This window comes from Acinetobacter sp. ANC 5054 (genome assembly GCF_002135295.1).
In the GTDB taxonomy this organism is placed as follows: domain Bacteria; phylum Pseudomonadota; class Gammaproteobacteria; order Pseudomonadales; family Moraxellaceae; genus Acinetobacter.
In genome coordinates, this window is sequence record NZ_NEGG01000004.1 from 1 (window position 1) to 115,343 (window position 115,343).

Consider the following 115,343-nt stretch of genomic DNA (forward strand, 5'->3'; position numbering starts at 1 on the left):
CCGCCACTAATGGCGGTTTTTTTGATGATGCGTATTTTTATATATTAGTTTTAATCATATAAAATTCGATGCTTTAACCCGCTTTTTGCATCGTTTGCGCTTTCGCAATTTCCTGCTGCTTTAAAAGATTACGTTGAATCTTGCCACTCGATGTTTTTGGTAAGCCCTCTACAAATTCAATTTCTTTAGGATAAGCATGTTTAGATAAGCGGGAACGTACATAGGCTTGCAGTTGATCCATCAATGCAGGACTGGCTTGATATTGCGGCTTAAGCACCACAAATGCTTTCACAATTTCTGTGCGCTCAGGATCAGGTTTACCAACGACAGCTGATTCTAGAACTTCCTCACATTCCAACAATGTGCTTTCCACATCGAAAGGGCCTACACGATAACCTGACGTTGTAATGACATCGTCAGCACGCCCAATAAAATCTATGCCACCTTCTTCATTTAAACGCACAGTATCGCCAGTTAAATAGTAATTTCCTGCAAATGCTTTACGGTTATTTCCACCATAGCCTGTAAACCACATGAGCGGCGATTTTGACCAATCCATAGCCAAAGTACCAATAGCACCTCGTTCAACTTCTTCATTGTCTTTATTGAGTACAGCAAAGCGGTGACCCGGAATGGCAAAACCAGCAGAGCCTACTTTTTTGTAATGTGCTAAAGCATGATGATTAGCAATCACCATACCGAGTTCAGTTTGCCCATATTGGTCAAAAATATTCACGTTGAGATCATGGTTAAACCATTGAATCACTTCTGGGGTCAGTGGTTCACCTGCACTACTCACGACACGTAAATGGTTTTTAATCGAATCATCAAACTTTTCTTTAAAGCCAAAGAACATCCGAAATGCCGTTGGTGAACCAGTCAAATTACTCACTTGGTATTTTTTGATAATTTGCACTGCATTGTCCACGCTAAATGCACGTTCATCCATGATGATGCTATGACCCAAGCTCAGTGGACCTGTAATGCCATAGTACAATCCATATGCCCAGCCCGGGTCGGCCAAATTCCAAAAAGAATCTTCATCCCGTAAATCTACGGCATGCGTCATATAACCTTTAAATGCCAATATCGCTTTATTCGGTACAGGCACCGATTTTGCCAGACCCGTAGTACCTGAGGTAAACATCATTAAAAAGTCATCTTCAAAAGTACGCGCGACGGATTCAAATGTTTTAGGCTGCTTTTCTAATACGCTCCAAAAATCCGCATCCCGTTGTTCACTACCTTCTGCATGAACCGTCAAAATATGCGGAAGATCAATCTGATTTAATTTCGGACGTTGCTCTGAATTGGTCACAATCAGTTTTGTCGTTGCTGTTTGTACTCGATGCTCAATGGCTTTCGATTCAAATGCTGTAAATAAAGGCTGATAAATTGCACCAATACGCCATGTTGCTAAAACCGTAATTAATAGTGCTGGCGTTCTTGGTAATAAGCCCGCAATACAATCCCCTGCATTTAAACCAATACTTTGTAGATAATTGGCCAGTTGCGCAGAAGCTTCAGCCAATTGCTCAAAACTCCATTGCTCAGATTCACCGTTTTTACCTTCCCAAATCAAAGCTGTACGGTTCTGTCCTACATAGCGACCGCAGCATTCATCATAAGCATTGATTACTTGAGCTGTGCCGACCAATTGTTCTTGAACCATTTTTTCAAAATTAAAATCGAGATAAGCCTGATCTAGTGATTTCATTACGACAAACTCCTGTCCTATTTTATTGCTTCAAAGCTGCCTGCTTTGAAAATCCATTTATCTTGTTGTTCTAAACCTGCGGCAAAAAACCTATTCCATTCAAGCCTTGCCGCATTATTTTGACCCTATGCTATGCGCATATTTCGTTTCTATTCTTAGATAATCATGTTTGGATGTGCCCTGCAATTTCCAAAACCATCAATCCAATTGCAGGGTTTGAACACCGACCAAAGTCTATTTTTTAAGCATTTATTGCTTGGTCACTTCACGCGCAATCACCAAACGTTGGATATCAGATGCGCCTTCATAAATTTGGCTGACACGGACATCACGGTAAATGCGCTCTACTGGAAAATCAGAGACATAGCCATAACCGCCATGAATTTGAATGGCATCTGAGCACACACGCTCTGCCATGGTAGATGCAAATAATTTCGCCATAGAGGCTTCTTTAAGGCATGGTAATCCAGCATCTTTTAATATTGCGGCATGGAAGATCAGTTGGCGAGCAGCTTCAATTTGTGTTGCCATATCTGCGAGACGAAATGCCACAGCTTGATGTTGCACAATTTCAACACCAAACGCTTTGCGCTCATTGGCATATTCCACGGCAGCATCTAAAGCTGCACGAGCCATCCCCACAGACTGTGCTGCGATGCCGATTCGACCTGATTCTAAATTTGACAGCGCAATTTTATAACCTTCACCTTCTTGGCCTAATAAACTATCAGCAGGAATACGACAATTATCCAAAACGATAGTTGCGGTATCAGAACAATGTTGCCCCATTTTTTCTTCTAAGCGCGAAACGATATAACCCTTGGTATCAGTTGGAAACAAGAAGCATGAAATTCCTTTTTTCCCTGCAGATTTATCTGTTACAGCAAAAACTAAAGCGACCTGCGCATGTTTTCCGGTGGTAATAAATTGCTTTGTTCCATTTAATACCCACTCATCACCATCCCGTTCCGCTCTACATTCCAAAGCACTGGCATCTGAACCCACTTGCGGTTCAGTTAAGCAAAAACAACCGAGCCATTCACCTGTTGCCAATTTTTTCAGATATTTTTCTTTCTGCGCTTCTGTGCCATAGCGCTGTGTAATGCCACACGGCAATGAGTTTTGTACACTAACAATGGTCGAAATCGCGCCATCACCCGCGGCAATCTCCTCTAATGCCACCACCAATGACACATAATCCAAGCCTGCACCATTCCATTGTTCTGACACCGTCATACCCAATGCACCAAGCGCACCTAACTCTTTAAGCTCTTGAGCAGGAAATGCTGCAGTTTTATCTCGTTCAGCAGCAGTTGGCTTGAGCTTTTCCTGAGAATAGCTACGCATCATGTCCTGAACCATTTTTTGTTCTTCATTTAAAATCATGAGACTTCCTTTTCTTAAAACTTTTATAGCGTGTATAGCTTTAAATTTTTGATAATTGCAGAATTTGGATTGGTGGGAGGCGACATGGATGTCGCCTGTGAAACTGAGATACAGGGATGTATCTTCAGTTTCACAAAGGATTTTTGTTTCTTTTGATCCCTCAAAAGAAAATGAATGCTTACGCGCTAAGATTTAAACTTTAGAGAAAATTTGTAGCCGTGCAGACCTCATTTTCAAATCGAAGTCATTATTTAGGCTGCATCCGAATTGCACCATCCAAACGAATCACTTCACCATTCAAATAACTATTTTCAAAAATATGCCCCACCAAATGTGCAAATTCCTGCGGCTTCGCCAAACGCGGCGGAAACGGCACCATTTGCCCTAATGCATCCTGAACATTTTGTGGCAAACCCTTTAACATCGGTGTTTCCATAATCCCCGGTGCAATTGTCATTACACGAATCGCTTCACGCGCAAGCTCACGCGCCAAAGGCAAAGTCATGGCAACCACTGCACCTTTAGATGCTGCATACGCCGATTGACCAATCTGACCATCATATGCTGCAACCGATGCTGTGTTCACAATCACACCACGCTCTTCCTCGCCCAATTGCAATTCATATTTGGCAATTAGCTGTGCTGCATAACGCAGCATGTTAAACGTGCCACTCACATTAATATCGAGAACTTTTTGGAACATGGCTAAATCATGTAAGCCATCACGACCTAAGACTTTTGCTGAAGGTGCAATACCCGCACAGTTGACTAAGCCATTGAGTTGACCATAGTCCGTTTCTACTTGAGCAAAAAATGCCGCTACTGCTGGCTCATTGGTCACATCCAATTGTACAAATTTAGCGTGGTCACCAAGTTGACGTTGCATCGCTTCACCATGCTCTTGGTTCATATCAACCAAAATCACCTTCGCGCCTTGTGCAATCAAATGTGTTGCTGTTGCAGCACCTAGACCCGATGCGCCACCAGTTACAACAAATACTTTTCCTTGAATCTTCATGCGATTTCCTGATCTTAAATTGTTTTAATAAAATTCGACTTAAGATGCAGAGTAAACACAGAATTTATTGAGTACAATTTCCAAATGTTGCATCTTGACTGATGTATTTGGACAATTGTATTTGCACAATCATAAACATGGACCGATCAGCGCATATGCCTACACAAGGACTTGAATATAGTAAAGGGACAATTTCAATTGAACTTGTACATGAAGCGCTAGTCGGTGCAAAAACTTTAAAACACAATATTCCCTCAATTTTGCATGCATCAGGCATCCCTGCTGAATTATTAAATTCCAGCAAAACTCGGGTTTCTGTGACCCAATACGCAGCGCTTTGGACTACGCTTTCCGATGTCATGAATGATGAATTCTTTGGTATGGATCAGCATGCTATGCGCCGTGGTAGCTTTAAGCTTTTATCCAAAATGGTCATGTACAACGACAATCTAGGCAATGCACTAAAGCAAATCCTGCAGTTCTTAAATTTAGTGTTAGATGACCTACAAAGTTCACTGATTATTGAAGAACACTATGCCTATATCGTGATTTACGACCAAAAAGCCACAAAGCGCATGTTTAGCTATGCCACCTATTTAATGTTGATTCATACCTTAATTTGCTGGTTGAGTGGACAACGGATTATTTTGAACCAAATTCAGTTGAAATGTGATGAACCTTATGATGATCACGATTACAAAGTGCGTTTTTGTGAAAAGATTCAATATCAAGCCACTCAAAACTATATTCAGTTTGATGCCAGTTATTTAAACCTGCCCATTAAGCAAGACGATCGCTCTTGGTATCAGTTCTTACAACAGACTCCCGATAACTTATTAGTGAGATTTAAAAATCCATATGCTTTAAGCAGTCAAATTCGTAAGCAACTGGTTGAAGTATCTCCCGCAGAATGGCTTGAGTTAAATGAATTAGCCTTGAAAATGAATATGTCCGAAGCAACGATGCAGCGCCGCCTTAAAAGTGAAGGTGTCAGTTATCAACAATTAAAAAATGACATCCGTCGAGATACCGCCATCGAGTTCCTCACTCGTACAGATAAAAGCTTACAAGACATTAGCGATGAATTAAATTTTCACGAGCCGAGTGCTTTTCATCGTGCATTTAAGAAATGGACTGGAGTCAGTCCGGGGGCGTATCGTCAGAATAATATCGAATAATTCAAGTCCTAAATATTTATAGTCGGTATACTCAATTTTTATATTTAAAATATTATTCACATAATCAATTATTTAAAAATATTGAACAAAGCGACTGACCGTTCATCTATATCTGTTGCTCATCATGCTTAAATAGGTTATTTTTCACTCAATTTAAAGCACTTTGCTTATCTTGGTTAAAGCCAATTCTCCTGCATCACCTTAAAAGGTTCTCCTATGCTTAAGATGATTGATGTTCTTGAACAACAACTTGTTCAAAACTTTTCCGATTCCCTATTTACCCAAACTGATGCAATTGATGATTTATTTCATGAACAATTGAAAACAGTTGCAGACATCGATTTGCAAAACTTAATTTCTCAATTTTTTAGCACTGAAAATGCGCTTGAAGTTGCACAAGATTTGGATATTCAAGCGGACCAAATTGAAGCGATTCAATCTGGCGCAGACTTAAAAGATGAGTCTTTAGTTACTGCAACTGCAAAAATCGTGGCGTATTGCCTAGTAATTGAAACAAATATTTTGCATCAAGTTGAAGTATTCGAAAGCTTGCAAGATTACCCAATGTAATTTGCACACATTAAAAAAGCGGCTAAGGCCGCTTTTTTTGTTGCTTAAAATCGTGTTTGAAGTAATTCAAATATAAAAATTTGAAAGCTACAACGTTCAGATATAAATAAAGCGCAATCAATGCGCTGTATTTTTTAACCAGTTCAGACTTAATGCTGCCATTGCCCTAAAGTGACACGGTCATTACCACCATAATCTTTTACCGTACGCACTTCACGGTAACCTGCTTGCAAGAATAGATGACGTACAGCATCACCTTGATCATAACCATGTTCAAGCACCACCCAACCATTTATGGTTAAGTGCTTTTTGGCTTGCAGAATAATCTGTTCCAAATCCGCAAGCCCTTGATTGTCTGCAACCAATGCGCGTTCAGGTTCAGTTGCCAAATCCTGCATGTGTACATCATCGGCATCGATATATGGCGGGTTTGATACAATCACATCAAAAAATGCACGACCGAACGGCTTTAACCACGGGCCCAATACAAATTGCACATGTTCAAGATCATGCTTCTTGGCATTAAACTCAGCAACTTCTAAAGTCGGCTCATAAATATCCGAAGCTGCAACGATCCAATCTGGACGTTCACTGGCCAAAGACAGCGCAATTGCACCCGTACCCGTGCCCAAATCGACAACACGTGCATCTTCAGGCAAGTCCAAACGCAGTACAGTTTCTACCAAAACTTCAGTATCTGGACGCGGCACCAAAGTATCTTTGGTCACTTTTAAATCCAGCGTCCAAAATGGCTGTGAACCCGTTACATAAGCCAGTGGCTCACCTGCTGCAATACGTGCAAGTGACGCGATATATTGTTGCTCTTGCTCAGCTGTTAATTCTTGATCCTTTTTCATGATCAAATCAAAAGAATCAATTTTAGTGATGTGTTCTAACAACCACGCATTTTCCTGACGTTCATAGCTTTCAGGTTCACCACGATAGGCCAAAGCCTGTGCAATATTCATTTAGCCACCATTTTGCTGTGCAAGCATGGCCAACTGATCCGCTTGATATTCACGATGTAAGCTATCAAGCAATTCTGTTAAATCACCTTCCATCACGGCATCTAACTTATAGAGTGTTAAGTTAATGCGGTGATCAGTCATACGCCCTTGCGGATAGTTATAAGTACGAATACGTTCAGAACGGTCACCAGAACCCACCAAATCACGACGCATTTCAGAGGTTGCAGCATCGGCAGCCGCACGTTTAGCATTTTCCAAACGTGAAACTAACAGCGCCATCGCTTTGGCTTTGTTTTTATGTTGTGAACGTTCGTCCTGACATTCCACCACTGTCCCTGTCGGTAAGTGAGTAATACGTACAGCAGAATCTGTTTTGTTAATGTGCTGACCACCTGCACCTGACGCACGATAGGTATCAATACGTAATTCAGACGGGTTAATTTCCACCGATGTATCGACATCAATTTCAGGTAAAATCGCAACCGTACAGGCAGAAGTATGCACACGACCTTGAGACTCAGTCGCTGGCACACGTTGTACACGATGCGCGCCACTTTCAAATTTCAAACGACCGTAAACGCCTTCACCATTAATAAGGCAAATCACTTCTTTATAGCCACCGTGTTCGCCATCATTTTCAGACAACACTTCAATACGCCAGCCTTGCGACTCAGCATATTTGCTATACATACGATATAAGTCACCAGAGAAAATTGCAGCTTCGTCACCACCTGTTCCAGCACGAATTTCCAAATATGCAGAGTTTGCATCATTTGGATCTTTTGGAATCATTAGGATGTTTAAATCAGCTTCAAGCTGCGAAATCAAAGCTTTATTTTCTTTAATTTCTTCAACAGCCATCTCTTTAAAGTCAGGATCTGTCAGCATCACTTCAGCAGTTTCAATATCTTCTTCTGCTTGGCGATATTTGCTCCAAACCTCAGTAATTTCTGATAAATCACTATGTTCGCGTGACAATTGACGGAAACGTTTATTGTCAGAAATGACTTCAACATCTGCCAATAATGCATTTAATTCTTCGTGACGGTCAGAGAGCTGATCTAATCGTAAACGCAACGATTCTTTCATTTTTTAAAAAATCTCAATACACAGGCTCATCCGCCCAAATTGCACGGTTATGCCAAATTCAAAATAATGCCGCTAGTTTAACGACTATATGTATGAAATGACATATTTATTGCTGCTCGTACTGACCTTACGATGTCCATTTTCCAAAATGCCAACTTCATCACTCCTACTTTTCTCCACAAAGTTGTGTACATTTTCGTCATTTGGCTCCATTTTTCACATTATTAATAAAACTAATACAAAGGAGTTACTTAAATCACTCTTTTTTGATAAAGCTCTCCATATTTGATGCGAATAGATTTGTTACATTTACTCCCATCGAAATTATCAAGAACAACAGTCCTGAAAAATTTGGGACATGGAGTGAACAATGAAACTGAATACTCTTTTAATGACTGCCACTTTAGCTACCGCTTCTATGTTCACTGTGTCTGCAAATGCTGACAGTACAACTCGTGTTGCAGCTGCAAGTGCATTAGGTAGTGTTGCTGGTACAGCCATTGGTAAAAACATGGGCGGTAATACTAGCGCAACAATTGGTGCTGCATTAGGTGGTGCTGGTGGTGCTGCTGTAGCAAGTAACAAGCGTAACCGTACTGAATCTGCTATCGGTGGTGCACTTGGTGGTGGTACTGGTTATACCGTTGGTAAAAGCATGGGCGGTACAAACGGTGGTTACATCGGTTCAGCTCTAGGTGCTGCTGGTGGTGCTGCTTTAGGTAACAAAATTTCTAAAGACAAAGCATACGACAAGCAACAACAACGTAAATATTACAAAAAACACCGTCGTAACCGTCACTAAGTTCGACAACCATATGTCGTTCCGCTAACTTTAGCCAGAACAGATTTATGACAAAAGCACCTTCGGGTGCTTTTTTTGTAGCCCCCACATATACAAGACATTTCATGTTTTTTTTATTTTGTTTTTAGTGATGCTATTTTCATTCATATCTTCTCCAGATACCTAATATCAATCATGGAGAAAATCGACAGAAAAATTACATTGCAGCAACTTAACACTATTTAATCACGCACACTTTGCACCAAATATTTTCTACCTCTTTTTCTATAGTGAACTCAACACACAAACATCGCACTTCGTAAGGAGTTCAAAATGAAAATCAATAAAATCCTATTTAGTGCAGCTATTGCAGCTTCAGCATTCACAATGACTGCGACTCATGCAGGTAACAGCACAAATACCGCATTAACTTCTGCCTTAGGTGGTGTTGTTGGTGCAGCCATTGGTAACAAAATGGGCGGCCAAACTGGCGCTATGATTGGTTCAGCAATTGGTGGTGGTGCAGGTGCTGCAGCTTCTGCGAATAAACGTGACCGTAATGGTGCAATTATTGGTGGTGCTTTAGGTGGCGCTGGTGGTTATACCGTAGGTAAAAACATGGGTGGCACAAACGGTGGTTACATCGGCGCTGCACTTGGTTCTGCTGGTGGTTCTGCACTCGGTAAAAAAGTTTCTGAAGACCGTCGTTATGATGACCGCTATGGTCGTTATGAAGACCGTTATGACCGCAGTTATAACAGCCGTGGTTATCGTAATAATAATTATAGCTATAACGACCGTGGATATCGTGGTGACAATGGTCGTCACAACGGTTGGCACAAAAACGGTAAACGTTAATTGTTATAGTACACAATATATAAAAGCACCTTCGGGTGCTTTTTTGATGCAGTCAAATTGAAAAAGGAATGCCTTAGTTTAAGACATTGAATGGCTTATTTACATTTTGGTTTTTCCAAATACCATTAGGTCATTTATTCACAATTTCCCAAACAATTTGCTCATACATTTCATACAGAACATGTTTTCAACATGATTCACATACTTATTACAACGTTTAAAACTAAATTATGTTGCTCATTTGTGGATGTTTTAAAACTCATACCGTTGTTACTCAGTTAAATAGCTTCCCCCAAAAAAAGTATCCAAAACCTCAAATTAACGTCTTAGCACGTTAGGCTGTTGATTCAGCTTTATTTAACTTTATAAGAATTATTCGTTCTTCCACAATTTTATCCAGTTCAAATTTCCCTAATTCAATATATCGTATTTAATCGATATACATTCAACACAATATATCGTACTATTTCGATATAAACATTGAAAGAGAACTGCTATGCGTTCATTGCATGAGACCAAATTTTCGATCTTAGAACTAGCACCTGTGCGTGAAAGTAAAAGCATCCAAGATGCACTGCACCATGCTTTGACGCTTACACAGCATGCAGAAAAATTAGGCTATGAGCGAATTTGGCTCGCAGAACATCACAACATGTCTGGTATTGCCAGTTCAGCAACATCCGTTTTACTTGGATATTTGCTGGCAAATACATCTCGCATTAAAGTGGGTTCTGGCGGTGTCATGCTACCGAACCATGCACCTCTGGTGATTGCAGAACAATTTGGTACTTTAGAAACGCTTTATTCTGGACGAGTTGAATTGGGTCTTGGTCGTGCACCTGGTACAGATCAAGCCACTATGCGGGCATTGCGCCGCGGACACCAAGAAACCGAAGATCAGTTCCCACGTGACGTTGCTGAAATTCTACAATATTTTAAAGATCCAGCACCTAATCAACAAATCATTGCGACTCCAGGTCAAAGTACTCATGTCCCAGTTTGGTTGCTGGGTTCGAGTTTATTCAGTGCGCAATTGGCCGCACAACTTGGACTTCCCTATTCCTTTGCCTCACATTTTGCCCCACGCATGTTAGGCCAAGCCATTCAGCTGTATCGAGACAATTTCACCCCTTCAGAATATTTAGCAAAACCTTATATTTCCATGGGTGTTCCTACAATTGTTGCAGAAACCAATGAAGAAGCCGAGTATTTAGCCTCAACCCCGTATCAGCGTATTTTAAGCATGATTCGCGGTACACGTAGCAAGCTTAAACCACCTGTAGAGAATATTTCTGAGCTGTGCTCAGCTGCAGAAAAGCAATATATCGACAACTTTTATGCTGTGGCACAAATTGGCTCTCCAGAAAAAGTCAAAGCTGGCTTAAATGCTTTATTGGAAAAATATGATGTCGATGAATTTATCTTTACCTGTGATATTTACGACACCGATAAGCGTATTGAAAATTTTGAGCGTTTAATGCAAATCAAAAACGCTGCCATTTAGCATCAAAATAATTTTAATTGATTTGATGTTTACATAATTAATGAATGAGTGACCCTATGCTACACGTTGTAGTTTGGGTCACTCCTTTTTATATTTTATGACACGCCTACCTTCACCCTATTCAAGCAGAAAAAATGATGCATTGATTATAATCTTGAAATCGGTATAACTATTGATCATAAGCAATAACAATGAGAACAGAATATTTTATGAGTCAATATATTAACAAACCGACCCCTGCTTTTATTGCAGCAAGTTGGGTAGCGCTCATTCTAGGCGCTGTAGTCTTTTGCATTGGACTATTTAATGCAAACATGATGCTCAATGAAAAAGGCTTTTATCTCATCCTATTGCTCTATGGATTATTTTCCTCAGTTTCATTACAGAAAATTATTCGCGACCGTTTAGAAGGCATGCATGTCACTGCCATCTATTTCGGACTTTGCTGGGCTTCAGTGGTTATTTGTCTGGTGCTGTTAGCCATTGGACTATGGAATGCCGAATTAGCTCTAAGTGAAAAAGGCTTTTATATGATGGCATTCTTAATGAGCTTATTTGGTGCCGTTGCCGTGCAAAAGAACATTCGCGACATGGATTATTTACGCACCCATGTTAATCAACCTGAATTGAATCACAAAACGAATCCAAGTATTGAACTGAACACAACGCTGGACGACAAGGATTTACATTCTTAAACTGTGTATATCTTCAATTCACAAATCAAGGCATCGATCTAAGATGCCTTTGATCCCTAATTCTGCACAAACCCATCAATATATAAATGCATTCTTATAAAACAGCGAATGACAAGTACCAAGAAGATCAATTCCATAAAATTTGCATGACTAATCAGACTGAAAAACAACTTTACCCCTCAAAGTTGTTAGTTGAATATATTCCTAATCGCATAGCATCAAAAATAAAGTATAGATAAGGAATAAATATGGCCAATCAGCAGGATGCAAATCACCATATTTTCAATAATAGTCTTGAAGATTTTGCACAGTTTCGTGGTGTATTACTTAATTCAGAACAATTGAAGGACTTTGATTTTAAAAATAAAAAAATCGCAATTATTGGTATTGATCAACATATAGTTTCCGAACTACACCAACTTTGCCAAGTTGCCGACAACATTATGGTCTATCAAATTAAACCGCAATTTGTCTTACCGCGTACAGAACGCTTACTCAATAAATTAATACAACACCCTTTATTTGCAAAAAACCGCCGACTATTTAGCAATCGCATAAAAAGTATTTTGGCTTTACGTTTTTTGGAAGATCAAGTTCCAAATCATTGGTTAAGACACCTACTGAGTCCCAATACAGCAATACAGAATAAAACCTTCTTAAAATCGGATCATTATTATGCAGCACTGCAACAACCCAATTGCATCTTAAATACGTGGCCAATTATCAAAATCCATAATCACACGATTACAGCTTTGGACGATCATAGTTTTGATTGTGATGTGATCGTTCGAAGTGAACTCACCGAGAAAAGTAGAAAATGACCTCATCATTACTGAATTTCAATCAAATCCTTCTATCCAAAATGTACAGATGAAAGCCGAATCCTTCGGCTTTTAGCTAATTTATAGTTGATGTATTTCTATAATCTTTAGTAATGATCTAATCATCTTCTTCATCTCAGTTGATTAAATCTACAAAGGTATAAAGTAAGCATAATTACTAATTCAATGAAATAGTATTGAAACTCAGTGTCATCACTAACGTTCAAAAATCAAAAGAATATTCAGTCATGCAACTATTTTTTCATACCGAACTTAAATCATGAACATTAATATTATTTCTTTTTCTAGGTTCTATTTCTTCAAGAAATACCTTAATTTTTTTGTGCTTTAGCAGATGATAAACAGCAAAAAAGCCACGCTAAAACAAATAAATTGATTAAAATAAAACCACATCATTTAAATAAATGGCACCATTTTCCAAGATTCATGCTTAAACTCGCACTGTTTGTCTATTTTATATACATATTTTTGATCAAATCATCATCACTTGAATCCCAAAATCACACCAATTTTGAATATTTATTACCCAATACGTGAATTCCAAAAACCAATATCCCCGCTTTTCAACACGATCAACATTCAAATCGGTACTGGTAAATTTCAGTAAAATGACTCGTTAATGCGTGCTCAATTAGAATAAATATTGTTCGTCATTTGGGTCAATGAAACTTATAAAAAGCATCTAATAGTTTAAGTATTTTTTATAGAAAATTTACAATTTTTTAATGAACTAAAACCTAAAATTAGGACTTTCAAAAAAAAGTATCGTTTTTTATATTTTTATACTAATTACATATAATAAAAACAGTATTTTTCTATCATAAAAAAGCCACCGAAGTGGCTTTTTCCTTTTTATCCGATACGGCGTTTCAAACCGGTCATTTGTAATACCCGAGTTGAGATTTCTTCAATTGACATTTCTGACACGTTTAAATACTTAATCCCTTCAGAAATATAAATGCCTTCAATCGCGCGAAGTTCCATTTGGCACTGACTAAAACTTGCATAACGACTGTTGGCTTTACGCTCTGTACGAATCGCTACAAGTCGCTCTGCATCAATCATCAGACCAAATAACTTATGTTTATGTTCACGTAAAACTGCTGGTAAACGGTTATCATCCAAGTCTTCTTCAGTCAGTGGATAGTTTGCAACACGAATTCCAAATTGTAATGACAAATAGATCGACGTTGGCGTTTTGCCCGAACGTGACACGCCAATTAAAATTAAATCGGCTTTGTCATAGTGCCGAGTACGTGCACCATCATCATTATCTAAAGCGAAATGAACTGCATCAATACGAGCTTTATAAGACGCAGAATCTGTTACTGCATGCGTTTGCCCGACTAAAGTTGTAGGCGCAGTGCCCAACTCATCAGATAACTTACTAATAAGCCCTTCAAATACATCAAGATTTATTGCATCCGCAGTATTAATAATATCTCGAACATACGGGTCTACAAGGGTATCAAATACCAAAGGTTTTTGACCATCAAATTGAGAGCGCTGATTGATCTCTGCAACCACATTTGTCGCTGCTTCTTCGGTGGTAATGTAAGGAATAATATGAATGTCAAAATCTACATGAGGAAACTGTGCTAACAGTGAATGACCAAGGGTTTCTGCAGTGATTGCAGTACCATCTGAAACGAAGAAAACACTGCGCTTAATTTGGTTACCTTCTGACATTAAAATTCTCCTCCAATATTTGTCTTAGTACTATATAATCTTTATAGTAAACCATCTTACATGACTGTCACTTAGTAAATTCAAAATGCTAAGTAATTTGTTATAATTTCATGCCAAGATAGTGATTAATACTGCAAAAGTGGAGTAACAACTTTGGAAGCGCGCGTAATTGGTCTAGAAAAATTAGGGAAACACGACGTAGAACTCGTGGGTGGTAAAAACTCTTCATTAGGTGAAATGATCAGCCATCTTGCTAATGCAGGTGTATCAGTTCCTGGTGGTTTTGCTACTACAGCTCAAGCGTATCGTGAATTTCTCGAGCAAAGTGGCCTAAACGCTAAAATTAACGCTGAGCTTGCTGCTCTTAATGTAGACGACGTTAATGCACTTGCTGAAACTGGTGCAAAAATCCGTCAATGGATTGTAGACACTCCGCTTACTGCAGAACTTGAAAAAGAAATTCGTGAAGCTTTCACTGCACTTTCAAATGGCAACCCTGAAATCGCGGTTGCTGTTCGTTCATCTGCGACTGCAGAAGACTTACCAGACGCATCATTTGCTGGCCAACAAGAAACTTTCTTGAACATCCGTGGTATCGACAACATTCTTGTTGCGATTAAAGAAGTATTTGCTTCTCTTTATAATGACCGCGCAATTTCTTACCGCGTACACCAAAACTTTGCACATGACGTTGTTGCATTGTCTGCTGGTGTTCAACGCATGGTTCGTTCTGAAACTGGTGCTGCTGGTGTAATGTTTACACTAGATACAGAATCTGGTTTCCGCGATGCAGTATTCATCACAGCTTCTTATGGCTTGGGTGAAATGGTTGTACAAGGTGCAGTAAACCCAGACGAATTCTACGTCTCTAAACCACTTCTTAATGCAGGTAGACACGCTGTATTACGTCGTAACCTTGGTTCTAAACACCAAAAAATGATTTATGGTGAAGAAGGCGCTGCGGGTAAATCAGTTGTAGTTGTTGATGTTGAAAAAGCAGATCGTCAACAATTCGCACTAAATGACCACGAGCTTCAAGAACTTGCTAAACAAGCATTGATCATTGAAAACCATTACGGTTCAGCAATGGACATCGAATGGGCGAAAGATGGCGACGACGGTCAAATCTACATCGTTCAAGCACGTCCAGAAACTGTGAAAAGCCGTGAAAATGTCGGCACAATGGAACGCTACCTACTTAAACAAAAAGGTACTGTGATTTGTGAAGGTCGTTCAATTGGTCAACGTATTGGTTCTGGTCGCGTTCGTATCGTAACGTCAATCAAAGAAATGGATAAAGTGCAAGACGGTGACGTACTTGTATCTGACATGACTGACCCAGACTGGGAACCAGTAATGAAACGTGCAGCTGCGATTGTCACTAATCGTGGTGGTCGTACTTGTCACGCAGCAATTATTGCACGTGAACTTGGTGTTCCAGCGATCGTTGGTTGTGGTAATGCAACAGAAGTATTGACTGATGGTCAAGAAGTAACTGTTTCATGTGCTGAAGGTGATACTGGCTTCATTTATGAAGGTGCTTTGGACTTCGAAATCCAACGTAACTCAATCGAATCTATGCCTACGCTTCCGTTCAAAATCATGATGAACGTAGGTAACCCTGACCGCGCATTTGACTTTGCTCAAATCCCTAACGAAGGTGTAGGTCTTGCTCGTCTTGAGTTCATCATCAACCGTATGATCGGTGTTCACCCGAAAGCACTACTTAACATTGACAGCCTTCCACGTGAAACTCGTGCAGCTGTATTGTCACGTACTGCGGGTTATGCATCTCCTATCGAATTCTATGTTGAAAAACTAGTTGAAGGTATTTCTACTCTTGCTGCAGCATTTGCTGACAAGCCAGTGATCGTTCGTATGTCTGACTTTAAGTCAAACGAATATGCGAACTTAATCGGTGGTAAGTTATACGAGCCTGAGGAAGAAAACCCAATGTTGGGCTTCCGTGGTGCGAGCCGTTATGTATCAGACAACTTCCGTGACTGCTTCGAACTTGAATGCCGTGCATTGAAAAAAGCGCGTGATGAAATGGGTTTAACCAACATTCAAATCATGATTCCTTTCGTACGTACAGTAGCTGAAGCGAAACGTGTAATTGAATTGTTAGCGCTTAACGGTCTTAAACGTGGCGAAAATGGTCTTAAAGTGATCATGATGTGTGAACTTCCAACTAACGCATTGTTGGCTGAACAGTTCCTTGAACACTTTGACGGTTTCTCTATCGGCTCAAACGACTTGACTCAGTTAACACTTGGTCTAGACCGTGACTCTGGTATTGTTTCTCACCTATTTGACGAACGTGATCCAGCAGTTAAAGCACTTCTTTCAATGGCAATCCATGCTTGTCGTAAAGCTGGCAAATACGTAGGTATTTGTGGTCAAGGTCCTTCTGACCACCCTGACCTTGCTAAATGGCTAATGGAACAAGGTATCGAGTCTGTTTCACTTAACCCTGACTCAGTATTAGACACATGGTTCTTCCTTTCTGAAGAAAAAGCTCAACAAGCTTAATAAACTGTGTTAAAAAAAGACCCACATGTGGGTCTTTTTTTTTATTTATAATTTACTGACGTTTTTTGAGAATTTAGCTTTATGCAGATTTACTTGGCACGAAACAATCAACAAGCTGGTCCATACACATTGGAACAACTCAACCAAATGCTTGCAAGTCAACAAGTTCAGTTGACTGACTTAGTCTGGCATCAAGGCATGAGTGAATGGAAAGCTTTGGGTGAACTTACTCAAGGTCAGCATGTTTATATGCCTGAAGGTTATACTCCACCTGTCCCATCTACTCCATTTGAGCCAAAACAAAATACAGCAACACAGAATTATGCCTCCGCACGCACGCAGCAAAATGAACAATACACATTGGCGAGTATTCCAAAACGTGTACTGGCGAAAATTGTAGATTTGTTGCTTTGGATTCCTGCGACATTCATTTTGACTGCCTTTTTCAATACTGTGGAAAAAAGCAAATTTGCTAGTTTAAATGAACAGTTTATGCAAGCTGTGATGACACCTAATGCAGATCCAAATGTGTTACAAACACTGCAAACGCAGATGGTGGATATGTTCCCTAATCAAGCATGGATCGCAATGTTCGCCTACCTATTCATCATGCTCTTTATTCAAGCTTTTTTAATTGCTAAATCTGGGCAAAGTATTGGCAAAAAAATCACTAAGATTAAAATTGTCGATGTTGAAACAGGTGAACAAGTCAATTTAATGCGCGGCTTCACCTTACGTAGTGTTTTATTTATTTTCCTAAACTTCCTATCGATGCCATTAAGCGTGATCATTGACTCAGTATTTATTTTTAGCAAGAAGCGCCAAACACTGCATGACAAATTGGCTAAAACCAAGGTCATAAACCAATAACTTTCTACTTTTCAAAAGGGATGATTTTTTCATCCCTTTTTTTTTGCATTACCTTGAAATTAAAATAAAATTCCTATAAAAAAAATGCAATTCCGACTGATAAAATAGGGTTTTAATACAGTCATTTAAAGCAAGTTTATGTATAGCTTAGTTTGTCATTATGAGGCATAATGCCCTACAACGTAGCGGTGTCGCATCATTGTGACGGTTTTTTCATGTCTGAAAAAAATCACAATCATGCGACACTTTATTCGCTATCCCAAATTTTAAATTTAGGGAATGGGACTCTTCACCGAGGTTGTAAAATGAGACAAACAATTTTAGCTGTATTGTCTTTATCTGCGATCGCTGCACTCTTGACTGGGTGTGGTGGTGATATGGTACTTCTAAACTCAAAAGGTCCAGTTGCTGAAGGTCAATCGAACCTCATGCTTACTGCGATCTACCTAATGTTGTTGGTAGTTATTCCATCAGCACTTATGGCGTTATGGTTTGGTTGGAAATATCGCGCGTCAAATAAAGATGCAGACTATAAACCTACTTGGGCACACTCTACTGCAATTGAAGTTGTAGTTTGGGGTATTCCTGTCATTATTATTGGTATTTTAGCGGCATTAACATGGTGGGGCTCACACGAGTACGATCCATACAAACCATTAAAATCAGAAAAAGCGCCTTTAACTGTTCAAGTTATTGCTGAACAATTTAAATGGATCTTTATCTACCCGGAACAAGGCATCGCTACTGTAAACGAAATGCGTTTCCCAGAGAAAACTCCGGTATCGCTTCGTATTACATCTAACTTTACGATGAACTCATTCTTCATCCCTGCGTTAGGTGGTCAGATTTATGCAATGGCGGGTATGCAAACTCACCTGAACCTATTGGCTGACGAACTTAGTCCTGCTGAAGGCTTCCGTGGTTTCTCATCTAACTACTCAGGTTATGGTTTCTCACAAATGCGCTTCCGCGCTCACTCTGTGACAGATACTCAGTTTGCCGAATGGGTTAATGCAGTTAAAGCTGGTAATGGTACTTCAGTAAATCCAGAAGCAGTACAAAAAACTGTTTTAGACCAAGCTGAATTCCAAACTCTTAAAGACGGCGACCGCTCTAAACATCAGATCGAAGCTTTAGTTGCTAAAGCAACTACTCCTGAAGAGAAGGCTAAAGCTGAAGCAATGAAGCCTTACCCTACTAAGCCACATCCAGTGACTTACTATTCTTCAGTAGAACCTAAATTGTTCGAATCAGTGATTAACAAATACATGAGCAACTACCACGGTGCTGACCATTCAGCGACTGCTGGTCATGAAGCTGCTGCTTCTGAAGCTCATGCAGGCGTTGAACATGCGGCTGCAGGGGAATAAGACATGAGCTTATTAGGTAAGTTAGGACCAGATGCAATTCCACACGATCCAATCGTGTTGGTAACTGTTGCAATGATGATTCTAGGCGGTATCGTAGTTGTTGCTGGTATCACCTACTTCAAAAAATGGAACTACTTGTGGACTGAATGGTTCACATCTGTAGACCATAAAAAAATCGGTATCATGTATATCCTCGTGTCAATTGTCATGCTTGTGCGTGGTTTTGCCGATGCGATTATGATGCGTCTTCAACTGTTCCTTGCAAAAGGTGGCGGTGAAGGTTACTTACACCCTGAACACTATGACCAGATCTTTACTGCCCACGGCGTAATCATGATCTTCTTCGTAGCGATGGGTCTTGTAGTTGGTTTAATGAACGTTGCTGTACCACTTCAAATTGGTGCACGTGACGTAGCATTCCCATTATTAAACTCTCTAAGCTTCTGGTTATTCGCCGGCGCTGCGGGCTTAATGATGGCTTCTCTTGCAATTGGTGAATTCGCTGCAACAGGTTGGATGGCATACCCTCCACTTTCTGGCATCGAATACTCTCCAGGTGTAGGTGTAGACTACTATATCTGGGCACTTCAGGTTTCTGGTCTAGGTACGCTTCTTACTGGTGTTAACTTCTTCGTTACCATCATCAAAATGCGTGCACCTGGCATGAAACTTATGGACATGCCTATTTTCACTTGGACTGCATTAGTTACTGTAGTGCTTATCGTTGCAACTTTCCCAGTGTTAACTGCGACTATTGCAATGCTTTCACTTGACCGTTACTTCGGCTTCCACTTCTTTACAAATGACATGGGTGGTAGCCCAATGTTGTATGTAAACTTGATTTGGACTTGGGGTCACCCAGAAGTATACATCTTGGTATTACCAGCTTTTGGTATTTACTCAGAAGTTACAGCTGTGTTCTCACGCAAAGCGTTGTTCGGCTACAAATCTATGGTGTACGCAACTGTAGCAATTGGTGTTCTTTCACTAGTTGTATGGGTTCACCACTTCTTTACAATGGGTGCTGGTGCCAACGTTAACGCGTTCTTCGGTATCATGACCATGATCATTGCGATCCCTACTGGTGTGAAAATCTTCTCTTGGTTATTCACTATGTACAAGGGCCGCATCACCTATACAACACCAATGCTTTGGACACTTGGCTTCCTTGTGACTTTCGGTATCGGTGGTTTAACAGGTGTATTAATGGCAGTTCCACCAGCGGACTTCCTAGTACACAACTCTTTATTCCTTATCGCTCACTTCCATAACGTAATTATTGGTGGTGTTGTATTCGCGATGTTCGCGGGTATCATTTTCTACTGGCCAAAAATGTTTGGTTGGCAGTTAAATGAAACTTGGGGTAAAGCAGCGTTCTGGTTCTGGTTCTTCGGTTTCTACTTTGCATTCATGCCACTTTATATCCTTGGTTTCATGGGTATGACTCGTCGTTTGAATACATATGACAACCCTGAATGGGATCCGTACTTAGCTATTGCGTTCTTCGGTTCTGTGCTTATTGCTATTGGTATCTTCTGTTTCGTTATGCAAATCGTTGTTGGTTTCTTACAACGCGAAAAAGGTGCGGACGTAACTGGCGATATTTGGGATGGTCGTACTCTTGAGTGGGCTACTTCATCTCCTTCACCATTCTATAACTTTGCTTATATTCCTAAGATCAATGGTATTGATACTTTCTGGACTGACAAAGAAAATGGTGTTGCTTACGCTAAGCCAACAACTTACGAAGACATCCACATGCCAACTAACCGTGCGGCAGGTTTTGTAATTGCAATGTTTATTACAGTTATGGGCTTCGCATTAATTTGGCATATTTGGTGGCTAGTTGTTATCACTTTCGTATGTGCAATCATCAGCTTCATCGTATCTTCTTTCACTAAGAAAGTGGATTACTATGTACCTGCTGCTGAAGTAGAGCGCATCGAAAATGAACGCTACGCGCAACTTGAAAAATTCTTGAAGAAGGACTAAGACAATGGCTGAAGTACTTCATCACGACAACCACGGACATGACGAGCATCATCATCACGATGATACTGACATCACTGTCTTTGGTTTCTGGACTTACTTGATGAGTGACTTGGTTCTTTTCGGGACACTCTTCATCGCGTTCGCTGTATTAAGTAGCCACGTTCCTGTGGGTACTCCAAGTGCACAAGAGCTGTTTGGTGAATCTTTAGGTTTCGTATTAACTGAAACTTTCGCCCTTCTTATCTCTTCTGTTACTTTTGGTTTTGCTGTTCTAGCGGCTTACAAGAAAAATGTTGGTCAAGTTCTAACTTGGTTAGCAATTACTTGGGTGTTTGGTGCTGCCTTCATTGGTATGGAACTTTATGAATTTAATCATTTAGTTCACGCCGGTCATGGTCCAAGCACAAGTGCGTTCTTATCTGCGTTCTTTACTCTAGTTGGTACGCACGGTATTCACGTAACTTCTGGTTTGGTATGGATGCTTGTGTTGATGTTCCAAATCAAGAAAAATGGTTTGACACTTCCAAACACTCGTCGTCTTGCTTGCCTAAGCTTGTTCTGGCACTTCCTTGACATCGTTTGGATCTGTGTATTCAGCGTTGTTTACTTAATGGGAGTTATCTAATGAGTCACGATCATAACTCTGCTGGTGCAGCTCACGGTAACACTAAGCAATATACGATTGGTTTTATCCTTTCTGTTCTACTTACCGTAATTCCTTTCGGTATGGTAATGGCAGGTGGTTTTAGCCGTGGTCTATTGGTTGCCGTAATCGCGATTACTGCGATTGCTCAGGTTCTTATTCAGTTAGTTTACTTCCTGCATATGAACTCTTCTTCAGAGCAACGCTGGAACGTGATTGCATTTGTTTATACTATCCTTACAATCGCTATTCTTTTAGTTGGTTCTGTTTGGATTATGAACTACCTTCACTTCAACATGATGATCTAAACTGATCGTCATGCTGAAAAAGTATTTATTCCTGACTAAACCAGGAATTCTCTTTGGTAACTTTGTTACCGCTTTGGGTGGCTACTTTGTAGCTGCCCAAGGTTCTGTAGATTTCCTTCTCTTGCTTCTTACCCTCTTAGGCACCCTCTTTGTGGTTGCTTCTGGATGTGTAGTCAATAACATTATTGACCAAGACATCGACGCTAAAATGCAGCGCACACAAAATCGTGCGATGGTTAAAAAATCAATTTCAATTCCTGTAGCTTTAACGTTTGCTTTAGTTTTAGGTGTAATTGGTTTTGGCATTTTATGGTTCTGGGTAAATGCTTACGCTTTTCTTTTTGCTGTTATTGGTTTTGTCGTATACGTTGGTTTTTACAGCTTATGGACAAAACGAACAACAATTCATCAAACTATTATCGGCAGTCTTTCTGGCGCAGCACCACCCGTAATTGGGTATACGGCTGTTACAAACCAGTTTGATTTAGGTGCCCTACTTATTTTTATAGGTTATGCATTTTGGCAAATGCCTCATTCTTGGGGAATTGCTGTTTACCGATTTGATGACTACAAAAATGCAGGTATTCCAATTTTACCTGTTGCTCGTTCAATTCACCGTACCAAAGTTGAATCTTTGGTTTATGTTGTTTTGTTCTGCATTACCATGAATGGTTTATTCTTTTTTGGTTATGCAAATTGGATTTATATGATTGTCTTGAATGTCTTAAGTCTGTATTGGATTTATCTGACCATTCAAGGTTTCAAAGCTGAAAATGATCAGGTTTGGGCAAAACAATATTTTATGTTTTCCGTGAAGCTGATTACAGTAATCAGTTTAATTTTTAGTTTTACGTCTACTGCGCCTCTGAAGCCAATCATATTTTTTTAAGAAGATAGAGTTTTACTCTATCTTTTTTTATTTCTAAATACCTTCAAACCCTAAGCTCAACTTGATACCATTGCGCACACAACTATAATTAACTGTGCCCTATGTCATATCAAAAAAAATTTATTCACTCTGCCCTTTTCACATCGAGTATTCCATTCGGTATTTTCTTTAGCATGCAAAGTCATGCAGGCATGGATGTCTATTGTGAACCATCGACAGTTATTCAAACCAATGCTTATACCGCATGTGATGAACTCCCTGCACTCACACCAGCAAATGACAATCAAACCAACATGCTGCTGTTGCTTAGTGATTTATCTATTGCCAAATTTAATATTCAAGAAGAAAAATCCACACTTTGGAGAACTAGCTATAGCAAAGTTCCATTTGAAGTTTCCAGTATTATAAGCACTAGCAGCAATAAACTGCCGAATGCACGTAAACCTTTAAAAACACCTGATCTAAGTTATAACGAGCATTGCAATAGCATTCAAAATGGCGAAGCAGCCTTTATTCAACAAGTCAAAAATGACAGTAAGCTTTCAAGTAGTGAAAAAGACACCCTGATTCGCGAACGTCAAAAAATTAATGATTGTGACAATAAACTAACTCTGCTGAACGTCAATCCAAATTGGTCAGCAGGTGCTCGCCAATATGCATCCTATTTAAATGCAACAGTTTCATTTTACAATGCTAACTTTTCCACAGCCACTAAGATCTACTCAGTATTAACCAATGTTGATCAGCCTTGGCTCAAAGAAACATCACAATACATGTTAATTCGAAGTGCTTTAAATGAAGCTTATCAAAGTGGTTTAGGAGAATATGGCGATTTAAATCATGACAAACTCAATCAAAATTTATTAACCAGTTTTTTCAATAATATCACCCAATATTTTAAGCTTTACCCTCAAGGTCAATATGCCGCAAGTGCACGCGGTTTATTAAGACGTGGATTCTGGCTCAGCGGAAAACATGATTTGCTCATCAATGAATACGTATGGCAAATCAATAATCCTAAATCCAGCGTTTATAACTTAGAGCTGCCTAATCTACCCTATGAATTAGATCGTCATGTATTTCAAAGTAAACGTCTGAATGTCAAAAATTTGAAAGATCCGTTTTTCCTCACTATCTATGATCTGATGCATATGCGGAAAATAGAAAATTCTGATGATGTTGTCATTTCTTGGGCAGACTTAAACGCACAAAAAAATTATTTTAAAGATGCGCCAGAACTGTTCCAGTATTTGCAGGCGAACCACTTATTTTATGTGCAAAACAAAGCACAAGAAGCCTTGAAATATCTTCCACAACAAACACCGAGCAACATTGGCAGCTACCTCCAATTGAGCCAGTTCATGTTGAAAGGACGCATTTTGGAAGCAAGTGGGCAAAATCAAGCAACGCAGCAATATTGGGAAAATCTACTTTCCATTAGCAAAACAGCTGAGCAACGTGGTTTGGCTGAACTTATGCTGTATCGTTATTATGCCCAGCAGCAAAATACAGCACAATTTATTGGTCCATCAGCAAAAATTAAACAAGCTTTTTTGCAACAACAATATTTAGTTGAAGTTGCAAATGAACAAAGCTTAATGAGTGTTGTAAAAAATAATGCAGCAACTCAAGATCAAAAAAATGTTGCACTTTACACATTACTAAACAAATCATTGGCGTATCAAAATTTTGATTTATTTAATCAAGCGTATGCCGAATTACCGAGTAATGCTGCTCAGTTTAATACTGAGCAAAATACTGCTGAGAAATATCGGCATCAACCTCCATTTGCCAATTTCTTATGGAAGGGCATCACTGTTACCAATTCAATCAAATGCCCTGAGTTAGCAACATTGACCAAACAATTACAAGCAAATCCAAAAGATCTGAGTCTGCAATTGTGCTTAGGTGAGTATGCGCGTAGTTCACAAGCCTACAGCCTGGTCGATCTCAGTTATCAGTCAGATGATTCGCCACAAAGTTTTAAAGGTCGTTATTTTGCACGCGGTGATGTGTATAAAAATATTATTAAAACAGGAACCAAATCTGAATTAACCGCCTATGCGCTGTATCGCGCTATTCAGTGTTATGCACCAAGTGGTAATAATGAATGCCAAGATAAAGATGTGAGTAAGTCTGTACGCAAACAATGGTTTGATCAAATCAAACGGGATTATCCTGAAACAAGTTGGGCTAAATCCTTAAAATATTATTGGTAATTTTCTATGCTTTTGCAGTTGATCAGGCGGATAAATACATTAGGTCTTTTGTTCATATTGAGCATTGTTTTGTGTTCCGCTTGCTCACCTGCTCAATCCCAACATGTACAAGAAAATCATGCTAAAGCTCAGCCCCATGTTGATGCAGCACATTATTCAAGCTTTTGGATTTGGGGCAATATCTCAAGTTCGTCCTATTTGCAGAAAGCATCGGAACTCTACATTTTACAAGGCGAAATGAATTGGAGCAGTGCGTTAAAACGTTCCGAATTTATACCCCAGGGAATTCAAGTTTTAAATAAACCACAGCAAAAAATATGGCTGGTGATTCGTAGTCACCATTTAAATTGGTCAGATGAAAATATTCGACATGTGTTGCAACGCCTTGCACGTTGGGAAAAAAATGGCAACCAAATTCAAGGTTTGCAGATTGATTTTGATGCGAAGACACAAAATATTCATCTATATGCGGTGTTCCTTGAAAAGATACGAAAGCAATTGCCTAAAAAATATCGTTTGAGCATTACGGGTTTAATGGATTGGACCAATGTTGAAGATCAGCAAACCTTAAAATTACTTGCTCAAAATATTGATGAAATCGCTATACAGACCTATCAGGGCAGCCACACCATTAAAAACTATACGCTTTATTTAAATAAAGTCTCAAAATTAAAACTCCCCTATAAAATTGGTCTTGTACAAAACGGGCTTTGGCAAGCACCTACGCATTTGGCTCAAGATCCTTATTTTAAAGGCTATGTGGTCTTTTTATTACGCAGTGAAAAGCATAATTAAACCATAAAATAATTCAGGCATTTTAACTCAATGCCTTGTATTTCAAACCCAAACGCTCTAAAATTCACGCTTCGCAAACTTTGCGACACAACTTTGGTTGTGACTCCTTGCTTCTAACAGTTTTTGTTAGGGGCTGCCTAAACCGTAAGGAGCTGACAATGCGTCACTACGAAATCGTACTATTGGTACATCCAGACCAAAGCGATCAAGTTGTGGGTATGGTAGAACGTTACCTAACTCACATCAAAGAAGCTGAAGGTCAAATCCACCGTCTTGAAGACTGGGGCCGTCGTCAATTGGCTTACCCAATCAACAAGATCCACAAAGCTCACTACATTCTTATGAATGTTGAGTGTGGTCAAACTACTCTTGATGAGCTAGAAGAATTGTTCCGTTATAACGATGCAATCATTCGTAGCCTTATCATCCGTCGTGAAAACGCTATCACTGAAGAGTCACTATTGGCTAAGAGTGCTGAAGAAAAACGTGCGCGTAAAGCTCAACGTGAAGAAGCACAACAAGCTCAAGACTCTGCTGAAGCATAAGGAGAACATAACATGGCACGTTTTTACCGTCGTCGCAAGTTCTGCCGCTTTACAGCTGAGAACGTTACGTACATCGACTACAAAGATATCGACACTTTAAAACAGTACATCACTGAAAACGGCAAGATTGTTCCTAGCCGTATTACAGGTACTAAAGCTCGTTACCAACGTCAATTAGCGCTAGCTATTAAACAAGCTCGCTACTTGTCTTTGATCCCTTACACTGACAATCATAAGTGAGGTTGAGCTGTGGATATTATCTTATTACAACGCATTAAAAACCTTGGTAAATTAGGCGATAAAGTTTCAGTTAAAGCTGGTTACGGCCGTAACTTCCTTATCCCTCAAGGTAAAGCAGTTGCTGCTACTGAAGCTAACACTGCTGCATTTGAAGCTCGTCGTGCAGAACTTGAAAAAGCTGAAGCTGATGTTTTAGCTGCTGCTCAAGCTCGTGCTGACCAATTGAACGAAGTTAACATCGTTATCACTGCTAAAGCTGGTGACGAAGGTAAACTATTCGGTTCAATCGGTACTCGCGACATCGCTGATGCCCTAACTAATGCTGGTCTTGTTGTAGACCGTGCAGAAGTTCGTTTACCAAATGGTGCGCTTCGCAACACTGGTGAATTCAACATCGCAATCCAATTGCATCATGATGTTACTGCTGAAGTTCTCGTTACTATCGTATCTGAGTAATTTCTTGCAGAAAAAAGAGCATGCTTTAGCATGCTCTTTTTTTATCTGCGCAAAATAATCTGATTATATTTCTAACTTTTTAACTCTTGATCCAATTCTTTAAATGACGCCTTAATCGGAAATAGTTGTTCGCAATTCCGAATAAAACGCCTATTATCTGAGTTGAATGAAAAGTTGAAAAACTGTATTTAAGTACCCATTTTCCATATGCTTCCAATGGATTGATCATCAGGGATTTTTATGTCACAGGCGAATGCCAGCAAGCAAAACTCTAATGCTGCAACTAAAGCAACAGAACAAAGTCAGTTAAAAGAGTTTCGTACCCCACCCCACAATCTTGCAATCGAACAAGCCGTTTTAGCTGCGCTGATGACGGTTGCAGAATCATTTGAACAAGTGGGTGACGTACTAACTGAAGCTGACTTTTATGCCACACGTCATAAATATATCTTCCGTGCGATCGATCAACTTTCAAAAGACAGCTCACCTTATGATGCAGTATTGGTGAATGATTGGTTAATCAATCAAAACCTACTTGACGCTGCAGGTGGTGAAGAATACCTGATGCAGTTAATGTCTGACTCGCCATCAAGTTTCTATAACTTGGAAACCTATGCGGCAAAAATTAAAGAATTTTCGACTTTACGTAGCATGATTAAAGTCAGTTCAGAAATTTTACAAAATGCTTATGACACCAAAGGTCGTACTGTTAGTGAAATTTTAGACTTGGCTGAAACCAATATTTTCTCTATTGCAGAACAACATAATAACAATGCGAAGGCACAAGGCCCAAAAGCCATTAACTCTGTAGTTGCAAGTGTATTTGATAAGTTAAACGAACTTTCACAAACCGAAGGCAGTATCACAGGTTTAACTACTGGCTTTGTGGAACTAGATAACAAAACTTCAGGCATGCAAGCAGGCGATTTAATTATTGTTGCAGCACGTCCATCTATGGGTAAAACCACTTTTGCCATGAACTTGGTGGAAAGTGTGTTATTCAATAATAATTTACCCGCACTGGTTTACTCCATGGAGATGCCAGCTGACTCCATCGCCATGCGTTTGATTTCGTCATTTGGTCGTGTACATCAAGGACATTTACGTGCGGGTAAAATGGATGCAGACGAATGGTCAAAAGTGACCAGTACCATCGTACATTTACAAGAAAAAAATCTGTATATCGATGATTCATCCGCTTTGCCACCAACAGAATTACGCTCTCGTGCTCGCAGGGTTGCAAAAATGCATGGCGGTAAGCTGGGCTGTATTATGGTCGACTATTTGCAGTTGATGAAAGTTCCGGGCATGGGCGATAACCGTGTAGGCGAGATTTCTGAAATTTCTCGAAGCTTAAAAGCACTAGCCAAAGAAATGAACTGTCCTGTCATTGCCCTGTCTCAGCTTAACCGTGCGCTGGAAAACCGTCCAAATAAACGCCCCGTGATGTCAGATTTACGTGAATCTGGTGCGATCGAGCAGGATGCCGATTTGATTATGTTTATTTACCGTGATGAGGTTTATAACAAAGAGTCAAAAGAAGCTGGTACAGCAGAAATTATCATTGGTAAACAGCGTAACGGCCCGATTGGTACGGTACGACTTGCCTTTGAAGGTCAATATACGAAATTTAGTAACTTATCACCTGAATTTTATGCTCAGTATGATGATGAAGAGTAAAACTTAAAATTTGATTGCTGTAAAACTATGGCTTATAACCAAAACTTAAGCCACTTAATAAGCTTTTCCCACAAAACTTTGAATACTGAAGACGATGTATGCTCTTTATTTTCAACAGATGATGACGGGAAAGCTTCTCTGAGCTTTTCACAGGTTGGATATTTTTCTTGGATTTTAGCTAAATAATAGTCTTGGTCATGCTCAATAAAACCATCTAAAATTTCTACCGTTTCATTATTCCTGTGCATACAATTCGATGTTTGTTTATTCCAAGCTAAAAATGGTGCGACTGGCTTGGAAATGTTTACTCGATCATTTTCACAGTTTAAAGTCGCAAATGAAACGATTTGATATTCATTAGCATTAGTTCCATCTGGCGCATAGGCCAATCCAATAATCAATTGATCCTTTGCAATCTTTTTAATTGGAAAAGAACTCTGCCACTCTGTAGGTTTTGAATATCGAAATTCATCTAAGCTTGATCTAAAAATAAAATTTTCAGCACTTAGATCAACCACAGAGTTGGGCGTATTGAGCTGATTTGTTGTATCCGATTGAAAACGCGCAATAAATACGTCTTGTGGGATGTGTGGTGCACACGCAAAACTCTGTTCTATCGAAAAGGAGAGTAGAAGAGAAAAATAAAGAAATTTTCGAACGAATAGGTAATTAGATCTAATTTTCAAAATTTAATTTCTCAATGAAATACTTTTCATCTGATATCAACATTCAAAAATAAGGAAGTTATTGAATCTAAATTATTATCTACCACATAACGATTATTATAAATTCAATAACTTAGCTTTTTACATATTATTTCGCTAACGCAGTTTTTAAAGCTGCAATATTTGCGCGCCAATCATCATAATACTCAGTTTCAGCCCAAAGTTCATTTAACTCTGAATCACCACCTAAAACCAAATCTAAGGCTGTTCGCGCTTTTTCTAACAATTCTGGTGAAGGCTCAATGTTTACTGTATTTACCCATTCATCAATTTGTGCTGTATAGGCATCTTCCTGAGTCCCTTTACCCAATAATTTTGCGACAACTTCAACCGCAGCAACAATAACTGAAGCATCATCTGCTTCAAGATACTCGTCTTTATTTTCTATAGCAGACTCAAAAACTTTTGCGAGTACTGCATCATCCTGTGCATTTTCTAATTCGTAAACCCAATCAGCTGCGTCATCATTTCCAAATGGTTCGTGTGACCAAGCACCCATAATCCTACCCCTTTTTTATATTCAGTTTTCAATATGATAAATGATCATACACAACATTTTTTTAACTTCTTCATTTAAATTCATGCCATTTGTTACAATCATTTATTTCTTCAAAACTTATATAAATGCTTATTTTATTTTCCCGATTTATTTATAAATATTGATTAAAAACACAAATGTGCATGTCTATTTAGATTTGATAGGTCTACAATATTGCTTGTTTCAAAGCAGGGTCTGTACCTTATGTACAGCGTCGATATGCTTTGAATCCGATATCGTGTACCAAATGGTACAAATCTATTTGTCATTCCCAAGGAGTAACGAGGGTGCGTCAAGCAACAGTTTATATTGATCAAGAAGCACTTCAATATAATTTAAACCGTGTCAAACAACTTGCCCCAACCGCTAAAATCGTCAGCATGGTGAAAGCCAATGCCTACGGACATGGAGTCGAAGCTTGCTTAGCCGCCTTAAGTTCAACCGATGCCTTTGGTGTCGCTTGCCTTGAAGAAGCCTTAGAAATTCGTGAATTGGGCTATGAACAGCCGATTACCTTAATTGAAGGTATTTTCTCTGGCGATGAAATGCAAATCGTGATTGAGAAAAAAATCGAATGCGTTGTGCACCACCAGCAACAGCTAGATTGGTTGCGTGCACATAAAGATGCTTATATCGCGCAAGGTTTAAAAGTTTGGGTAAAACTGAATAGCGGTATGAACCGCCTAGGCTTTAAAGTCCCTGAAATTATTGACGTGATTCATCAGCTCAAAGCAGAAGGTTTTACTTGTGTTTTAGCCATGCACTTTGCCAATGCAGATGCGGACAATCACCCTTTAAACGAACAGCAAAAAAACCAATTTTTACACGTGAAAGAAGCTTGTGCTCCGATCATGGGTTCTTGCTGCAACTCTGCTGCCATTCTTAAATGGCCAGAATTGAACTTTGATTTTGTTCGTCCGGGTATCATGTTGTACGGTGCAACACCTTTTGCTGATAAATCAGTAGAAGAACTCGACCTTAAACCAGTAATGACCTTCACTGCTGAAGTTATTGCCTTAAACACCATTCAAGCAGGCGAAGCTGTTGGCTACGGTTCAACCTTTGTTGCAGACAAAGATATGTACCTTGCCATTGTTTCAATTGGTTATGGCGACGGCTACCCTCGCGCATTTCCGAAACAAAACTATGTAGCGATCAATGGTCAGCAAACTCGTGTTATCGGCCGTGTTGCGATGGACATGATTGCCATTGATGTAACAGGCATCGATGCACCGCTTGGTACTGAAGTTGAGCTTTGGGGCAAAGAACGCTTAGTAGATGATGTAGCTGAAGCCAATGGCACCATTGGTTATGAATTATTATGTCGTATGAGTGCACGTCCAGTACGTAAATTAGCTTAAAGGCATAAATATAAAAAGCCCAGGTGAATCTGGGCTTTTTTATGGCTAACGACTTTGAAGCTCAACTCTATTGCTTAAGCATTTACAGCGCTGCATAAATCTATTAATAGTTTCAATTTGATCAATTTAAATCTATTGAAAATAATCATCCGATGGCTTGGCAAGTTCAATTAAACCCTGACGCAGCGCCTCAGACCAGCCTTTACTGATCATCGTAAAATATGGATCTTCCTCATAAATGCGCTTACCGTGTGGCGTAATTAAACTGTCTTTTTTATAAATCAGCGCATCCAGCGGCATGCCTACCGAAACATTTGAACGAATCGTTGAGTCAAAGGAAATTAAGCTACAACGCATTGCTTCATCTAGTGGCATATCATAGCGTAAGGTACGATCTAAAATAGGCTTGCCATATTTACTTTCCCCAATTTGAAAATACGGCGTATCTGCTGTCGCACTAATAAAATTACCTTGCGGGTAAACATTATAAAGCTGCATTTGACCTGCTTTGATCTGCCCGCCGACCAGTAAACTACAATAATAATTGCTTTGCTCTAAGGTGTCCGAAGTCACGTCAGAAATCACTTTTTTTAAAGTATGACCAACCAATTCTGCCACTTCAAACATGGTATTGACGCTATATAAATTGGGTTCTTGCTTCAGTTCCAACTGATTTTGTAAATGCCCAATGACCGCTTGTGTTGTGGCTAAATTCCCTGATGTTTGAATGGCAATGAAACGCTCGCCTTGTACACCAAAAGTATATAATTTACGAAATACAGAAATGTGATCGACGCCTGCATTGGTACGTGTATCACTGATAAAGACCATGCCATCCTGTAAACGCAATGCACAACAATACGTCATGTTTTTCCCTCTTATTTTTTAACAGCCTAATACCTGAACAATTGAGCTCATTGACTCAATCCCACCCTGTTCACGTACACCACGTACAGGAGCTACATCCCAATAGTCCCGACCTATTGCCACATAAATATGTGACTGTGGTGTAAATAACTGATTACTGACATCAAAACAATACCATTTATTATCCAAAAAGGCTTCAACCCAAGCATGACTCGCAAGGTGTGTAGATTGAGGAATATATAAATAACCAGACACATAGCGTGCAGGCACACCTAAATACTTGCACATGGCAATCATGACATGGCTATGATCTTGACACACTCCAATCCGGTCTTTAAAAGCTTTTATTGCTGAAGTATGTACTGAGGTTTGATTAGGTACATAAGGGATATGCTGCAAAATTGCTTCAGATAAATGGATCAAATTCGCACGATTCACCCGTGGCACGTAGCAATCAGCAAAACTTTTCATATCAGAATCACACAAGGTACTTTGTGTCGGTTGTAAAAACAATTTCGGATTGAGCTGATCTTGAACGCCATCGGATTGATGCTGATCCATTTCAACAATCCCTTGCGCCATGATCGTCATTTGCCAATAAGGTTTACGCTGTGTGGTGGTCAACCATACATTTTGAAATGCATCGAGTTTCATTTCACGCAGTCCCGGAACACTCACATCCCAATGTTTTACACATTGATGGGAATTGGTGGATGGTGTCATTTTGATATATTGAATACTGCTATTCACTAGATCACTATAAACATAATGCGTTTGGTGATTGACCATTAATCTCATACATTCACCTCAAACATATTTTGAATATGATCACTGAAATGATAAAAATTTTCATTATTCGGGGTATTTTTAAGTGCTAACCAAGCATCTTGAAGATTATCCCAACCCATATGTACCAATGTACCTACAATATGCTCAATATTCGGCAATGTGTCCGACACATCTTGCTGCATACGCAGTTGTCGATCAAATTGCTCTAAACATTGCCCCAAACTGAAAAATAAAAATACACCATCAGACTCAGACTCTAGAACATCTTGGCAGTCCGAAACCACATCATAGATAAAACCCGGATTTTCACTGGCAGTACGTAGTAAATGATTCATTTCCGCATAGCTTTTTGCAGAAAGTACGCCGCGCAAATCTTGAATGTTGTTTCGAGCATGCTGAAATTGGCTATAAAATGATGCGGGTTGTTCAGCATTTAAAATCAATTCATTTAATGATTCTGAATCAAAAGCAGGCAAACAAAACGCATGCGCATAAGCCAATGCATCCTCTTCATCCTGAAATGGAAAAAGGCTACATAAGTATTGTGTACGGGTTAAATAACGCCCTAACCAAAATATATGTTCAGCATTACTGTTTAATAAAATCATATTTTGCTCCTTCAATGGAGTTTATGAGCGTAGATCATCTACAACCCATGTATCTTTTATCCCACCACCCTGTGATGAATTCACGACCAGCGAGCCTGCTTGCATAGCCACGCGCGTTAATCCACCGGGTACAATCTCAGTACAATAAGGCGAGCTGAGTACAAATGGTCGCAAGTCAATATGGCGTTCAGAAATATTACTTTCACTGAGCGTCGGGCTCACAGACAGCTCTAAGGTCGGTTGAGCAATATACAAATTTGGCGAAGCTGCAACTTTATCTCTAAAGCTGTTGACCTCTTGTGCCGAAGCTTGAGGACCAATGAGCATGCCATAGCCACCCGAACCTTGTGCTTCTTTAACAACCAATTGCTCCATATTGCTTAGCACATAATCTAAATCATGCTTTTCACGACATTGATAGGTTGGCACATTTTTTAGTATGGCTTTTTCACCTAAATAAAAGTGAATCATTTTATCGACATATGGATAAATCGATTTATCATCTGCCACGCCAGTACCCGGTGCATTTGCAATCACAACATTGTGTTGCATATATGCAGACATCAGACCTGCTACGCCCAAAGTGCTGTCGGGTTTGAAACATAAAGGATCTAAAAATGCATCATCCACACGACGATAAATTACATCAACACGCTGACGACCTTTAATTGTTTTCACATAAACCTTATCGTTTTCTACATAAAGGTCACGTGATGTCACTAAGGGCACATCCATCTCCCTTGCCAAAAAAGCATGTTCATAATAGGCACTGTTAAAGCGACCCGGTGTCAGCACCACAATAAATGGATTATCCACATAAGCATTTTCTACTAAAATTTCGCGTAATAATTGTGGATATTGCTCAATACCCATGATGTTATTTTGCTGACATAAATCAGGCATCAATTTTTGACTGATCTTACGGCTTTCCAACATATACGACACGCCAGATGGTGTTCTTAAGTTATCTTCCAGTACATAAAATTCACCTTGACGGTCACGTATAATATCAATCCCGCTAATTTGACTATAAATTTTACCTTTAAGATTGTGTTTGCACATTTGAGGCAAATAGGCCTCGTGCGTTAATACTTGTAATTCTGGGATAATGCCCGATTTTAAAATATCTTGTTGATGATAAACATCATGTAAAAACAAATTGAGTGCTTTGACCCGCTGTGCACAACCAAGTGATAGCGTGTTCCATTCTTTACGTGCAATAACACGTGGAATTAAATCGTAGGGAATTGTGCGTTCTATGCCTTCATCTTCACCATAAACCGTAAATGTAATTCCCTCGTATAGGAAATGCTGCTTGGCTGCCTGATTCAGTTGCTTTAGTTCATCAAGCGTATGTAAAGATAGCCATTGTTCAATACGCTGACAGGCTTCTCGACCGACTGATTTACTATCACGCATTTCATTAAAAAAATGCGATGACAATTGTTCAAACAGTGCATATCCACTTGCTACAGGTCGAGTTGTTAATGATGTTGTTAGTGCTAACTTCACATCAAAAGTTTCAAGTCCATTTGAAGTTGTATCTCGATTTTCTTTCAGCATAGCAACTCCACTTTTCTTGTAATCAATTTATAAATAAATCAAAGCAATAAACATGCCACTCATATTTGCTTGCTCTTTTGAACATTTTTGCATCAAATTTGTGATGTGGTACAGCATCTAAATGCTCAAGTCGTGTATCAAGTTGTTTCTATTTTCTTGGGTAAATCAGCGATTAATTTTTAGTTGCAAGACTTGCGAAACGAATAAAGATTACATATTGTGTCCAACAGTATCTTTTTATTCATTTCCATACTATTCAAGCTCAAAATTATGTCTTCACAAGAAAAAGAAACGTCGAATAGCCTCTATCGTCAGTGGCAAATTCTTTCACGCCTATCTACAGGAAAGTGGATGGGTACGCGTGAATTACAAGAAATTCTCAACCGTGAAGGGATTGATATTAGTCTGCGAACAATTCAACGTGACTTAAACCAGATTTCGCTACGTTTCCCGATTGAAAGCAGCAAAACCACACCTCAAGGCTGGCGTTGGCGTTCAGACGCTCCGATACAAAGTTTGCCGCATATGACCAGCTCACAAGCAGTCACGTTTATGATGGTAGAAGAGCATTTAAAACACTTATTGCCGCCAAGCTTAATTGAAGAAATGAATCCATGGTTTGACCTCGCACGACGAAGTCTTTCTTCTCAAAATAATGTACGCCAATGGATTAACCGTGTCCGTATTGTTCCTGCAACTCAGCCACTCATTCCCCCTGTGGTTGACAAAGCATCACAGCAAGCAATTTATGAAGGTCTATTACAAGACAAACAACTTGAATGTAGCTATCAAGGGCGTGGACAACAAAGTGAAGAAAAAACCTATATTTTAAATCCCCTAGCCTTGGTCCAAAAAGGTGCAATTATTTACTTGGTTTGCACACGACATGACAAAACCGATATTCAAACCTTTGCCCTGCACCGTTTTAAGTCAGCTCAAGTTTTAAATTCACGCGCTTTACATCCTGTAGATTTTGATATCGATGCCTACATCGATTCAGGTGCACTGGGTTTCCGTGTCAATTTCAATAAGCCAACTGAAATGATTACACTGAAACTGACAATGTCAGAAGCCGAAGCGGTCTATTTTGAAGAAAGTCAGCTCAGTAAGGATCAAATCATCCAAAAAGATGATTCTGGAATTGCAGAAGTCAGTGCAACCGTACCTTTTACTTCGCAACTGGTGTGGTGGTTACGCAGTTTTGGCAAAAAAATCCAAAAAATCGAACCTGAAGAAGTGGCAATTGAAGTCCAACAACTTAAAGACTAACTACTCTTATGCTCATTCTGCGAGCTAAAATGTGTAAAGACTGCATAACCTTGACCTGTGAGACTCAATCTCTCAGGTCTTTTAATACATGCATCTTCAAACATTATGATATTACATATATCCCATGCATAAAAAAGTCCCAAGACAGGGACTGAATAATTTCTTAATATATTTTTGTCATTTTAATTGCTTAGGTTAGAAGGCACTACAGTATCAACTTCTGCTGAATACCAATACTGTAGCAGGAATTTCTCAAGGCTCGATTTAATCAGCGCTGGCATAAGCAAGCAAGTTCAGCATTATTAAACCGAATGGATTTTTTTGTCATATTTTCGACCTCTTGCATTAAAAGTAAAATCACTTTATCGCAGGAAAATTAGTCTGTGAAATAACAAGAATTGATGTCTTTTCCAAATTTTTTCTTTAAGAAATATTTTTATTTTCTTTGCTCGAAAATGATTAAGCGACCAAACCATTAGGATGTTTTTAATTTTGAGACAAAGCTACACGGAATCAACAAATTAAAGCTTGAGGATTCTGACTAAACTCGGCAAATTAACACAATATAAACAAAGTATGATGTTTTAAAATATGCCAAGTCCAGCACAAACCATACGCCATAAATTACTCAATACTTTTTTCTCCAGACATTCGATCTGGTTTTTATGTATTTTAATTGCCTTATTAATTACCAATTTTCATTTTGGCTTTTCACCGCACTATCTGCAGTATTTTATGTCCGAAACGATGCTGAACAGTATCTGGGTTATTTCAATTTTGTTAAGCCTTTTAGGACTCTACGATCTGCTACAAAATAAGCATTCAATTCTCAAAAACTACCCCATCATGGGGCATTTTCGATTTTTATTTGAAGAATTCCGCCCTGAAATTCGTCAATATTTTATTGAATCGGATCAAGATGCTCTGCCCTTTTCACGCATGCAGCGTAGTCTGGTCTATCAACGTGCAAAAAACCAAAATGCAGATAAACCCTTTGGTTCAATTGTTGATGTCTATGAAAATGACTACCGATTTATCAATCATTCATTAACGCCTTGTATTCCTGCTATTCCAGAAACTTTTCGAATCAGCATTGGTAATGAGCAATGTTCAAAGCCCTATAGTGCCTCGATTATGAACATATCGGCGATGAGCTTTGGTAGCTTAAGTGCCAATGCCATTCGAGCACTGAATCTTGGCGCAAAAATGGGTAATTTCTACCATGATACAGGTGAAGGTAGTATCAGCCCCTATCACCTTGAAAATAGTGGTGATATCGTGTGGGAACTCGGTAGTGGCTATTTTGGCTGTCGTACAATAGATGGAAAATTTGATCCTATCCGTTTTGCCGAGCAAGCTAAACTGCCTCAAGTCAAAATGATCGAGATTAAACTTTCGCAAGGTGCCAAGCCTGGTCATGGCGGTATTCTCCCTAAAGGAAAAATATCTGAAGAAATTGCGCAGATTCGAGGTGTGAGCCGCGAGCATGATTGTATTTCACCTTCTAGTCACACCGCTTTTAGTACACCAATTGAGATGATGCAATTTATCAAACAATTACGTGAGCTTGCAGATGGAAAGCCTGTTGGTTTTAAACTTTGCATTGGCCAGCCTTGGCAGTTTATGAGTATTGTTAAAGCGATGTTGCATACAGGGATCTATCCAGACTTTATTGTGGTGGATGGTTCTGAAGGTGGTACAGGTGCCGCACCTATTGAATTGATTGACAATATGGGGACACCTTTACGCGAAGGCTTACTGTTTGTGCATAACACCTTAGTTGGTGCAGGACTTCGCTCAAAAATCAAAGTTGGTGCCAGTGGTAAAATTATCAGTGCCTTTGATATTGCCAGCACTATGGCAATAGGTGCGGACTGGGTCAATTCAGCACGTGGTTTTATGTTTGCTGTGGGTTGCATCCAAGCGCAAAGCTGTCATACCAACCAATGCCCTGTTGGTGTCGCTACACAAGATAAAGATCGACAAAAAGCCTTACATGTACCAACCAAGGCTGAGCGTGTATTTAATTTTCATAAAAATACCATGCATGGTCTATCGGAGCTTATTGCCTCTGCTGGACTACAACACCCTTCCGATATTCGCGCGCATCACTTAGCCCAACGGATTAACAATCGTGAAATCAAAAACTATGCACAACTCCATTTTTGGTTAAAGGATGGCGAGTTGCTGCATTGTGATAATAAAGATGAGGAAAATTTTTATTACCGTATGTGGAATATGTCGCATTTAGAAAAATTCTAAACATTCAAACAAAGCATAAAAAAGAGGCTCAATCGCCTCTTTTTTATTTATTGATTAGATTCACAAATGAAATACATTTGAGATCAAGTTTTAATAATAGGTTTTATTACTATTTTGTGCATGCAAAAATGCAGGAATTAAACCCGTTAATGCTGCGCGAATATCTGCACGTTCATTAATCAATTGATGCGAGCCTTCTTCAAGCATCAACAAAGTCTGTAATCGAAATTTGCGGCGAATAAACTCGATGTTATAGCGCCAATCCACTGTTTGATCTTGTGCTCCTTGTGCTAACCACACTGGAATACGACAAGCAGGACGTGCTTCCATTTCCTGCATCCATTTTGACATTGCCAAAATCCAATCCATACCCATCATACGAGGTTGAAGCGGGTCTTTTAAACGGACAAAACGTAAGAACTCAGGGTTATGATTATTACGACGAAAATGACGCGGAACTTCACGTTTGATTCTACGAATAATTCCAAGTCCAACCGAATTATGCCACCATGCCGATTTCGCTGGACGAATCAACGGAGACAATAATAACACCCGCTCCACGTATGGATTTTCACGGCGCTGCGCAAAATCCAGTAAATGATGCAACCAAATCGCACCACCGGTACTCTGCCCAATGCCTAACCAAGGTGTCGGCAATTGGGCTGCATGTTTGACATAACGATATACGGCTTCCAGTACTTGCTGATAATGGTCAAAGTTTTGGATGCTAGCAGGCGAACCATTACTTAAGCCGTGACCGGGTAAATCATAGGTTAAAACACTGAAACCTTGATCGAGCAATTCACGAATAATCGGTTGATAAATACCACTATGTTCCAAATAGCCATGTAGCAAAAAGACCGTACCTTTAATTTGATCAGTTTCAGACTTAAGGTGTGGCTGAAATACTTGCACATGCAGCTTAAACAAAGGCATTTCAATAAAGCCTTGCCAATGCTCACAATCGAGTGCATCCAGACCGTATAAACGACGATATGACTGAATTTCAACACTCGGCTCAAATTTACGATTTAAGTTTAAAGGTTCAAGTAACTGAGGTGTTAGTTCACGACTTGGAACAGGAAGATCTAATTGCTTTAAAATTGAGGGATTTAAAAATGGGATATCAGACATTAAGGGACCTCCCGACAGTCACTAGAGCCAAACCAAACATCACGTAAGGTGGCCAATAACTCATAATTTGCACGGCGGCTATGGTCATAATTTTTCTCGCTTGGACGCCATGTAGTTAGAGTGGTTGGCATCGGAGCCACCACTGGAATGGTTTCAATACCATTTAATGCAAATAGTCGACGTGTACGCGGCATATGATATTGATCAGTAATCAAGATGACTGTTGGTGCTCCACCTTTCTTTTGTAAGAGCAATGAGCTAAAGCGCGAATTTTCACAGGTGTTCATACTGCGATCTTCAAGCAATTTAGCATCGACGTCATAATTTTTCAGCCATGCTTGCATATAGGGTGCTTCCACACCACTTAATACAATCGGCAATTTGTGTTGACGCTCGACATCTAATGTAGTTTCAAGACGAAGTCGGGTGTAATCATTGACGATAATATCTTTATCATTTTTATCTAAGGTTAATCCGCCACCTAATACCACAATGGCATATGGCTCAGCAGTCGGTTGTTTTACAGACTGACCATTTGTTTTTGCTAAATCCATTTTTGCCAAATCATGATAAGTTTCATCATCAATAGGCTCAGCTTCAGATGCCGGTTGCTCTATTTCATGGGTTTTTAAAAACTCCGTATATTGCGTCATTAAACCTTTATTTTCCGCACTATTCATCTCGAGCAAATCTTTCATCTTTTGCGCAGGATTGTCTACTTCCGCTTCAGAAGCAGAGACTACTTGTGTATTTAATAGTGGTACTTTTGGTCGATCTTTCTGATCATTTTCTTTTTGGTTTTCTTCTTCAATGAGTTGCTGAAGTGCTTTATAACGTGCCTGAATTACAGTCAAATCTTGAGGTTCATCGGACTGAATCGCTTGTTCCATTAGTTTTAAATAAGCTTGACGTGCAATCCACAGATCTGAACCTGGTTCAAAACTATCATCATCACTAAGCGCACCCATTTTTTGACTTTGTGCCGCAAGTTGGTCCACTTCCACAGGAACAAAATAATTCAAACTTTTAACAATCAATTTAGAATAAAAAGGCGTGTAAATAAAAACCATCAGACAGCCAAAAAGTACAAAGAGCACTGCTGCAATTTGCACTAATCGAACCATCCAATGCGTTTTATTCATATATGTAAAACCTATGTCCCAAGCTTTAGGTACTAATCCTGATGTGAGCCGATTAAGCCGTTTGCATCAAATAATACAGGTTCAGGATGTAATTCAATATTAAATTTTTCAAATACATCCTGTTGTACTGCTTTGTAAGTTGCACGTACATCTTCTAAAGTTGCACATTCATAATTGACCAAAACCAAGGCTTGCTTATGGAACATGCCTACCATACCCAAGGTTTTGCCTTTCCAGCCAGCTTGATCGATTAACCAACCAGCTGCCAGCTTAACTTCATTATGCGGTTGTGGGTAATGCGGTAAATTAGGAAAATGTACGGCAATTTGGTCAAATGCATGCTGACTAATGACTGGATTCTTAAAGAAACTTCCAACATTTGGATATTCTTTAGGATCTGGCAATTTGGTTTGACGAATATGGATTACTTGCTGTTGCAGGTTCTCGGCTGTTAATTGCCCACCCATTGCATTCTTTAAATCACCATAATTCAGCTTTAATTCAGCCTGTTTTAACAATTTAAACGTCACATGTGTAATGACATAGCGTTCTGGATGATCTTTGAAAATACTATGACGATATGAGAAATGGCAATCTGTCGCAGAAATACTGTGATGGATTCTATTTTCTCGGTCATACACTTGTACTGACTCGATAAACTCACCGACTTCTACACCATAAGCACCAATATTTTGTACAGGTGAAGCACCGACCAAGCCCGGAATGAGCGCCAAATTCTGTAAGCCATACATTTTGTGTGCCGTCGTCCAAAGCACAAAATCATGCCAAACTTGCCCTGCACCCACACGAATCGTTTGGGTTTCTTCATTTTCAGATAAATATTCGATGCCTTGAATATCCATATGAATAATTAATGCATGAATGTGCTGTGGCAGCAGCATATTGCTACCACCCGACAGAATCAGCACATTTAATTTTTCATCTTGCGCAAATTTTAATGCGGCTTCTAAATCGTCAATCGATTGGATACGAACATAATGCGATGCAATTGCATCAAGGCTTAAAGTGTTGAATGGCTTAAGCTGAACCTGAGTTTGAATTTGCATTCTTAAACCTTAACGTTGGGTTTGTACTTGAAACTGATTTTTTAGATAATTCACCCATGCTTGACTACTCGACTCGCACTGATCGAGCACATGTTCAAATCCAGCATCGCCGCCATAATATGGATCAGGCACTTCTTGTTGTGGAAATTGCTGATCATGCTGGCTCATTAATGAAATTTGCGCACGGAGCGTGCCGAATTCACTTTGTGCTTTTGCCATGAGCTGTTGAATATTATCTAAATTTTCATAGTCCATTGCCAAAATTAAATCAAACTCTACAAAATCTTGTACAGTTAACTGACGTGCACGCAGCGCAGATAAATTATAACCACGTAATCGTGCATGTTTTTGGCTCCGGCTATCCGGCGCTTTTCCGGGGTGATAATTGCTTGTCCCCGCTGAATCGACCTGAATATTGAGTTGAGCTGCATCACAAAAATGTCTCAGAACCACTTCTGCCGTAGGCGAACGACATATATTTCCTAAACAAACACACAACACCTTATATGGCGTGTTGGATGACATAACAACCTCAAGACTACTTCTATTTCAAGCGTCTTATGTTAAGTTATTTACAAGATGAATCCTATATCAACACTCAAGAATAATGTTTATTTGGATATAAAAAATAGGGATAAGCCAATGAGTAATTTCCAGTTTCAAACCGTCAGCAATATTATTTCTGGCTTAGGCTCAATCGCTCAGCTCAAGGATGTGCTCAACGATTACCACCCCAAACGCTTATTGCTCGTGACTGATCCCGGCATGTTACAACAGCAACTACATCTACCTATTTTAGAAATACTAGAAAGCATACAGCAGGATTATGTGATCTACGCTAGCATTCAGGCTGACCCTGCTGAACATATCGTGCTCGATGCAGTTCAGTTTGCAAAAAATGAAAAGATTGACATGGTTTTAGGTTTTGGCGGCGGAAGTTCCATGGATGTTGCCAAAATTATTGCAATCCTTGCACACCCCGAACAAACACAACAACTAAAAGACCTCTATGGTATTGGGAATGCTAAACGACCACGCTTGCCTTTAGTATTGGTTCCAACCACAGCAGGTACAGGTTCAGAAGTTACCCCTATTTCCATTGTAACGACTGGCGAAACCACCAAAACAGGTATTGTTTCACCTGTGCTATATGCTGATGTCGCAATACTAGATGCGACATTTACCCGTAACCTCCCTGCACAAATAACCGCTGCAACTGGCATTGATGCCATGGTACATGCTATTGAAGCCTACACATCCAAGATCAAAAAGAATCCCTATGCCGATATGCTCGCCAAGCAAGCACTGCGCTTACTGAATAAAAATTTAAAATTAGTCTTAAAAGATGGTCATGACTTAGAAGCACGTCAACACATGTTGGTGGGTTCAATGCTGGCTGGACAAGCCTTTGCCAATGCGCCAGTCGCAGCGGTGCATGCGCTCGCCTATCCTTTAGGAGGACATTTCCATTTATCCCATGGTCATACCAATGCATTGGTTTTAACTGAAGTGATGAAATTTAATGCACCACAGGCCAAGCAACATTATGCTGAATTAATGACTTGGCTTGACCCATATAGCACAGGCTCTACAGATGGACTCTGTGACCTATTTATTGATCATATGCAAAATCACTTAGATCGCAGCGGATTAATTTTAAAATTAAATCAACTCAATGTTCCTGAACAGATGATTGATCGATTAGCAGAAGATGCTTTATTGCAGACTCGTCTATTACAAAACAATCCACGTGAATTGGGTTTAGACGATGCAAAGCGTATTTATACAGCAATCTATACCTAAATTGTAATTTTCAACCCTAAACAGAGTGTGATTTTTATCACACTTTTGTATAGTGTATTGTTTAAAAATAGAACAAATGATGTTTTTATAATATATGTGTTAAATCAATAATATATAAAATTACTATACTCCCCATAAACCATTAAATAATTAATATCTATAAATTAATTTATATTTACACAAACTCAAAATGTTAAAACGCTATGTAATTTTTATTAACTTTTCACGTTAATTCTATTTCTATTATTCTAATATCCAATAACAAGGCTTTCGCTGGAATTGAAAGTCAAACTTAAAAAGGAATAAATAATGAAACCAATAAAATACACTCTGCTTGCTGCTGCATTATTTTGTGTGATTCCGCTTAGCCATGCTGCAACCAGTGATGACAAACGTTTTGCTGTTTCTGCGGGTTGGTTACATGTTATGCCACAAGGTGAAAAGCAAGGTATTTCAGGCTCAACAAAAAAACAAACTCCTATATTAGGTGAACGATCTGTTTCATCACCCGATGCTGGTTTTGAAGTTGAAGATGCTGATACTGCTGGTTTAATGCTGGACTATTTTGTCAATGATAACGTGTCACTGGAACTTGTACTCGGTGCACCACCAGAAATGGAACTTTCAGGACATGGCACGATTGATTTACCATTAGTGGGGCAAGCTGCCGATTTAAGTAAATTCGATAAAATCGCTACAACTGATGCGTATACCCCAACCTTACTTGCTAAATATCATTTTGGTTCAATTGAAAATAAACTTCGTCCTTACATAGGTGCGGGTGTAATGTATGCACATTTCAGTGATGTTAAAGCTGATCCCAATATTAATGCGGAACTCAACAGCAATAAATTACTCGCAACATTGAAACCTGAATTAGGTAAAATTGAAGTTGATGATGCCTTTGCACCTGTTGCAATCGCGGGTATCGACTACAACATTAATAAAGACTGGTTTGCTACTGCATCTGTTAGCTACGCACATCTTTCAACAACAGCAAAATTAAATGTGATTGGTAACACTAAACTGATTGGTGCGAATATCCCACGCGACACCATTTTGGAAGGTCGAAGCAAAATCGAAATCAACCCGATCGTGACTTATTTAGGTTTAGGTTACCGTTTCTAATACGTTCAAATCTAAGACATGACAGAAAAGGTCATCTAGCACTAGATGACCTTTTATTTGGATTACGATTTTAATTTTTCAGGCTTGATCTTAAACTTAAAGCACAGTAAAACTAATCATGCTTAAATCTTGATGCCAAATCATAAAAATGAAACCTGAATTAAAAATACGTCAAAATTATCCGTTTTTATTTCCAATACAAACGCGTTGGGCGGACAATGACATGTATGGTCATGTCAATAACGTCACCTATTACAGCTATTTTGATACGGCTGCCAATGCCCTACTGATTCAGCATGCTGGTTTTAATCTACAAAGCACACCCATTATCGGTTTAGTTGTAGACTCTGCGTGTAGCTTTTTATCGGAGCTGTCTTATCCTGAAATTATCGAAGTCGGTGTTGGTATTTCAAAAATTGGCAATTCATCACTGCGTTATGATCTTGCCATTTTTAAACAAGGTCAAAATATGGCTGCTGCACAAGGACATTTTGTGCATGTCTTTGTCGATCGCCCAACACGAAAAAGCACCTCGATACCTGAAGATATGCGAGATGCTTTAACTCATTTTATGGTCATTAACAGTGTTGAATGATTTAAGCATTTATTTAGCTAGCACTATCACATCCAACTTAAATTTATTTAAGTTGGATGTTTTGTAGTTCACCATCAAAACTCTTGATCAAGTCTTTTACCACAGGTTCTGCATGTAATAATTCATTTGCTCGCGCAAATGCTTTTTCTTTACGTACATGCTGCAGAGCATAAGGTGTCGTCTGTTCGACATCTTCAAAGCTGATATTAAAACGACAACTCGACCATTGTTCACGGATTGCTTGTTCAAGCACATGCTGTAATTGAGTCACCAAGGCTTCATATTTCTTTGGAATATGGAAAGTTGAATCACCATTGATCACACCACTCATAACACCATGCTGTGCTAACTCTTGAACTGCAGGTGAAAGTTGGCTATTTCTAAACCAATATTCCCACTTTTCAACATTCCACTCACCTTCTAATTCCTGCACTTGCAGGGTCAAAATATCTTGCGGCATGAGTGTAGACGATTCATTCGCTGACAGCTCAACAATGGGTTGAGTTACTGGTGCAACTAAATCCATATTTTGAGCAGCTTGAACAGGCTCAATCGACTGTGCTTTTTCCTGTACAGCTTGCGCTGCAATTTGCTGCTCAATTACGGGTTTATGTTCTACTTGAGCAGGAACAGGCTGTTCAGATTCATCGTTGGCTAATGGAGCAATATCTTCAAAATTAATATCCGCAGCATTTACGACAACTTCGGAACTTGGCGTAGGGTCTAAATCAAATAATCCACCTTCTGCTGCTGCATCCATGACGAGGGTGTTGCTAGAAGCAGTATCAGTAGTTGAACTTAATGCTTGATTTGAAGTTGGTACAGCTTCAGGTTCTACAATCGCTTCTTGGACTGTTTCAATATGCTCTGGTTCATCTAAAAAATCATCTGAAGATGGCTCATCTACAACAGATTGATTGTTTGAAAAATCATCGTCTTCATCATAATGCGAATCGTCAAAGTCATCGAAATCAGCAGGTGCTGTATTAACAGAGTTTTGCTGTGCTTCGTTTTCTTGTGATTCTACAACAGGTGTTTGCGATTGATTTTCTTCATTCGATGTGACAACAGATTGTGTCTGAGCTATCTGCGGCGCAAGTTGCTGTGTCTGAGTTACAGCCTCTTGTTGGACTGCTGAAACCAACATTTCATTGGGTTGCAATGGACGGAATGCCAATAAACGCAGCACACACATCTCAAACCCTTGTTCTTGCGTTACTGCAAGCTGTAAATCTGCACGGCCTTTACATGCCACTTGATAATACAGTTGTAAGTCTTGCGCAGAAATGATCTGCGACAATTGCATGATTTTCTGATTAATCTCAGCACTGTATTTCAATGCCAAATCTGGCAAATACTGCAACAAAGCCAATTCATGCAAAGTTGAAATTAACTGGTCTAAAACTAAAGACACATCCAAAGCTTGCTGGCGGAATTGCATGAGCAAGGCGCTCACACGTTCACGCTGATTTTGGTGAATCGCCAAAATCAAATCATAAATAATCGTGCGGTCAATCAAGCCCAACATGTCTTTTACATCTTGGTGCTGAATAGAACCCTGACCATAAGCAATGGCTTGGTCGGTTAAAGATAACGCATCACGTAGTGAACCCTGTGCAGATTCAGCAATTTGCCAAATTGCATCTTGCTCTGCTTGGATGTGTTCTTTTTGCAAAATATCGGTCAGATGCGAAGTAATTTCATCGACAGCAAGCGGACGTAGTGTGAACTGCAAGCAGCGTGAAATAACTGTGATGGGTAACTTTTGTGGATCAGTGGTCGCAAAAAGAAACTTCACATGTTCTGGTGGTTCTTCCAAAGTCTTCAGCAACGCATTAAATGAATGCGTTGAAAGCATGTGCACTTCATCAATCAGGTAGACTTTAAAACGACCTTGTGTAGGAGCATAAGGAACGTTATCGAGGAGTTCGCGTGTATCTTCAACTTTGGTACGTGATGCCGCATCAATTTCGATGAGGTCAATAAAACGACCTTCGTTGACTGCTTTACATGTCGCGCAAACTTCACAAGGTGTTGACGTTACGCCTGTTTCACAGTTGAGGCATTTCGCCAAAATACGTGCAATGGTGGTTTTACCTACACCACGTGTCCCCGTAAACAAATATGCATGATGTAACCGACCACGTTCTAAGGCACTGGTAAGTGCGCGTGACACATGGTTTTGCCCCACGAGTTCAATGAAATTTCGTGGACGGTATTTTCGTGCAAGTACTTGATACATGTATGCTCCTTTTTACAGGTGTAAGCATACTGTTTTTTTGTCTAATAGTGAAATAAATGGCAGAGTTTGGTCAATAAAAATCCGATCTTGGATGATCCCAAAGATCGGAAGAATTTAATATAAATTACGAACGCTTAAACTGCTTTATTTAAAACAAAATCACTCTGCATTTGATAGCGTTTTGCAGTTTGATCAACTCTGATTTCAAGTTGCTGATTGTCCAAGTCAACATATAATAAGTTACGCGTTTGAACATTTTGTAGTTCTAATTGTTGTTTTGCTTCATCTTTAAAACGAATCACACCTTGCAGCACTTCAACATCATTATGACCACTCAAACTTTCACGTGTAAGCGTATAGGTTTGATCTTCATGCAATTCTAAAGCGACTGCCATACCAGGACAGTCTTCACAGCGTGATAAACAGCTCATGCACGGTGTTGTACCTTTAAAATTTCCAACCCATGCTGCTTGTTGTGTTTCCGCTGTTATTGCTGACTTGTCTTGCGATTGAGTTTTTTCTGAATCCTGACAACCCAATAAGGCAGATGTCGCCACCAATGGAATCAAAATAACTTTTTTCATAGGACACTTCACAGCATGTAAAACTGCGAAGGAAAATAACATAAATGACCGAATTTCCCTATTCCAATATAACCATATGCCTTTAAAGCCAGCCCTTTCGGCCTTTTAGCACTTTGTCAGCACAGCGTAACGTTTCTTGTGTTAAACCCCATAAACGATAATCCCCTGTGATTGAACCCGTTGGGAAATTATGTGTATAGGCAAAGCTCAATTGGCGCTGAGGATCACACCATGCACCAGAGCCATTAAAACCCATATGACCAAAACCGTTGCTCGACTTACCTAAAGTTAAAATACGGTGATAACCTAATCTCCAGTGCATTGGTAAAGGCATGACACGGTCACGTTTGGTAAATTGAACGGTACTTAATGTTTTAAAAACATGAGGCTTTATCAAGGTTTTACCTTCCCATTGCCCTTGGTTTGCCAGCATGGCATATATTTTTGCCAGACTATTTGCACTAAATACACCTGTTGCTGCAGGAATAATTGCTTGTAAACCTTCATCACTAAAAAATGAAAAATTACGCATGCCTTTTGGAATCATGCCATCTTGAAAATCTTGTAAATTCTGCCCTGACAGTTCCAATACTTTATCCAACAGTGAAGGCTGATGTGGTGCTTTCTTGGACTTTGTTTGAGCAGTTGTTGAATCTGTTTTTTTCTTTTTAAGAATTAATCTTGCGACATTTGCCAATTGATCTTGAGGTACACCAAAATAAGCATGATCCAATGTTAATGGCTCAACCAAATAGTGCTGCAATAGCTCGGCTAAAGATTTGCCAGTAGCTTTTTCCAATACACCTCCAACTTGCCAACCAAAACTTAAAGGCTGATAGGCTGCATCAGTCGTAGGTTCAAAACGCGGTGCTGCTTGCTCAAATACCTGCAACATATGCGACCAATCTGCCATTTCAGAAGCTGTTTCAATATTATTACGTATGTCATATAAACCGCTTTGATGACTCAGCATATGCCTTAACGTAATCTGAGATTTTCCATTTTGAGCAAATTCAGGCCAATACTTGGCTACAGGTGTGTCATAGTCTAAAAAGCCTTCACTCACTAAGACATGTGCAAGTGTCGCCAATACACCTTTCCCTGTGGAATAACACAATGACGGTGTATTTGCTTGCCATTGTTCGGTTTCAGACTTTTTTCCCTTCCAAATATCCACGACTTTTTTGCCCTGAAAATACACCATCAATGCCGCACCACCTTGTTCTGTACGTGCATCTTGCATACGGCTAAATTGCTGTGCTAAATCTTGAAAACGAGGATCGACTTCGCCTTGATAATGATTAGTCTGCGCAAATAAATAGTCTTTAACCGCCTGCATTATTCATTCCTTTGAATCGTTATATTGGGTTTTAAATTTTGAGCTTAAAACAAAAAAGCCTAAATCGATATCGATTTAGGCTTAAGTCTTAAAGTGCTTTTACACTTCCCGCGACATGCGGTTTCTTATTTTTGCTGTTGCGTATGGCGAACTCAATATTTTTACCATTTGAAGCAGTTAAGAATTCAACTTTAGATGGTAAATACATTGGTAGCTTAAACCAAACATCTGCTTCATAAGCATCAGGCAAAGTTAAACTCGACAATGCTTTAGCTTTGCTCCACATACCGTGTGCAATCGCTTGTTTAAAGCCAAATGCTTTCGCAGTGACTGCATGAATATGGATTAAGTTAAAATCACCAGAAGTCATCGCATAACGACGTCCCGTATTTTCAGAAACATCCCATTCCGCTTGAACGTTTAATTCTACTGGCTGTGCTTCGGCAGATTTTGCAGCAGCTTTCGTATCGGTTTTTTGACGTGCTAAATAAGTAGTTAATGATTCTACCACTACGTCATTACCTACTTTTGCAGTGGTAATAAAATCAAATTGCACGCCTTTATCATGCGGTTTTAACTCACCAAATTTGCAAGACAAAGACAAAGTTTCATTGACACCCACTTTACGATATTGCTTCACTTGGTTACGAATATGCACCAGACCTAAAATCGCAAATGGGAAGGCCTCTGTTGTCATCATGTGCATTTGTAGACTTTGAGAAAGTACTGCTAAATAAATGGCAGGAATATAACCATTATTTTTAAAGCCACATACTTCGTTATAAGCTTTTAAATGTTTTTGATCGACCTTAAATGAATCCACCACATATTCAACTTGCGGCAGCACTTTTTCACCTTTGGGCTTTTTAAAAATCAAGCCTTGAATCACTTTTGGATAGGCTAAATAAGGTTTTGGAAGTTGACTAAAATGGCGAGTATTCATACTGAACCTTTGGACGTTATTATTTCAATATTTTGAAAGCTCCTTCTCTTGCGCCATATATGGCTCAGGGAGAAGGTTGGGATGAGGGATGAATTCCATCCCATTTATAATACAAATAATCTTACCTCTCCCTAGCCCTCTCCTTAAAGGAGAGGGAAAATTCAAGGCTTTTGAGGATTATGCCCCTAACAAGCTTTGACCACACACACGTACCACGTTACCGTTCAAGCCTGTAGATGCAGTTGAAGCAAACATGGCAATGGTTTCTGCAACATCAACAGGTAAACCGCCTTGGCTCATTGAGTTCATACGACGACCCGCTTCACGGATTGCAAAAGGAATTGCTGCTGTCATTTGCGTTTCAATAAAGCCAGGAGCAACCGCATTAATCGTTACGCCATTTTTAAGCAAAGGTGCTGTGAATTTAACCACACCCACTACACCCGCTTTAGACGCTGCATAGTTGGTTTGACCTAAGTTACCTGCAATACCTGAAATAGAAGATACGCAAACAATACGACCATTTGCATTGAAGCCATCATTTTCAAGAAGGTAATCATTTACACGCTCAATCGCAGACAGGTTAATGTTAATGACCAAATCCCAAAGCTCTGGCTTCATATTTGCCAAAGTTTTGTCGCGAGTAATCCCTGCGTTATGTACGATGATGTCTAAACCACCTTGCACTGCTGCAGCTGCCTTAATTTTTTCACCTGCGTCGCTTGCAGTAATGTCAATTGCCAGTGTTGAACCACCAATTTCACCCGCTACACGGTCAAGATCAGCTTGTTGCTGAGGAACATCTAAGCAAATGACATGTGCGCCATCACGTGACAAGACATGTGCAATTGCTTCACCAATACCACGGCTCGCACCAGTCACAACCGCAGTTTTACCTGCTAGCGGCTTGTTCCAATCCACATTCACAACGTCTGCTTTTGAAACGCGAATCACTTGACCCGATACATAAGCTGAACGTGGAGAAATCACAAAACGTAAAGCAGATTCAAGGTTCGCTTCCGCACCTTCATCTACATAAACCAATTGCGCTGCAATACCTTTCTTAAATTCTTTACCCACAGACTTAACAAAGCCTTCAAGTGCACGTTGTGCAATCGCTTGTTTCACTGTTTTCGCCGTTTCAGGTGTTGTTCCAACAACCACGACACGACCAGAAGCCTGAATTTGACGTGCAATTGGATTAAAGAATGCATACAAAGCATGAAGTTGTTCTGAGTTTTGAATACCTGAAGCATCAAAAATCACCACTTTAAATTTAGACTCTTTGTCGCCTTCATTAAAAGCGCTCAGGTTTAATCCAACTTTTGCCGCAGCCTGTTGTAATTCTGCATTATTACCTGCATAACCATTTGCATGAATATTTGCCAGAACTTGGGCAATTGACCCAGATAGAGTCGAAGCTGGAGCAGCACCTAGCAACACAGCACCTTTAACAACAGGTGTAGCTGACTCAAAACGCTCTAAAGAAATTGGTGATGGCAAACCCAAATTTTTGATGACAAATTTACCAATAGGAGATTTTGCAAATGTTTGGTATTGATCAGTCATGTTTTTTATCTCTCATACGGATTAATTGTTGATGGTTCTGAGATATCCTTTTAACTTCAAGATGATGTCAGAGACTTATATTTCAATAGTTCCATCAGTTTCTAAGGAATCATACTTGAGTTAAACCTTGGATGGCTTGACCTGAATGCTTTAGCTAATGTCATTTTAGTCAATTTACCCCATTAGTGATTATGCTAATGTACCCAGCAAGAAGATCATCTACATGCTTGGAAAAGCCTTATGAGCAAAACAACTCAAGAAAATCCAGCAGTCGAAAGTCCGACTACGGAAACTGTGTCAAATACATCAAAGCGTGCACCACGCACGATCAAAAGCACAGGCACAGCAACCCAGTCTGCGAGCAATGCCACTAAAACGAGTCGTCATCGTAGTGCCACTACTCGTAATAAAACTACAGCTTCAAACCCAAAAACAGCTTCAAAATCAACAACTCAAACGTCTGTTCAACAGGATAATATCATGAGTCAAAACACAGTTCGCCGCGTTGCAATTATCGGTGGTAATCGTATTCCTTTCGCTCGTTCAAATGGTGCTTATTTCACAGCATCTAACAGCGACATGTTTACTGCTGCACTAAATGGTCTTGTTGAACGTTTCAACTTACAAGGTCAACGTTTAGGTGAAGTCGTTGCTGGTGCTGTTTTAAAACACAGTCGTGACTTTAACATGACTCGCGAGTGCGTACTTAATACAGAACTAGCTCCTGAAACACCTGCTTACGATATTCAGCAAGCATGTGGTACTGGCTTACAAGCTGCCTTCTTAGTCGCAAACAAAATTGCTCTAGGTCAAATCGAAGTTGGCGTAGCTGGCGGTGTAGATACCACATCTGACGCCCCAATTGCTTTCGGTGATGGTTTACGTAAAGCTTTACTTGAACTCAACATTGCTAAAACAGGTAAAGACCGTCTTAAAGCATTAACAAAAATTAATGTGAAAGACTTAATGGATGCACCAAAAAATGGTGAGCCGCGTACAGGTCTTTCTATGGGTGATCACCAAGCGATTACAACGCTTGAATGGGGCATCTCACGTGAAGCACAAGACGAACTTGCTGCATCATCTCACCAAAAAATGGCTGCTGCTTACGAAGAAGGTTTCTTCGATGACTTAATCACGCCATTCCTTGGTTTAGAGCGTGATAACAACTTACGTGCAGACTCATCTGTAGAAAAACTTGCAAAACTTAAGCCTGCTTTTGGTAAAGGCGATGCACGTACCATGACTGCAGGTAACTCTACTCCACTTACTGACGGTGCTTCTTGCGTACTTTTAGCATCTGAAGAATGGGCTAAAGCAAATGGTCATGAAGTACTCGCTTACTTAACTTTCCAAGAAACTGCTGCAGTTGATTTTGTAGAGAAAAAAGAAGGTTTATTGATGGCGCCTGCTTATGCAGTACCGCGTATGCTTGAGCGTGCTGGCCTTAAACTTCAAGATTTCGACTACTATGAAATTCATGAGGCGTTTGCATCTCAAGTATTATCTACTTTAAAAGCGTGGGAAGATCCAAAATTCTGTAAAGACCGTTTAGGTTTAGAAGCACCACTTGGTTCAATCGACCGCACGAAATTAAACGTAAAAGGCTCTTCACTTGCTGCGGGTCACCCATTTGCAGCAACAGGCGGTCGTATTATCGCGACAGCTGCAAAATTGATTAACAAAAAAGGTTCAGGTCGTGTATTGGTTTCGATCTGTGCTGCTGGTGGTCAAGGTGTTACTGCAATTATTGAAAAATAATTAAGTATTGCCTCAATAAAAAACCGCTCTTATGAGCGGTTTTTTTGATAATAACGACTTTGGGCTTAAATTGCTTTAGAAACGATAACCCACACCTAAGTAGGTGATGATTGGATCAATATCAATTTTTGTAGTAGCGTGAATTAATTGCTCACCTGTGGTTTGGTTAATGACATTGATCTTGGTCTTATTATTTAACTTTGCATAAGACACCGACGCTGCCGTAAACCAATTTGGGCTAAAGTCATAAGTAAAACCTACGGTGACGATAGGTGCAATTGCATCATCAGCATCAACATCGACCACCATTTTTCCTGATGATTCTTTGCCATCTAATGCAGCGCCTGCATTGTCGTCCAATACATTTTGGATCATATGTCCAGCTGCTTCTAAATCACTACGTATCTCAGGATTGAGTTTAATATCATTAAAATATGCATACATTAAACCTGCACCGACATACGGTCTGAACTTATTTACCCCACTTTTGCCAAACTGATATTGAGCTTCAATGGCAGGCGTCCAAGCCCTTGCAGTAGCAGCCTTAGATTTACTTCCTAAATCTGTAATTAGAAGCGATTGATTTAGATCAATTCCATCAGGGAATAATATTTGAACTAATTGATTTGGAGATGTAGCCAAACCGCTTAGTGGTGCATAGATTTGCCCCTTCCCCTTAATATCAACTTTAGGAGGAATACCACCAATGAATTGAAGCGAAACATTATCATTCACATAGTAGTTAAACATTAATCCTAGCGTATCAACATCATCCGCTTCTAAACCAGTATTTGCAGATTGCCAGCTTTCCAACCCTTGGATATTTGCACTACCTGATATCTCTGGCAAAATATTTCCATTACCGTCAGTCATCAATGTCTGCATAAGATCATCATTCAAAAACTCGGTTAAAAGTTCTTTTTGATTAAAAGGGTCGCCTGCAAGATCCTCTCCAGTGGCATTGGGATCAACTGAATTTAAGAAACTGACAATTGAAATACTACCAACTTCTGCGTTAGTCCCATTTTTAACGCTTGTATTAATATTAAAAGGATTTGCTTTCCCTTGCGGCATCACATGCAACCAACCCGCTGATACAGAAAAACGCTTAAAATTTCCATCTGCCATTGTTATTTGTGTAAACCCCAGTAACATAGCAGGTACAACCAGTTTTATCATTTTCACAAGCTAACTCCATGTAATGGATACTTTTATGATTTGGCAATAAAAACGTTTTTGGTTTTTATGCTTTTAACTTATGTAATAAAACTTCATTTTTATATTTACATTCTGTTTTTATATTTTATATTTTGTTAATACCAATCATCCAATATATCTATTTAGGACAAGATTTATCTATTGGTGTCTATAAAAGGCTAATCGAAAATTTTTCAAATTTATGAGTTGATTAAATACACTACGCGAAGAAAAAAGTTTGATGCATAAATTCACTTCTCATGTGTTACTTGAGTAAATGCTATTTTTATTTTAACGATTAAATTCAATTCAAACAGTTCCGTTTAAATACCTCATTCATAAAAAATGATGAAGCTTAAAAACCGCTCTTTTGAGCGGTTTTTTGTTAACAACGATTTAGGGCTTAAATTGCTTTAGAAACGATAACCTACACCTAAGTATGTGATGATTGGATCAATATCAATTTTTGTAGTGGCGTGAATTAGTTGCTCACCTGTGGTTTGGTTAATCACATCGATCTTGGTCTTATTATTTAACTTTGCATAAGACACCGATGCTGCCGTAAACCAATTTGGGCTAAAGTCATAAGTAAAACCTAATGTGACGATAGGTGCAATTGCATCATCAGCATCGACATCGACCACCATTTTTCCTGATGACTCTTTACCATCGAGTGCTGCTCCACCTTTATCATCTAGTACGTTTTGGATCATATGACCGGCAGCTTCTAAATCGCTTCGAATTTCTGGATTGAGTTTAATGTCATTAAAATATGCATACATGAGTCCTGCACCGACATAAGGTCTAAATTTATTTACACCACTTCGACCAAATTGGTACTGTGCTTCAATCGCTGGTGTCCAAGCTCTTGCAGTAGCTGCCTTAGATTTACTTCCCAAGTCAGTGATTGGAATGTCTTTCAACAAATCAAGCTCAAGACCCAAACCCGTATGTGCAACCCCATTCATAGATGCTGTAATATTACCCTTTCCTTTAATATCGACTTTTGGCGGAATACCTCCGATTAATTGTAAGGAGACATTATCATTAACATAGTAGTTGACCATTAAACCTAAGGTATCAACATCATCTGCTTCTAAACCACTCCCTTGTTGTGTCCAACTCCCTAAACCATTTAGAGTGGCAGTCCCTGTAATATCACTCTTAATCGTACCATCTTCATTTTTCAAAAATTCTTCTAAAATTGGATTATTAACTAAATCTGCTAAAGCGTCTTTAAAAGAAACATCGCTATCAGGAACGAGTTGATTTGGATCAAGTGAACTTAAAAAACCATCTGGACTAATTGCACCGACTGTTGCTGTCGTTCCATCTGGAACTTTGGTGCTGATATTAAATGGATTTGCTTTTCCTTGCGGCATCACATGCATCCAACCCGCTGATACGGAAAAACGCTTAAAATTTCCATCAGCCATTGCTATTTGTGTAAACCCCAGTAACACAGCAGGTACAACAATTTTTATCATTTTCATAACCTAACTCCATGTAATGGATATTTTTATGATTTAGCAATAAAAACGTTTTTGGTTTTTATGCTTTTAACTTATGTAATAAAACTTCATTTTTATATTTATATTCTGTTTTTATATTTTATATTTTGTTAATACCAATCATCCAATATATCTATTTAGGACAAGATTTATCTATTGGTGTCTATAAAAGGTTAATGGAAAATTTTTTCAAATTTTCAGGTTGATTAAATACACTACGCGAAGAAAAAGTTTGATGCATAAATTCACTTCTCATGTGTTAGTTGAGTAAATTATATTTTTAATTTAATAATTAAATTCATCTAAATCAGATCCGTAGAACTGCCTCTTTCAAAAAACGATGAAGCTTAAAAACCGCTCTTATGAGCGGTTTTTTTTAATAACTATTTTGGCCTCAAATTGCTTTAGAAACGATAACCCACACCTAAGTATGTGATGATTGGATCAATATCAATTTTTGTAGTGGCGTGAATTAGTTGCTCACCTGTGGTTTGGTTAATCACATCGATCTTGGTCTTATTATTTAACTTTGCATAAGACACTGAAGCTGCCGTAAACCAATTTGGGCTAAAGTCATAAGTGAAACCCAAGGTGACGATAGGTGCAATTGCATCATCAGCATCTACATCAACCACCATTTTTCCTGATGACTCTTTACCGTCTAATGCAGCACCAGCAAGATTATCCTTAATATTTTGAATCATATGCCCTGCAGCAATTAAGTCAGATTCAATACCTTTATTCAGTTCAATATCATTGAAATAAGCATACATGATCCCCGCACCTACATAGGGTCTGAATTTATTCACGCCCGATTTCCCGAATTGGTACTGAGCTTGAAATGCTGGCGTCCAAGCACGAGCTGTTGCCGCTTTACCATAAGCATCGAGATTGGTGATTGGCACATCGTAATCTAAGGGTAAACCGTCCGGAAATAGTAGACCAGCCAGTCCACCTGGCATTGCGTTACCAGATAAAGGTGCCGTAATCATCCCTTTGCCTTGAATATCTACTTTTGGTGGAATGCCGCCGATCAACTGTAATGAAACATTATCATTAATATAGTAATTGACCATCAAGCCTAAGGTATCTACATCATCTGCTTCTAGACCTGTGCCTCCTGCTGACCAATTTTCCAATCCATATAATGTCGATGTTCCAGCAATCTCTGGTTTGATATTACCGTTACCATCTGTCATGAGCCCATTAATAAAACTATCTTCTAATAATGTTCCTAAAGCCTCTTTTAAATTTACCGAGTTATCACCTTCTTGAATGATTGCATTTGGATCAATAGCTTGTAAAAACCCCTCCTCACTAATACTTCCAACTTTGGCTTTTGTCCCATTTGCCACAGCGGTATTAATGTTAAAAGGATTTGCTTTTCCTTGTGGCATCACATGCATCCAACCCGCTGATACGGAAAAACGCTTAAAATTACCATCCGCTGCTGCTATTTGTGTAACGCCAAGTAAAACCGCAGGTAACGCTATTTTCACCAATTTCATAAGCTAACTCCTTGTCAGTCATATTTTTTTTGTTGAGTAATAAAAACATTCTTTGTTTTTATGGTTAAAAGTTATGTAATAAGTATTATTTTTTATATGTACTTTATGTTTTTATATTTTATTATTTGTTAATAAATGCACTATTTTGTGGCAAAAAAGGCCTGTACTTATCAATACAGGCCAATATGATTTTCTTATTGAAATTTAACGATATTGTGGTTGATAACCTAGGTGTGCTTCGATATGGTCATAACACCATTGAAATATAAAAGTGTAAACCAAAATACACGTCGTCAAACTCAAATCCGTTAGAATCGCCTGCCAAATCGACATATTGAGTGCATAAGCCACCATTGGAATAGTCGCCAGCATCAAGCCACCCTCAAAACCAATCGCATGTAAAACGCGTACACCAAATGTTCTTTTTAACTTTCTTTTTGCTTCAAATTTTTCAAAATAGTGATTAAAAATCATGTTCCAAATCACAGATGTAACCGCCATAGCGATACCCAATGTACCTGTAACCTCCATCGGAACTTTGAAAATAAAACTTAATGCGATAGCAATGATCACCAATAGGATAATTTCATAGCTAAGCGCATGAATGATCCTTCTCTTGGAAATCGTCATGTTATAAATACTCTAAGATTTGAATTGAGATCATTATATTTTGATATTATTGATTAATCGAATTAGATTCTTTCAATAAAAATGAAAGATAAAATTAGGAATGATCCAATGAATATCAATCAAGAACAACTCATTATTTTTAAAACAGTGATTGAAACGGGTTCATTTTCGGCAGCAGCCCGTCAACTTGGCAAAGTTCCTTCTGCTGTAAGTATGTCTATTGCCAATTTTGAAATTGATCTCAACTTAAAATTATTTGATCGGGTTGGTCGTGAACCCGTCCCCACCGCACAAGCCCTAAATTTATTCGAAAAGACCGAGCAACTCTTAACTGAAATCAATCAATGGAAACAACATGCTCTCGCACTGGGTCATGGTTTAGAGTCTTCATTGAATATTGTGGTCGTTTCAGAGTTATTGCATACCCAGTGGACGGATTATATTTCCCTGCTCGAAAAGCAATTTCCATCCTTACAAATTAATATTTTTTCTGCTCCACAAGAGGATGCTCAAAAAATGCTGCTCTTAGGTCAAGCACAACTTGCCCTCATGTTTGAACGTGAGCAACTTGAAAGCTATGAACAATTTGTCGAATTAAAACGTGAAGTTTTAGTGCCTGTTGCAGCCACTAACTATGCCCTTGCTCAATTTCAACAAGTGAGTTTTGAGCAAATTCTAAAAAGTCGGCAAATTGTAGTCGCTAGTCGTGATAAAAGTATTAAACCTGAATTGCTCTACTCCAAACAAAACTGGCGCACCGACAATCACCACTCTGCCTGTTCGATGATTATTCAAGGTTTGGGTTGGGGTGTGCTTCCACGTGAAATGTTCAATGAAAATCCAAAACTCAAAAAGCAATTGAAAATTTTAAGTTTTCAAGATTTCACCCCTAAATTTGAGTATTTTGTCGATTTGGTTTGGAATCGTGAAAAACTTCAGGGATCAGCTGCTCATTTTTTGATTAATCACATTCGAAATTCACGAAAAACTACGATTTAGTCTGCGTTGTTGGGCTGTTTTCAGTTGGGTTATAAATTGTTTGTGTTATAAAAGTATGTACACCAAGAACATTAAGAACTAGATATCCAATGACTCAAAATGCGTTAAACCAATTAAAAAGCCTGACTACGATTGTTGCTGACAGCAGTGACTTAACTGCAATTGAAACTTTTCGCCCATTAGATGCAACAACAAATCCATCACTCATTACGGCTGCTGCAAATCAACCTGAAAATAAAGAACTCATTGAAAGTGCTTTTGATCAGGCAAAAAAAGAAGGGTATGTAAGTGATGAGCTGATTGAACGCACGATTGATATTTTAACGGTCAAGTTTGGTGTAGAAATTTTAAAACTGGTTGAAGGTCGCGTATCTACAGAAGTTGATGCTGCTTTATCTTATGATACTGAGGCAACGATTGCTAAAGCGAAAGAATTGCTGGCTCTGTATGCACAGTACGGCATTGACCAAAACCGTATCTTAATTAAGATCGCTTCGACTTGGGAAGGTATACAAGCCGCCAAAGCATTAGAGTCGAAAGGTATTCATTGTAATCTCACCCTGCTATTTGGTTTACATCAAGCGCAAGCCTGTGCTGAAGCAAATGTTACCCTGATCTCTCCTTTTGTCGGTCGTATTTTAGACTGGTACAAAAAAGCAGAAAATGTTGAGTACTACCCGATTGACAAAGATCCCGGTGTACTTTCAGTGAAACAAATTTATCACTACTACAAACAGCACAATATTCAAACTGAAATTATGGGTGCAAGTTTCCGTAGTGTCGATCAAGTCTTAGGGCTTGCGGGTTGTGATTTGTTAACGGTTTCGCCAAATCTGCTGGCAGAATTGGAAAAAGATCAACGTACTGTTGAGGTTCAACTATCAACAGATCATGCGCATGCACACGGTCATCATGATATTCAGCCATTGAATAAGCAAAATTTCAAAGATGCCGTTGAAAAAGACCTGATGTCTTTCCAATTGCTACAAGGTGGTATCGATAGTTTTATTAAAGCACGTGAACAATTAAGTACTTTATTACGTCAATCCTTTGGCATTGATGCTGAAATTAAACCTTAATTTAGATTTTTTCAGCTTAATCTATCAGCCGATGTTGCTATAATGCCGCATCGGCTTTTTTTTACGAGACAGTTCAGTGTTTGGTATCACAGATTTAACGACCTTTATTATTGGTACGATTTTAATTGTGATTTTACCAGGCCCAAACTCTCTATATGTCATGTCAGTTGCTTCACGTTATGGCATTAAGGTCGGTTATATCGGTGCATTTGGTGTTTATACCGGTGACATGATTTTAATTTTGCTTACCGCGCTTGGTGCTGCCTCTTTATTACATGCATTTCCTTGGTTATTTATCTTACTTAAAATCGTCGGTGCACTTTATTTAAGTTATTTGGGTATCAAATTATTTAAAGCTGCCTATCAAACGTGGCATGCCGTACACACACCTGAACAACTCCAATCTGATCATATCAGTGTCGAAGAATTAAAACCCTTTAAAACCGCGCTCACCATTAGTATTTTAAACCCTAAAGCGATTCTGTTTTATTTATCTTTCTTTGTGCAATTTGTCGATCCTTCTTACCCTTACCCTGCCATCACCTTTACAGCTTTAGCCATCGTCCTGCAAATCATTAGTATGAGTTATTTGACCATTTTAATTTTTTCAGGTGCTAAACTCGCAAGCTACTTTAATAATCGTTATAGATTCACTGCCTGCTGTGTAGCAGCAGTTGGATTACTGTTTTGTGGTTTTGGTCTAAAACTTGCGACCTCGACGATATAATTCAAATTGCGTTGAATAAGCGTAAGTCTCAAATGAAAACTTTCTACGTATATACAAACTATCCATTTTCATGGTTGCATAGCCTTTTTTAGTACATACCTCTTATTCATAGACTGATCATTTTTTGAATCATCATTCAACTCAAATCACATATCATATGCATACTCACAACACTTGAATAAATATTTCATTTGTTGCTTTTACTGCTTAAGACTTGAGCGTATTATTGTGAAAAATCACATATATTGACTTCTATACGTTTAAGTTGCACAGGGATTATGCAAAAAATTCTCCAAGACTTCTCCATTCCAGCTGTTTTTGCTGGCTTCATTACTTTCCTTGTTGGCATCAGTGTTTCGGCTGTGCTGGTCATTCAATCAGCGCAAATGCTCGGTGCTGGAACCGCAGAAATTACCTCTTGGTTTTGGGCACTTGGACTAGGCATTGGTTTATCTGGTTTGCTTTTGTCATGGAAATTTAAACATCCAGTGGCAACATCTTGGTCTACTGCTGGACTCGCACTCATTTTAGCCACTGCAAATGGCTACAGTATGAATGCCGCTTTGGGTGCATTTTTAGTCTGCGGCTTACTCACAGCAACCCTTGGTTTTTTAGGAATTTTTGAGAAAATTTTACGCCATATTCCGCAAAGTTTAACCAGTGCGATGCTCGCAGGTGTTTTGCTTAAATTTGGTATTTCGCTATTTGCAAGTTTACAAAATGAATGGGCATTTGTTTTAAGCTTATTGACCGCTTATGTACTTACAAAGCGCATATGGCCACGCTATAGCATTGTACTCACAGTCATTATTGGCATTCTGTTATGTCCACTATTGTTGAACTTTACCATTCCAGCACTAAACTTAAGCTTTGCTCAACCTGTATGGACAACACCTGATTTCTCCTTTGCGTCCATTATTGGGCTTGCGCTACCGTTATTCGTGATCAATATGGCATCGCAATATTTACCCGGTATAGCCATGATTAAAAGTTATGGCTATCAACCGAATGTCAATCAACTGATTGGTTGGACAGGAACTGCGCAAGCAATCTTTGCACCTTTTGGCTGTTTCTCAGTGAATATTGCCGCTATTAGTGCAGCCATTAGCTTGGATGAACAAGCACATCCAGATGAGAAAAAGCGTTATATTGCGGGCATGAGTTGCGGCGTTTTTTATATTCTAATGGGGATATTCGCTGCAACATTGGTCAGCTTCTTAACCGCTTTCCCCTTAGTCTTCATTACAGCATTAGCTGGCATTGCTTTACTTGGTACCATTGGACATAACATTGTCATTGCCTTTCAAGATGCCAGCGAACGTGAAGCAGCACTGCTAACCTTCTTATTTAGTGCTTCAGGTGTGCAATTTTTTAGCATAGGTTCGGCATTTTGGGGCTTATTATTTGGTTTGTTCGTCCATATGATTTTTAAATTTAAACAGAAATAAATGACTCAGCTTTCGCTCGATAAGTTCGGGCGATCAGCTCTTTTTTTAATACCGAAGTTTCAGATACATCTTCCACTTCGGTAAACATAGTCAACCAAATACCATCTGCTGCATAACGCAATATTTTTAATTCCATATCGGCATCCGTTTCAGCATGACACTGCAAACGTGCATTTAGCCAGTCAATCCAATATTCATTAAACGTTTTATCCGTCAACATGGTCATCGAAATCGCAGACCACGAATGTTTTAAACCATGAATCTGCTTTTCCAAGGTAATTTCGATATATGCCCGAGTAAAGCAGCCATATGACTGATCATCTTCTGCAATTAAACGATCAATCACTACATCCAATTGCTCTAATAGGCAAATGACCATCGACTCCAAAAGCTTTTGCTTATTGGGAAAATGGTGAAATACACCGCCTTTAGTCACCCCAACCAAATCTGCAACCGCTTGAATAGATACCCCATTCACGCCCTTTTGCGCAGCCAATTGCATAGCATGCTGCAAAATACTTTGACGAATAATTTGGGGTTCTTTCTTACGTTGATGCGGATTTTCAGTCATTTAGTGTCCAGTAGAGTTTGAAAATAGGTTAATCACCACCACACCCGAAACAATCAGTCCAATACCAATCATTGCAGGTACATCTAAACTTTGGCGAAAGATAAAGTAGCCAATAAGCGCCGTTAAAACAATACCTACTCCAGCCCAAATGGCATATGCAATCCCAAGTGGTATGACTTTAATCACTTGGGACAACAAATAAAATGCAATACAGAATAATACCGCTACCGCGAGCGATGGCATCAGTTTGGTGAAACCTTCGGACTTCACCAAAAAAGTCGAACCGATCACTTCTGAAATAATAGCCAATGCGAGTAAACCATAGGCAAACATAACTGAATTCATTTTAAAACCAAATAAACATACCAAACGGTAGGTATGTTATAGATTTATAAATTTAACTGCAAGCAATCCGCTGCTAAATTTTCGTTAATGATTCAATATAGATTGCTGTGTAATAAATTCTAAAGTCCGTTCAAAAGTTTGCTGACTGGCTTTTTTACTCATCATGAATTGATATTCATGTACCAAAAACTCTTTTGAGTCTGGGTAAAAAACTTCAGTAACAGGTACCTTTTTGGCTTTAAGTTGCTCTACAAAGGGTAAAGACTGGGTTTTGGTTAAAAAGTCTTTATTACCACCACTAATAAATACAGGGGGATAATGTTCATTAAAATTGGAAGCAGTCGATATCTGCTTTAAAAATGTTGCATCATCTTTTTTATCGCCTGTGTAGGCTTGAACCAAGTTATATACCCCCCACTCAATAAGCCCCAGTTCTTCAGGTGCCGTATTTACAAAAGCATTGAGATCGTAAATACCACAATGCAGAATCAGACCTTTGAGCTGTTTTGCCGCCAATACTGGTTGAATATTTGAAGCTTGGGCAAACTCTGGATTCGTGACCAATGCTGCATAGTGACTCGCCATATTAGCGCCAGCTGAATCACCCGCTAAATAAAGCTGATTGGCATCAATTCCATATTGTGCTGCATGCGCATGAATAAATTTTAAGGCTTCATCTATTTGATGCAGTTGAGTGGGGTAAATTGCATCAGGGGCAAATTGGTATTGTACAGAAACCACGTTATAACCTGCCGCTGCAAGGCGTTTAAAATATCCACGGGCATGTTCTTTAGAGCCAGATACCCAACCACCACCATGAATCCAAACCACAGTTGGTCGAACGCCTAATAAGGCAATTTGCTCAGGCTGGTAAATATCTAAACTTAAATCAGGATTCTGTAAATATTGAATGTTGGGTTGAACAATGACATTTTCAGGTGCATGCCGATCGATAAATTGTTTTTGAACTTGAGTAGAAAGATTAAAGGCACCAGCAATCAACTTGGTACTGCTTTGGGTATTTTGACAACCCGACAAGTTCATGACGGTACAAATACTCAGCGTCATCAACAAAAGTTTATGCGGCATTCTCACCATTCCATGTTTTCATAAAATCAAAATTTATTTATAAACGTATGTATTGCGTTTATACAATTCATTTTCAAGGTAAAATCCAGTCTTTTCAAAAATACCCGATAAATTTACTCGATTTTCTTGTCTATAAATCAAACCAAAAGCCGAGTTTTTAGCTCGGAATTTTTTGCGAATAAATCTAAGCTTTTTTGTAAATTTTTCTCTAATTTTATGAATTTACGCTATTTTTTATAATAATAAAATTGAACCTATGCACACATTGTGTTATCAATAAACTGTAGGGTTTATAAGCAATAATATTGGAGATTCTCCCATGTCATATCAACAAATTTTAGTACCTGTAGATGGTTCAGAAATCTCATTTTCAGCTGTAAAAAAAGCAGCATTATTGGCTAAAGGTTTTAATAGCCAACTCACTTTAGTCAGCCTTGTTGCTGAAGACCCATTCACAGATGCAGACTTTTATTATTCTTCATCAATCATGAAAGAATACTTTGTACAGGCTTATGCCAATGCAGAACAAGCGTTAAAAGAAGCATTAGCGATCACTGCTGAAGCAGGTGTAACTGCTCAAAGTAAAATTATTAAAGGTCAGGTTTCTGCTGAAGGTGTAGTCGAAGCTGCAAATGAAGTGAATGCAGACCTGATTGTAATGGGTTCACATGGTCGTAAAGGCTTTAAGAAAATGCTCCTTGGCAGTTTTGCTCAAGATGTATTAAGCAATACCGAGCTTCCAGTTCTAGTTGTGAAAGCATAATGTTAAAGCCCACTTCGGTGGGCTTTTTTGACTTTACACTAGCAATTAACAAGTAAAAGCAATTCGTTTTATGATCCATTTACGAATAATCATTGCCATCAGAACATGTAAAATAAAAGGAAACTGATATGAGTCAGTATCAACAAATTTTAGTCGCTGTAGATGAATCACCAATTTCCTATTCCGCTGTTGAGCATGCGCTAAGCTTGGCCAAAAGCCAAAATGCCCATGTTACTGTTGTCAGTGTGGTTGCAGTAGACCCTTTTGTCGGAGTGGATTTTTATGCGGTTGCACCAGCAATTACTGAATATTTCATGCAGGCTGAAAAAAGCGCGCAACTCCGTTTAGAAGATATCAAGCAATCTTTTATTCGTGATGAAATTGATGTAAGTACACGTCTGATTCACGGTGTGTCGCCAACTGAAGGTATTTTACAAGTGGCGGATGAAATCTCTGCGGACTTAATTATCATGGGCTCACGTGGTCGCACAGGCTTGAAAAAAGCAATGCTCGGTAGTGTTGCTCAAAATATTTTGACTCAATGCCCGATCCCCGTACTCATCATTAAGCAATAAAAAAAGCCCTCTTCTGAGGGCTTTTCAATTTTGGGTAATACGTTTGGTCTTGATCATCAAATTAAGATTTACCAATCATTTGATTGAGCATTTGAAGATATTGCTCAGCTTCACGACCAGTCGTAAAACGCTTTTCAAACATACCTGTTTTTTGCACACTGTTTGGTGTGTATTCCACTGATACGACAAATGCTTGCTGTACTTCTTTATAAATGCGTACCGCAATAATATGATGGGAGTTGAGATAAAAACCATCATCAACCTTAACTAACATAACCCGCCTCAAAATATTTAAACCATGGTTAGAAAAAATATCCGCAAGATAAATTTACGCGACATTTGTTTAATCTACCTTAAATAATTGTACGCTTATTATGTGACTTATATAACATTTATTTTGTATTTAAAATTTATAATCACATTTATATTTTAATATTTATAACTAATTCAATTTTTAATGTGAGTTTATTTCACTATTGTTTTCACATAATTTCGATTGGCGTATTTTAAAAAGCGATAAAAAACCCGCTGAAATTTACATATCAGCGGGTTGATTCAAACAATCTATTCTAAATAGCGAATTAGACACTTAACATGCTATTAAGTGTTTCAGAAACGTTTTTAGATTTCACTTGCGGTTTCAACGCTTCAAGTTCAGCTTTCACTTCACTGCGCTGTGGCTCAGCCAAAGTGTACCAACGTGATAAAATTTGCAGTAAACGCGAGCCGACGATTGGATTTTTCTCATCTAGGAATTTTGCCAATTCCACAATGTGTTGAACACCAAAGCCCCATGTATTGACTGGATTTGCATTTAAGCCACCTGTCACCGCACGGATACGGTTCGGTACTTTCAAATCATAATCAGGATGTGCTGTTAAAGCCTGAATGGTTTGTGCTGTTGCTTTTGGATGTGCCGCTTGCACCATGAACCATTGGTCCATCGAAAGTGCTTCATTTTTAAAGCGTGTGTAGAAATCTTGCAGTGCTTGTTGAGCTTGTTGAGCTTGTTGAGCTTGCGGTGCATCATTCCAGACCAATACACGTAATGCGCCTAAACGTTCAGACATGTTATTGGTCGCTTGATATTGCTCATTTGCCAGTTCAAATACTGATTCATCGCCTTGACGTGCCATCATACTGAGCATGATATTTTTCAGCGCACGCACACCCATCGCTTGGGAAAACTCTTTTTGCACATCTGGGTTTAGTGACAAATAGGTTTCTTTACAGAACGAACCGAGTTCACGTGCCAATGTACTCAACAAAGCATTACGCTGCTCTTGAACTTTAAGTGGGCTGTAGTCTGTATCAATACGACTACCCAAGTACCCTTCTGCAGGCACATCAAACAGACGAGATGCCAATAATGGATCACGCTCAATTAATGCTGGTAGGGTATTTTTAATCGCATTTACATAAATTGCAGCATCATGACCATTCAATAAAATACGTTCAAGCAATGTTTGAGTCGCTTGCCATTGGTTAAAACCGTTGGTTTCATATTGCATCAAGAATGCAAGTTCTTCATCTGAATAGTTAAACTCAAGATTGACTGGTGCTGAGAAGTTACGCAGTAATGACACGACTGGTTTCGCAGTAACACCTGTAAAGCTAATCGATGCCGTATCTTGATCAAATAGATACACACCATCTTTAATACCATTTTCAACCAATGCAGTTGAATTCAGCACTAATTGCTCACCAGTTTGCGCATCAAATAAAGCCAAAGCGACAGGAATTGGTACTGCTTTTAAGTTTGGATATTTCGGATGTGCTTTTAAGCTTTGTTTTAGGCTTAAGGTATACGTTTGTGCTGCTGCATCGTACTCACCTTGCGCTTCAAGCTTTGGCGTACCCGGTTGGTTATACCAAATCAGGAATGCAGATAAATCCACGCCTGAACCTGCAGTAAGCGCCGCAACCCAATCTTCAACCGTCACCGCTTGACCATCATGACGTTTAAAGTACTCATCTGTACCTAGGCGGAATTTTTCTTTACCGAGTAAAGTCGCCATCATACGGTTAATTTCTGCACCTTTTTCGTACACAGTTGCCGTATAGAAGTTATTAATTTCGACAAAATGATCTGGACGTGGTGGATGCGATAATGGGCCTGAATCTTCAGGGAATTGATGCGCTTTCAATACCGCAACGTCATCAATACGTTGTACCGCAGCCGATTGTAAATCTTCTGAGAAAGACTGATCACGGAATACCGTTAAACCTTCTTTTAGACACAATTGGAACCAATCACGACATGTAATACGGTTACCTGTCCAGTTATGGAAATATTCATGTGCAATCACAGATTGCACACGCATAATCGCAGCATCTGTGGTGTATTCTTCATCGGCCAACACGCAAGAGGTGTTAAAGATGTTTAAGCCTTTATTTTCCATTGCGCCCATGTTGAAGGCACTGGTTGCCACAATCATATAATTGTCTAGATCGTATGGGCGACCATAATGTTCTTCATCCCAGCGCATTGAATGCTTTAAAGCTTCCATTGCAATATGGCATTTAGGGATGTCTTTTTCTTCTGCATAAATTTCTAAGGCAACATTACGACCTTCAGACGTCACATAAGAATCTTTCAAAACGGCCAAATCGCCAATCACGCAGGCAAAAAGATACGATGGCTTTTTGGTTGGATCTTGCCAAATGGTGTAGTGACGACCTTCGCCTGCTTCACCGGCTTCAATCAAGTTACCATTTGCTAGTAATACAGGAAATTTTTTGTCTGCTTCTACACGTGTAGTAAAAACAGAAAGTACGTCTGGACGGTCTGGATAGAAGGTAATTTTACGGAAACCTTCTGGCTCATTTTGTGTAACGAACAAATCGCCTGCGGCTTGATATAAACCTTCGAGTTGCGTATTGCTTTCTGGATGAATCACGACTTGTGTTTCAATGATAGCTTGCTCAGGTGCATTCGTAATCACCAATTGTTCTGCATCGACAGTATAGGCATCAGCAGCTAAAACTTGACCATTGAGCGAAATGGATTTGAGTTCTAAGTCACGGCCCAATAAAACCAAATCACCTGTAGTTTGGCGCTGCATCACCAACTTGGCATTGACATTAGTATGGTTATCAAACACTTGAATATCTAAATCAATACTATCGACTACAAATGAAGGCTTTTGATAATCTTTTAAATAGACAGTTTGGTCTGCTTCGACCACTGGATTTGCCGCAATGTTCATGTGTTGTCCTATTCCTTAGTTATTGCTTGATCAGCTGTATGGAACAAATTGTGAATGATCTGATCATACGACAAGATTTGAAAGCTGTCTTAGCATTTACAATGCTTTATATATGGGCGCAGCCTTTGTTATTTTCAATCATTGAAGCTGAATTTTTTAAAAGCTGGCTCATAATTTCATCATCTTTAAGCAAGATAAATGCCGAATTCCCTGTATTTACATTTTAAATGTAAATGCTAATGTGACATAAAAAATAAGCACCTTAAAGTAGGTGCTTATAAATAGTTTAGTGCTGCATTGGAAACGTTGTTGTTAATAAAATATTCGGATTATTTATTGGCAAAAATTAAATCTAAAGCACTGTCATAATCGGCGGCAAAGTGAAAATTAAACCGCGAAACGGAGCCTTTTAAAAATGTCTCAATTTCAGCAGTTGCACCAGCGACATATATGGTAAAAACTTGGTGCTGACTCGCCAAACCCAATAATTCAGCCGTTTTCTCCAACGTTTGGTCATGTCCAATAATTAACGCACCCACCATACTGCCATCATTTTGTTTATACAGTTGCATGCGGGTAATATTGCTAGTTTTAAGTGCATCAGACATGGTTTTTTCCCTTCAATCATCGGTGAGAAGTGAGCTTTAAATATTCAGACTCATCCCATGGTTCATTTATCCATGTTGAGGCGAGCGATTAAATAAATTAAGTCATAAAATCCATTGTGTTATAGCATATTTATCTAGCAAAGAATCAAAAATCCATTTTCAAACCCTAATCTTGAAAACTTAAGCTGTTAAATGCACTACAGTGTGGCAATATCAACACTTCACACATTTCTGACAACTTGTTTGCTCAATACTTTTATTGCATACAGATTTTGTTACACCTTAGATATTTTATAATTTTCTTAAATATTTCAATTACTTTTATAAAGTTTCTTATTTTTAAAAATTAAATTCCCTCAGCAAGATTATTTTGTGCATACATTTTGCTTTATCTCTTAGGACACATACACAATCACCAGATTGAAAAATCTACTCGAAAACAAAAAGAGGTGCATTATGTTTATTAAAGATCATATAGTTCGTATGGAGAATTTAAAAACCTTACAATCCTTAGATGCGACAAATATTGATCATAAGGTCATTGCCATGTTTATGAGTTGTGAAGGAGTTGACTTAAAAGCACATGAAGTCAGTGCAATACTCAATACCTACGATGCCTTGGGTTCAAAAAAAGTGCCTTCTAAAAAAGTACAAGCGCTTATTCAAGCAAAACAAATCGGTGAGGAGGACGAATCAATCCCATGCCCTGCAGCCTATTAATTTTAACATCCAACTAAAGAGCTACATGACATGTAGCTCTTTTTTATTCCCTCTGATTTTTCAATTGAAATAGCAACCCCGCCCTGAATAGGAGATGTGTATAATCAGTATATGATTTAAGGAAAGTGATCACCGATGTTCAATATTCTACGCAAGCAAATGGATGAAAGTACGCAATGCCCATTGTGTCATGCATCTATGTATTGGGTAGATGCTGAACAACTCGACGAACAGGAATTTAACTTTTACGAATGCAGTCATTGTAAACATCAGATTTATCCTGAGCAGCAATATAACTGTCATTGCGAAGCTTGCCAAAATGCGCGCAAAAAACTCCTTAAAGAAACTCGTCTCCAAGAACAACGTAAACAAAAAAGCAAAACCATAATTGAACGTGAACTCAATGAACTGAGTTTCCTGCAAAAGCTGTTTTTATTGGCTTTATTGGATAATCACGTACAGGAACATACGACTTATCAAGAATATATTGATTGGGATGCGATCAAGTATTACAACATCAGTCCAAATTATCTATTTCAGCAATTCATCAAAAAGCATTTGGTGCATGAACAGATTTTGGTGGTCAAAGATGATGCTGTCCAAGCTGAACAGTACTATATCAATGTCCGTCTAGACGGTTATTCTGAGCCGAGTTTATTTAGTATTGTGCAACAACTGCGCCATTGGTTTTATGAAAATTTATCGATGGGTGTGCCTTTCAAAACTGCTGATGAAGTAAAAGAAAATTTATACTTAATCTTGTATCAAGAAATTGTGCAATTTATGCAGTTTTATTGCAAAACTTGGGGCGTCCAAATTGCCGGAAATAAAAGCTTTCAAGTGTTCTGCTTCCGATTATTAGACAGCCTAGCCGTTGGACAAATCTATTATATGATCCAATCTGCACTAGAATATTTACATGGTCAAAAAGCCTTGCAAGCTCGCAATGAAAATTTTATTAATACCAATTTACTGAAAAAAACCTTACAGCAATATCGCGAACGTGCATTACAAGAGAAATGGGAAACCTTCACCCTGCCTCGCCCACCTCAATTACCATTGAGTAAGATGAGTGAAATTTTACTTTTTCAATTTTTAGGGCTTGATGAAGGTATTTTTGTACAGCCGATTCGCCATGCGTGGAAAAAAATTGAGCCGCGTTTAAATTTTTATTCGACTAAACGTTGTATGTATTGTGGTTCGCAAGAACTTTCTGTCGATTATGATGCCTCGGATTATGTCAGCTTATTCTGTCGTAATTGTAAGCATCAAGACCACTATTTCACCCGTTAAGGGAGAACAAGCATGAATCAACCTGAAAACCTAAATTCAACGATGGACAATGAATTGACCGATCTAACCAATCCGCTCTTAGAAAAAGTTATTAATGCGTGGGCGGAATTAAAGGCTACTCAACCTTTGGTACATATTATTACCAATGCTGTAGCGAGTAATTATGTTGCCAATGTCTTATTGGCTGCTGGTGCGTCACCGGCTATGATTGATAATCCATTTGAAGCGGAAAGTTTTGCCTCGATTGCCAGTGCTATTAATATCAATTTAGGCACGCCAAATGCTGAACAAATGCAGGCGATGCAAATTACTGCGCAAACGGCTCAACAACTCAATAAACCGTGGGTACTCGACCCTGTAGGTTATGGACCTGTGCTACCTTGGCGATCAGAAATGGTCGATACTTTATTGCAATACAAACCAACCATCATTCGTGGCAACGCTTCTGAAATTAGTGGTCTTGCTGGTAATCAAAGTGAATCGCGTGGTGTCGATAGTACTTTAAACAGTGCTGAAATTTACCTACATGCACTGCCCTTGCTTGAACACACTGAATGCATTGCAATTTCTGGTGAATCGGATTTTATTTTATCGAAAGAAATGAACGCAGTAATACAAATTAATGGTGGCTCTTATTTACAACCAAAGGTAACCGCTTCGGGTTGTGCCTTAGGTGCACTCACTGCGGCTTATTGTGCAGTCAGTCAAAATATTAGCGTTGGTGCTATTGCGGCGCATTTACATTTTGCTATTGCTGGTTTAAAAGCCTATGAAATTGCGTCTAGTGTCGGGAGTTTTAATGTTGCCTTTCTAGACGAAATTTATAATTTAAATGAAGATGATTTTCATCAGTTTGCCAGTATCCAAATTTTAGCTTTATAAAATATCAGCGTGCATCCAAATGTTTGCATGAATCAAAAATCTGCTTAAATTGTTTAATTTAAGCAGATTTTTTTTAATTTGGATCATCCCATTTAATTTTGACTATGCACAACAGAACTTGCAGTCTCAGGTGTATTCTCTGCTTCAACTGAATTGTCTGGTTCTTCTTCTGTTGGATTACTCAGCAACATATCCAAATCATAATCGCCTGCATACACAATATTCTTAATCTTTTCGCAACCTTCACCGCCCATTTCATAGGTCAAGACTTTGTTTTCACTATTGTCTTTTATCTCAGCACGTACCGTATTATTTTTCTTATCAAAGCTTAACGTTGGTTTGAGCTTATTCGGTGGGTCTTGCATGTCTGAAAATATGTCAAAATCGATATTGCACACTTGCTGGGTTTTTCGACATTGAATTTCGTCTTTAATCCGATCAGCCATCACAGGTTCAAAATATTCACTAACTTGTGTAGTAGTTAAGTTATGCAATTTTAGATTTTGACTATAAATCTGTTGGACTAATTTTTCAGGTGCAATACACTTGTCTGCATGAGTTTGTGCTTTTTGTTCCGCAGGCTTACACCCTACGACCAATAGCAATGAGGCAAAACCAAGTACATGAAAAATAGGTTTTAATTGCATACGAAATCCCAAAGTATCCATCAAATTAAACATTAAACTGCCCGACCCATTGCAATATTCATTGATGCTTCAAAGATCGTTGAAACATTCAATTTACATATACACATCATACCCATGCCATCAAAATAATCTGGTACATGCTGCATAAAATATTGAATATGTACATCCGACTTATTTCGAAGTTGCACCAACTGTTCTGGTGTCACTTTTGGTAAATCACATAAATGCACAAATATATTTTCTGTACGTTGCTGCACATCATGATGACGCACCCGCATACTCTTTAAAATATCCATGTATTCTTCTGGCATTTCGGCATCATATCTTGGATAAAATTTAACAGAACGTGAAGCAAATAATGTATATACCTTTGGTTGTGTCACTGTAGCCACAAACCACATTGGAATAGCGGGAAAACGTATTTGAAACTGCATTGCTACTTTGATTGCAGAATTCAAGGTAAGGTTATGACTACGATACTCAGGCAACACCCCAGCACGTGAGTTAAAAATTAAAATTGGTCGATTTTTGTGGTTTAGTTTTAATATACGAATAATATTTTGACCGATTAATTTATCACGATGAAAAAATTGCACCACTGGGATCGCAACTGCATCTGGATCATGCAAATATTCATATAATTGTTCTATACGCGAACTCGGGAAAATTTTCTGATCAAAATCCCAAAGTTGTTGAAAAAAATCGTGTTTCTTTTCTGTTGAAAGTTTACTGAAATCGATTACATTTTCAGATATCTTCATACAATTACCCAAATAATCAATTCTGTTTTAGAATAGACCTACATAAACTTTGAATGATTTAAAAAATAAAATTCACAACTTTCATGTTCTATTTATTGCGATTAAATAATTTTAAAAATGTACACGTGAAGTGTATTGGCATTGCCAAATACCGCCCTGTGTTGCGTCGTTCAACATATGATTAATTATGAAATGAGAAGCTAAAACTTCACATCTATCCCCTATTGCTATTTATAAACTAACTGTTAATTTGTGTAAATATGGTATATTTTGCAAATGCATTTTCCAACAATAAATTACGCTAAAATTTTCAACTACACAGTCATTTCCATTTTTCAAATAAAAAAGACAGCTCCTAGAAGCTGTCTCTTGCATAATTCACTTTTCAATTGAGATTTAACGATTAAGCCTGATAAAAAATATCTACGGTCTTAATGCGATTATCTTCCATCGCTGTGACTTTAAATTGAATACCCTTAAATTCAACTTCTGTACCGACAGAGACCATACCCTGTGTTTGATCTAAAATCAGACCAGAAACACTGATATAGCCATCATCTTCCTCAATCAAGTCCAACATTTCCAGCTCAAGTTCTAATTGGTATAAATCCAACATACCTGAAGCTTTCCAATGCGTATCATCTATTTGAATCAAATCCAGTTGTTCATCTGCGTCTGGGAATTCACCCGCAATCGCTTCAAAGACATCGAGTGGTGAAATCAAACCTTGTACAGCACCAAATTCATCAGTCACTAATACCAAAGAGCCTTTCGACGTTCTTAAGGTATTAATTGCATCAATTACTTTCATTTTTTGGAAAATAAAGATTGGACGATGACGTTTAATCAGCGCTTTTAGGTCTTCCCCATTATCCAAGACATCAATCAGTTCTTTGGCACGAACTACACTGATAACCTTATCTAAACTGCCACGACACACAGGGAACAAACTGTGAGGTACAGCAAGCACTTGTTCACGAATCTGCTCAGGCGAATCATTTATATCGACCCAAGAAATTTGATTGCGTGGTGTCATAATCGAAGCCACTGAACGTTCTGCCAGTGTGAGTACCCCACCGATCATATAACGCTCTTCGTCAGCAAAAGTTTCTTGCGCTTTATTGTCTGCTTGATCTGACTCTAAACGACCACCCATCAATTTGAGAATGCTGTCTGCTGTACGGTGACGCAATGGAATTTTAGCTTCATGCTTTTTCACATTCCGCTGACTAAACTGGTTGAATGCTTCAATAATAATTGCAACACCAATACCTGAGTAGATATAACCTTTCGGAATATGGAAACCAAAACCTTCAGCGATCAAACTAATACCGATCAATAATAAGAAGCTTAAGCACAGAACAACCACAGTTGGATGTCGGTTTACAAAGGCAGTTAATGGTTTAGATGCCAATAACATCACAGCCATTGCTACAATCATTGCAGCCATCATGACATAAATGTTGTCGACCATACCAATTGCGGTAATAACCGAATCCAATGAGAAAACAGCATCTAATACCACAATTTGAGCAACAACCGCTGTAAAGCTCGCATATGCAACTTTTGTAGTAAGTTTAACTTCAGGTTTGCCTTCTAATTTCTCGTGCAGTTCTGTGACGGCTTTATAGACTAAGAATAAGCCACCAAATAATAAAATCAGATCTCGACCAGAGAATGTCCAATCAAATACGGTAACCAATGGCTTTGTTAATGTGACCAACCAAGAGATTGCAAATAACAATCCTAATCGCATAATTAATGCGAGTGAAAGACCGAGGACACGGGCTTTATCTCGTTGTTCGGGAGGGAGTTTTTCTGCCAAAATGGCAATAAATACTAGGTTATCAATACCTAATACAATTTCTAAAACGATTAATGTAAGTAAACCAACCCAGATGCCAGGATCCAATAAAAATTCCATTATTTGATACCCTCAAGCTGAATTGTATATTCAATATTATGCAGATCTGCGCACGGCGACGGATCCATAAATTTAACCTCTGTGACTTTAGACCTTTCCATTATGCACAAAGTTTGTAATTTGTATCGTCCAACTCTGTAATTTTTTGAGTTTTTTATCTAAAAAATCGAAAATAAATATTTCAAATTATATGCGGAATTAGCACGAATTTTGTGAATGCGTCCCCCCATGATTATTTTGATGCCTTGATTTATTTCACTGTATTCAACCTATTTTTTCGCCACTTTTGATCAATACATTCGTGTTAAATGAAACAGTCAATCTTTGACTTATATTATTGGTTATTGTGTGGAATATCTTAAGATACTCATATATTTTATACCAATTGGTATAATAACAAGAATTCCATAAATCAATAAAATCTTTTTTAATTTCACTGTGCTATAGATTTAAGAAGATTAAAATATGTTCCCTAGCCTAAATCATCAGTATTTTATATTAAGATAATCTAAAAATGAGATATCTGTTGCTTTCTATTTTTTTAATGTGAACTCTTGCTATTACCCTCTATTTTTCAATAGAATGTTAAAACATTATATAAAATTAAAAGAACATTTAGGGGAATACTTCATGACAAAAAAATATTCAAAATTTTTGCCATCTACCGATGACTTTAGCTTAGAAAACTTTCCGTTCTATTGGGTTACTCAAGTCCATGCTCAATACGTACTTAATGTCGACCATGCTTTAAAAAAATATGGTGTAGATAACTCACGTCGTCGCATCCTTTTGGCATTAAAGTCTAAGCCACATGCAAGCGTATCTGACCTTTCAGAAATGGTCGTATCTAAAATGTCGACAACGACTAAAATCGTCTATCGTCTTAAAGATGAAGGATTAGTAGATACTTATTCATGTGAAGATGATGCGCGTATTACTCGTGTTGTATTGACTGAAAAAGGCAATCAAATGACGCAAAAAATTAACGACTTGACCAATGTCGTACTTGAGCAGTCTTTTGAAGGTCTTACCCCCCTCCAAATTGAAAAAACCATGGAAAGCTTAAAGCACATATTCAAAAACTTAGCGCGTTAAGTTTTTGGCTTAGTATCAATCGAAAAAATTAAGTTGGGGACTGATTTTTTCGATTTTTACTTTTGGTACATGCGAGCATTCAAATTCTTCTACAGGAAAACCCTGTACAAAATCTTGAATATTGGGTGACTTCCAACTCAACCATTTATCTAATTTTTCATGCGGTATAACAATAACTGAGCGCTTGACTGCACCAGGCTCATGAAAATTCTTCATCATGGCATGCTCTATCGCATCCATGGTGATCATTGTTGCAGATCTCACGACATCTTCGCCTTGTTTACAAATTTCGTAAAGCGCAGCGATATAAAACACTTCTCCATCTTTACGTCTTACACCCCATCGCTGTGGTTTATTGTCGATATACATCGATTCATAAAACTCAGAAACAGGAATGACACCAAATTTGCATTTGCTTACTGCATTTTGAAATGTCGGTTTTTGCATCAGTGTTTCATTGCGCGCATTATACGTTTTCAACGCAATCGACTTATCTTCTGCCCATTTCGGTACCATACCAAAACTAACTTTCCGCCACTCCAAACCCTTTTCTTCAGACTTAAAAAGTAAAGGCAGATCATAATTTGGATAAACCTCTTCAGGATACTCAAAAGGAATATCAAGCAGGTTTTGCGATTTGAGTTGCGCCAAGGTAATCGGTTTGAAATTTGCACACATAACTGACATAATCCGCAAAAATCCAATCTTTATAATAAATGAAATTTTTCAATTTAAATCAATTTGTCATTTTTATTACCGCTATCAGCCTATATACAACGAGCCAATCCGCAATGGTCTCCGTAAAAACCACTTCTTTTTTGCCTTTTAGTATAGAAGCAGTTTATTTAGGCGAATATCCATTTAAACAAGATTTAATCAATGAAGCTGAAATACCTGCTGGGAAATACCAAGTTCAATATAAGCATTATCGTAATCAGCAGATGATTATGACCAATCATTGGGTAACGGTTGCTAATCAACCCAATGCTCAAGACCAACAGTTTTCTTTGGTCATTTTACCGAGTGGTGAGGTCATTGATACCACGGATTTTAAAGTTACCTCTCCTGACATGTTTCCCGAAGTGAGGTTTGCAGAACGTGCAAAGAAAAGTTATTCATTGCTGCAAGATCAGCAAATGCAGAGAGATCAATTTGGCGTCATAGTTCCAAATATAGACGAATATCATGTGACAGAATTGGAAAATAATTTTGATTGGTACAATGTGAATACCGATTCTGGACGTGATCCTACCTATTGCACAGGTTCCTTTAAAATTGATCCTGATGATGATTTACCTTATTTCACCACTGCAAATTCGCATATTAATTTTGACTATCGCCAAGCAAATCAACTTCATAATGCTTTGAATAAAGTGAATAATGATCAAACGATTTCAATTAAAAAAAGAACAATTCATGCTGAAACAGATTACACACAAGGTCTGAAATTTGATCTCTATATCAATGACATCAATAAGACCAAAACCCAAGCCATTTCGACAAATGAATCAATCTACAATTATAAAGTTCAGGTTAAGCTGTATATGACGGCTTACCAACGCCAACCGATGCTGCTCATCAATCACCCCATGTATTATCAAGAAAATTGCTCAAGTCAAAATCAATTTAGTTTTCTGTATTACAAATCCCTATGGACTCTATTTTGGGACTATATTCTGCCCGATATTTCTTGGAAGTGAGCTTTATAAGCAGCGTGATAATTTATTGTGAAGTTCAAACATCGGTGAAGTCTATTTCATTACAAAAATAGACTTCACTTAATGGAATCGATTATTAAAACTTAAACAGGAAAGGTCTGCCAATGGGTTCGAGTGAACTCTTCAAATATCCACTCACCATTAAAGCGCCCCAAGCCTGAATTTCGTTCACCACCGAAAGGTGCATTGGCATGATCCGCCACACTAATGCCATTGATATGCGTCATACCAATATCGAGCTGAGCCGCAAAATCACCACCGCGCTCTAAATTTGAAGTACAAACTGCACTGGATAATCCAAAACGCGTTGAATTGGCTAACTCAAGAGCATGGGCTTCATCACGTGCCTGAATAATCGGTAGTAGTGGACCAAAACTTTCTTCTAAAGCAATATCCGATTGAGGATCAACATGGGTGAAAATATGCGGCCCCACCAACTGCCCTTCTATGCCTCCTGCATAAGCAAGGATTGCATCTTGTTGTATGGCATTTTGAATCATGGTTTTGAGCTTATCCACTTGAGATGTGTTGATAATCGGGCCAATGAGCGTGTCATCATTGTTCGGATTTCCCACCACAATGGTTTTGACCCGCTTCACCAATTTTTCTACATAAGCATCATGTAAACTTTCGTCCACAATGACACGATTGGTACTCATGCAGATTTGCCCTTGGTGTAAAAAGCGCCCCATGACGGTTAATTCAACTGCCAAATCCAAATCTGCATCATCCAAAATCACCAGCGGTGCATTGCCACCCAGTTCTAAGGCTAAACGTTTTAATCTCGAACTACCAAGCGCTTTTACCCCGACTTGTTGACCTACTTCAGTAGAGCCTGTAAACGAAATCATTTTCGGCACAGGATGCTCCACAAAATAATCACCGATTTCTCGTCCGCTGCCTGCCACCACATTCAGCACACCATGCGGCAAGCCAGCTTCCTCAAATAACTTCGCCAACAGTGTTCCACCTGTAACAGGCGTATCGCTGGCAGGTTTGAGTACCACACTGTTTGCACAGGCAATTGCCGTCACAACTGAGCGCATTGATAAGTGAAATGGAAAATTCCAAGGGCTAATCACAGCAATCACGCCCAACGGTTTTCGTAGTACAAAGCTCTTACGGGATGGATCTTTACTCTCGAGCTTTGTGGTACGCATTTTTTCAGGAAAGCTTAAGGATTCTTGGATGATACCAAGCGCAGCATCCACTTCAATATTGGCCTTTAAACGTGTACTGCCCGATTCATCAATCAGCCACTGAACAATTTCTTCACGACGTTGCTGAATGACTTCAACAAGCTTTTTAATAACATTTAATCGTAGATCTATGGATTTAATCGCATCTTGTTTAAAAGCACGCTCAGCCGCACTATAAGCACTATCGACATCAACACTACTTGCCGCTTGAAATGAAAAGATTAATTCTTGAGTAAAAGGATTTATATTTTGAATATGATGTGTTGAAGTCCCATCACGCCATTGACCACCAATATATTGCAAATCCAATGCTGTATAAGCCGTCATGCCTTGTTCCTGTTTTTATCGTTCATTCCAATGTAATGGCTTCAGCGATGAAAAGCTATGAGAAAAACAGGATGAAACTTTATCTAACGAAATACTGTACAGCTCTTTAACTTTGTTGCGGCTGATTGATACGCTTAATTGCTTTAAAAATGCGCCAATAAATATAACAACTAATAATGACTTCAAAACTCAGGTCTTTAATTGTGGTGAATTGCTTAAGCGCAGCCTCATCCATATTTACGGTCAACATCGGTAACAGTGCCTCAATGACAACAGCAATCGCGATAAAGATGACTAAACTTTGAATAGTCACAGGCAGATACAATGCGATAAAGCGTTTTAAAAAATCACGCCCATGCTCACCGCCATTGGCTTTAAATATGGCATTGATCCAGCTAATGAGTAAACCCACTTGTAAAATAAACGATGCCCAAGCTTCAGTTGCTGAAGATTCTGGTGTCAATGTTAGGGCCAAATAACTAAAAAAGATCAGAATTGAACTGGCAATATAATAATTTTTAAAGCCAGATTCGGTGACTTTATTTTCTCGAAGCAGATCAATTAACTTATTTACATTCCAAAAGTGCATCCAGTGTTTCCTATTCTTTTACTAAGTACCTACTGACATTCCAAGATATACAATAAAAAAAGCCTCCGAAGAGGCTTTTTATGTTTACAGATTAGTCACCTGTATAACCTTTTAATTTTAAACGTGCTGCGTGTAGTAGTGGCTCTGTATAACCTGATGGCTGCTCGCCGCCTTTGAACACAAGGTCATAAGCTGCTTGGTATGCATAACCATCAAAGTTTGGCGCCATTGGCGTATACAGTGGATCATTGGCATTTTGCTCATCCACAATTTTCGCCATACGCTTGAACACTTCTTCGACTTGCTCAGCAGAAACGATACCGTGACGTAACCAGTTTGCAACGTGCTGTGAAGAAATACGTAAAGTTGCACGATCTTCCATCAAACCAACGTTGTTGATATCTGGAACTTTAGAACAACCCACACCCAAGTCAACCCAACGAACTACGTAACCCAAGATACCCTGTAGGTTATTTTCAAGCTCTTTAGTTTTCTCTTCTTCAGTCCAGTTTGTGTCTGTCGCTAAAGGAGGAGTTAACAAGTCATCTAATGATAATGGCTGAGTGTTCAATAATTCTTTTTGACGCTCAGACACGTTGCATTGGTGGTAGTGAATCGCGTGAATTACAGCGCCAGATGGAGACGGAACCCATGCACAGCTTGCGCCAGCTTCAGGATGCTCAATCTTGGTTTTGTACATGTCAGCAAGCATATCTGGTTTTGGCCACATGCCTTTACCAATTTGTGCTTTACCACGTAAGCCAGCTTGTAAACCGATCATCACGTTACGGTTCTCATAAGCTGGGAACCAGATTTGTGATTTCACTTCACCTTTACGAACGAATGGACCCGCTTCCATAAAGGTATGGATTTCATCACCAGTACGGTCCATGAAACCTGTGTTAATGAAGATGGTACGGTCTTTTGCTTGTGCGATACAGTTTTTCAAGTTTACAGAGGTACGGCGTTCTTCATCCATAATACCGATTTTAAGTGTTTTCGCAGGTAAGCCTAGTGCTTGTTCAGCACGTTCAAACAACTCAACTGCAAATGCAACTTCTTCTGGACCGTGCATTTTTGGCTTAACGATGTACATTGAACCTTTACGAGAGTTCTTGTTTTCGTTTTCGCCTTTAATGTCTGCAAAAGTAATCAATGGAGTTACCAATGCATCCATAATGCCTTCATAGATCTCTTGACCATCTACAAGGATCGCTGGATTCGTCATTAAGTGACCAACGTTACGAAGGAGCATCAATGAACGGCCGTGAAGTTTAGTTTCACCACCGATTAAGTTCTTGTGAGTACGGTCTTTGTTTAATGTACGAGTAACCGTTTTACCGTTTTTCTCGATAGACTCTGAAAGCGTGCCTTTCATTAAGCCTAACCAGTTGCGGTAACCTTCAACTTTCTCTTCAGCATCAACTGCAGCAATTGAGTCTTCTAAATCTTGAATTGTGGTTACAGCTGCTTCAAGTACTAAATCTTTAACGCCAGCAGCATCAGTTTTACCAATTGGGCTGTTCGTATCGATTTCAATTACAACGTGCAAGCCGTTGTTTAAAAGTACGATTTCTGTTGGAGCAGCTTCTTCGCCATTGAAACCAACAAATTGCGATTCTTTTGCCAACGTTGTTGTAGAACCGTCTTTCAGCGTTACAACAAGTTTTTTCGCTTCAACTGCATATTTAGTTGCATCTGCATGCGAACCATTTGCCAATGGGAAAGTTTCATTTAAGAAGTTTTTAGCAAATGCGATCACTTTGTCGCCACGTACAGGGTTATAGCCCTTACCTTTTTCCGCGCCACCTTCTTCAGAGATCACGTCGAAACCGTAAAGTGCGTCGTAGAGCGAACCCCAGCGAGCATTTGCCGCGTTCAAGCAGTAACGTGCATTACGCACAGGTACTACCAATTGCGAACCAGCCAATAATGCGATTTCTTCGTCTACATTTTCTGTGCTGATTTGGAAATCTTCTACTTCTGGTAATAAGTAGCCAATTTCAGTAAGGAAAGCTTTGTAAGCTTCGAGTTCAAATTTGTTGTTGCGGTGCCATTCATCGATCTTCGCTTGAATGTCGTCACGCTTAGCCAATAGTGCTTTGTTCTTTGGGCTAAGATCGACAACGACTTGTTCAAAGTTTTTCCAGTAAGTTTCACTGTCTAAACCAGAGCCTGGAAGTGCTTCATTTTCGATGAAATCGTAAAGTTCTTTAGCAATCGCTAACTTGCCTTTTTGAATACGTGCAGTCATTGTCTTTCCTGATATTGCTATTTTTTATAACAAGAGATTCTAGTATACCCATTTATACTTTGCTGAATAGTACTATCATATTTCTAAATAATGATCATTTTCTATGTAATGAAATACCCTCATCATTCAACATAATAAAGATCAGAAATACAACGTCATCATCAGCCTGAATACCTTTTTACAGTGTATAAAGTTTTTGAAATGTCGAAATTAGACTTAAGTGCAGAATTTTGTTCTAAAACTGAACAAACAGTCCTAAGCTTCAAACACATTTGATCGATTAAGCCATGAAATAGCCCGAATGTCGATGCTGCAATATCAACCAATAAGTTTAAATTTAACGTTTCCCCCAATTGATCGTTCCGACATTTTAAAAACAAAATTAAGCAAAAAGCATGACACTTTGATGTATGCCATTTGCTCAAAGTTTAACTTATCTTTTCTAAATAAAAATTGTAAATAAAAAAGGACACAGTAAAACTGCATCCCTTTTTAAAGCTTCAATTCAAAATTAATTTTCTACACTGGTTTCCTGTGCATTAATTTGACGATGTGAAGTATGCAAATAATCATCTGATTGCATTTCCAATAAGCGCGAACGTGTACGCTCAATTTCAAATGCTAACTTCTCACCCTGATAAAGCTCAATAATCGTATCTTCAGATGTCAACAACAACTTCACACCACGGTCATAAAATTCATCGACCAAGTAAATAAAGCGACGTGTTCCTTCAGACAAGTAATCCGTCATGTGAGGCACATTACTGACCAAAACTGTATTATAAATATTCGCAATTTCAATAAAGTCAGCTGGGCTACGCGGTTTCAAGCACAGTTCTGAGTATTCACACCACAATACGTCTTCAGTATGACCAATGGTTTCGACAATACGCTGATTGATGATAATTGGTTCTTGTGACTGAGTTTGAGTCTGCGTTAAGGCCGTGAAACGCTGTGCAATCCATAATTTATGTTCATGGGTCAACGGTGACTTAAACAACTGCGCTTGTTTCAATACGCGTAAACGATAATCCACACCTGAATCAACGTTTAATACCACACAGTGCTTTTTCACCATTTCAATAGTTGGAATAAAACGATCGCGATGGATACCATTTTTATATAAACCATCTGGTGCAATATTTGAGGTTGCAACCAGAGTAATGCCGCGCGCAAATAACTTTTGGAATAAGTCACTCAAAATCATGGCATCTGTAACGTTTGATACAAAGAATTCATCAAAACAAATGACCACCGCTTCTTTATAAATTTGATCTGCAACCAATTCGAGTGGATTACGCTGACCTGATAATTTATTGAGTTCACGATGTACGTATTGCATAAAGTGATGAAAATGCATCCGTGTTTTACGACGAAACGGTACAGATTCATAAAACTGATCCATCAGCCATGTTTTACCACGGCCTACACCGCCCCACATGTATACACCTTTTGGCGCAGTTTGACGACGGAAACGTCGGAACGCTTTTTTTGAAGCCTTAAAGCGTTGAATCAATTCTTGCCAGACACGATCCAGCTCATGCACTGCTTGCGCCTGTTCCTGATCTGGCAAAAACTGACCAGATGCTAAAGCTTGGGCATAACGCTCAGCTGGTGAAATCGGGGTAAAGGCTGTGTTTTGATGAGATTGGTAGTCAGACATATCATTGGATACTTTTTGGGGCTAAATGAATTATAACGAAGATTAAAATTGAAGATATAACACTTTGGCAGTAAACAGCTTAGGCTATTTATTGTATTGCCTTGGACTATGTCCAAACCAACGCTTAAAAGCATGATTAAATGCTGCTGGTTCTGAATAGCCAAGTAATTCTGCAATCATTTCAATTGAATATTCATTATATTCAATGAGACGTAATGCCTTATCTTTAATAATATCTTCTCGGATTTGTTTATAACTGGTGTTTAATTGCTGGAGCTGATGACGTAATGTGCGTTCAGGTAAATTCAAAGCTTGCGCTGTTGCTGCCATACTTGGCATCGCACCACTTTGCAGCTCTAAATAATCTTGCACACGTTGTAATAATGAGGGTGCATCTTCATCCGAAGATAAGCGTTCAAGTTCACTAATACATTTGGACTCATACAATCTAAAGGTGATGATATCTGCTGAAGGAATTCGAATATCCAACACATCTTCATCAAACCAGAATGCGGCATATGGCGCGCCAAAACGAACTTGAGAACCATAATAATCTGTATAAATTTTTAATTTTTCAGGTTCAGTTGGCTCAGAAAATGGCAGATCAATCTCCACTTGTGGTGTTGATAAACCCATCATTTTGTATAAGTCTCGAATAAATTTATAGGTGCCCGAAATTTCAGACTGTGCCAACAATGCACCCAAGGGCGAATACACGTCCTGCGGCTGATAACACAGTGCAACTTTGTGATGACTCAGTTGCAAACTCAAGCGACCTGTTAAATGTGTCAACTGTTGAAAGCGAATCCCCTGATTCAGCGCATGGCGTAATGTTTCACTGGTCACCAAAAGCATGAGCAAAGGCCCGTATCCTGCCAAGGTATAATGTTGACCAATAAAGAGTCCTTGTTCAGGAGCCACGTCTTTACCAATCACTTTCAGTACATCCCATTCTAAACTTGGATGAATCACTGAAGTCGGATCGAGCGCATCAACACGCAGTCCAATAGTTTGCAAACGTTGATCAACATCTACGCCTGCTTTACGCATACCTTGTACTAAATACATCAGGCTTAGAATGGATCGTTTCATAACTCATATAAACAGATTAAATTTCTTCTTTTTTACTATAATTTCGCCACAATTTAAATTGCCGTTTCGATCAATATTTCTGTCACCTCAATCATATTGTTTAGCAATTAAACTCAAGTATGCTTAGAAATGAAATATCGCTTGGAATTAAAACAATCATGCTAGAAGCGCAAATTCAAACAAAACAAAATAAAAGCACAACGACCACCCTACGTACTCAGGTTGCAATCATTGGTGGCGGCTTTGGCGGTATTGCTATGGCAATTCGGCTATTACAACAAGGTAATCACGATTTTCTAATATTAGAAAAGGCCAATGAATTTGGTGGTACATGGCGTGAAAACCGCTATCCGGGCGCTGCTTGTGATGTTCAATCACATATGTACTCCCTCTCTTTTGCACCCAAAACAGATTGGTCAAAACGCTATGCTGAAGCACCGGAAATTTTCAGCTATATTCAGCATGTCACCCACGAATACAATTTACAGCAATACTGTCGCTTTAACTGCGAAGTACATACAGCAAAATACGATGAAAACAACTGTGAATGGCAACTTCAACTCAGCGAAGACACCACCCTCATTGCACAATATGTCATTTTTGCATCGGGTCCATTACATGTACCACAAATACCTAATATTCCGGGAATCGAAAAATTTAAAGGCAAAGTTTTTCACTCATCTCAATGGGATCATGAATATGATTTAGCAGGTAAAAATGTTGCCTCAATCGGCACAGGTGGCAGTGCGATTCAATATATTCCAGAGATTGCACCTGAAACCAAAAGATTATATGTATTTCAACGTACTGCAGCTTGGGTGATACCACGTGATGAACGCAGCTATTTTGATTTAGAAAAAACACTATTTAAAAAATTTGACTGGTATCGAAAAATTCATCGTGCACGCCTGTATTGGAGCAATGAGTCTCGCGTAGTTCCAATTGTTAAACCTGTAACGATGAAATATGCACAAAAACTGGCAGAACTGTATATTAAATACCAAGTTAAAGATGCCGATCTAGCCAAAAAATTGATTCCAAATTACATTATGGGCTGTAAGCGGATTCTTATTTCCAACAAATATTTTCCCACCTTCAACCGCGATAATGTTGAATTGGTGACAGATGCGATTCAAGAAGTCACAGAAAATGCCATTATTACCAAAGATGGAAAATCACGCGAAATTGATTGCTTAATTTACGGTACTGGTTTTATTACAGACCCAAGGATTTATCTAAAATCCTTTGCCTGTTATGGCGAACATGGACAGGAACTGAAACAGGTTTGGCACGATGGCGCAGAAAGTTATTATGGCGTTTGTACTAAGGGTTTTCCAAATTTATTTCAGTTATTAGGACCAAATACTGTTTTGGCACATAATTCTGTTGTATTCATGATTGAAGCCCAAGTGGACTATATTCTGCAAATGATGCAACTGGTTTCCAAGTCCAAATCTCAAGCCATAGCAGTGAAAGATGATATTCAAGACCAATACAATGAATATGTACAACACCTGTTAGATGGAACGGTTTGGCAGTCAGGCTGTGTCAGTTGGTACCAACAAAATGGCGGGAAAAACTTTGCACTTTGGCCAACCTATACATGGAAATATTGGTTAGCAACTCGAAAAGTGAATGCGGCAGATTTTCGATTACTCAGTAAATGTAATTCTAGTCATGCAGCTTAAGCCATAAACGTTCATAATAAGCAGGTATTTATTATCTGCTTATTTTTGTATGCAATCCTTTTGGTTAATTTTCCAGCTTTTAGCCTGTTTAGCAGCTGGTTTTCTCATGGCAAGAAAAATCCCGCACTGGCTTGAAAAAGTGGCATTTAAAATTCTGCCTTATTTCACTTATATTCTCTTATTTGCAATAGCAATTGAATTTTCTGAAACACTTCATACTATTTCTGCGCCTTGGCAAATTCTATCTTCAGCTGTACTGATTGCTTTAGCCACAACTTTAGGCGCATTTGCTTGCTGCTATATCTTATTTAAAATTTTAGGCTACCAGCCAAGTCATGGCAAGGTTTCAATGCAACTGGTTACCAGTTCCTTAATCAATATTAGCTATGCATTTATTGCTCTTGGACTTGGCTATGCATTCGCAGAATTAGCCGCACACCTCAGCGTCAACCCACACATCAGTACATGGCATTTACTTTTAGTTTTTATGTTTTTGATTGGACTCGACCTTGCCTATTCGCCTTTAGATAAATCTTGGCTGAATTGGAAAATCTTGCTTGTGCCTTTAGGTTGCATTGTTGGTTCACTATTTGGTGCTTTTATTGCTGCTTACTTCTTACCAAATATCAGCATTCAAGACCTGATTATGCTGTCGCAAGGCTATGGTTTTTATTCAATGACAGGAATTGTAGTCACTGAATTAAAAAATGCACATTTAGGCAGTATTGCATTAATGAATGACTTATTCCGTGAAATTTTTGCCATCGTATTTATGTACATTATTGGTTGGCGATATCCACGATCTGCCATTTCTTCTGCGGGAGCAACAGCCATGGATGTGACTTTACCGATGGTAAAACAAGCATGCGGTAATGACTTTATTCCACATGCCATGGTCAGTGGTTTTATCCTTTCTGTACTTGCACCCATTTTAGTCAGTGTATTGGCGGCTATCTAGAAGCCCTCACCTAAGAATCTTCTCCCAAAGTGAGATGACTTCCTCTCTCCCTCCGGGAGAGAGTTAGAGAGAGGGTAAATATTAAAGTGTCGCCAAAATATCTTTTAAGGTTTGACGCATATTTTCAGACCTGGTAATAGGTCGACCAATCACCAAATGTGTAGCACCATCCTGCATCGCTTGCTTAGGCGTTACAATACGCTTTTGATCATCTGCTGCTGAACCTTCAGGACGAATACCTGGAGTCACCAATGCAAAATCATTGCCTAAAGTTTCACGCAACATTTTTGCTTCCTGTGCCGAACACACCACACCATCTAAACCGCTGTCTTTGGTTAGCGTTGCAAGTCGCTTAACTTGTTCAAAAGGCTCAATATCTAAACCAATATCTCTTAAATCTTCACGCCCCATAGAGGTTAACACCGTTACAGCGATCAGTTGAGTATTATAGTTTCCGCCTTTTAAGCGCTCTACACAGGTTTCCATCATTTTACGTCCACCTGAAGCATGGACATTCACCATCCACACCCCCATATCTGCTGCTGCACATACGGCTTGCGCTGTGGTATTTGGAATGTCATGAAATTTTAAATCTAAGAAAACTTCAAAACCTTTGTCGTGTAGTGCTTTAACTACTGATGACCCTTCATGAGTAAATAACTCTTTACCAACTTTTACCCGACATAATGCAGGGTCTAATTGCTCTGCAATTGTAAGTGCTTCATATTGGCTTTTAGCATCTAATGCAACAATGATACTCAAGAGATCTACCCTTCATTCAGACAAAATAAAAAGCATTATAAATACATTCAGCTTTGTCAGATAGTCATAAAACTCAAGTTAATTGAATCATTTAAATTAAACACGCCTATCTAATTATTTTATATAAGATATGTTTATTTAAAAAAGTAAAAAGGCATAAAAAAACACCCTAGTTTTAAACTAGAGTGTTCAAAAATAAAAATTTGATTTCTGCAACAGATTTTACAGAAAATTATCCTAAACTCATCGAGTTATAAAGGATTTGAAGGGCGCTCATTTGGATCAATATCCAATACAGTCTTTTCATGACGCGTATGAGCCGCAGCTTCAGTCGCTGCTAACTGAGCAGATTGAATTTGCTCTTTACGTAGGCGATCAATATCTTTACGTAGACGTTTAATTTCCCAGTTGGTTTGGAATACACGAAATACTTGTACAGCGAGTAAAAGTCCTAATACCACGCCCAATACTAATGTAAGCAGTAATAAAAGTCCCAAACGCATTGCAGGTACTTGTGTAAATAACAAATCGACAGATAGTTCAGTGCCATTTTGCAGAACCAATGCCAATGAGTAACCAAAAAGAACCAGTAAGATTACAACTAAAACGTAACGCATAAACACCCCTAACTTTATACAATATTAGTTTGAAGATTCGTTTACCGCATCACGCAAAGCCTTACCTGGTTTAAAATGGGGTACTGCTTTTGCTGCAACTTCAACTGATTTACCAGTTTTAGGGTTACGACCTACACGTGGTTCACGGTGATGCAAAGCAAAACTACCAAAACCACGAATTTCGATACGGTTGTCAGTTGATAATGCTTCTATCATCTGATCAATCATAATCTTAACAGCTTCTTCCACTAATGGTTCAGCTAAGTGTGGGTTTTTAAGAGAAATACGCTCTATTAAGTCAGACTTATTAAGTGCTTCAGTAGTCATCTGCGACCTCTTTAATTATCAAGCTACCTAGGATCAGTCTCTGATAATAACCTGTTTAAATACAAAACGGTAGCGTAATAATCACTTACTACGCTACCGTTACAGTAATTGTATAAAAAGTATTAATTAATTTACATTAACAATACATTTCAAACACTTACTTATTAGTGGTTCATTTGAGCTTTGATCAAATCACCAATAGTCTTAGGACCATTGTCTGAAGTTGCTGTAGCTGTCTTGTTAAGGTTAGCTACTGCTTCTTTTTCTTCAGCTTCGTCTTTCGCTTTGATAGACAAGTTGATAGAACGTGATTTGCGGTCTACGTTGATGATTTTAGCTTCAACTTCTTGACCAACTTCAAGGAACTTAGTTGCATCTTCAACGCGGTCGCGGTTGATTTCAGATGCTTTAAGAGTCGCTTCAACTTCGTCAGCTAACTTAACAGTAGCGCCTTTAGCGTCAACTGCAGTTACAGTACCTTTAACAAGCGCACCGCGTTCGTTAGCAGCTAAGAAATCATTGAACGGATCGCTGTTCATTTGTTTGATGCCAAGGCTGATACGGTTGCCTTCAGCGTCTACTGAAAGGATAACCGCTTCAACTGTGTCACCTTTCTTGTAACGACGGATAGCTTCTTCGCCTTGTTCGTTCCAAGAAATATCAGACAAGTGAACTAGACCATCGATACCGCCAGGTAAACCGATGAAGATACCGAAGTCAGTGATTGACTTGATAGTACCTGAAACTTTTTCACCTTTGTCGTGATCTTTAGCAAACTCTTCCCATGGGTTAGCACGAGTTTGTTTGATACCTAAAGAAATACGACGACGTTCTTCGTCAACTTCAAGAACCATAACGTCAACTTCGTCACCAATCTGAACTACTTTAGATGGGTGGATGTTTTTGTTAGTGTGGTCCATTTCAGAAACGTGTACTAAACCTTCAACGCCTTCAGCGATTTCTGCGAAACAACCGTAGTCAGTTAAGTTAGTAACACGTGCTTTAACGATAGAACCTTTAGGGTAACGGTTCATGATCGCTAACCATGGATCTTCGCCTAATTGTTTAAGGCCTAAAGATACGCGGTTACGTTCGCGGTCGAATTTAAGTACTTTAACAGTAACTTCTTGACCAACTTCAACAACTTCTGAAGGGTGCTTGATGCGTTTCCAAGCCATATCAGTGATGTGAAGAAGACCATCAATACCGCCAAGGTCAACGAATGCGCCGTAGTCAGTAAGATTTTTGATAGTACCAGTAACTGTTTGACCCTCTTCAAGCTGAGCAAGAAGAGCTTCACGGTCAGCTGAAGATTCAGCTTCCATAACAGCACGACGTGAAACAACTACGTTGTTACGTTTAGCGTCAAGTTTGATTACTTTAAATTCTAACTCTTTACCTTCTAAGTGAGTAGTATCACGAATAGGACGAGTATCAACTAAAGAACCTGGAAGGAATGCACGAACTGGACCGATGTCAACAGTGAAACCGCCTTTAACCTTACCAGAGATAACACCAGTAACGATTTCGCCGTCTTCAAAGATTTTTTCAAGTTTAGTCCAAGTTTCAGCACGTTTCGCTTTTTCGCGAGAAAGAACTGTTTGACCCATACCGTTGTCAAGAGCTTCAACAACAACGTCTACAGTGTCACCAACTTGAACTTCAAGTTCACGTTGTTCATTTAAGAATTCAGCGCGGTCAACAATACCTTCTGATTTAAGGCCAGTGTCAACTGTTACCCAGTCAGAATCGATGTTTACTACAACGCCTTGGATGACAGCACCCTTTTCAACGTTGAGGTTTAATTCGCTTTCTTCAAAGAGGGCTGCAAAAGATTCGGTCATGATATACCTGATAAAGTCAGCGGTCTTGGATCAGACAAGGCCGGTTTAATTAAGCGTCTACATAGTCCGTATAAAACTGATCAAGCTATGCTTCTGCTGAAAATGCTTTAATTTGCTAATTGTTGATCGATGTAATTCGTCATCAACTTAAATACTTCATCAATAGTCAAATCTGAGCTATCAATGATGTACGCATCAGGAGCTGGCTTGAGCGGAGCGACTGTACGTTCCATATCTCGTTTATCGCGAGCTTCGATATTAGCTAAAATGTCGTTTATTTTAACATCCACACCCATAGCCTGCAACTGATTTACTCGACGCTCCGCACGTGATTGTGCCGACGCAGTCAAATAAATTTTAGCTTGTGCTTGTGGAAAAACTGATGTGGCCATATCACGGCCATCTGCAACCAAACCTGGTGCTTGAGCAAATGCATGTTGACGTGCGAGCAGTGCTGCTCTAAGTGCAGGAATTGCAGCAACTTTTGAAGCAAACTCCCCGACTCGCTCAGTACGGATAATTTTTGAAACATCTTCACCGTCTAATAGCACAGAAATGCCAGACTGATCTGTAACAAATTTTATGTCTAAATTTGTTGCAATTTTTACGCATTGATCTAGTGATGAATCTAATGACTCAATCAAGTCTTGCTTATGCAATGACAATCCTAATAGGCGGTACAGCGCGCCTGAATCAAGCAAATGAAATTGATAATGCGCTGCAATTTTTGCCGCTAATGTACCTTTGCCTGACCCACTTGGGCCATCAATTGTAATGATTTGAACTGTCATTGCTTTTCCACTTTGTTTATACGGTTTTTGCAAGTTTTGAAAAACCAATTTTAATCGCTGACTTCAGTTGCGCAAGGATTAATTGACTTACAAATGGTACCCGCGCTTGTAATTCAATCGTATAAGTCACAAGTGTACGTGCAGAATCTATTGCTTCAAACTGAATAACGCCCAAATGATGTTTTACCAATGGGTTCTTAATAATTTGATATTCAATGCGTTGATTTGGCTCTAACAAGGTAATTTGCTCTTGCAGAGGTTTTATGGGACCAAATCCCATACGGCGCACTGAACCGACGCCATCAGGACGTTCAGGGTCGGCAGAGTCCTTTACTCGCACAACTTGTACTGGGGCAAAGGCAACATTGTAAGTTGAATGCTTAGAAAGCAGTTCGAAAACTTGTTCTACAGGTGCATTAAATTCTTTTTTTACTTGAATCGATTTCATTGTCTACCCTACTGTTTTGACAATATTAATTGTCAGAAGATTTTAACTGATTTTCAGTTGAAAGTTCAGCATTGTTCGACTTTTCCTGTAACCTCAGCAGTCGCTTCTGTTCACGCCTCATTTTAAAAAAGGCACTTAACTGTGCAGAACACTGCTCTTGTAGGCAACCCTGCTCAAAGCTAAATACATGATTATAATAGCCAGAATTTAATAATTGGCGTGCACTAACCAATGAACCCGCCTTGGGTTCAGTCGTTGAAAAAACCACACGTTTAATTCTGGAATGCACCAAAGCACCTACACACATGGTACAGGGTTCTAATGTGACATAGAGTATTGCATCGTCGGGAAGGCGATAATTATTGATGTTTTGACAGGCTTGCCGAATGGCTTGTACTTCAGCATGGGCACTAGGGTCTTGTAAAGAAATTGGTGCATTATATCCAGCACCAATAACCTTATTTTGACTTACGATCACAGCACCGACGGGAATTTCTTGTAAACTTGCTGCAATTACAGCCTGCTCATAAGCAAGCTGCATCCAATGTTCATCAGTAAATTGTATTTCGTCTGACATGTACTTAGCTAATAACACCGTGTTGCTTTAACAAAGCATTCCAACTTTCAATCGTGGTCAATGGCGGATCATCAGCCAAAATCCCTTTCAACGTCATCTCAGAACCTTTTTTCCATGCTGGAGAAAGATCTTTATCGACTAAGCGTGCACGTACACCTTCCACAAAGTCGGGATGACGTATTTTCCATTCTGATATTTGAGTTTCAAGTTCAAAGACTTCGTTCCAAGAATGAACCTTTTTACCCCATTGCCATAACAACCAAGTTAGAGCAGCCGTTGCAGGTGAACCCTTTTGCAAGTTTTCACTGGCTTGGCGCAACCAGTCACTACGCGCATCACTTAAACCAATGATTGATTCATAGTCATGCTCAAACGTATGACCACGACAAACACTTTGAATCACATCCAGCGAGTTTTGCAGCGGACCAGGCCCCACAGGTCGATGCATACTATTTAAGGTATCATCAATCGCGCGAAAATCACCCGCTGGGTAATGATCCCAATCGATATTTAGAACTGTATCCAGCACATTATCACGCTGCGCATCACAGATATGAGTGGCCCAGCCAATACCATAGGCGCCAGCAGCAGTCATGATTGAACCCGTTAAACCTGTGAATAGACCAATCGCACCACGATCTGCCAAGAAGCGAGTTGCGCCCACATCTGGATATAAGCCGATATTGATTTCAGGCATTGCGAGGCGTGAATATGGTGTCACCAAACGGAAAGGTGCGGCCATAAACAACCCCAGTCCACCACCCATCACATAACCCTCCCCCCAAACCAACACAGGTTTAGCATAATTATGTAAGAGTAGATCTAAAGCATATTCTTGTTCAAAAAATTTATTCGCAGTTTCTGCTTCGTCATTGACCACCAACTGGCGCAGTTTACGAACATCTCCACCTGCACAAAATGCTTTCGGTGTTGTGGAATCCAACCAAATCGCTTTTACATCACGATCATGTTCAAAATCTTTGAAAACTTCGAGCAAAGCAGTGCAAATTGATTCATCAAGTGCATGAAGCGATTTTGGTCGATTCAGGCGAACAATGCGCCAGCCATTTTTCGCTTCTTCTACAATCAGATCTGGGTGATAATTTTTTGAAACAGGAGAATAAGTCATGCGTCCAGCTGCCAGTCGATCGGCTCAATGCCATGTTGTTTAAGATAATTATTTGATTTAGAAAAAACCTTACAACCAAAAAAACCACCACGGTTCGCAGCTAATGGAGATGGATGTGCTGCTTTAAGAACCAAATGTTTATTTTGATCGATACGTTGTCCTTTACGTTGTGCATATGCGCCCCAAAGGATAAACACAATATGCTCACGCTGTTCATTTAAAACATCAATAACATGATCGGTAAAATCTTCCCAACCACGCTTTTGATGTGAGGTTGGTTGCCCAGCCTCAACAGTCAATACCGCATTTAAAAGCAAAACACCTTGCTCTGCCCAACGCGTTAAATCACCATGCTTTGAAATAGACACACCAAGATCGGTATTCAATTCATGGAAAATATTACGCAATGAAGGCGGTAATGCAACCCCCTTTTGCACAGAAAAACTTAATCCATGTGCTTGGTTTGGACCGTGATACGGGTCTTGACCCAAAATCACAACTTTAACATTATCGAGTGGTGTGGTATTGAGCGCATTAAAAATTAATGCATTGGGTGGATAAATTACTTTATCCGCTTGTATTTCTTGCAACAGAAAGTCTTTTAACTCATCCATGCGTGGGCTGAGCAAAAACTCACTCAAACCATATTTCCAGCCCGCATCAAGCTGCACTTTTGCCAGTTTTGCTTGCTGCTGTTCTGTTAAAGACATTACTGTTCCCTAATTTTATATCTAATATTTTTACTTAAAGCTTAACTTGCAGATCAACCGCAGGGTTCAAAAATTTCTGCCCTTGCTTTAATTTGTCATACATTTGCGTGTCATTCCATTCAGCTTGAACTTGCTCGGAAAAAACAATTTGATCAAGCTGTAACACGCCCATCTGTTGATTATTTATATCTTCTAAAAAGCTTTGTGCATAACCTGTGTCAGTCTCATGCACGATCACAGAATAAACTTCTACATCGCCTTCACCATTTTGGGTTTCAGTCGATTTTAGAACCTGTTGTGCCAAATAAAAGAAAATACGTGAAAACTGTTCAGCAGACGGCGAAACAGGTAATTCAACCCAACGAGCGCTAAATTGCTTGCAGGCTTTGATATATTCAGCATCGTCATGTTGCCAAAAACAAATAGCATGATCAAAACTATCAAATAAGTCTTTAATCACACCTTTTAGCAAACCAAAGTCGTAAACCATTTGCCCATGATCAAGCTTTGATGCTTTGAGCAATAATTCAACTTTATAACTGTGTCCATGAATGGAACGTTTGCAGCGGTCTGACGTGCAATTACGCACGATATGCGCATTTTCAAACTTAAATAACTTACGAATTAACATGTGTCGTAATGCAATCAAATAATCTATGGGTTCAAATTGATTATAAAGCAAAAGTAAAGTAATAAGCATTAATTTTGCAGTTCAGCCCAATTGGCAAAACGGATCAAGTAAAATTAGCTTTTAAACTACTAAAATGGCGCCATACTGCGATAAGCCACATAAACGTCTTTATCTTTACGAACCAAGTCACTAGTAAATTGTCTTTTACGTTCATTCAGCATGATTTCGATCTGAGCTTTAAAATAATTTGACTGCACACCCAGTAGATTATTCACCGATTCTCGGTTTTCTTGACTCACTTGAGCAAATGGTTCTATTGCCCATAAATCTGCAACATTCTCAAAATGTTCAAATTTTGCTGCTTTTTGCTGTAAGGCTTGCTCTACTGCATTAACATCTAAACGTTCATCCATACTCGCCAAAACAAATGCAGGCGCTGTATTGATATTGACTGTGGTTTCATGCGAAGGCAGGCTACTGACATACGGTGCGATGAGTTTATATTTCCCGCCTTCAAAGCCACGTACTGATTTCAACTCTTCCACACTATGAAATTTGGTATTCGGTGGAAGTGCTGCATTTTGCAATCCACGATAATATGCTAACTCCGCACCCATTGGCCCTGCATTTTCATCATCTTCATCCTGCCAATCAATGACGGCTTGGCTCAGTTCAGCGGGTAATCCTGCACGCTGCAAGATTTTTTCAAACCAAAGTTTCGCTTTCTCGTTAACCTCACCATCATCATTGACTAAGCTATTCAGATTAAATTTTCCAGATTCATCTTTAAGCACGCCAGAAACATAACCATCTTCTACAGGAAATGCAGGCATAGGCTGTGCCCAACTTTCTTGCAGGTGATCAACTTGTCCGGCATTTTCAGCATCATTGACCAACATTTCCGAAAAGAATGCTTCTGCACTTTTGGCATATAACATCGATTGATTTTGACGCATCAAATAGGCAGTATTTTCAGAGGTATTGGCTTGTTGTTTGGCAATACCAGCAGCCACAATCGTTGCTAATGCCACCATCATTAAGATCGTTAGTAATGCAATACCCCGCTGCTTTCTCATCACAATACCCTAACCCTTACAGCTATATGCGTCATTCATTAATTTTTCTTTTCCAACAAATAGTCTGTATTTAATAAACTATAAAGCCATTCATATTCTGTACCGCTGACCGTTATATTTATTTTTATTCCACGTGGCAACTGCTGTAAAACCTGATCATTATTCAGATCCATTGAAGCATCGGGCCAATTTTGCAGCTCATTTGGGTTAAGTACAGTAATTTTAAATTGCTCTACATCATTGAGTAAGACACTTGAATCTGGCTGATCCTGCCCTGTTTGGTTTAAATGTCTAAACTTCAAACGATAAAGCTTCTTTTCATCGGCTTTATATTGATACTCCACTCGCTCATCAGGTGCAATACCTTGATTCAGCGGATCAGTCACGCCAGACTTGCTGAAATTAAAGCGACCATTTTGCAGCACCAATGCAGGCTGAATATCACCATTAATATTGGCAGTTAAAGGAACGGCTTGAATCGTATCACGCAATATTTGCTGATAAGCCTCTTGTAGTTCACTCAATTTTTCTTCATGTATGGCGTTGCGTTCTTTGACTTTCGATATATGGTCAAATACTTTCCAACCTAATGCTGAAAGTACCGCAAAAATCGCAATTGCAACCAATAACTCAACCAAGGTAAAACCTGAGACTATATGGTTCTTTTTCGCAGCAAAGGTTCGAACTTTCTCATTATTCGCGTGCATTATCTTCAACCTTATGATTAAAGAACACTAAACTACTAATCCCTGCTTCTACATCACCTGTATCTGCATTTAATAGACTAATTTGTACATCAATTCGCTGGACATTTGGACTAATCGTGGCTTGGGCTTTTTTATCAATTTGCCAACGCTCACCCTGCTGCGTAACTTGTTTGGATGCAGTTCCTGACATCCACTCTCGGTTAATTTCCATCAAAGCAATTTCATTTAAGGCAACATATTGGGCCTTGGTTCTTAAAATGGCATGTGCAGTGGCTTGCGTGTATTGCATTGAAACATTGGTCAAGGCAATCGCAGCGACAGAAAAGATTGCAAGCGCCACCATTACTTCAAGTAAGGTAAATCCTTTAGCCCGCATTGATTTTACCTAGATGATCAATCTCGATTTCATTACCAATGGGTCTTTCCTCAAAATAGAACTGAATGCGCACAGGCTTTACTTCACCATTCCCAAGCCAAATCAGTTTAGGTGCATTATTATTGAGTAAGTCGGTATTCTCAGCATTTTGATATTGCTGATCTAAAGCTTGAATGGAAAAAGTAACATTTTCAGGCAATGTACGAGCTGAAAAATCTTTGTAGTCTTGCCATTTATTATTTTGATTGAATAGGCTGGCTTGCATACGTTCTTGCTCAGGCAAATATTCTTGTACACTATAAATACTTTGATTTACATCAACTGCATTTTTTTGTTCTAAGGCTAATATTCTAGATTGATCATTGGCATCACGTAAAATTCGCTTCATATCTAAGATAAAAACTTCACGTGATTGCATGGCTTTTCTTTGATCTACCCCACCGATATTTAACAGTACCAGTGACGCCATGATGCCCATAATCACAATCACCACCATCAATTCTACGAGAGTGAATCCACGAGCCGATGATGGTGATGCTGTTTTCATACGCTGCCTTTAAGCAAATTGAGCAACCGCGTGGATTTGTTTAGGCATCGCTAGCGCTTGATCGATATATGCAACACGCAAAGTGTCGCGAGAACCTAAATAGCGCTGATAGAAACTTGAATTCAAAATTGCCGCAGCACCATGAGTCAACGACCAAATAGACGCTAAGTAATCACGCACTGGCATATTACTTTGAATTGACTCTAGATAGCGCTCAGTCATACGAATGATTAAACGTAGACGTTGTTTGCGCACTTGGTACAGTTCACTAAATAAATGCTGAATGCCCACACCCGTTGTAGATAAGCGCTCTTCAATTTGATGAAACAGCACAGTACGCTCAGGGTGATGCAAGTGGTGCAACATAAAGAAAGCAAGGTGTTCAGGAAAAGCTTTGTCGGTATCTTTAATCATTTCCAACAACATGCGCTCATTACGAATAATCAGCAACATGTACAATTCATCTTTACTTTGGAAATGTTTATATAGTGTGCCTTTTGCAAGGTCGAGCTCAGCTGCTAACGCATCAAGCGTCATGCCTGCTTCACCATTTTCCAAGAGCAATTGTTCAGCGACTTGGAATATTAACGCTTCTCTTGCTCGAAACTGAGCTTGACGATCCATCTTCACCCTATACTCTCTTACGCTTATATCAATTCAAATTATTTACTTAAGATTGAGGAGATTTTCAAAGTTTTGCATTGTTATGAAAGCCATCTCTTCAATAGACTTATCATATACATCACTTAAGGCTTTGGCTACATAAGGAACGTATTTAGGCTCATTAGACTTTCCTCTATAGGGCATAGGCGCAAGATAAGGACTATCTGTTTCAATCAATACACGATCGAGCGGAACTTGCTTCGCCACATCACGCAAATCTTGTGCATTTTTAAACGATACAATGCCGGAAAAAGACACGTAGTAACCACAGTCTAAAACTGCTTTAGCCGTTTCCCAGTCTTCAGTAAAACAATGCAAGATCCCATGAGTCGATTTTTCCGCACGAATAATATCGACAGTGTCATGCTTCGCTGAGCGAGTATGTACAACGACAGGTTTCTTTACAGTTTGAGAGGCATGAATATGACGCGCAAAACAGTCTTTTTGTTCTGCAATAAAATCAGTGCTATGAAAGTAATCTAATCCAGTTTCACCAATTGCCCAAACCTTTTCAGGTTGAGCCAGTTCTACAAGATAGTCTACTGTTGCACGTGCCATCGTTGCTGGATCTTCACAAGGATGCACACCGACTGAATAACCAACGTCAGCATGACGAGCCGCTATTTTTGAAAGTTCGATATGGTCGTCTAGATCAACCGAGATACTCATAAATTTTGAGACCCCGGCTTGACGAGCCTGATCCAATGCTAAATCTAAGTTACCCTCGTAAGGTGTTAGGTCTAGCATGGTTAAATGGCAATGGGTATCTACAAACACAATATGTACCTACAAGTCTTCACTGTTGTAACTACATAGTGTAACTTCTACGGCCCTCAGATTTAAGTCCTGCAAGTAAACGTTCTGCTTCTGATTTGAAATAAACGCCTTTTTCACCGCCTAACTGAATTCCAAAACCTTGTGGCTTAATACCATTTTGCTTTTGTGAAATCCAAACTACTTTCCCTGTCAGTGGAATTTTAATCGACTGTTCTGGCAAGGTTGCAAGTAAAAAGACCTCTTCACCCATTTTCACAGGTTGTTTAGAAGGTACAAATAAGCCCCCACCAACCACATAAGGCATATAGCTTGCGAACAAAGTCTCCACATCTGGAATATTAGCGTGAACGATCCCGCCCATACGTGGTTGCATCATAATTCCCCTTTTTTCTAAATATTCATCAGTTTGATGCAAAGTTCATCTACGACCAGATTCCCCTGTACGTTCTGCTCAATAAACCGCTTGGACTGTTGAAATTCAGTATAAATATTAAAAAGTGCCTCTAGCGTATACTGCTCCGCTAAAGCACCAAAATCCAAATCAATATTTTTAATGGATTGATTTAGCTTGACACAAATTATATCGGACAACAAGTATTCAAACATTTGACTAAAATCACTAAAACTCAGTGCTTTATTCCACTTTGTCGCAATTGCCATGGGCATATTTTTTTGAATGACTAATTTTTGCCAATCCTGTAAGAATTCTTGTCTTAAATTCAGCCATTCACTATTTGCTAAATCAATCGCCTGTAATGGCATTTGACTGGCTAGATTCATTAAGACTTGACGCTGTGTTTCACCGCTATTCGCCAAATGCTGTTCTAAATAGTTTTGTGACACAGCAGGCTCTATTCGATCTAGTGCATAGTGTTGCATACGACTACGAATGGTCGCAGGAAGTTTAAGATAATGATCTGCGAGCAAAATAATGACAATTCGCTCACCAGGTTCTTCCAAGGTCTTTAAGAGCGCATTTGAAGAAGCAATATTCAGTGCTTCAGCCGGCTCAATCAGCACCACACGCCAACCATCCACGGTTTGTTGTACAAAAGGCAATAAATCACGAATTTTTTCAATTTTGATTTTGGCATTTTGCTTTTTGTTGTCTTCATCCGTACTGATATGGACAAAATTCGGATGAGTATCTGACTTTAACCACTGACAACTGCCACATTCACCACAAGGTTGCTTGAGCTCATCACGCTTATGACACAACACCCATGCCAGAAATTGCTTGGCAAAAGCTTCTTTACCGCAGCCTTTTTTCCCATAGAGCAATACACCATGACCGAGCTGAGGAAATCGCCCTGTTAAGGTTTCCCACGTGTTTTGCTGCCATGGATAAACTTGCGCCACAATTTCATTTTGCATCAATTTATCTACCTTATTCGAAGTTTGAAACATCCATTTGATTCAAACGATCGAGATCGGCTTGGGTATCTACACCCGGCGGTAAGTTCGCTTCAGCAACCGCAATGGCAATACGGTGACCATTTTCCAGCACGCGTAACTGCTCTAAACTTTCAAGTTTTTCCAGTACACCCATATCCCATGATACGTATTCTTGGAGTAATTTCACGCGATATGCATATAAACCAAGGTGACGATAAGCTTGGTCATGCAAGCTTTGCTCAGCAAGTTTTGCACCATCACGGTCATAAGGAATTGTTGCGCGACTAAAATATAACGCTTGATTTTGTTTTGACATCACCACTTTCACGATGCTGTCACGACGAAATTCATCCAAACTATGTATCGGCTCACACAGGGTCGACATTGAACATGCTGGCTGATCTTCTAAAAGCTGAGCCACTTGCTTGACTAACTGTGCTGGCAGTAACGGTTCATCACCTTGTACGTTAACAATAATATCTTCGCTTGCCCAACCTTTAACACGTGCAACTTCACTTAGACGGTCAGTGCCTGACGGATGTTCTGCTGATGTCAACACCACATCCACACCTTCAGCACGGCAAACTTCCGCGATGCGTTCATCGTCTGTTGCCACACATAAATCATCAAATCCTGCGACTTTTTTTGCTTGATCGACCACGCGTAAAATCATTGGTCGACCATGAATTTCAAGCAAAGGTTTACCCGGCAGACGTGAACTTGAAAAACGTGCAGGAATAACAATATGTTTCATAAATTAAATGCCTTCGGGAAGTTTTAGACCCAGTTGCTTCAACTGCTGATGGAGTGTTTCATAACATGCAGGTGATAGTACTGCATCTACAGGGACAACCCATATTTCTCTTTTAAAATCTGGATTATTTTTAAGTAATGCTAAAAGTTTAACTGCATCTTTTTCTGTAGTAATGATTGGATTACTATCTTCAAACTGCAAATCATCCAATTCATATTCATAGTGATCTGGAAATTCATGGCACTGAAATTGATGAATCCCCATGCTTTCGAGCGTATTGTAAAAACGCTGTGGAAAGCCAATGCCGACTACAGCATAAAATACATTATTGGCATCAAATTCAGTCACTACATCTTTATTTAATAAATAAGGCGGGGCTGATTCTAAATGCATATTCATCGCTAAGGTTGGATGAGACGCATGTTCAATCACTGTGCCACTTGCTAAACGCTTTTTAGGTTCTCGCAAATAACCTTCAGGCAATAATTTTTCATTACCTAAACCACGATTATTATCAAGTACAATCCATTCGAGTTGACGCTGTAATGCCCAGTGCTGTAAACCATCATCACAAATAATTAAATCGAGTTTATGTTTAGATAATAATAATTCAATACTTTGCTGACGATTGGGTCCAACCGCCATAGGCACACCCGTTGATTGAACGATTAATGTTGGTTCATCACCCACCACATCTGCTCGAGATTCTAAATCAACATAAGCCGGAAATGGTCCTTTGCCTCCATAACCACGACTAATCACACCCACTTGAATATTTAAACTATTTAAATAACTAACCAAGCGAATGAGTAATGGCGTTTTGCCACTACCACCAACCGTAATATTGCCAATTACCATGACTGGTATGGGCGCTGTATAAGTAGGCTTAAGCCCAGACTGATATAATTTTTTATTGAGTACAAAGCCGCCGCGATATAACCATGACAATGGACGAAGCACAATGAGCCACTTTGCCTGACTATTCCAAGCATCCTGAATCATTTGTGCAACTGACATGGCTTAGTTTTCCTCAAAATTACGCTGATGAAGTTGGAAATATGCACCTTGATGTGCAATTAATTCCGCATGCGAACCTTGTTCGATAATACGCCCTTTATCCATTACTACAATACGATCTGCATTTTCAATGGTTGATAAACGATGAGCAATCACGATGGTAGTTCGATCTTGCATCGCTGCATCAAATGCTTGTTGAATATAATATTCAGACTCGTTGTCTAGTGCACTGGTCGCTTCATCCAAAATAAGAATGGGCGCGTTTTTCAAAATCGCACGTGCAATCGCAATACGCTGACGCTGACCACCCGACAAGTTCAAGCCTTGTGCACCCAAAGGCGTGTCATAACCTTGTGGCAAGTCCATAATAAAATCATGTGCAAATGCGGCTTTTGCAGCGGCAATCACTTGTTCATCAGTTGCATTTTCTAACTGACCATAAGCAATGTTTTCACGTACTGTTCGATTGAATAACACGACTTGCTGATTCACCATGGATATCTGGGTACGTAAGCTATTGAGTTCAATATCTTGAATGTCATATTGATCGAGCAACAACTGTCCAGACGATACTTCTTGATAACGTACTAAAAGATTGACCAGCGATGTTTTACCTGCACCTGAACGCCCGACCAAAGCAACCGTTTCACCCGCATTCACTTTTAAATTAAAGTCGTGAATCGCATGATGACCGTCAGCATAGATCAAGTTAACGTTTTTAAACTCAACATCACCTTTTAGAGCTGGAGTAAGCGTACCGTTATTGGCTTCTTCAGGCATATCCAATAATTCAAAAACCGAATAAGCTGCTGCCATACCACGTTGTAATTTTTCATTTACATCGGTCAAGGTTTTAATTGGCTTTGCCAACATACCAGCCGCAGTGATATAAGCGACAAACTCACCCGCTGTTGTATCCCCCAAAATCTGAGGACGTAGCGCGATATACATGACAATACTGAGCGCTATTGACATGATTAACTGAACGATGGGACTGTTTAACTGTTGCACGATGACCATTTTTAAGCCACGGCGTAAGTTTTCCATTGAACTTTCATGGAAGCGCTTTTGTTCGTAATCCTGTCCTGCAAAACCTTTTACAACCAAATTACCTTGCACGGTTTCCTGCACCACGTGATTGACATCACCCATGGTGCTTTGAACTTGCATAGATAATTTACGCATACGCTTAGAGGCTTTACGAATAATCAATCCAATAAGTGGACCAAAAATTAAAATACATAAAGTCAAACGCCAATTGGTGTAAAGTAAATAGCCCAACAGTGCAATGGTAATTAAACCTTGTTGTACGATTGTTTTCAGTGACTCAGATGATGCTGCTGTCAACTGTTCAACGTTGTACATAATTTTTGCAGTAATGTGTCCACTCGAATTATCTAAATAATATTGCGAAGGCAAACGCATCAATTTAGCGAAGACTTGCTGACGAATATTAAAGATTAAGTTTCGAGAAATCACTGCAGTAAAATACCCCCCCATGAACAAACCCAGTCCACGGAAGAACATTAAAAGAACCACCAATAAAGGAAATAATGTCGTAAAGCTTTGATCTTTGTTTTGTATCGCTTCAATAATGCGTTCCAATAATTTTGCAACAGAAACCTCTGTCGCAGCATTTATACTGAAACCAAGCAATACAAGCAGGCCGATGCCCCAAAAAGGTTTTAAATAACTTAGTAGGCGTAGGTAGACCTTAAAATCGTGCTTCACTAATAACCTCGAGTTGGTACTTTGGTACTGATGTTAATATTGACAAAGCCTAACTGGCCCGCAACATCCATCACACGAATCACATCTTGATGCGTTGCTTTTGCATCAGCTGCAATCACAAACATTAAATCACGACGATCATTTGAAATCTGTTTAATTGCCGTATTTAAGTCAGAGACTTCTTTACTGGCTAGTGACTGACCATTGACAGAATAATGTCCTGTCGAGTCGACGACCACCTCAACTTTCTGATCATAGTTCTTTGGCGGAACACCTTGAGCATCTGGTAAGGTCAAGTTCATTCTACTCATCTGATTAAAGGTGGTCGAGAGTAACAAGAACACCAAAATAAACATCAGACAGTCAATCATCGGAGTAAGGTTGATATGTATATCTTCAACCTGACGACGTTTAAATTTCATGCGCAGTCTCCACTCAGCTGGCTTTCTGAATGTCCTGACTTTCTACTTCAGGTGTTTTTTTATAAAACAATGCCGCATGAAACAAAGTCGATTGTTGCTCTAACTCAGCCACATATTCTTGAACCAAGCGTTGGAAATAGCGATGTGCAAATAAAGCTGGGACAGCAATCAGCATACCAGCCGCAGTCGTAATCAATGCTTTTGAAATACCCGGCATCATCAATACAGGATCACTATTGGTACCAATATCAATCATTAAGAAGGCTTCAATAATACCAATGACTGTACCCAATAAACCAAGTAAAGGCGCAACGGCACTAAGCGTACCCAAGAAGTTGATATTTTTTTCTAAATAACCAATTTCTTGTGATGCTGTCACTTCCATTTGCGCTCGTGCATATTGCTCGCTTTGATCTTTACTGGCATAACCAGCATCCAATACACGACCCAGTGTACTTTGCTGTAAGGTTGGGCTTTGCTTTAACTGCTGCACAACATCTTTTACCGATGCGTTGGCATTCATCATTAAATCATTCGGTAGCACCATTGATTTTTTCAAACGAATAAAACGTTCAATCGTGATGGCTACCGTAAAGATTGAACAAATCACGAGTGGGATCATTAACCACCCACCCGCTTTGACTAATTCCCACATTTGATTTTCCCCAATAAATCGAAATAAAAAATTATTCAGCTAGACAGATATTTAAAATGCCATCTAACTCTTCAAGCGTATGGTAACTAATGACAAGCTTACCTTTACCTTGTTTATTATGATCAATTTTCACATCAGCACTGAAACGATCCGAAAGGCGCTGTGTCAATTGTTGAATATCTGAAGAAACTGATGTCTTGGCTTTTTGTTGTTTTGGTGCATTCAAATCTCGAACAAATTGCTCGGTTTGACGTACAGACATGCTTTTTTCAATCACCATTTCGGCAACTTTAAGCTGATCTTTGGCTTTTAGGGTCAAGATTGCACGTGCATGCCCCATATCAAGTAAACCTTGCTGCATAAAGTCTTTAACTTGTTCTGCCAAAGACAATAAACGCAATAAGTTACTAATTGTGGTACGAGCTTTACCCACAGTATCGGCAATTTCTTGATGGCTTAGACCAAATTCATCGTGAAAACGTTGTAAAGCCATCGCTTGATCAATTGGATTCAAATCTTGACGCTGAATGTTTTCAATCAATGCCAAAGCAATGGCAACTTGGTCGCTCAAATCACGCACAATGGCAGGAACTTCGGTCAGACCAGCCAATTGTGCAGCACGCCAACGACGTTCACCTGCAATAATTTCGTAAGGATGCTTTTCGTCTTCTACCGGACGAATCACAATCGGCTGCATCACACCATGTTTTTCAATCGAAGCAGCAAGCTCTTGTAACTCTTGCTCTTTAATGAAACGACGTGGCTGATATTCACCACGTTTCAATAAATTGACATCAATCTGCTTAAGCTGACCATGATCTAAAGCTTTTGCTTCGAGCTGTAGTTTTTCTTTTTGGATTGAACCAAGTAAGGCATCCAGACCACGACCTTTAGCCAGTCCGCGTTTTTTGACGGTCATGCTTTAGTTCCTTTTTTCACTTTCGTTTTTTTTAACATTTCAGCTGCCAAATTAAGGTAGGCAACTGCACCCTTAGAACTTTTTTCAAAATAAATAACAGGCAATCCATGCGCAGGTGCTTCCGCCAAACGGATATTTCGAGGAACAACCGTATCGTAAAGTTTTTTACCGAAATATTGTTCCAACTCAGCAGACACATCACGTGTTAAGGCATTACGTGCATCGTACATGGTACGCAGTACACCCACGATTTCTAAATCAGGATTCAATGCTTGCTGAATACGGTCAATGGTTTGGGTTAAGTCAGCCAAACCTTCAAGTGCATAATATTCACATTGCATTGGAATAAGCACACCACGCACCGCAGCCAAAGCATTCACGGTGATCAGACTTAAACTTGGCGCACAATCGACAATGATGTAATCATAGTCTTTTTCAATTTTTGCCAAAGCTTCACGTAAAATAAATTCACGACCGTCTTGATCGGCAATCGCAAGTTCTACACCGGCTAAATCACGATTTGCACCTAAAACTTTATATCCAACTTCTGCTTTATAAATAGCGGTTTCAATCGGCACTTCACCGAGTAAGACATCCGTGACAGAGTACAACAAATCATTTTTTTGAATGCCCGAACCCATCGTGGCATTCCCTTGTGAATCCATATCCACAAGTAAAACTCGTTTTTTTAAAACGGCCAATGAAGCAGCCAAGTTCACAGCAGTTGTGGTTTTACCTACGCCACCCTTTTGGTTTGCAATCGCAATAATTTGAGCCATGGTAACCCCAGTCCTTTGAAAATTTTAAATACGTTTTAAAAATATTAAATGGCGTTGTTCATCCAAACGTGGAACTTTTAACGCAACAATATCAATTTTGAAATCAGCTTTAAGCATCTCAACTTCTTCTTCAGGAATTAAACCCTTCATTGAAGCGATGATACTTTGTTCATGCATATATGGCTTCGATGCATCGACAAAGTCGGTTAATGATGCAAATGCACGACTGGTAATTACGTCAAACTGACCCAGTTCATTGATGCTGTCTTCATTTTCAACACGTGTTTGTACTGCAATGACATTTTTTAGTTTTAGGTCAGCAATAAATTGTTTTAAGAATCGAATTTTTTTACCGTTTGCATCCAAAAGAACACATTCACGTTCGGGCTGACACAAGGCAATAATCATGCCCGGCATACCCCCACCTGTACCAATATCCAACAATCGACCCGCAGGTAAATCATTCAAAATACTTAAGCTATCTAATAAATGCTTCACCAGCATTTCTTTAGGATCACGAATTGCGGTCAAGTTATAAGCTTTGTTCCACAGCACTAAAGCATCTTGATATTTCAGCAATAGATTTAACGCTTCTTCACTCAAATCTAAGCCAAGCTTCTGACTACCTTGCTTTAAGTCTTGAAAAAAAGGATGCATAAAGAAGACATCTCAATAAAATTAAACTGAAGTATACCGATTTCTAAGCCGTGGAACAGTAGCTAACGCTTAGCGAATATGCACTTAAGCGTACATGCCCTGACGAATCTGTAGATCTAGATCACTTAATCGCTCAGGTGTGCCAACATCTACCCATGCAGCTTGCATTTTCTGTGCAGAAATTTTTCCATCCAGCATGGCTGCTTTAAGTAATGGTGCTAATGGACGCTTCCCAGCGTCTAAACCATCAAACATTTTAGGATGAATTACTGCAACGCCACTATAAGTCAGTGCCTCACCCGCATGTTCCTGTTCAAAGGTATAGCTACGCCCTTGATCTAATACAAAATCCCCTTTCGGATGTTGTGGTGGATTAGTTACATAAACCAAGTGTGCAAGATCGGCATTTAATTCAACATTCAATAAAGATGAGAAATCAAAAGTCGTCCACACATCACCATTCACTAAAATGAACGGTTCAGTCCCTAACAAAGGCAAGGCATTGATAATCCCACCCGCAGTTTCTAGACCTTCGACTTCACGTGTCCAGCGAATATTCACCCCAAACTGCGAACCATCACCTAATGCGCCGATCAAAACATCTGCAAGCCAAGCTGAATTGATAACAATTTCAGTTACACCAATATTTTTTAGCTTTTCAATATGCCAAACAATTAGCGGTTTACCACCAACTTCAAGTAATGGTTTAGGCTTATATAAGGTTAAAGGGCGCATCCGATTTCCGAGACCCGCCGCTAAAATCATGGCTTTCATTATGCAACAACCTCGTAAGAGCCATATTTGGCTTCAAATTTCGGCAATACTTTAGCGTGAATAAATTGCATAAATGGTTGTAGTTCTGCATACGGTTTACTTTCTTCAAGTAAATACCACATCACGCGTGGTAAATCTTTGAGATAACCCGATTTACCGTCGCGCTCGAACAAGCGAACAAAAATACCTAAGATTTTAATGTGACGTTGAATCGCCATTAAGTCCGCGTCTTGTTTAAACTGGTCGAAATCACGATCTTCTTTGGCACTTGCTGGCAACATATCGTAGAACGTTTTAAACCAAGCATAGACACGCTCAGCATTCCACTGTACATAGGCATCACGCGTAATCGAGATTAGATCATAAGTATCAGCACCAATCACCGCATCCTGAAAATCAATCACGCCCTGATCTTGCTCACCATCCAGCACCATCAAGTTACGACTATGAAAATCACGGTGCACAATGACTTGAGGCTGTGCCAAAGCGGCATTGGCTAAAATGGCAAAGGTACGTTTAATCAGCGCGGATTCAGCTTCAGTTGGTTGAACTTGAAGTGACGGCAACAACCAATCAGTCAGCAACTCCATTTCAGAAATGAGCTTTTCATACGCATATGCTGGGAAATGTGATTGACCATCAATTGACTGTAATTGAATCAATTGCTTAAAGCTTTGTGCGTAATGTGTATCTACAGTCTGATCATTTAATAATGTAGAGAGCAAAACATCACCAAAATCTTCTAATAAAAGAAAGCCTTGATCGAGGTCTTTTGCCACGATATGCGGTACACGCACACCATGTGCATCAAAAAATTCATCTATCGACACAAAAGGACCACAATCTTCTTTTTCTGGTGGTGCATCCATCAGCATAAATGTTTTATTATTCAATTTGATTCGTGCATAACGACGGAAGCTTGCATCGCCTGCTAAGAAGTTAATTTCAAATTGATCTGAACCGAGTACAGATGAAATCCATGTTTGTATCAATTGTTCACGTTGTGTATTCATTTGCGATAAATTCTAATACAGGCTGAGTTTTTAAAGTGCTAAGTGTAGCTACTTATCAACTTTTTCTCTATGATGCGACAATAATTAATTGCGATTTAGCATACCTGGTTAATGAGACAAATGAAGCATCAGTTTAAATTTAATCCTTTAGCGACTGCGATCTTAACCCTTCTCTGTGGTAGCTCGTTACCAAGCTATGCCGCGCCTGTGACAAACACGTCGACCGATGACGAAACAGAACAACTCAAGCAAACGATCTCCGAGGCTTACCCGGGTCAGCAGTTTTTTGAACAATACTATGTAGACAAATCTGCACCAGAAGCTCAAATACGAAATACCAATCAACTCAGTTCTGCATTTTGTAGTGGCACATGGATTACTCCAATTGCACCAACAACAAAACCTGTTGCAGCTGAAGATGCAACTTCAACCATTACAGCAGACTATGGTCACTTCGACCCAAATGGTGACTCAGTACTTGAAGGCAATGTCATCATTGACCAAGAAGGTCGTCAAATTCGTGCAGATCAAATCAAGATTGATAAAACACAGACCTATGCCAATGCCTCTGGTCGTGTACAAATGGCACAATCTGGTCTGATTTCGCAAAGTGATTCGATTGATTACAACTTAAAAACCCAACAGGGTGATTTAAATAACAGTTTCTTCATTGCAGAAGCACAACATGCACATGGTCGTGCTGAGAAAATTGCACGTACATCGACAGAAACCCTAGAACTTGAAAATGCGGTTTACACCACTTGCCCACCGGACGAAAAGCCGACGTGGAAAATCCAAGCGGATAAAATTAAGCTAAACCAAGAAACTGGTCGCGGTGAAACCAAAGGTACAAAACTTTATGTAAAAGATGTACCTGTCATGGCGGTTCCATATTTTAACTTCCCAATTGATGATCGACGTACGACAGGGATTTTGACCCCAAGTTTTGGTTTTACCAATGATGGTGGTGTCGAACTTGCCGTTCCCGTCTATCTCAACCTTGCACCAAACTATGATGCAACGGTCACACCACGTTATATTGCAGACCGTGGTCCAATGATGGAAGGCGAATTCCGCTATCTCACTGAAAACTTTGGTTCAGGTATGGTTTGGGGTGGTTATTTACCGTCAGACCAAAAATATGATGACCAAGATCGTAAAGAATTGCATTTCCTACATAACTGGAAAATCAACGATCAGTTCACGACCAATCTTGAATATAACTATGCATCTGATAAAGACTATTTCGCTGACTTAAACAACAATCCAAACTCTAAAACCGATCTAAACTTACGTCGTGCTTGGGAACTGAATTATAAAAATGGTATTCCTGGCTTAAAAGCACAGCTTAAAGTTGAAGATTTCCAAACTTTGGATAAAACCGTTAGCGATGAAGACCGTCCTTATGCGCGTTTGCCTCAATTCTTATTAAACTATAAGACAGGCAACCCACTCGGCTTACAATACGAATTTAATAACGATACAGCGTATTTCAAAAAGAACTTACGTAGTAACGATATTCCGCAAAATAATGGCGATGCGCCAATGTATGAGCCAAGTGGTGCACGTATTTATAACGACTTTAGTGTGCGTTATAACTATCGCAATCCATGGTCATTTGTGATCCCAGAAGTGTCTATTCGTAACGTAAATACGATTTATGATCAAGACACAGTGAATGCACAAAACATCAGCTCATCAAATGAAAGTAAGTCGGTGGTTATTCCACAATTTACTCTTGACGCTGGTTTAATTATGGAACGTGAAGGTCGTTATTTACAGACCTTAACACCACGCTTCTTCTACGCATATTCACCATACAAAAACCAAGAAAACAATCCAAACTTTGATTCAACTACAGCTTCAATTAATTATGATCAATTGTTTAGCCCGCGTCGTTTCTTTGGTAATGACCGTTTAGAAGACAATAACTTTGCTTCTCTTGGCTTAAGCTATAGCTTATTTGATGATGTTGGACTTGAACGTTTAAAAGCGAGTATTGGTCAAAGTTTCTATTTTGAAGACCGCCGTGTCACACTCAATAACATTCAAGATGAGTTTGATAGCGAACGCCATACTGGCCCTGTTGTCAGCTTATCAAGCCAACTATCTGATCGCATTAGCGTAAATGCCAACTCAGCATGGATGGCAAATGGTGATAACGCTCAGCGCGATATCCAAATGTATTACACAGGAAATAAAGGCAATCTCTACAATGTCGGTTATTTCTATCGTAAAGACATTCCAAACCGCCAAGACAGTTATGACCAAGCCGTTGCTTCTTTCATTCAACCTATTCATAACAATTGGCGTATTATCGGTCATGCACAATACGACATCGACAATAGTGTTGCCCGTGAATACTTACTTGGTGTGAACTACGAGTCATGCTGTTGGGGTGTTTCGGTTTATGGTCGCTCATACTTTAACGATTTAGATGATGTAACATCTTCTGATGTAAAACCAAAACGCGCCATTATGGCTGAATTCACCCTGAAAGGCTTAGGTGGCTTCAACAATAAATTAACCTCTTTGCTTGAAAACCGAGTTTTAGGTTTTAACAATATTAATCAATCTTGGACAGAACGTTAATGAAGACAAAACAGTTAAAACAAATTTTTAAAGCGTCAGCATTGGCACTTTGCCTCTCTACTTCAATGTCAGTTTTTGCTGCTGCGCAACCTAAAGATGAAATTGTAGCTGTTGTTGACAATAGCGTGATTCTACGCAGTGATTTAGATCAAAGTATCGCAGAAATTACACATCAACTTCAGGCTAAGAAACAAACTGTTCCACCCGTTGAATATTTACAACAACAGGCTCTAGAACAACTGATTACTCGTCAGGCACAGCTTGAACAGTTAAAGCGTTACAATGTAAAAGCAGATGAAAAAACTTTAAATGATGCTGTTTTAAAAGTCGCTAAAGATTCAGGTTATTCAAGCCTTGAAGCATTCCAGCAAAAATTGGATTCTGCTGCACCTAATACATATGCGTCATTACGTGCACGTATTGCTGAAGACATCGCACTACAACGCCTACGCCAACAATTAGTGACTTCACGCATCCAGATTAGCGATCAAGACGTTAAAAACTTCTTAAATTCACCTCAAGGTCAAGCAGCTTTAGGCAACCAAGTCCACGTGCTACATGTACGTGTATCGGGTAATGAAAATGCAGTAAAAGTTGCAGAAAATGTACGTAAAGAACTTGCCAACTCCAACGATGCAAAAGCATTGAGCACCAAATTCAGCACCAAAGACATTAAAGTAGATGCTGCTGATATGGGTTTCCGCAATTTATCTGACATTCCAGACGAACTAGCTGCTCGTGTTGCACCTTTACAAGTCGGCCAAACTACCGAGCTTATTTCTGTACGCGATGGTGTGCATGTTTTAAAACTTATTGATCGTAAAGGTGGCGAACAAAAGGCAATTGTTCCTCAATTCCAAACTCGCCATATCTTGATCCAACCATCTGAAGTAGTCAGCCCTGAAAATGCGAAGCAAATGATTGACAGTTTGTATTCTCGCCTACAAAAAGGTGAAGACTTCGCTGTACTTGCATCAACTTTTTCAAATGACACAGGTTCTGCTGCAAATGGCGGTAGCTTAGGCTGGGTTAGCCCGGGCGTGATGGTTCCTGAATTTGAAGCGCAAATGAAAGCAACTCCGAAAGGTGAGATCAGTAAACCATTCCAGTCTCAGTTTGGTTGGCACATTCTTCAAGTAACTGATACACGCCAACAAGATATGACCCATGAAGTGCAAGAGCGTATGGCACGTCAAATCTTAGGTGAACGTCAATTTGATACTGAGTTAGACAGCTGGTTACGTGAAATCCGCAATAATGCTTATGTTGAAATTAAAGACCCTGCTTTAGAGCGCAACAAAAAATAAAAATAAAAAAACCAGCTTCGGCTGGTTTTTTTAACTTTGTCTTTTAATAACTTATTCAATCGACCGTTTTTATTGATATTGTGCACAACTGAATCAGTTTAAAAAATTTAGACAAAAAAAAACCTCCCATTTCGGGAGGTTTTTTAACTCAATT

111 protein-coding genes (1 of these 111 running past the window's edge) are annotated in these 115,343 nt (G+C 39.2%); 42 read left to right on the forward strand and 69 right to left on the reverse strand.

Annotation, left to right across the window (positions count from 1 at the left end; all coding sequences use genetic code 11):
- Positions 1-73 precede the first annotated feature (73 nt).
- The 3 genes from B9T33_RS05090 to B9T33_RS05100 form a co-directional block, all read right to left on the reverse strand.
- Positions 74-1,717 carry an AMP-binding protein gene (locus B9T33_RS05090; RefSeq protein WP_086177878.1) on the reverse strand — a complete coding sequence of 548 codons (1,644 nt, stop codon included), beginning with the start codon at positions 1,715-1,717 and terminating at the stop codon, positions 74-76.
- A gap of 249 nt (positions 1,718-1,966) precedes the next feature.
- Positions 1,967-3,103 carry an acyl-CoA dehydrogenase family protein gene (locus B9T33_RS05095; protein ID WP_086177879.1) on the reverse strand — a complete coding sequence of 379 codons (1,137 nt, stop codon included), beginning with the start codon at positions 3,101-3,103 and terminating at the stop codon, positions 1,967-1,969.
- Between the two features lie 247 nt (positions 3,104-3,350).
- Positions 3,351-4,121 (reverse strand): 3-hydroxyacyl-CoA dehydrogenase, encoded by a 771-nt coding sequence (locus tag B9T33_RS05100; RefSeq protein ID WP_086177880.1) that lies wholly within the window; start codon positions 4,119-4,121, stop codon positions 3,351-3,353.
- Positions 4,122-4,276: 155 nt separating this feature from the next.
- On the opposite strand from B9T33_RS05100, the gene B9T33_RS05105 reads away from it, so the two are divergent.
- Complete coding sequence (locus B9T33_RS05105; protein ID WP_213033189.1) at positions 4,277-5,299, forward strand: AraC family transcriptional regulator; 1,023 nt, start codon at positions 4,277-4,279, stop codon at positions 5,297-5,299.
- Positions 5,300-5,515: 216 nt separating this feature from the next.
- Positions 5,516-5,869, forward strand: coding sequence for a hypothetical protein (locus B9T33_RS05110; protein WP_086177882.1), 354 nt, complete (start codon positions 5,516-5,518; stop codon positions 5,867-5,869).
- 149 nt (positions 5,870-6,018) lie between these two features.
- Here the strand turns inward: B9T33_RS05110 and prmC are convergent, their stop codons facing one another.
- Together prmC and prfA are read right to left on the reverse strand one after the other, a co-directional pair.
- A complete protein-coding gene (prmC, locus tag B9T33_RS05115) occupies positions 6,019-6,837 on the reverse strand; it encodes a peptide chain release factor N(5)-glutamine methyltransferase (RefSeq protein ID WP_086177883.1) in 819 nt (272 codons plus the stop codon).
- Positions 6,838-7,926, reverse strand: coding sequence for a peptide chain release factor 1 (gene prfA / locus B9T33_RS05120; protein WP_086177884.1), 1,089 nt, complete (start codon positions 7,924-7,926; stop codon positions 6,838-6,840).
- Between the two features lie 370 nt (positions 7,927-8,296).
- Here prfA and B9T33_RS05125 point away from each other — a divergent pair, with 370 nt between their 5' ends.
- The 5 genes from B9T33_RS05125 to B9T33_RS05145 all read left to right on the forward strand — a co-directional run bounded on the left by B9T33_RS05125 (position 8,297) and on the right by B9T33_RS05145 (position 12,585).
- Positions 8,297-8,728: a glycine zipper domain-containing protein gene (locus tag B9T33_RS05125; RefSeq protein WP_086177885.1), complete on the forward strand. Its 432-nt coding sequence runs from the start codon at positions 8,297-8,299 to the stop codon at positions 8,726-8,728.
- Between the two features lie 312 nt (positions 8,729-9,040).
- Positions 9,041-9,565 carry a hypothetical protein gene (locus tag B9T33_RS05130; protein ID WP_086177886.1) on the forward strand — a complete coding sequence of 175 codons (525 nt, stop codon included), beginning with the start codon at positions 9,041-9,043 and terminating at the stop codon, positions 9,563-9,565.
- A gap of 496 nt (positions 9,566-10,061) precedes the next feature.
- Entirely contained in the window at positions 10,062-11,069 is a 1,008-nt protein-coding gene (locus B9T33_RS05135; protein WP_086177887.1) for an LLM class flavin-dependent oxidoreductase, read from the forward strand.
- Positions 11,070-11,278: 209 nt separating this feature from the next.
- A complete protein-coding gene (gene yiaA, locus B9T33_RS05140) occupies positions 11,279-11,764 on the forward strand; it encodes an inner membrane protein YiaA (protein ID WP_086177888.1) in 486 nt (161 codons plus the stop codon).
- A 248-nt stretch (positions 11,765-12,012) separates the two neighbouring features.
- Positions 12,013-12,585: a flavoprotein gene (locus tag B9T33_RS05145; RefSeq protein ID WP_086177889.1), complete on the forward strand. Its 573-nt coding sequence runs from the start codon at positions 12,013-12,015 to the stop codon at positions 12,583-12,585.
- 873 nt (positions 12,586-13,458) lie between these two features.
- Here the strand turns inward: B9T33_RS05145 and B9T33_RS05150 are convergent.
- Positions 13,459-14,295, reverse strand: coding sequence for a pyruvate, water dikinase regulatory protein (locus B9T33_RS05150; protein WP_086177890.1), 837 nt, complete (start codon positions 14,293-14,295; stop codon positions 13,459-13,461).
- Positions 14,296-14,448: 153 nt separating this feature from the next.
- Between B9T33_RS05150 and ppsA the strand changes: the two genes are divergently transcribed.
- The 13 genes from ppsA (at position 14,449) to dnaB (ending at position 28,834) form a co-directional block, all read left to right on the forward strand.
- Positions 14,449-16,827: a phosphoenolpyruvate synthase gene (gene ppsA / locus B9T33_RS05155; RefSeq protein WP_086177891.1), complete on the forward strand. Its 2,379-nt coding sequence runs from the start codon at positions 14,449-14,451 to the stop codon at positions 16,825-16,827.
- A gap of 81 nt (positions 16,828-16,908) precedes the next feature.
- On the forward strand, positions 16,909-17,697 hold the full coding sequence (locus B9T33_RS05160; RefSeq protein WP_086177892.1) for an RDD family protein: 789 nt from the start codon (positions 16,909-16,911) through the stop codon (positions 17,695-17,697).
- A 305-nt stretch (positions 17,698-18,002) separates the two neighbouring features.
- A complete protein-coding gene (gene cyoA / locus B9T33_RS05165; RefSeq protein ID WP_086178086.1) occupies positions 18,003-19,067 on the forward strand; it encodes a ubiquinol oxidase subunit II in 1,065 nt (354 codons plus the stop codon).
- Between the two features lie 3 nt (positions 19,068-19,070).
- The gene (gene cyoB / locus B9T33_RS05170; protein WP_086177893.1) at positions 19,071-21,059 is read left to right on the forward strand and encodes a cytochrome o ubiquinol oxidase subunit I; all 1,989 of its coding nucleotides are present in this window, start codon (positions 19,071-19,073) and stop codon (positions 21,057-21,059) included.
- 4 nt (positions 21,060-21,063) lie between these two features.
- Positions 21,064-21,684, forward strand: coding sequence for a cytochrome o ubiquinol oxidase subunit III (gene cyoC / locus B9T33_RS05175; protein ID WP_086177894.1), 621 nt, complete (start codon positions 21,064-21,066; stop codon positions 21,682-21,684).
- The gene (locus B9T33_RS05180) at positions 21,684-22,010 is read left to right on the forward strand and encodes a cytochrome o ubiquinol oxidase subunit IV (RefSeq protein WP_086177895.1); all 327 of its coding nucleotides are present in this window, start codon (positions 21,684-21,686) and stop codon (positions 22,008-22,010) included. The genes cyoC and B9T33_RS05180 overlap by 1 nt, the downstream gene beginning before the upstream one ends.
- Before the next feature lie 10 nt (positions 22,011-22,020).
- The gene (gene cyoE, locus B9T33_RS05185) at positions 22,021-22,899 is read left to right on the forward strand and encodes a heme o synthase (protein WP_086177896.1); all 879 of its coding nucleotides are present in this window, start codon (positions 22,021-22,023) and stop codon (positions 22,897-22,899) included.
- A 101-nt stretch (positions 22,900-23,000) separates the two neighbouring features.
- Positions 23,001-25,118, forward strand: coding sequence for a hypothetical protein (locus B9T33_RS05190; RefSeq protein ID WP_086177897.1), 2,118 nt, complete (start codon positions 23,001-23,003; stop codon positions 25,116-25,118).
- Positions 25,119-25,124: 6 nt separating this feature from the next.
- A complete protein-coding gene (locus B9T33_RS05195) occupies positions 25,125-25,913 on the forward strand; it encodes a DUF3142 domain-containing protein (protein ID WP_086177898.1) in 789 nt (262 codons plus the stop codon).
- Between the two features lie 158 nt (positions 25,914-26,071).
- A complete protein-coding gene (gene rpsF, locus B9T33_RS05200; RefSeq protein WP_004696436.1) occupies positions 26,072-26,458 on the forward strand; it encodes a 30S ribosomal protein S6 in 387 nt (128 codons plus the stop codon).
- A gap of 12 nt (positions 26,459-26,470) precedes the next feature.
- Positions 26,471-26,698 carry a 30S ribosomal protein S18 gene (gene rpsR / locus B9T33_RS05205; RefSeq protein ID WP_004278792.1) on the forward strand — a complete coding sequence of 76 codons (228 nt, stop codon included), beginning with the start codon at positions 26,471-26,473 and terminating at the stop codon, positions 26,696-26,698.
- 9 nt (positions 26,699-26,707) lie between these two features.
- Positions 26,708-27,154, forward strand: a complete 447-nt coding sequence (gene rplI, locus B9T33_RS05210; RefSeq protein WP_086177899.1) for a 50S ribosomal protein L9 — start codon at positions 26,708-26,710, stop codon at positions 27,152-27,154.
- Between the two features lie 240 nt (positions 27,155-27,394).
- Positions 27,395-28,834: a replicative DNA helicase gene (gene dnaB / locus B9T33_RS05215; RefSeq protein ID WP_086177900.1), complete on the forward strand. Its 1,440-nt coding sequence runs from the start codon at positions 27,395-27,397 to the stop codon at positions 28,832-28,834.
- A 32-nt stretch (positions 28,835-28,866) separates the two neighbouring features.
- On the opposite strand, the gene B9T33_RS05220 is transcribed toward dnaB, so the two are convergent.
- Both B9T33_RS05220 and B9T33_RS05225 read right to left on the reverse strand, forming a co-directional pair.
- Positions 28,867-29,520: a hypothetical protein gene (locus tag B9T33_RS05220; protein ID WP_228145789.1), complete on the reverse strand. Its 654-nt coding sequence runs from the start codon at positions 29,518-29,520 to the stop codon at positions 28,867-28,869.
- A gap of 127 nt (positions 29,521-29,647) precedes the next feature.
- Positions 29,648-30,058 carry a DUF4259 domain-containing protein gene (locus B9T33_RS05225; RefSeq protein WP_086177901.1) on the reverse strand — a complete coding sequence of 137 codons (411 nt, stop codon included), beginning with the start codon at positions 30,056-30,058 and terminating at the stop codon, positions 29,648-29,650.
- A gap of 326 nt (positions 30,059-30,384) precedes the next feature.
- Here B9T33_RS05225 and alr point away from each other — a divergent pair, with 326 nt between their 5' ends.
- Entirely contained in the window at positions 30,385-31,458 is a 1,074-nt protein-coding gene (alr, locus tag B9T33_RS05230) for an alanine racemase (protein ID WP_086177902.1), read from the forward strand.
- A 132-nt stretch (positions 31,459-31,590) separates the two neighbouring features.
- Here the strand turns inward: alr and B9T33_RS05235 are convergent, their stop codons facing one another.
- The 4 genes from B9T33_RS05235 to B9T33_RS05250 are packed head-to-tail and all read right to left on the reverse strand — an operon-like array spanning position 31,591 to position 35,285.
- Positions 31,591-32,325 carry a proteasome-type protease gene (locus B9T33_RS05235; RefSeq protein ID WP_086177903.1) on the reverse strand — a complete coding sequence of 245 codons (735 nt, stop codon included), beginning with the start codon at positions 32,323-32,325 and terminating at the stop codon, positions 31,591-31,593.
- Positions 32,326-32,343: 18 nt separating this feature from the next.
- Positions 32,344-33,123, reverse strand: coding sequence for a transglutaminase family protein (locus tag B9T33_RS05240; RefSeq protein ID WP_086177904.1), 780 nt, complete (start codon positions 33,121-33,123; stop codon positions 32,344-32,346).
- Positions 33,120-33,722, reverse strand: a complete 603-nt coding sequence (locus B9T33_RS05245; protein ID WP_086177905.1) for an alpha-E domain-containing protein — start codon at positions 33,720-33,722, stop codon at positions 33,120-33,122. Before B9T33_RS05245 ends, B9T33_RS05240 begins: the two co-directional genes overlap by 4 nt.
- Before the next feature lie 21 nt (positions 33,723-33,743).
- Positions 33,744-35,285: a circularly permuted type 2 ATP-grasp protein gene (locus B9T33_RS05250; RefSeq protein ID WP_086177906.1), complete on the reverse strand. Its 1,542-nt coding sequence runs from the start codon at positions 35,283-35,285 to the stop codon at positions 33,744-33,746.
- A gap of 270 nt (positions 35,286-35,555) precedes the next feature.
- Between B9T33_RS05250 and B9T33_RS05255 the strand changes: the two genes are divergently transcribed.
- Complete coding sequence (locus B9T33_RS05255; RefSeq protein WP_086177907.1) at positions 35,556-36,554, forward strand: helix-turn-helix transcriptional regulator; 999 nt, start codon at positions 35,556-35,558, stop codon at positions 36,552-36,554.
- Positions 36,555-37,145: 591 nt separating this feature from the next.
- Positions 37,146-38,816: an FMN-binding glutamate synthase family protein gene (locus B9T33_RS05260; RefSeq protein WP_086177908.1), complete on the forward strand. Its 1,671-nt coding sequence runs from the start codon at positions 37,146-37,148 to the stop codon at positions 38,814-38,816.
- Between the two features lie 90 nt (positions 38,817-38,906).
- On the opposite strand, the gene B9T33_RS05265 is transcribed toward B9T33_RS05260, so the two are convergent.
- Genes B9T33_RS05265 through B9T33_RS05280 form a run of 4 tightly spaced genes read right to left on the reverse strand, consistent with a single transcriptional unit; the run spans position 38,907 to position 42,684 of the window.
- On the reverse strand, positions 38,907-39,950 hold the full coding sequence (locus B9T33_RS05265; RefSeq protein WP_086177909.1) for an alpha/beta hydrolase: 1,044 nt from the start codon (positions 39,948-39,950) through the stop codon (positions 38,907-38,909).
- Complete coding sequence (locus tag B9T33_RS05270) at positions 39,950-41,092, reverse strand: YdcF family protein (protein WP_086177910.1); 1,143 nt, start codon at positions 41,090-41,092, stop codon at positions 39,950-39,952. Before B9T33_RS05270 ends, B9T33_RS05265 begins: the two co-directional genes overlap by 1 nt.
- Positions 41,093-41,124: 32 nt before the next feature.
- Positions 41,125-42,159, reverse strand: coding sequence for a UDP-N-acetylmuramate dehydrogenase (murB, locus tag B9T33_RS05275; RefSeq protein ID WP_086177911.1), 1,035 nt, complete (start codon positions 42,157-42,159; stop codon positions 41,125-41,127).
- A 9-nt stretch (positions 42,160-42,168) separates the two neighbouring features.
- Entirely contained in the window at positions 42,169-42,684 is a 516-nt protein-coding gene (locus B9T33_RS05280; protein ID WP_086177912.1) for a low molecular weight protein-tyrosine-phosphatase, read from the reverse strand.
- Positions 42,685-42,801: 117 nt separating this feature from the next.
- Here B9T33_RS05280 and B9T33_RS05285 point away from each other — a divergent pair, with 117 nt between their 5' ends.
- The 3 genes from B9T33_RS05285 (at position 42,802) to B9T33_RS05295 (ending at position 45,685) form a co-directional block, all read left to right on the forward strand.
- Positions 42,802-43,962 carry an iron-containing alcohol dehydrogenase gene (locus B9T33_RS05285; RefSeq protein WP_086177913.1) on the forward strand — a complete coding sequence of 387 codons (1,161 nt, stop codon included), beginning with the start codon at positions 42,802-42,804 and terminating at the stop codon, positions 43,960-43,962.
- Between the two features lie 309 nt (positions 43,963-44,271).
- Positions 44,272-45,090: an OmpW/AlkL family protein gene (locus tag B9T33_RS05290; protein WP_086177914.1), complete on the forward strand. Its 819-nt coding sequence runs from the start codon at positions 44,272-44,274 to the stop codon at positions 45,088-45,090.
- 148 nt (positions 45,091-45,238) lie between these two features.
- On the forward strand, positions 45,239-45,685 hold the full coding sequence (locus tag B9T33_RS05295; protein WP_086177915.1) for an acyl-CoA thioesterase: 447 nt from the start codon (positions 45,239-45,241) through the stop codon (positions 45,683-45,685).
- A 43-nt stretch (positions 45,686-45,728) separates the two neighbouring features.
- Here the strand turns inward: B9T33_RS05295 and dnaX are convergent, their stop codons facing one another.
- The 5 genes from dnaX to B9T33_RS05320 form a co-directional block, all read right to left on the reverse strand.
- On the reverse strand, positions 45,729-47,927 hold the full coding sequence (dnaX, locus tag B9T33_RS05300) for a DNA polymerase III subunit gamma/tau (protein ID WP_086177916.1): 2,199 nt from the start codon (positions 47,925-47,927) through the stop codon (positions 45,729-45,731).
- Positions 47,928-48,061: 134 nt separating this feature from the next.
- Positions 48,062-48,511: a copper resistance protein NlpE N-terminal domain-containing protein gene (locus B9T33_RS05305; RefSeq protein WP_086178088.1), complete on the reverse strand. Its 450-nt coding sequence runs from the start codon at positions 48,509-48,511 to the stop codon at positions 48,062-48,064.
- An 82-nt stretch (positions 48,512-48,593) separates the two neighbouring features.
- On the reverse strand, positions 48,594-49,850 hold the full coding sequence (locus B9T33_RS05310) for a serine hydrolase domain-containing protein (RefSeq protein WP_086177917.1): 1,257 nt from the start codon (positions 49,848-49,850) through the stop codon (positions 48,594-48,596).
- 88 nt (positions 49,851-49,938) lie between these two features.
- A complete protein-coding gene (locus tag B9T33_RS05315; RefSeq protein WP_086177918.1) occupies positions 49,939-50,793 on the reverse strand; it encodes a MaoC family dehydratase in 855 nt (284 codons plus the stop codon).
- A gap of 177 nt (positions 50,794-50,970) precedes the next feature.
- Positions 50,971-52,362, reverse strand: a complete 1,392-nt coding sequence (locus B9T33_RS05320) for a 3-oxoacyl-ACP reductase (RefSeq protein WP_086177919.1) — start codon at positions 52,360-52,362, stop codon at positions 50,971-50,973.
- Positions 52,363-52,602: 240 nt separating this feature from the next.
- Between B9T33_RS05320 and B9T33_RS05325 the strand changes: the two genes are divergently transcribed.
- Positions 52,603-54,123 (forward strand): acetyl-CoA C-acetyltransferase, encoded by a 1,521-nt coding sequence (locus B9T33_RS05325; RefSeq protein ID WP_086177920.1) that lies wholly within the window; start codon positions 52,603-52,605, stop codon positions 54,121-54,123.
- A gap of 75 nt (positions 54,124-54,198) precedes the next feature.
- Here B9T33_RS05325 and B9T33_RS05330 read toward each other — a convergent pair whose 3' ends face one another.
- The 4 genes from B9T33_RS05330 to aceI all read right to left on the reverse strand — a co-directional run bounded on the left by B9T33_RS05330 (position 54,199) and on the right by aceI (position 58,969).
- Positions 54,199-55,278 (reverse strand): OmpW/AlkL family protein, encoded by a 1,080-nt coding sequence (locus B9T33_RS05330; RefSeq protein WP_228145791.1) that lies wholly within the window; start codon positions 55,276-55,278, stop codon positions 54,199-54,201.
- A gap of 455 nt (positions 55,279-55,733) precedes the next feature.
- Positions 55,734-56,756: an OmpW/AlkL family protein gene (locus B9T33_RS05335; protein WP_416202584.1), complete on the reverse strand. Its 1,023-nt coding sequence runs from the start codon at positions 56,754-56,756 to the stop codon at positions 55,734-55,736.
- Between the two features lie 479 nt (positions 56,757-57,235).
- Positions 57,236-58,339, reverse strand: a complete 1,104-nt coding sequence (locus B9T33_RS05340) for an OmpW/AlkL family protein (protein WP_086177923.1) — start codon at positions 58,337-58,339, stop codon at positions 57,236-57,238.
- A 204-nt stretch (positions 58,340-58,543) separates the two neighbouring features.
- Positions 58,544-58,969: a chlorhexidine efflux PACE transporter AceI gene (gene aceI / locus B9T33_RS05345; RefSeq protein WP_086177924.1), complete on the reverse strand. Its 426-nt coding sequence runs from the start codon at positions 58,967-58,969 to the stop codon at positions 58,544-58,546.
- A 108-nt stretch (positions 58,970-59,077) separates the two neighbouring features.
- Here aceI and B9T33_RS05350 point away from each other — a divergent pair, with 108 nt between their 5' ends.
- From B9T33_RS05350 to B9T33_RS05365, 4 genes are all read left to right on the forward strand, one after another.
- Positions 59,078-59,968, forward strand: a complete 891-nt coding sequence (locus B9T33_RS05350; protein ID WP_086177925.1) for a LysR family transcriptional regulator — start codon at positions 59,078-59,080, stop codon at positions 59,966-59,968.
- A gap of 89 nt (positions 59,969-60,057) precedes the next feature.
- A complete protein-coding gene (gene tal / locus B9T33_RS05355; protein WP_086177926.1) occupies positions 60,058-61,047 on the forward strand; it encodes a transaldolase in 990 nt (329 codons plus the stop codon).
- Between the two features lie 76 nt (positions 61,048-61,123).
- Complete coding sequence (leuE, locus tag B9T33_RS05360) at positions 61,124-61,774, forward strand: leucine efflux protein LeuE (RefSeq protein ID WP_086177927.1); 651 nt, start codon at positions 61,124-61,126, stop codon at positions 61,772-61,774.
- A gap of 278 nt (positions 61,775-62,052) precedes the next feature.
- On the forward strand, positions 62,053-63,222 hold the full coding sequence (locus B9T33_RS05365; protein WP_086177928.1) for a benzoate/H(+) symporter BenE family transporter: 1,170 nt from the start codon (positions 62,053-62,055) through the stop codon (positions 63,220-63,222).
- On the opposite strand, the gene B9T33_RS05370 is transcribed toward B9T33_RS05365, so the two are convergent.
- From B9T33_RS05370 to B9T33_RS05380, 3 genes are all read right to left on the reverse strand, one after another.
- Positions 63,209-63,793 carry a TetR/AcrR family transcriptional regulator gene (locus B9T33_RS05370; RefSeq protein ID WP_086177929.1) on the reverse strand — a complete coding sequence of 195 codons (585 nt, stop codon included), beginning with the start codon at positions 63,791-63,793 and terminating at the stop codon, positions 63,209-63,211. The genes B9T33_RS05365 and B9T33_RS05370 overlap by 14 nt on opposite strands.
- A complete protein-coding gene (locus B9T33_RS05375; protein WP_416202585.1) occupies positions 63,794-64,126 on the reverse strand; it encodes an SMR family transporter in 333 nt (110 codons plus the stop codon).
- 96 nt (positions 64,127-64,222) lie between these two features.
- Complete coding sequence (locus B9T33_RS05380; protein ID WP_086177931.1) at positions 64,223-65,227, reverse strand: alpha/beta hydrolase; 1,005 nt, start codon at positions 65,225-65,227, stop codon at positions 64,223-64,225.
- A gap of 319 nt (positions 65,228-65,546) precedes the next feature.
- On the opposite strand from B9T33_RS05380, the gene B9T33_RS05385 reads away from it, so the two are divergent.
- Together B9T33_RS05385 and B9T33_RS05390 are read left to right on the forward strand one after the other, a co-directional pair.
- Entirely contained in the window at positions 65,547-65,990 is a 444-nt protein-coding gene (locus tag B9T33_RS05385) for a universal stress protein (protein WP_086177932.1), read from the forward strand.
- A 128-nt stretch (positions 65,991-66,118) separates the two neighbouring features.
- Positions 66,119-66,565 carry a universal stress protein gene (locus tag B9T33_RS05390; RefSeq protein WP_086177933.1) on the forward strand — a complete coding sequence of 149 codons (447 nt, stop codon included), beginning with the start codon at positions 66,119-66,121 and terminating at the stop codon, positions 66,563-66,565.
- 61 nt (positions 66,566-66,626) lie between these two features.
- On the opposite strand, the gene B9T33_RS05395 is transcribed toward B9T33_RS05390, so the two are convergent.
- The 3 genes from B9T33_RS05395 to B9T33_RS05410 form a co-directional block, all read right to left on the reverse strand.
- Positions 66,627-66,839: a hypothetical protein gene (locus B9T33_RS05395; RefSeq protein ID WP_086177934.1), complete on the reverse strand. Its 213-nt coding sequence runs from the start codon at positions 66,837-66,839 to the stop codon at positions 66,627-66,629.
- A gap of 307 nt (positions 66,840-67,146) precedes the next feature.
- A complete protein-coding gene (pepN, locus tag B9T33_RS05400; RefSeq protein WP_086177935.1) occupies positions 67,147-69,774 on the reverse strand; it encodes an aminopeptidase N in 2,628 nt (875 codons plus the stop codon).
- A gap of 329 nt (positions 69,775-70,103) precedes the next feature.
- On the reverse strand, positions 70,104-70,382 hold the full coding sequence (locus B9T33_RS05410; RefSeq protein ID WP_086177937.1) for a hypothetical protein: 279 nt from the start codon (positions 70,380-70,382) through the stop codon (positions 70,104-70,106).
- A gap of 456 nt (positions 70,383-70,838) precedes the next feature.
- Between B9T33_RS05410 and B9T33_RS05415 the strand changes: the two genes are divergently transcribed.
- The 3 genes from B9T33_RS05415 to thiM all read left to right on the forward strand — a co-directional run bounded on the left by B9T33_RS05415 (position 70,839) and on the right by thiM (position 73,277).
- Positions 70,839-71,102 carry a hypothetical protein gene (locus tag B9T33_RS05415; protein ID WP_086177938.1) on the forward strand — a complete coding sequence of 88 codons (264 nt, stop codon included), beginning with the start codon at positions 70,839-70,841 and terminating at the stop codon, positions 71,100-71,102.
- A 135-nt stretch (positions 71,103-71,237) separates the two neighbouring features.
- Positions 71,238-72,395, forward strand: coding sequence for a hypothetical protein (locus tag B9T33_RS05420; protein WP_086177939.1), 1,158 nt, complete (start codon positions 71,238-71,240; stop codon positions 72,393-72,395).
- 12 nt (positions 72,396-72,407) lie between these two features.
- Positions 72,408-73,277, forward strand: a complete 870-nt coding sequence (gene thiM, locus B9T33_RS05425; RefSeq protein ID WP_086177940.1) for a hydroxyethylthiazole kinase — start codon at positions 72,408-72,410, stop codon at positions 73,275-73,277.
- 92 nt (positions 73,278-73,369) lie between these two features.
- Here the strand turns inward: thiM and B9T33_RS05430 are convergent, their stop codons facing one another.
- The 3 genes from B9T33_RS05430 to B9T33_RS05440 all read right to left on the reverse strand — a co-directional run bounded on the left by B9T33_RS05430 (position 73,370) and on the right by B9T33_RS05440 (position 76,609).
- Positions 73,370-73,924, reverse strand: coding sequence for a DUF3828 domain-containing protein (locus tag B9T33_RS05430; protein ID WP_171263581.1), 555 nt, complete (start codon positions 73,922-73,924; stop codon positions 73,370-73,372).
- Between the two features lie 32 nt (positions 73,925-73,956).
- Positions 73,957-74,685: a hypothetical protein gene (locus tag B9T33_RS05435; protein ID WP_086177942.1), complete on the reverse strand. Its 729-nt coding sequence runs from the start codon at positions 74,683-74,685 to the stop codon at positions 73,957-73,959.
- Positions 74,686-75,088: 403 nt separating this feature from the next.
- Positions 75,089-76,609, reverse strand: coding sequence for a TerC family protein (locus B9T33_RS05440; RefSeq protein ID WP_086177943.1), 1,521 nt, complete (start codon positions 76,607-76,609; stop codon positions 75,089-75,091).
- Between the two features lie 630 nt (positions 76,610-77,239).
- On the opposite strand from B9T33_RS05440, the gene B9T33_RS05445 reads away from it, so the two are divergent.
- Positions 77,240-77,704, forward strand: a complete 465-nt coding sequence (locus tag B9T33_RS05445) for a MarR family winged helix-turn-helix transcriptional regulator (RefSeq protein ID WP_086177944.1) — start codon at positions 77,240-77,242, stop codon at positions 77,702-77,704.
- Between the two features lie 15 nt (positions 77,705-77,719).
- On the opposite strand, the gene B9T33_RS05450 is transcribed toward B9T33_RS05445, so the two are convergent.
- Positions 77,720-78,382 (reverse strand): SOS response-associated peptidase, encoded by a 663-nt coding sequence (locus B9T33_RS05450; RefSeq protein ID WP_086178089.1) that lies wholly within the window; start codon positions 78,380-78,382, stop codon positions 77,720-77,722.
- A gap of 113 nt (positions 78,383-78,495) precedes the next feature.
- Here B9T33_RS05450 and B9T33_RS05455 point away from each other — a divergent pair, with 113 nt between their 5' ends.
- On the forward strand, positions 78,496-79,404 hold the full coding sequence (locus B9T33_RS05455) for a hypothetical protein (RefSeq protein ID WP_086177945.1): 909 nt from the start codon (positions 78,496-78,498) through the stop codon (positions 79,402-79,404).
- 101 nt (positions 79,405-79,505) lie between these two features.
- Here B9T33_RS05455 and B9T33_RS05460 read toward each other — a convergent pair whose 3' ends face one another.
- From B9T33_RS05460 to B9T33_RS05480, 5 genes are all read right to left on the reverse strand, one after another.
- The gene (locus tag B9T33_RS05460; RefSeq protein WP_086177946.1) at positions 79,506-80,948 is read right to left on the reverse strand and encodes an aldehyde dehydrogenase family protein; all 1,443 of its coding nucleotides are present in this window, start codon (positions 80,946-80,948) and stop codon (positions 79,506-79,508) included.
- A 106-nt stretch (positions 80,949-81,054) separates the two neighbouring features.
- The gene (locus B9T33_RS05465) at positions 81,055-81,537 is read right to left on the reverse strand and encodes a hypothetical protein (RefSeq protein ID WP_086177947.1); all 483 of its coding nucleotides are present in this window, start codon (positions 81,535-81,537) and stop codon (positions 81,055-81,057) included.
- 91 nt (positions 81,538-81,628) lie between these two features.
- A complete protein-coding gene (locus B9T33_RS05470) occupies positions 81,629-83,791 on the reverse strand; it encodes a malate synthase G (protein ID WP_086177948.1) in 2,163 nt (720 codons plus the stop codon).
- Between the two features lie 511 nt (positions 83,792-84,302).
- On the reverse strand, positions 84,303-85,454 hold the full coding sequence (gene zapE / locus B9T33_RS05475; RefSeq protein ID WP_086177949.1) for a cell division protein ZapE: 1,152 nt from the start codon (positions 85,452-85,454) through the stop codon (positions 84,303-84,305).
- An 84-nt stretch (positions 85,455-85,538) separates the two neighbouring features.
- A complete protein-coding gene (locus B9T33_RS05480) occupies positions 85,539-86,546 on the reverse strand; it encodes an AraC family transcriptional regulator (RefSeq protein ID WP_086177950.1) in 1,008 nt (335 codons plus the stop codon).
- Between the two features lie 158 nt (positions 86,547-86,704).
- On the opposite strand from B9T33_RS05480, the gene B9T33_RS05485 reads away from it, so the two are divergent.
- Both B9T33_RS05485 and B9T33_RS05490 read left to right on the forward strand, forming a co-directional pair.
- Positions 86,705-88,234: a flavin-containing monooxygenase gene (locus B9T33_RS05485; protein ID WP_086177951.1), complete on the forward strand. Its 1,530-nt coding sequence runs from the start codon at positions 86,705-86,707 to the stop codon at positions 88,232-88,234.
- Positions 88,235-88,283: 49 nt separating this feature from the next.
- Positions 88,284-89,192, forward strand: a complete 909-nt coding sequence (locus B9T33_RS05490; RefSeq protein ID WP_086177952.1) for a lysine exporter LysO family protein — start codon at positions 88,284-88,286, stop codon at positions 89,190-89,192.
- Positions 89,193-89,273: 81 nt separating this feature from the next.
- Here the strand turns inward: B9T33_RS05490 and pyrF are convergent, their stop codons facing one another.
- From pyrF to B9T33_RS05630, 28 genes are all read right to left on the reverse strand, one after another.
- Positions 89,274-89,954: an orotidine-5'-phosphate decarboxylase gene (pyrF, locus tag B9T33_RS05495; RefSeq protein WP_086177953.1), complete on the reverse strand. Its 681-nt coding sequence runs from the start codon at positions 89,952-89,954 to the stop codon at positions 89,274-89,276.
- Between the two features lie 251 nt (positions 89,955-90,205).
- The gene (locus B9T33_RS05500; protein WP_086177954.1) at positions 90,206-90,571 is read right to left on the reverse strand and encodes a lipopolysaccharide assembly protein LapA domain-containing protein; all 366 of its coding nucleotides are present in this window, start codon (positions 90,569-90,571) and stop codon (positions 90,206-90,208) included.
- Between the two features lie 24 nt (positions 90,572-90,595).
- The gene (locus B9T33_RS05505) at positions 90,596-90,898 is read right to left on the reverse strand and encodes an integration host factor subunit beta (RefSeq protein WP_086177955.1); all 303 of its coding nucleotides are present in this window, start codon (positions 90,896-90,898) and stop codon (positions 90,596-90,598) included.
- A 164-nt stretch (positions 90,899-91,062) separates the two neighbouring features.
- Positions 91,063-92,742 (reverse strand): 30S ribosomal protein S1, encoded by a 1,680-nt coding sequence (gene rpsA, locus B9T33_RS05510; protein ID WP_086177956.1) that lies wholly within the window; start codon positions 92,740-92,742, stop codon positions 91,063-91,065.
- 107 nt (positions 92,743-92,849) lie between these two features.
- Complete coding sequence (gene cmk, locus B9T33_RS05515) at positions 92,850-93,533, reverse strand: (d)CMP kinase (protein WP_086177957.1); 684 nt, start codon at positions 93,531-93,533, stop codon at positions 92,850-92,852.
- Between the two features lie 16 nt (positions 93,534-93,549).
- Complete coding sequence (locus tag B9T33_RS05520) at positions 93,550-93,981, reverse strand: SRPBCC family protein (RefSeq protein ID WP_086177958.1); 432 nt, start codon at positions 93,979-93,981, stop codon at positions 93,550-93,552.
- 25 nt (positions 93,982-94,006) lie between these two features.
- Positions 94,007-94,558, reverse strand: a complete 552-nt coding sequence (gene tadA / locus B9T33_RS05525) for a tRNA adenosine(34) deaminase TadA (protein WP_086177959.1) — start codon at positions 94,556-94,558, stop codon at positions 94,007-94,009.
- 4 nt (positions 94,559-94,562) lie between these two features.
- On the reverse strand, positions 94,563-95,687 hold the full coding sequence (locus B9T33_RS05530; RefSeq protein ID WP_086177960.1) for an enoyl-CoA hydratase/isomerase family protein: 1,125 nt from the start codon (positions 95,685-95,687) through the stop codon (positions 94,563-94,565).
- The gene (gene ung, locus B9T33_RS05535; RefSeq protein WP_086177961.1) at positions 95,684-96,397 is read right to left on the reverse strand and encodes a uracil-DNA glycosylase; all 714 of its coding nucleotides are present in this window, start codon (positions 96,395-96,397) and stop codon (positions 95,684-95,686) included. Before ung ends, B9T33_RS05530 begins: the two co-directional genes overlap by 4 nt.
- Before the next feature lie 34 nt (positions 96,398-96,431).
- Positions 96,432-97,028 (reverse strand): 6-pyruvoyl trahydropterin synthase family protein, encoded by a 597-nt coding sequence (locus B9T33_RS05540; protein WP_086178090.1) that lies wholly within the window; start codon positions 97,026-97,028, stop codon positions 96,432-96,434.
- Between the two features lie 128 nt (positions 97,029-97,156).
- Complete coding sequence (gene gspK, locus B9T33_RS05545; RefSeq protein WP_086177962.1) at positions 97,157-98,104, reverse strand: type II secretion system minor pseudopilin GspK; 948 nt, start codon at positions 98,102-98,104, stop codon at positions 97,157-97,159.
- Positions 98,105-98,142: 38 nt separating this feature from the next.
- Positions 98,143-98,811 carry a type II secretion system minor pseudopilin GspJ gene (gspJ, locus tag B9T33_RS05550; RefSeq protein WP_086177963.1) on the reverse strand — a complete coding sequence of 223 codons (669 nt, stop codon included), beginning with the start codon at positions 98,809-98,811 and terminating at the stop codon, positions 98,143-98,145.
- Positions 98,798-99,187 (reverse strand): type II secretion system minor pseudopilin GspI, encoded by a 390-nt coding sequence (gene gspI / locus B9T33_RS05555; protein WP_086177964.1) that lies wholly within the window; start codon positions 99,185-99,187, stop codon positions 98,798-98,800. The genes gspJ and gspI overlap by 14 nt, the downstream gene beginning before the upstream one ends.
- On the reverse strand, positions 99,177-99,734 hold the full coding sequence (locus B9T33_RS05560; RefSeq protein WP_086177965.1) for a type II secretion system protein: 558 nt from the start codon (positions 99,732-99,734) through the stop codon (positions 99,177-99,179). Before B9T33_RS05560 ends, gspI begins: the two co-directional genes overlap by 11 nt.
- A 9-nt stretch (positions 99,735-99,743) precedes the next feature.
- Positions 99,744-100,358 (reverse strand): TetR/AcrR family transcriptional regulator, encoded by a 615-nt coding sequence (locus tag B9T33_RS05565; RefSeq protein ID WP_086177966.1) that lies wholly within the window; start codon positions 100,356-100,358, stop codon positions 99,744-99,746.
- A 42-nt stretch (positions 100,359-100,400) separates the two neighbouring features.
- The gene (locus B9T33_RS05570) at positions 100,401-101,174 is read right to left on the reverse strand and encodes a TatD family hydrolase (RefSeq protein WP_086177967.1); all 774 of its coding nucleotides are present in this window, start codon (positions 101,172-101,174) and stop codon (positions 100,401-100,403) included.
- Positions 101,175-101,205: 31 nt separating this feature from the next.
- Positions 101,206-101,547, reverse strand: a complete 342-nt coding sequence (locus tag B9T33_RS05575; RefSeq protein WP_086177968.1) for a PilZ domain-containing protein — start codon at positions 101,545-101,547, stop codon at positions 101,206-101,208.
- A 17-nt stretch (positions 101,548-101,564) separates the two neighbouring features.
- On the reverse strand, positions 101,565-102,548 hold the full coding sequence (locus B9T33_RS05580; RefSeq protein WP_086178091.1) for a DNA polymerase III subunit delta': 984 nt from the start codon (positions 102,546-102,548) through the stop codon (positions 101,565-101,567).
- A 13-nt stretch (positions 102,549-102,561) separates the two neighbouring features.
- Complete coding sequence (gene kdsB, locus B9T33_RS05585) at positions 102,562-103,323, reverse strand: 3-deoxy-manno-octulosonate cytidylyltransferase (protein WP_086177969.1); 762 nt, start codon at positions 103,321-103,323, stop codon at positions 102,562-102,564.
- Positions 103,324-103,326: 3 nt separating this feature from the next.
- Entirely contained in the window at positions 103,327-104,340 is a 1,014-nt protein-coding gene (gene lpxK / locus B9T33_RS05590; RefSeq protein WP_086177970.1) for a tetraacyldisaccharide 4'-kinase, read from the reverse strand.
- A gap of 3 nt (positions 104,341-104,343) precedes the next feature.
- Positions 104,344-106,071: a lipid A export permease/ATP-binding protein MsbA gene (gene msbA, locus B9T33_RS05595; RefSeq protein WP_086177971.1), complete on the reverse strand. Its 1,728-nt coding sequence runs from the start codon at positions 106,069-106,071 to the stop codon at positions 104,344-104,346.
- Positions 106,071-106,493 (reverse strand): ExbD/TolR family protein, encoded by a 423-nt coding sequence (locus B9T33_RS05600; protein ID WP_086177972.1) that lies wholly within the window; start codon positions 106,491-106,493, stop codon positions 106,071-106,073. Before B9T33_RS05600 ends, msbA begins: the two co-directional genes overlap by 1 nt.
- A 13-nt stretch (positions 106,494-106,506) precedes the next feature.
- Complete coding sequence (locus tag B9T33_RS05605; RefSeq protein WP_086177973.1) at positions 106,507-107,148, reverse strand: MotA/TolQ/ExbB proton channel family protein; 642 nt, start codon at positions 107,146-107,148, stop codon at positions 106,507-106,509.
- Positions 107,149-107,179: 31 nt separating this feature from the next.
- A complete protein-coding gene (locus tag B9T33_RS05610; protein ID WP_086177974.1) occupies positions 107,180-108,067 on the reverse strand; it encodes a ParB/RepB/Spo0J family partition protein in 888 nt (295 codons plus the stop codon).
- The gene (locus B9T33_RS05615; protein ID WP_086177975.1) at positions 108,064-108,846 is read right to left on the reverse strand and encodes a ParA family protein; all 783 of its coding nucleotides are present in this window, start codon (positions 108,844-108,846) and stop codon (positions 108,064-108,066) included. Before B9T33_RS05615 ends, B9T33_RS05610 begins: the two co-directional genes overlap by 4 nt.
- A gap of 24 nt (positions 108,847-108,870) precedes the next feature.
- Complete coding sequence (gene rsmG / locus B9T33_RS05620; protein ID WP_086177976.1) at positions 108,871-109,503, reverse strand: 16S rRNA (guanine(527)-N(7))-methyltransferase RsmG; 633 nt, start codon at positions 109,501-109,503, stop codon at positions 108,871-108,873.
- An 84-nt stretch (positions 109,504-109,587) separates the two neighbouring features.
- The gene (gene murU, locus B9T33_RS05625; RefSeq protein ID WP_086177977.1) at positions 109,588-110,277 is read right to left on the reverse strand and encodes an N-acetylmuramate alpha-1-phosphate uridylyltransferase MurU; all 690 of its coding nucleotides are present in this window, start codon (positions 110,275-110,277) and stop codon (positions 109,588-109,590) included.
- Entirely contained in the window at positions 110,277-111,290 is a 1,014-nt protein-coding gene (locus B9T33_RS05630) for an aminoglycoside phosphotransferase family protein (RefSeq protein ID WP_086177978.1), read from the reverse strand. The genes murU and B9T33_RS05630 overlap by 1 nt, the downstream gene beginning before the upstream one ends.
- 120 nt (positions 111,291-111,410) lie before the next feature.
- Here B9T33_RS05630 and B9T33_RS05635 point away from each other — a divergent pair, with 120 nt between their 5' ends.
- Positions 111,411-113,882, forward strand: a complete 2,472-nt coding sequence (locus B9T33_RS05635; protein ID WP_086177979.1) for an LPS-assembly protein LptD — start codon at positions 111,411-111,413, stop codon at positions 113,880-113,882.
- Positions 113,882-115,189, forward strand: coding sequence for a peptidylprolyl isomerase (locus tag B9T33_RS05640; protein WP_086177980.1), 1,308 nt, complete (start codon positions 113,882-113,884; stop codon positions 115,187-115,189). Before B9T33_RS05635 ends, B9T33_RS05640 begins: the two co-directional genes overlap by 1 nt.
- A 152-nt stretch (positions 115,190-115,341) precedes the next feature.
- Here the strand turns inward: B9T33_RS05640 and hfq are convergent, their stop codons facing one another.
- On the reverse strand, positions 115,342-115,343 hold a 2-nt sliver of the coding sequence (gene hfq, locus B9T33_RS05645) for an RNA chaperone Hfq (RefSeq protein WP_086177981.1). The gene runs 517 nt beyond the window's last position; only 2 of the gene's 519 nt are visible here; the start codon falls outside the window, past its right edge; only part of the stop codon is in view: it crosses the right edge, with 2 bases visible at positions 115,342-115,343.

Bases quoted from the DNA above. Each gene is read 5' to 3' on its own strand.
- B9T33_RS05500 (WP_086177954.1), bottom strand. From the start codon at position 90,571: ATGCGTTACGTTTTAGTTGTAATCTTACTGGTTCTTTTTGGTTACTCA.
- rsmG (WP_086177976.1), bottom strand. From the start codon at position 109,503: ATGCATCCTTTTTTTCAAGACTTAAAGCAAGGTAGTCAGAAGCTTGGC.
- B9T33_RS05640 (WP_086177980.1), top strand. From the start codon at position 113,882: ATGAAGACAAAACAGTTAAAACAAATTTTTAAAGCGTCAGCATTGGCA.
- B9T33_RS05325 (WP_086177920.1), top strand. From the start codon at position 52,603: ATGAGCAAAACAACTCAAGAAAATCCAGCAGTCGAAAGTCCGACTACG.
- prmC (WP_086177883.1), bottom strand. From the start codon at position 6,837: ATGAATATTGCACAGGCTTTGGCCTATCGTGGTGAACCTGAAAGCTAT.
- B9T33_RS05100 (WP_086177880.1), bottom strand. From the start codon at position 4,121: ATGAAGATTCAAGGAAAAGTATTTGTTGTAACTGGTGGCGCATCGGGT.
- B9T33_RS05450 (WP_086178089.1), bottom strand. From the start codon at position 78,382: ATGTGTGCAAATTTCAAACCGATTACCTTGGCGCAACTCAAATCGCAA.
- B9T33_RS05610 (WP_086177974.1), bottom strand. From the start codon at position 108,067: ATGACCGTCAAAAAACGCGGACTGGCTAAAGGTCGTGGTCTGGATGCC.
- B9T33_RS05490 (WP_086177952.1), top strand. From the start codon at position 88,284: ATGCAATCCTTTTGGTTAATTTTCCAGCTTTTAGCCTGTTTAGCAGCT.
- B9T33_RS05240 (WP_086177904.1), bottom strand. From the start codon at position 33,123: ATGAGATTAATGGTCAATCACCAAACGCATTATGTTTATAGTGATCTA.
- gspJ (WP_086177963.1), bottom strand. From the start codon at position 98,811: ATGCACGCGAATAATGAGAAAGTTCGAACCTTTGCTGCGAAAAAGAAC.
- kdsB (WP_086177969.1), bottom strand. From the start codon at position 103,323: ATGAAACATATTGTTATTCCTGCACGTTTTTCAAGTTCACGTCTGCCG.
- B9T33_RS05565 (WP_086177966.1), bottom strand. From the start codon at position 100,358: ATGGATCGTCAAGCTCAGTTTCGAGCAAGAGAAGCGTTAATATTCCAA.
- aceI (WP_086177924.1), bottom strand. From the start codon at position 58,969: ATGACGATTTCCAAGAGAAGGATCATTCATGCGCTTAGCTATGAAATT.
- B9T33_RS05615 (WP_086177975.1), bottom strand. From the start codon at position 108,846: ATGGCTCAAATTATTGCGATTGCAAACCAAAAGGGTGGCGTAGGTAAA.
- B9T33_RS05630 (WP_086177978.1), bottom strand. From the start codon at position 111,290: ATGAATACACAACGTGAACAATTGATACAAACATGGATTTCATCTGTA.
- cyoA (WP_086178086.1), top strand. From the start codon at position 18,003: ATGAGACAAACAATTTTAGCTGTATTGTCTTTATCTGCGATCGCTGCA.
- dnaB (WP_086177900.1), top strand. From the start codon at position 27,395: ATGTCACAGGCGAATGCCAGCAAGCAAAACTCTAATGCTGCAACTAAA.
- rpsA (WP_086177956.1), bottom strand. From the start codon at position 92,742: ATGACCGAATCTTTTGCAGCCCTCTTTGAAGAAAGCGAATTAAACCTC.
- rpsF (WP_004696436.1), top strand. From the start codon at position 26,072: ATGCGTCACTACGAAATCGTACTATTGGTACATCCAGACCAAAGCGAT.
- lpxK (WP_086177970.1), bottom strand. From the start codon at position 104,340: ATGTCAGTTGCACAAATGATTCAGGATGCTTGGAATAGTCAGGCAAAG.
- B9T33_RS05395 (WP_086177934.1), bottom strand. From the start codon at position 66,839: ATGTTAGTTAAGGTTGATGATGGTTTTTATCTCAACTCCCATCATATT.
- B9T33_RS05330 (WP_228145791.1), bottom strand. From the start codon at position 55,278: ATGTTACTGGGGTTTACACAAATAACAATGGCAGATGGAAATTTTAAG.
- pepN (WP_086177935.1), bottom strand. From the start codon at position 69,774: ATGAACATTGCGGCAAATCCAGTGGTCGAAGCAGACCAAACTGTCTAT.
- B9T33_RS05265 (WP_086177909.1), bottom strand. From the start codon at position 39,950: ATGTCTGATATCCCATTTTTAAATCCCTCAATTTTAAAGCAATTAGAT.
- B9T33_RS05455 (WP_086177945.1), top strand. From the start codon at position 78,496: ATGGTCTCCGTAAAAACCACTTCTTTTTTGCCTTTTAGTATAGAAGCA.
- rpsR (WP_004278792.1), top strand. From the start codon at position 26,471: ATGGCACGTTTTTACCGTCGTCGCAAGTTCTGCCGCTTTACAGCTGAG.
- B9T33_RS05580 (WP_086178091.1), bottom strand. From the start codon at position 102,548: ATGCAAAATGAAATTGTGGCGCAAGTTTATCCATGGCAGCAAAACACG.
- B9T33_RS05600 (WP_086177972.1), bottom strand. From the start codon at position 106,493: ATGAAATTTAAACGTCGTCAGGTTGAAGATATACATATCAACCTTACT.
- gspK (WP_086177962.1), bottom strand. From the start codon at position 98,104: ATGAGAAAGCAGCGGGGTATTGCATTACTAACGATCTTAATGATGGTG.
- B9T33_RS05255 (WP_086177907.1), top strand. From the start codon at position 35,556: ATGTCTTCACAAGAAAAAGAAACGTCGAATAGCCTCTATCGTCAGTGG.
- B9T33_RS05285 (WP_086177913.1), top strand. From the start codon at position 42,802: ATGAGTAATTTCCAGTTTCAAACCGTCAGCAATATTATTTCTGGCTTA.
- B9T33_RS05605 (WP_086177973.1), bottom strand. From the start codon at position 107,148: ATGTGGGAATTAGTCAAAGCGGGTGGGTGGTTAATGATCCCACTCGTG.
- B9T33_RS05270 (WP_086177910.1), bottom strand. From the start codon at position 41,092: ATGAATAAAACGCATTGGATGGTTCGATTAGTGCAAATTGCAGCAGTG.
- murB (WP_086177911.1), bottom strand. From the start codon at position 42,159: ATGCAAATTCAAACTCAGGTTCAGCTTAAGCCATTCAACACTTTAAGC.
- B9T33_RS05090 (WP_086177878.1), bottom strand. From the start codon at position 1,717: ATGAAATCACTAGATCAGGCTTATCTCGATTTTAATTTTGAAAAAATG.
- B9T33_RS05530 (WP_086177960.1), bottom strand. From the start codon at position 95,687: ATGACTTATTCTCCTGTTTCAAAAAATTATCACCCAGATCTGATTGTA.
- tadA (WP_086177959.1), bottom strand. From the start codon at position 94,558: ATGTCAGACGAAATACAATTTACTGATGAACATTGGATGCAGCTTGCT.
- B9T33_RS05350 (WP_086177925.1), top strand. From the start codon at position 59,078: ATGAATATCAATCAAGAACAACTCATTATTTTTAAAACAGTGATTGAA.
- B9T33_RS05335 (WP_416202584.1), bottom strand. From the start codon at position 56,756: ATGGCTGATGGAAATTTTAAGCGTTTTTCCGTATCAGCGGGTTGGATG.
- B9T33_RS05465 (WP_086177947.1), bottom strand. From the start codon at position 81,537: ATGCACTTTTGGAATGTAAATAAGTTAATTGATCTGCTTCGAGAAAAT.
- B9T33_RS05130 (WP_086177886.1), top strand. From the start codon at position 9,041: ATGAAAATCAATAAAATCCTATTTAGTGCAGCTATTGCAGCTTCAGCA.
- B9T33_RS05415 (WP_086177938.1), top strand. From the start codon at position 70,839: ATGTTTATTAAAGATCATATAGTTCGTATGGAGAATTTAAAAACCTTA.
- B9T33_RS05295 (WP_086177915.1), top strand. From the start codon at position 45,239: ATGAAACCTGAATTAAAAATACGTCAAAATTATCCGTTTTTATTTCCA.
- dnaX (WP_086177916.1), bottom strand. From the start codon at position 47,927: ATGTATCAAGTACTTGCACGAAAATACCGTCCACGAAATTTCATTGAA.
- thiM (WP_086177940.1), top strand. From the start codon at position 72,408: ATGAATCAACCTGAAAACCTAAATTCAACGATGGACAATGAATTGACC.
- B9T33_RS05280 (WP_086177912.1), bottom strand. From the start codon at position 42,684: ATGTCATCCAACACGCCATATAAGGTGTTGTGTGTTTGTTTAGGAAAT.
- B9T33_RS05290 (WP_086177914.1), top strand. From the start codon at position 44,272: ATGAAACCAATAAAATACACTCTGCTTGCTGCTGCATTATTTTGTGTG.
- B9T33_RS05305 (WP_086178088.1), bottom strand. From the start codon at position 48,511: ATGAAAAAAGTTATTTTGATTCCATTGGTGGCGACATCTGCCTTATTG.
- B9T33_RS05260 (WP_086177908.1), top strand. From the start codon at position 37,146: ATGCCAAGTCCAGCACAAACCATACGCCATAAATTACTCAATACTTTT.
- B9T33_RS05095 (WP_086177879.1), bottom strand. From the start codon at position 3,103: ATGATTTTAAATGAAGAACAAAAAATGGTTCAGGACATGATGCGTAGC.
- B9T33_RS05440 (WP_086177943.1), bottom strand. From the start codon at position 76,609: ATGGAATTTTTATTGGATCCTGGCATCTGGGTTGGTTTACTTACATTA.
- B9T33_RS05340 (WP_086177923.1), bottom strand. From the start codon at position 58,339: ATGAAATTGGTGAAAATAGCGTTACCTGCGGTTTTACTTGGCGTTACA.
- cyoC (WP_086177894.1), top strand. From the start codon at position 21,064: ATGGCTGAAGTACTTCATCACGACAACCACGGACATGACGAGCATCAT.
- B9T33_RS05125 (WP_086177885.1), top strand. From the start codon at position 8,297: ATGAAACTGAATACTCTTTTAATGACTGCCACTTTAGCTACCGCTTCT.
- B9T33_RS05310 (WP_086177917.1), bottom strand. From the start codon at position 49,850: ATGCAGGCGGTTAAAGACTATTTATTTGCGCAGACTAATCATTATCAA.
- murU (WP_086177977.1), bottom strand. From the start codon at position 110,277: ATGAAAGCCATGATTTTAGCGGCGGGTCTCGGAAATCGGATGCGCCCT.
- B9T33_RS05245 (WP_086177905.1), bottom strand. From the start codon at position 33,722: ATGATTTTATTAAACAGTAATGCTGAACATATATTTTGGTTAGGGCGT.
- B9T33_RS05150 (WP_086177890.1), bottom strand. From the start codon at position 14,295: ATGTCAGAAGGTAACCAAATTAAGCGCAGTGTTTTCTTCGTTTCAGAT.
- B9T33_RS05575 (WP_086177968.1), bottom strand. From the start codon at position 101,547: ATGCAACCACGTATGGGCGGGATCGTTCACGCTAATATTCCAGATGTG.
- B9T33_RS05235 (WP_086177903.1), bottom strand. From the start codon at position 32,325: ATGACGTATTGTTGTGCATTGCGTTTACAGGATGGCATGGTCTTTATC.
- B9T33_RS05195 (WP_086177898.1), top strand. From the start codon at position 25,125: ATGCTTTTGCAGTTGATCAGGCGGATAAATACATTAGGTCTTTTGTTC.
- B9T33_RS05250 (WP_086177906.1), bottom strand. From the start codon at position 35,285: ATGCTGAAAGAAAATCGAGATACAACTTCAAATGGACTTGAAACTTTT.
- gspI (WP_086177964.1), bottom strand. From the start codon at position 99,187: ATGCGGGCTAAAGGATTTACCTTACTTGAAGTAATGGTGGCGCTTGCA.
- B9T33_RS05435 (WP_086177942.1), bottom strand. From the start codon at position 74,685: ATGAAGATATCTGAAAATGTAATCGATTTCAGTAAACTTTCAACAGAA.
- B9T33_RS05505 (WP_086177955.1), bottom strand. From the start codon at position 90,898: ATGACTACTGAAGCACTTAATAAGTCTGACTTAATAGAGCGTATTTCT.
- B9T33_RS05160 (WP_086177892.1), top strand. From the start codon at position 16,909: ATGCAGATTTACTTGGCACGAAACAATCAACAAGCTGGTCCATACACA.
- B9T33_RS05320 (WP_086177919.1), bottom strand. From the start codon at position 52,362: ATGACTGATCAATACCAAACATTTGCAAAATCTCCTATTGGTAAATTT.
- B9T33_RS05635 (WP_086177979.1), top strand. From the start codon at position 111,411: ATGAAGCATCAGTTTAAATTTAATCCTTTAGCGACTGCGATCTTAACC.
- cmk (WP_086177957.1), bottom strand. From the start codon at position 93,533: ATGACAGTTCAAATCATTACAATTGATGGCCCAAGTGGGTCAGGCAAA.
- B9T33_RS05520 (WP_086177958.1), bottom strand. From the start codon at position 93,981: ATGAAATCGATTCAAGTAAAAAAAGAATTTAATGCACCTGTAGAACAA.
- B9T33_RS05480 (WP_086177950.1), bottom strand. From the start codon at position 86,546: ATGAAACGATCCATTCTAAGCCTGATGTATTTAGTACAAGGTATGCGT.
- zapE (WP_086177949.1), bottom strand. From the start codon at position 85,454: ATGTCTGACTACCAATCTCATCAAAACACAGCCTTTACCCCGATTTCA.
- B9T33_RS05110 (WP_086177882.1), top strand. From the start codon at position 5,516: ATGCTTAAGATGATTGATGTTCTTGAACAACAACTTGTTCAAAACTTT.
- B9T33_RS05225 (WP_086177901.1), bottom strand. From the start codon at position 30,058: ATGGGTGCTTGGTCACACGAACCATTTGGAAATGATGACGCAGCTGAT.
- B9T33_RS05365 (WP_086177928.1), top strand. From the start codon at position 62,053: ATGCAAAAAATTCTCCAAGACTTCTCCATTCCAGCTGTTTTTGCTGGC.
- B9T33_RS05180 (WP_086177895.1), top strand. From the start codon at position 21,684: ATGAGTCACGATCATAACTCTGCTGGTGCAGCTCACGGTAACACTAAG.
- B9T33_RS05370 (WP_086177929.1), bottom strand. From the start codon at position 63,793: ATGACTGAAAATCCGCATCAACGTAAGAAAGAACCCCAAATTATTCGT.
- tal (WP_086177926.1), top strand. From the start codon at position 60,058: ATGACTCAAAATGCGTTAAACCAATTAAAAAGCCTGACTACGATTGTT.
- ung (WP_086177961.1), bottom strand. From the start codon at position 96,397: ATGTCTTTAACAGAACAGCAGCAAGCAAAACTGGCAAAAGTGCAGCTT.
- B9T33_RS05190 (WP_086177897.1), top strand. From the start codon at position 23,001: ATGTCATATCAAAAAAAATTTATTCACTCTGCCCTTTTCACATCGAGT.
- B9T33_RS05375 (WP_416202585.1), bottom strand. From the start codon at position 64,126: ATGTTTGCCTATGGTTTACTCGCATTGGCTATTATTTCAGAAGTGATC.
- B9T33_RS05385 (WP_086177932.1), top strand. From the start codon at position 65,547: ATGTCATATCAACAAATTTTAGTACCTGTAGATGGTTCAGAAATCTCA.
- B9T33_RS05135 (WP_086177887.1), top strand. From the start codon at position 10,062: ATGCGTTCATTGCATGAGACCAAATTTTCGATCTTAGAACTAGCACCT.
- B9T33_RS05145 (WP_086177889.1), top strand. From the start codon at position 12,013: ATGGCCAATCAGCAGGATGCAAATCACCATATTTTCAATAATAGTCTT.
- B9T33_RS05445 (WP_086177944.1), top strand. From the start codon at position 77,240: ATGACAAAAAAATATTCAAAATTTTTGCCATCTACCGATGACTTTAGC.
- B9T33_RS05470 (WP_086177948.1), bottom strand. From the start codon at position 83,791: ATGACTGCACGTATTCAAAAAGGCAAGTTAGCGATTGCTAAAGAACTT.
- B9T33_RS05410 (WP_086177937.1), bottom strand. From the start codon at position 70,382: ATGTCTGATGCACTTAAAACTAGCAATATTACCCGCATGCAACTGTAT.
- cyoE (WP_086177896.1), top strand. From the start codon at position 22,021: ATGCTGAAAAAGTATTTATTCCTGACTAAACCAGGAATTCTCTTTGGT.
- B9T33_RS05390 (WP_086177933.1), top strand. From the start codon at position 66,119: ATGAGTCAGTATCAACAAATTTTAGTCGCTGTAGATGAATCACCAATT.
- B9T33_RS05430 (WP_171263581.1), bottom strand. From the start codon at position 73,924: ATGCAATTAAAACCTATTTTTCATGTACTTGGTTTTGCCTCATTGCTA.
- yiaA (WP_086177888.1), top strand. From the start codon at position 11,279: ATGAGTCAATATATTAACAAACCGACCCCTGCTTTTATTGCAGCAAGT.
- prfA (WP_086177884.1), bottom strand. From the start codon at position 7,926: ATGAAAGAATCGTTGCGTTTACGATTAGATCAGCTCTCTGACCGTCAC.
- B9T33_RS05105 (WP_213033189.1), top strand. From the start codon at position 4,277: ATGCCTACACAAGGACTTGAATATAGTAAAGGGACAATTTCAATTGAA.
- B9T33_RS05315 (WP_086177918.1), bottom strand. From the start codon at position 50,793: ATGAATACTCGCCATTTTAGTCAACTTCCAAAACCTTATTTAGCCTAT.
- B9T33_RS05460 (WP_086177946.1), bottom strand. From the start codon at position 80,948: ATGACGGCTTATACAGCATTGGATTTGCAATATATTGGTGGTCAATGG.
- cyoB (WP_086177893.1), top strand. From the start codon at position 19,071: ATGAGCTTATTAGGTAAGTTAGGACCAGATGCAATTCCACACGATCCA.
- B9T33_RS05420 (WP_086177939.1), top strand. From the start codon at position 71,238: ATGTTCAATATTCTACGCAAGCAAATGGATGAAAGTACGCAATGCCCA.
- B9T33_RS05380 (WP_086177931.1), bottom strand. From the start codon at position 65,227: ATGCCGCATAAACTTTTGTTGATGACGCTGAGTATTTGTACCGTCATG.
- B9T33_RS05485 (WP_086177951.1), top strand. From the start codon at position 86,705: ATGCTAGAAGCGCAAATTCAAACAAAACAAAATAAAAGCACAACGACC.
- B9T33_RS05560 (WP_086177965.1), bottom strand. From the start codon at position 99,734: ATGAAAACAGCATCACCATCATCGGCTCGTGGATTCACTCTCGTAGAA.
- B9T33_RS05540 (WP_086178090.1), bottom strand. From the start codon at position 97,028: ATGTTAATTCGTAAGTTATTTAAGTTTGAAAATGCGCATATCGTGCGT.